Raw genomic sequence first — 94,063 nt, 5'->3', positions numbered from 1 at the left:
AGAACGGCTGCGGATGCTGCTGCGGCGGTGAAGGTCACTACGGATAAGGCGTTGGTGGATGCGGATAAGGCCGCCGGTGATGCGGCTGCCGCCAAGATCGTGGCGGATCAGCGGGCGGTTGATGCCAGAACGGCTGCGGATGCTGCTGCGGCGGTGAAGGTCACTACGGATAAGGCGTTGGTGGATGCGGATAAGGCCGCCGGTGATGCGGCTGCCGCCAAGACCGTGGCGGATCAGAAGGCGACCGATGCGGCCGCAGCCGTCACTGCTGCGGATGCCGTCAAGGTCGCTGCCGACAAAGCATCGGCCGATGCGGCGACCGCGGCCACGGCTGCGGCGGATACCGCGACGGCCAAAGCTCAGGATGCCGCCGCCGCCAAGGCAGCCGGGGATGCCGCAGCCGCGGCGAAGTCCACGGCGGATGCAGCATTGACGGATGCGCAGACCAACGCTGCCGCGAGCGATAAGGCGTTGACAGATGCCGTTGCGGCCAAGGCTGCGGCGGATGCAGATAAGTCGGCGAAGGATGCCGCGAAGGTTGTCGCGGACGCCGCGTTGGCGGATGCGACGAACGCTACTGCCGCCGCATCGGCAGCCAAGATGGCCGCGGATCAGCAGGCGGTTGATGCCAAGACGGTCGTGGACGCGGCGACTGCGGCGAAGGTCAATGCGGACAACCTATTAACGGGTGCGACGCAGGTGGCCGCGGATACCGCGGCAGCCAAGACGGCTGCGGATCAGCAGGCGGTTGACGCCAAGTCGGCTGCGGATGCTGCTGCGGCGGTGAAGGTCACCGCCGATACGGCGTTGGCAGATGCGGATAAGACCGCTAGTGATGCGGCTGTCGCCAAGACCGCCGCGGACACGAAGGCCGCTGACGCCGCCAAGGCGGCCGCGGATGCTGCTGCGGCGAAAGCCATCACCGATAAGGCACTGACCGATGCAGGCAAGGCGGCCACCGATGCCGCAGCGGCGGCCAACGACGCCGCAGACAAGGCATCCGCAGCCAAAACGGCTGCGGATGCGGCCGCTGCGGTGAAGGTCACCGCGGATAGGGCGTTGGTGGCTGCGGATCAGGCTGCGGCGGATTCCGCGACTGCCAAGAGCGTGGCAGATCAGAAGGCCGCGGAGGCGAGGGCTGCGGCGGATGCCGCCACCACCGATAAGGCGGTCACCGACAAGGCGCTTGCCGATGCGGACAAGGCAGCGGCGGATGCGGCGGCGGCCAAAGCTGCGGCAGACCAGAAGGCCGTTGATGCCAGGACGGCATCGGATGCGGCGGCCGCCGCGAAAGCTGCCGCCGATAAAGCACTCGCCGACGCCGATAAGGCTGCGACAGATGCCATCACCGCCGCCACGGATGCTGCCGACAAGTCCGCAGCCGCCCAAGCCGCCGATGACGCGGCGGCAGCGATAAAGGCCAATGCGGACAAGGCGGTCACGGACGCGGGTAAGGCGGCGACCGATGCCGCGGCGAGCGCGGGAGAGGCCGCAGATAAGGCAAATGCCGCCAAGACGGCCGCCGATGCGGCGGCTGCGGTGAAGGCCGCAGCGGATACGGCATTGGCCGATGCGGGTAAGGCGGCGTCGGATGCGGCGGCCGCGAAGACTGCTTCGGATCAGAGGGCGGTTGATGCGGGTGCCGCTGCCGATGTAGCGGCCGCCGCCAAGGTGGCTGCCGACAAGGTTTTTGCGGATACCTCACAGGCCGCTGCGGACGCGGCCACCGTGGCGAAGGATGCTGCCGATAAGTCCGCGGCCGCGCAGGCTGCCGATGATGCCGCCGGTGTGGCTAAGTCTGCGGCGGACAAGACGTTCGCGGATGCGGGTAAGGCGGCGTCGGATGCGGCGGCCGCGAAGACTGCTTCGGATCAGAAGGCCGCTGATGCCAAGACGGCCGCGGATGCGGCGGCAGCGGCGAAAATCAACGCGGACACCGCGTTGGCAGATGCGGATAAGGGCGCTACCGATGCCGCCACCACGGCGAAGGATGCCGCCGATAAGGCCGTCGCCGCTGCCAAGGCCGCGGTCGCCGCGTCAGCGGCCAAGGACACTGCGGACCAGAAGGCTGCCGATGCGATGAAGGCCGCGGCGGATGCGGTGGCGGCCAAGGCTGTTGCGGATCAGAAGGCAGTGGGGGCCAAGGCTGCCGCTGATGCTGCCGTCGCCGCTAAGGCCGCAGCCGACAGCTCCTTGGCCGCTGCGAGCAGTGCTGCTCAAGGCGCGGTTTCCGCATCGGATGCGGCAGGTGTGAAGGTTACCGATGCGGCCCAGGCCGCCGCCGCTGCGGAAGCTGCGAAGGTGCTCGCCGACAAGGCATTTGCCGATGCCGATAAGGCAGCCAAGGATGCGCTATCCGCCGCCGACGTGGCGAATCAGGCGGCGTCGAGCGCTAATGCAGCTGCCGCAGATGCTGCCGCGGCGAAAGACGCCGCGGACCGCAAGGCCGCGGATGCCGCGAAGGCTGCCGTCGATGCCGCAGGCATCAACGACGCTGCGGACCGGACGGCGGCCGAGGCCAAGATCGCTGCCGATGTTGCCGCGGCGGCGAAGACCGCCACGGATTCCGCACTGTCAGACGCGGACAGGGCAGCCACGGATGCCGCCGCGGCGAAGGCTGCGGCCGACCTGAAGCTTTCCGGCGCTGCCACGACGGCTGATGCTGCGGCCGCCGCGAAGGCCGCAGCCGATAAGGCGTTGGCGGACGCGAATGCTGCTGCCAAGGCCGCGGTGGATGCAGCCAAGAGTGCCGGTGACAAGGCGGCCCAGGATGCCAAGGCCGCCGCCGACGCCCAGGCTGCCAAGGCTGCTGCCGATAAGGCGCTGGCCGATGCGGCGAAGGCGGCCCAGGATGCACAGGCCGCCAAGGACGCGGCCGCAGCCCAGGCCACACACACCGCAGATGCGGTCAAGGCGGCGACCGATGCGGCCGCCGCCGCGAAGTCTGCGGCAGAACAGGCGGTTGGCGACCAGAAGGCCGTTATCGACGCGGCAACGCAGGCCGGTGTCGACAAGGCGGCGGTCGACAAGGCCGCAGCTGATGCCTTGCGCTCGGCCGAAGCTGCCGCGGCGTCCTCGGCGCGCGCCGCTGCCGCCGCCAAGGTATTCGACGAGGCTCAAGCCGCGGCCGCGCGTGACCGGGCGGCTGCCGAGCAGGCATTGAAGGATAAGGATGCGGCGGCGCAGGCCGCGGCCGCCGATTCCGCCAAGGCTGCCGAGGATCGTGCCGCCGCCGCCAAGATTGAGGCGCAGAGCGCTTCCGATGCCGCAGCGGTCCAGGCAGCGGAGGGCGAGGCGGCCTTCCAGAAGCTGGCGGCGGAGAAGGCTGCGGCTGACCGTGCGGCCATGGACAAAGCAGCACAAGAGGCGAAGCAGCGTCTCAATGTCATTGCGGCCGATTGCCGTCCGATCTTCGCCGAGGCGGCGGCGGCCGCGCAGACCGATCCGAAGGCTCAGGCGGATCAGAAGGTCCAATCCACTGAGGCGCAGGTCGGCTCGGCGGCGCAGTTGGCCCAGGTTCGGGATACCCGGCAGTCATCTGCCGAACGATCGGTAGCCGATAAGACCGCGACCGCCGAGAGCGCGGGCACCGCGGCCGGAGCGGCCCTGACCGATGCGACGACCGCTCGTGCCAAGGCCGTCGAAACCGCGACCCAGGCGGCCACGGCGCAGGCTGCGGTGGATACGGCGGTGAGTGCCGGGGCCCCGTCGCCCGAGGTTGCCGAGGCTCAGAACGCGGCCCGAATTGCCGCGGAGCAGGCCGATGAGGCCGAGCGCGCTGCGCAAGCCGCCGAGGCATTGGCCGCTCAAGCCACGGCCGCGGCACAGTCGGCGGCCGGCGACCGAGTAGCCGCAGAGGCGGCCGCCACGGCAGCCGCAGATCAAGCAGCCGCGGCAAAGGCGGACGCACAGCGGGCCGCCGAGCTACTGGCGACCGCGCAGCAGCAGGCAGACGGTTACGCGGCGGCCAAAGCTGCCGCCGATAAGGCCGCGGCCGATTACACGGCCGCTGCGGCACGGGACCGTTTGGCGTCGGCGAAGTCGGCCGAGGAAAAGGCCATCGCGGAGCGGGCCTACGCCGACTGCGTGTCCGGTGCCGCAGGCAAGTGCGGCGCCACGAATGTCGGTAACGGGGGATCGGCGTGGAATCTGTTCGGCGGGCGGCCGCTGTTCGGGCCCGGTGGTCTCATCATCGGCGATGGCTCACCGAACGCCGCAGGCGTCTATACCCAACGGCCGCTGTTCGGCCCAGGTGGCCTGATCATCGGTGACGGTGGCCTCGGCCAGGACGGCGGTCTGCTGATCGGCAACGGCGGCAGGGGTTTACCCGGTCAAAAGGGCGGTAACGGCGGCCTGCTGTTCGGCAACGGTGGCGTCGGTGGCGATGGCCTACCGGGACAAAAGGGTGGTGACGGCGGCAATGCCGGACTGATCGGTACCGGCGGCGTGGGAGGCAAGGGTGGAGACGCGTCTGCGACGGCCGACGGGAAATCCGGTGTCGGCGGCGCGGGCGGTACCGGCGGTAAGGGTGGCGCCCTTGCCGGTGATGGTGGTGCCGGTGGCAAGGGGGGCGAGGGCAGCAACTTCTTCACCGGTACGTCCACCGGGGGTGTCGGTGGTGACGGTGGCAATGCGGGGCTACTCGGTACCGGTGGCACTGGCGGTCAGGGCGGCACCTCCAACTCGTTCGATACCCGGACATCCGAACCGGGCACCGGTGGAAACGGCGGTGTCGGCGGTAGTGGTGGGGTGATCGCGGGCAGCGGTGGCGCCGGTGGTGCGGGCGGTGAGGCCAAATCGACCTATGGGGAGACCAAGGGCGGCACCGGTGGTGTCGGTGGCTCCTCGGGTGCGCTGGCCGGTGACGGAGGTTCGGGCGGCGTCGGCGGGGCTTCGTCGAGCCTGGGCGGCACGGCCGTCGGCGGTAATGGCGGTGACGGCGCCAACTCGCACGCGGTTGTCGGGAACGGCGGTGGCGGTGGTGCCGGAGGTAAGGCCGAAACCTCACAGGGTGTGGTGAAAACGGGTCCTGCGACCGGCGGATCCGGTGGTACCGGTGGCAAGTCGGGTGCCGTTGGTAACGGTGGTGGCGGTGGTGCCGGCGGCGATGCAACCGGTAACGGGGACAAGGGTAAAACCAACACCGGTGGCGCCGGTGGATCCGGTGGCAGCTCCCAAGGTCTGGGCAATGGTGGTGCTGCTGGCCACGGTGGCCACTCGCATGCGGTGGACGGGGACAGTAAGGGCGGCGCCGGTGGTACCGGCGGTAATGGTGGCCCCATTCACCGGGGCGGTGCCGGCGGCAATGGTGGGAACTCGTCGTCCGTGAAGGGCTCACGCACGGGAGGGGCCGGTGGCCCCGGTGGACGTGGCGGTGTCGCGGGCAAGCCGGGTGAGGCGGGTTCTAGCTCGGCCGGCAGTCCCGATGGTGCCAGTAGCTCGAAGTCGGCAAGCACCTCATCGGGCGGTTCCACCTCATCCTCGGGTGGCACGAACTAGTCGGACTGGCAGATCTTCCATTCCTTATCGCGGAACTGCAGATCGAAGCTCCGCGCTGAGCGGGTCTGCGGTGCGAACGCCATGAACGAAGTGACGTTGGCCTCGGCATGTTCGCCGTTGACGACTACCTCGTCGACGCTGGCCACCACCGGGTACTGCTTGGCGGCTGCCACCTTCTGGTAGGTCTGTGACCACTCGGTATCGGGGTAGCGGACGTAGCTGTCGCGGGTCTCGCCGCAGGTGATTGTCCGCAGCGCGGCCAGGTTGCCGGTCTGGATGGCGTTGTCGTAGCTCTGAATGCTGTTGCGCACCAGTTCTTCTTGCGAAGCTTTCGGGGTGCTGGTGCGCGAGATGATGACGGCGGCAAGCACGATCACGGCGGCCAGCGCGGCCACGACGAGCGCGAGTGCGATCACCCAGCCCCAGCTGCGCTTCTCGTCCTTGCGCGGAGCGATGGTTTCGGGGGTTGCGGCCTTGGCGCGCAACTGTGGTGACAGCGGACGGATGAGCTCGGTCTTCGGATCATCGGCGACGGGCACGATCATCTCGGTCTTGTTGGCATCGAATCCCGGCGCCGTGTAACGCGGAACATCAGGCTTGGCCGGAGCCATCACGACGGTCTGGGCGTCATCGGGTGCGGGGACCGGGCCGGTGTCGGTGGTGTCGGCTGGTTCCGTGATGTTCGCGGTGCCTTCCGGCTGCTCGGTGGAGTCCGCAGGCTTGCCGCTGGGTGCGTCGGGCTTGGCCTCGGGGTTTCCACCGGTGGGGTTCGCCATGCGTCTGTTTCCTTATCCGTACATAACGCTTTTCGCGCAGCGCCTCATCGATCTGGGATCGACCGGGCCCACCCTATCGTGATCGCGGCAGACGGTTGGCGTCAGAATGGTTTCCATGAGTCTTCCCCCCGAGTCCTTCCTCAAGTCCAATGCGTGACCTGCTGGGTCCCGAGCCGGTGCTGCTGCCTGGTGACGAGGACGCCGAATCGGCCCTGCTCAACGGCCAGGATCCCGCGGCGGTGGCGGCGGCGTGGCCTGCCGCATCGATCGCCTGGGCGGAACTGGCCGAAGGCGCGCTGGACGATGACGGTTCCATCGGCAGCACTGTCACCGCCTACGCGTTCGCCCGCACCGGCTATCACCGTGGCTTGGACCAGTTGCGGCGAAACGGGTGGAAGGGCTTCGGTCCGGTGCCGTACTCGCATGAGCCCAATCGCGGCTTCCTGCGCGCCGTAGCGGCCCTGGCACGCGCCGCTCAACTGATCGGCGAGGACCACGAGTACGCGCGGTGCTGCGATCTGCTCGACGACTGCGATCCGGCGGCCCGTCCCGCGCTCGGTCTGTAACTCTCCTCCCCCGACACGCCGTCTCGTGGCGGCCTCATGCGATACGAACCTGCCGTAACGCGGCGTGTCGGGAGACGCATTGGCCTATGCGAACATTTGCATATAAGTTCGGATAGGTCGAAGGGAGCCGCAGTGGGAGCAGGGCACGATCACGGGCGTGTCGCCGATCCGGCCGACGCCCGGGTGGGGCGCATGGTGGTGTCCCTGGGCATCGTCGGGTCGTTCTTCATCCTGGAACTCGTCGTCGCCCTGCTGATCAACTCGCTGGCTCTGTTGGCCGATGCCGGTCACATGCTCACCGACCTCGTCGGTCTCATCATGGGGCTCAGTGCCATCTCGTTGGCCCGCCGTGGAAGTGCGTCCGCGGCAAGGACCTACGGCTGGCACCGGGCCGAGGTCCTCACCGCGATCGTCAATGCGGCGCTCCTCACGGGTATCGCGGTCTTTGTCATGTACGAGGCGGTGGAACGTCTCACCAGCGGCGCACCCCCGGAGGTCCCCGGCCTGCCGATGATGGTCGTCGCGCTGGCCGGGCTTGCCGCCAACGTGGTGGTGATCTGGCTGCTGCGCTCGCATGCCGAGAGCAGCCTTGCGGTCCGAGGTGCCTACATGGAGGTGCTGGCCGACGCCGTCGGCAGCGTCGGGGTGCTGGTGGCCGCCATCATCACTCTCACCACCGGCTGGAAGTACGCCGATATCGTTGTCGGCGTCCTTATTTCGCTGTGGATCCTGCCGCGGGCGTTCGCGCTGGCGCGGGCCGCGCTGCGCATCCTGACCGAGACCTCGCCCAAACACATCGATGTCGAGGAGCTAAGGGCGGCGCTACTCGCGGTGGACGGTGTGAGCAGTGTGCACGATCTGCATGTGTGGACCCTGGTGCCCGGTAAGGACATGGCCACCGCACACCTGACCAGCACCGCCGACGCGGCGCAGGTGCTGAAGGCCGCGCGACTGGTGCTCACCGAACGCGGTCTGCCCCATGCCACCATTCAGGTGGAACCGCCTGAGGCGCAAGAGCATTGCGAAGAGCACGCCAACTGGTAGATGGGCCGCTTGCGCGAAGACCACAGGCCGGCTAGAGCAGCTTGGCCCAGAAGCGAAACAGCCAGCCGCCCAGTCGGGCGAGGTCGGGTTCGACGCCCAATGATGCGACTATCCAGTAGACGGCATCGAAGAATGCTTGGTTGATCGGTGGCACCATCAGCAGCACGAACAGGATCAGGAACCCGAACGTCTTGAAGGTCTCGAGCGAGCGGCGCGTCTGTGGGTTCAGATGCGGTTCGAGTGCGCCGTAGCCGTCCAGGCCGGGTACGGGTAACAGGTTGAGCACCACCGCCGTCACCTGAAGGAATCCGAGAAAGGCCATCGCCGCCCAGAACACCGCATGGTCGCGATCGAAGAAAAGCGTTGTCGCCCCCAGGATCAGCACTGCAAGCGCGGCGTTCGCGCTGGGCCCGGCCAGGCTCACCAGGGTGCGTTGGCGATTGCTCATCCCGGCGGTGTGTACATACACTGCGCCGCCCGGCAGCCCGATACCGCCGAGAGCGATGAACACCAGTGGCAGCGCCAAGGACAGCACCGGGTCGGTGTATTGGAGCGGGTTCAACGTCAGATACCCGCGCGCTCCGGTATCGCCGAAACGCCATGCGGTGTAGGCGTGCCCGAACTCGTGCAGGCACAGCGACACCACCCACCCGGCGAGCACGAAGACGAACACCCCACCGCGTGCCAGTGGCTCGGTGGAGTTGCCGCCCCACCATGCGGCCACCGCCCCGGCGATGGTGAGCGCAACGAGCGCCAGAAATACCGGGCTGGGACGGACGGACTGCTTGACGTTCACGGGCAAAAGCTACCGGACTAGCAGCCATCCCTGCTGATGCCGATAGAACGTCGACCTGGTCACCGGACGAGGGCCCGCGACACCGTCACGGACGACAACGGCACCCTCGGTGCCCAGCTGAGCCGCCCGTCCGGTGGCCCAGTGGCGGGGAAGGAGCCGCGGTCGGCGCCGTACCGAGGCCCGCAGGCCCGGTACCGACTCGGTGGGCTCGACGTCGACGGTGGCGGCGCCATCGGAGGGACCGAACAGCAGGGTGTCATCGACTGTGGCCTCGCCGATGACGGTCTGCCATGAGGCGCGCCCGGCGAGGGCGGTGCCGGTGTCGTCTCGGATGAGCGGCACCCGGTGTGCGCTGCCATCGCGTGCCCGTCGTGCCGAACCGAACCTGATCCGGTAGATCCGCCGCGCGCGTGAGCGGCGGTCCGGTACGAAACCTAATTCCACATCCAGCTTCTCGGCACGCATCAGCCGGGTCAACACCTGCCCGAGGTCGTCGTCCCCGCCGACCACGATGAGCCGCCTCGTGCCGTCCGGGAGTCCATCCACGAGTGCGCGTAGCCCCTCGGCGCCGTCCGGCCGGTCGGTGGGCAGTGCCCGCAGCGCATGCGGCAGCCGCCGCGCACCGAACAGCAAAACTCGCGCCGATGCGGCCCCTGTGGTGCTTGTGATACTCAGCGCAGCTCCTTTTTGCCCGTCCAGATACGCACAAAGCCTGTGGCCTCGGATACAGTGACTCACCGGCTGAACAACATTTTGCACGCGCAGCGCTGCGCCGCGATGGCCCGCGGTGTGGGCTGCCTCCAGGAAGCGCAGAGAAACGCACATGCCGGCAATAGTCCTGATCGGCGCCCAATGGGGTGACGAGGGAAAAGGCAAGGCGACCGACCTGCTCGGTGGCTCGGTTCAATGGGTAGTCCGCTACCAAGGCGGTAACAACGCCGGACACACTGTCGTGTTACCCAACGGGGAGAACTTCGCCCTGCACCTGATCCCCTCGGGGATCCTCACCCCGGGGGTGACGAACGTCATCGGCAACGGGGTCGTAGTCGACCCCGGAGTGCTGCTGACCGAGCTCGCGGGTCTCGAGGAGCGGGGTATCGACACCGGCCGCCTGATCATCTCGGCGGACGCGCATCTACTCATGCCGTATCACGTGGCGATCGACAAGGTGACCGAAAGGTACCTGGGGTCCAAGAAGATTGGCACCACCGGCCGCGGTATCGGACCCTGCTACCAGGACAAGGTGGCGCGTATCGGTATCCGTGCGGCCGATGTGCTGGACGAGGAATCGCTGCGGCAGAAGGTGCACGCCGCACTGGAATTCAAGAACCAGGTGCTCATCAAGATCTACAACCGCAAGGCCCTCGATCCCGACCAAGTGGTCGACGGGGTGCTGGAGCAGGCCGAGGGATTCAAGCATCGCATCGCCGACGCCCGCCTGCTCCTCAATCAGGCGCTGGAACGCGGCGAGACGGTGCTGCTGGAGGGGTCCCAGGGCACGCTGCTCGATGTCGACCACGGCACGTATCCGTTTGTGACGTCCTCGAATCCAACCGCGGGCGGTGCATCGGTGGGCTCGGGTATCGGTCCCACGCGGATCAACACCGTGCTGGGGATCCTGAAGGCCTACACGACGCGGGTGGGTTCGGGTCCGTTCCCGACGGAGCTGTTCGACGAGCACGGCGCATACCTGGCCAAGACGGGCGGCGAGGTGGGCGTCACCACCGGCCGCGCCCGGCGGTGCGGATGGTTCGACGCCGTCATCGCCCGGTACGCCACCCGGGTCAACGGCATCACCGACTACTTCCTGACCAAGCTGGACGTGCTGTCGAGTCTGCAGACGGTGCCCATCTGTGTCGGGTACGAGGTGGACGGTAAGCGCACCAGTGAAATGCCGATGACGCAGAGCGAGATCTACCGCGCCACACCGGTTTACGAAGAGCTTCCGGGCTGGTGGGAGGACATCTCCGCTGCGCGTGAGTTCGCCGACCTGCCCGCCAAGGCCCAGGACTATGTGCTGCGCTTGGAGGAGCTGGCCGGTGCGCCGATGTCGTGCATAGGTGTCGGACCGGGCCGGGATCAGACGATCGTGCGGCGGGACATACTCTCGAGGTCATGACGGCCGATGCGGACAGACTCGCCGCACTGCATGAAGAGATGAATCGGGCGATCCGTGAAATCCGCGGCGGAGGGTTCCCGCAGTACTCGCCGTCCTCGGTCGGTCCGGGCTTTGGGCGATTCCTGACCGCCATGCGGAAGCTCCAGAGCCTTGCGGTGTCCGCCGATATGGACGATCCGGGCTGGGATGAAGCCGCCGATCTCACCGAGAAGCTGGTCGAGCTGATGGCCCCGCACCAGGCGGCCGAGGGCGTCGGACCCGCCAATCGGGTTGCCGACGAACCGGCGAATGGACATCTACTGCTGCCGCCGTGGTTCATCGACACGGCCGGCCCGGACGGCATCGAGACCCACGGGGACTTCCCTCGGTACTACCTGGGCGGCAACGGTGCGGTACATGGCGGCATCCTGCCGCTGTTGTTCGATCACCTTTTCGGGATGACGGTGATCATGGCGGGCCGCACCATCAGCCGTACGGCCTTCCTGCACGTCAACTATCGGCAGGTAGTTCCGATCGAGGTCCCGTTGACGGCTCGTAGCCGCATCGACGAGGTCGATCGCCGCAAGGCCTTTGTCTCGGCGGAGCTGTACGACGCGCAGGGCACGGTGCTGGCCGATGCCAACGGGCTCATGGTGCAGCTGCTGCCCGGCCAGCCCTGACCTCTTACCGGTCGGCCTGATTCATGGTGGCCTCTTCGAGGTCGAGGCCCCGGAGCACGGTGCGTAACACCTCGTCGTCGATATTGCCGGAGTCGCGTTCGGCGATGAACACCTCGCGCTCCACCTCCAGCATCTCCAGGCGCAGGTTTCGGAACGCCGCCATGGGGCTCTCACCGGCGTCCTCGTCGCTCCGTCCGAGGCGCTCCCATGCCGCGTTACGCCTGCGGGTATTCCAGTGCCGCAATATTTCGGCGGCACGGCTCCGCACGTTGGTGTCCTCGATACCGTCGTTGTCATCGAGCAGTTCCTCGAGACGGTCGGCGGCAGCGCGGGCGGCCTTGTCCTGAGCCGCGGCCTCGGCGAGGGCGTCCTTGCGTTCGTCATCGCTTTGTACGCCGAGGACCCGGATCACCCATGGCAACGTAAGACCGTGTAGCAGCAGGGTTCCCACCACGACCACAAAGGTCAGGAACACGATGTGCGGATGTCCGGGCAGTGGCTCGCCGGTGACGGTGGTGAGAGGTACCGCGAAGGCCATCGCCAGGGACACCACGCCACGCATACCTGCCCACGCCACCACGAAAACCCCACGCGCCGAGGGGCGTTGGCCAGGTGGCCGCAGGTAGGCGAATGCGAAGACGAACAGGATTCGTACCACGATCACCGTTGTCAGTACCGCGATCGAGGACAGCACGATGGTGCTGAAGGACAGTCCCCGAAGTCCTTCGATCACCTTGGGCAGCTGCAACCCGATGAGCAGGAACGCGAAGGATTCCAGCAGCAGCTGAACGGCCTTCCACACTGCGTCGTCCTGTAGCCGGGTGGCGTATCCGGCGTGCACCGAGCGGTGACCCAACATGAGCCCGGCGACCACGACGGCGATCACGCCGGAGCCATGAATCTCCTCGGCGAGCAGGTACGCGAAGAACGGCACCACCAGGCCGATCGCGCTCTCGGACAGCGGATCGTCGAGCTTGCACCGGATGATGTTGACCAATTTGCCGATGACGAAACCGACGAACAGCCCGCCCACGGCGGCGAGTGCGAATATTTTGAGCCCGTCGGTCACGGTGGCGCCGAGCCCGATCGCCACGGCGATCGCCACCCGATACGCGGTGAGCGCGGTCGCGTCGTTGAGCAGGCTCTCGCCGCCCAGCAGCGTCATGATGTTGCGCGGCAGTCCGAGGCGTCGGCCGATGGCGGTGGCCGATACCGCGTCGGGCGGTGCCACGATGGCACCGAGCACCAGCGCGCCGGCCAGTGGCAGCTCGGGGACGGTGTAGAACGCCACGAAGCCCACCGCGACGGTGGTGAGCAGCGGCAGTATCACGGCGAGGCCGCTTACTGCTCTGATGTTTTTACGCAGGTTGACGTAGGAACTTTCCAGCGCCGTCGTGTAGAGCAGCGGGGGGAGGATCACGAACAGCACGAGGTCGGGATCCATCTCGATGGGCGGCAAGCCGGGGATCGCGGTGGCCGCCAATCCGGCCACGACCAGCACCAACGGCGAGGGAAGGCCGAATCGCCGGGAAATCGCCGCCAGCACCAGCGCGGCCGTCAGTACTGCCAGCAGGGAAACGTTCACGTTCGTATTGTGTGCGGTGTCCGGACTGGCAGGGTAAGCGGGCAGAGGAGGTGGGTAGAGATGAGACGGCTGTTTCGACGTGGGGCGGCGGTATCCGAGTCGGCTGGGTCGACAGCGGGCGGTGGCCTATGCCCCGAGCTGGCCGCTGCCGTTGGCCAAGATCCACAACCCCGGACTCCCGGTGAGTGCGAAGACTGCGCGGCATTGGGCGAGCAGGTGTGGGCCCATTTGCGGATGTGCCTGGAATGTGGCCGGGTCGGCTGTTGCGATTCCAGCCCCCACCAGCACGCCACTGCGCATTTTCACTCCTCCGGGCATCCAGTGATGCGTTCACACGAGCCGGGGGAGAACTGGCGTTGGTGCTATGTCCACAGCACTCTTGGTTGATGGCCTGTGGCAATCTGGCACGCTAGGCACGGTCCGATAGGGCAACAGAGCGACCAGAAGGCGTGGAGGGCATCGTGGTGACGCAGGAGGGTTCGCCCCCCAGCGAGCAGGGTTCGACGGGGTCAACCGGCACCACCGTCGAATCTGAGCCCGTCGAATCCGGGTCGGTTACCGAGGACGCCATCCGCGCCACAAACGGCGCCAGGTCCGGTTCCAACGCAGCCAAGACGCCCGAAGCGGCCAAGGCCACGAAGCCCGAGCCGCAGCCGGAACCTTCCAACGCGAACCGCACCACCGTGATGCTGCTCGGCTCGGGTGAGCTGGCCAGGGAACTGGCGATCTCCTTCCAGCGCCTGGGCGCGGACGTAGTGGTGGTGGACTCCAGGGAGGGCGGACCCGCCCAGGATGCGGCGGACCGTACGGTGCTGGCGCCGATCGATGAATCGGAGCGTCTGTTCGAGCTCATCGAGAAGGAACGACCCCGTTTCGTGGTGCCCCTGGTGGAGACGGCGTCCGGGGATGCGCTGGACAAGGTGGCCGAGCAGAAAGTCGCCCAGGTGATTCCTACCGTCAAGGCGGTCCGACTCGCCCGCGACCGCGAGGCGATGCGCCGGATGGCGGCCGATGAGCTCGGCTTGCCCACACCCGCGTTCTGGTTCGCGAATTCGGTCGAGGAGCTGCACGAGGTGCTCGAAACCTCGGGTTTCCCGGCGGTGGTGCGCCCGGTGTCGGCGACATACGGCCAAGGCCAGTCGGTGGTGCTGCGTGACAGTGATGCCGAACCGGCATGGGAACAGGCCATCGCATCCAGCGTCGGAGGCATCCAGCGGGTGCTGGTGGAGACCGCGGTGGAGATCGACTACGAGATCACGTTGCTCACCGTGCGGACGGCCGGGGTTGGCGGCGCGACGAGGCTTTACTTCTGTGAGCCCATCGCGCACCGGCAAAGCGGAACCGACGCGATGCAGATGTGGCAGCCGCAGCCGCTGAGCCAGGCGGCCCTGGAGCTGGCACGGTCGATCGCCGCGCGGGCGGTTAATGCCCTTGGCGGGCATGGTGTTTACGGTGTCGAACTGTTCGTACGCGGTGACGAGGTGTACTTCTGCGATGTGAGTGCGCGGCCCTATGATTCCGGGCTTGTGACGGTGCGGTCACAGCGACTGTCGGAGTTCGATATGCACGCGCGTGCGGTCTTGGGTGCGCCCATCGACACCATCCTGGTGTCGCCGGCGGCCGCCGAGGTGGTCTACGGAGACGGTGACGGTCCGTCACCCCGGCAGCTCGATGAGGCGCTCCAGGTACCGGAAAGTGATATTCGGGTGTTCGGACACGCGGAAACCCACCGGCGCCGCCGCATCGGGGTGGGACTGGCGACCGCCCCCAACACTGCGCTGGCGCTCACGCGCGCGCAGCAGGTCGCCAGGCATCTCCGATGACGCCGCAGGAACAGGCATCGGATTCCGAGGATGGGGCCAGCATCGCCCCGTTCATCGCCGGAGCGGTGATCTTTGGAATCGTGGTGATCGGTATCGCCGTATCGGTGATCTTCCGGTCGAGTGACGGCCTCACCGAAGAGGGCCGAGTGGGGCGGGCTGTTGTTGCGCAGAACGACGCACTGCAGCGACGCGCGTACGCCGACTATGTGGCGAACAGCTGTCGGGCCATCGTCACTCCAGAGCAGAATCTGATTGCCGCGCAGGACAAATCCGAGGCATCGCGCGGAAACCGATATGTGGATGACGTCAAAGACGTCAAGATCAGCGGGGATGCCGCCACCGCACAGGTGACCTATCACTACATGAAATCCGAGGACAACAAGCTCACCGCCGCCGCCACCCTCACCAAGGAAGACGGCTCGTGGAGGGTGTGCACTCAGTACTAATAGACTGGCTCTTCGTGGGCTACGCAGGAGATATCACCCCCGAGGCGGCGTGGGCGCTGCTGAAGGAAAACCCAGAAGCCGTGCTCGTGGATGTGCGCACGTCGGCCGAGTGGAAGTGGGTCGGAGTTCCCGACCTGACCGAGCTCAAGCGCGATGTCGTGTACGTCGAGTGGACCCGTTCCAACGGCCAGCACAATGACGACTTCCTCGACGAGCTGGCGGCCGCGGGCGTGACCGGGCCTTCCGAAGGGGATAACCGGCCCGTGGTGTTCCTCTGCCGGTCCGGTAACCGCTCGATCGGCTCCGCGGAGATCGCGACGGAGGCGGGAATCGCGCCCTCCTACAACGTGCTTGATGGCTTCGAGGGCAATCTCGATGAGCACGGGCACCGAGGCGGCGTGGGCTGGCGCGCCATCGGTCTGCCGTGGCGGCAGTCATGAACCAGACTCCGGACGGCATTCCTTCTGTCCGCATTCCGAAAGCCCTGCCGGACGGGGTGAGCCAGGCGACCATCGGGGTGCGCGGCGGGCTGCTGCGCTCCGGATTCGAGGAAACCGCCGAGGCCATGTACCTGACGTCCGGGTATGTGTACGAGAGCGCGGCGGCCGCGGAGAAGGCGTTCACCGGCGAGGTCGACAGGTACGTGTACTCGCGATACGGCAACCCGACGGTCTCGATGTTCGAGGAGCGGCTGCGGCTGATCGAGGGCTCGCAGGCGGCGTTCGCGACGGCGACGGGCATGTCGGCGGTCTTCACCGCGCTGGGTGCGCTGCTGGCCGCCGGCGACCGGCTGGTTGCCGCGCGCAGCCTGTTCGGTTCCTGTTTCGTGGTCTGCAATGAGATCTTGCCCCGCTGGGGTGTGGAGACCGTGTTCGTCGACGGCGAGGACCTCTCTCAGTGGGAGGAGGCGCTGTCGGTTCCGACGCAAGCCGTTTTCTTCGAAACCCCTTCCAACCCAATGCAATCGCTTGTCGATATCGAGGCGGTGTGCACGCTCGCGCATGCGGCGGGCGCAAAGGTGGTGCTGGACAATGTCTTTGCCACTCCGCTGTTGCAGCAGGGTATCCCGCTCGGTGCTGATGTGGTGGTCTACTCAGGTACCAAACACATCGACGGCCAGGGCCGGGTGCTTGGTGGTGCGATTCTGGGTGAAACCGAGTACATCGAGGGACCGGTCAAGACGCTGATGCGGCACACCGGGCCGGCTCTCAGCCCGTTCAATGCCTGGACGCTGGTGAAAGGCCTTGAGACGCTGGCGGTTCGAGTCAATCATTCGAACGAATCCGCGCTGCAGATCGCGCGGTTCCTGGAGCAGCATCCGGCGGTTCGTTGGGTGCGGTACCCGTTCCTGGAGACGCATCCGCAGCATGAGCTGGCGAAGCGTCAGATGCGCGGCGGCGGAACCGTCGTGACATTTGAACTCGATGCCGACGGCGATGCCGGTAAGCAGGCCGCCTTCCGGGTGCTCGACGGGACGTCGCTCATCGATATCTCCAATAACCTGGGCGACTCCAAGTCGCTCATCACTCATCCCGCCACGACGACGCACCGCGCGATGGGCCCGGACGGGCGGGCCGCGATCGGGCTCTCCGATGGCGTGGTGAGGCTCTCCGTCGGGCTGGAGTCGACAGAGGACCTCATTGCCGACCTGGAACGGGCGCTGAGCTAACTAGGGCTAGCTTTAGTTAGCAGGGGCTAGCACTCCTCGATTCTTCTTTGTAGTATTCCGCCATGGCGCAACGAAGCGTTCATGTCGCGGTACTCGTGTTTGCCGCCGCATTGATGACGACGGCTGTAACTGCCTGTTCGATGTCCGATTTCGTGGGCGGAGCCGTAGAACGCACCACGTATCCGCCGGTCACGCCCATACCGCAGCCCCCGCCCGGGGTCAGCATTCTGCCCGCTGACTTTCCGAGCGATATCCCTGTCGTCAAGGGCACATATCGCCAAGATGCCGAGGGCGATTCGCGGACCCTGGCCGTTAGAGGTGTCGACGCGTCGGCGGTGGCCGCGGCCGGCAAGCTGCTCACCGATGCCGGATTCGAACATCAAACCGTCATGGGCCAGGACGCCTACCTCAATTCCAAGTACACCGTCATGGTGGTCGGCGACGACCTCGGCGGAACCTTCACCCTCCGATACACCGTCATGTCGATGACGGGTGTGCCATCCATGCCGAGCATGACCTTCCCGCCGCTGATTTGAGGAGCTGACGATGTCGCACCAATACAGTCCGGCGTTCGAGCGGGCGGGGCGCTTCGTGGCGAAGCACGCCAAGCTGGTGATACTGGCCTGGCTCGCGGTCGGGGTTCTCGTCAACACCGCCTGGCCGCAGCTGGAGCGGGTGGCCAACGAGCACTCGGTGAGTCCGCTGCCCACGGGTGAGGTGAGCCCGGCGCTCGCGTCGATGAAGGAGATGGGAAAGGCGTTCGGCCGTCCCGGCATCGACAACGCCGTCATCATCGTGATGCACAGCGATAAGGGCTTCGACGCCGACGCGCAGGCCCGCTACTCGGCGCTGATCGACCGGCTCAATGGGAACAAGGAGTACGTCACCTTCGTCCAGGATCAGCTGGGCGATCCGCGGATGCGGAATAACCCGGTGGCTCGCAAGCAGGTGCTCAGCGAGGACGGCACCACCTGGTACGCGATGGCGGGCCTGGGCGGGGATCTGGGTACTCCGTTGGCGCAGCGGGCGTATCGCTCGGTCGATGATCTGGTGAAGCAGACGTTCGCCGGTTCGGCCACCACCGCGAATATCACCGGGGCGGCGGGAACCGTCAGCGATATGGGCAACGCGGCGTTGGGAGATCTGCCCAAGATCGGCGCCGTGACCGTGGTTGTCATCGGCCTGATCCTGCTGTTGGTGTTTCGGTCGTGGTTCACCGCGATGCTGCCCCTGCTGGTAATGGGAATGAGCCTGCTCATCGCTCGTGGCGTCATCGCCGGGCTTGCCGATCGCGGTCTGGTTCCGGTGTCCTCGGTGTCGGCCGGACTGATGATGGCCGTGTTGATGGGGGCGAGTGTCAACTACACGGTCTTCCTGGTGAGTCGGTACCACGAACGAATACGCGCGGGGGAGACCCCGGAGGACGCTCTGGCACACGCCTGCGGCTCGATGACCCGGGTCATTCTGGCGACGGCCGCCACGGTGGCGATCGCGAATATCGCGCAGCTGACCGCCAAACTGGCCTTCCTCGCGGCATCGGGACCCGCGGTGTCGATGGGTGTGATCGTCGCGTTCTTCGTGGTCACCACCATGCTGCCCGCGACACTGAGCCTGGCCACAAAGCGTGGGCTCGGCCTACCGGGGCCCGATCGGGCGGGGGTGTATTGGCACCGCATCGGCGTGACCGTCGTGCGACATCCGTGGCCGGTATTCGCCGCGGCCACCGCAATCCTGTTGGCCGCCGCGGCCTTCGTCCCCTTCATGCGGCCCAGTTTTGACATGTCGAAGGTGCTGCCGGAATCGGCCCAGTCAACGCAGGGCATGCGCACCCTCAACGAGCATTTCCCCGCCAATTCGACGATGCCTCAATACCTTTTGGTGCAGGCACAGTCGGATCTGCGCACCCCGCGCGCGCTGGCCGATCTGGACCAGATGGCCGAGCGCATCTCGCAGCTCAGGGGTGTGGGGAAGGTTGTCGGCATTACGCGGCCCGACGGCAACAAACTCACCCAGGCCACCCTGGCGTGGCAGATCGGGTACATGGGAACGCAGATCGACAAGACCAGCGGTCAGGTCAACGCCGACCTACGGCCCCAGCTCGAACGGATGTCAAAGCTCGCCGATGTCATGTCGGCGATGACTAATGAGCTCGGCGACGGGGACCTGGCTCGGATGCAGCAGATGATGCCGCAGATGTTGTCGATGGCGAAAGAGGTTGGGGAACAGCTCGATCGGTACCAGTCGCTGATATCCCAGATGGGCACCGTGGCGGGGATGGTGGACCAGTTGGCCAAGATGGGGCCCTCGGTGGAGGCGACGTTCTCCGCGCTCGACGCCGGGGCGTCGTTGACCCAGACGCTGGCCCAATCTCCGTTCTGCCCGGTGCAGCCGGACTGTGTGAAGTTGCGAGATCAGCTGATCGAGCTGCGCGACACGGGCCCGCTCTCCTCGGTGGAAAGTCTGCGCGAGTCGGTGCGGGCGGTCACCGGCGGCAAGACGATCACCCAGCTGCTGAGCGATATGAATGGGCAGTTCAAGCAGATTCGTGGACTACTTGCGAAATTACCTGAGATGGAACGGAAATTCGAGCGCATTTCGGGCTACTTCCAGCAGCTGCAGGGGCTCGGCGTCGACATGAACTCCGTCAAGACGATGGGCGTTCGGATGCGTGATCTGAACACCCAGTTGGAGGACACCGTACGGTCCATGGGCGAGGCCGCCGTCACCCTGCAGACCATCAGCAAGGACTCCAATTCGCCTGCGGCATCGGGATTTTCCATGCCGCAAGCGATGCTGCAGAATCCTGGATTCAAGGAGCTGAGTTCGGCATTCCTGCAGGAAGACGGTCGTACCGCGATGTATCTGATCCAGTCGCCGCTCAATCCGTATGGGCCCGAAGCGATGCAGTTGAGCCGCGATATGGAGCGCGTCGGCAACGAAGCCACACCCAATACCGCGCTCGCCGGTGCCACGGTTTCGGTCGGTGGGTTCCCGGCCATCAATGCCGACCTGAAGAAGGCGTATAACAGCGACCTGCGAGAAATCATCGGGGTGACACTGCTCATCATCTTTCTGGTGATGTGTCTGCTGCTGCGGGCGGTCGTCGCGCCGCTTTACCTGCTGGGTACGGTGCTCCTCACCTACATCGCGTCACTGGGCATCGGCGTGCTGGTGTTCCAAGTTCTCCTTGGGCAACAACTCGATTGGGCTGTCCCGGCCATGACCTTCGTACTTATCGTCGCCGTCGGGGCCGATTACAACATGCTGTTCATCTCGCGCCTGAGGGAGGAGAGCACCCGCAATATGCGGGTCGGCATCATTCGGACCGTGCGCCAGACCGGCTCGGTGATCACCTCGGCCGGGCTGGTGTTCGCCGCCAGCCTGTTGGGCATGATGGTCGGCTCGGTGAACCAGATGGTGCAGATGGGCTTCATCATCGGCGTGGGCATTCTGCTGGATACCTTCATCGTCAGGACCCTGATGGTTCCGACCCTCGCGCAGGCCTTCGGCAAGCTGAGTTGGTGGCCGTCCAAGGCGTGAGGGCGGGCCTGTTAGGACAGCAAGGCCGGATGGGGCAGTGGCGCAAACGGGTCGGCGACTCGCGGCGTGAAGGTCCCGTGGAACCCGATGGGTAGGTGATGCGTCAGGTGCGCCACCGCCAATGGGCCCTGCTCGACATCACGCGCGTCGAGAATCACTAACTGCGAACGGTTTTCCACAAGATCGTGATTGACCGCGAGCAGCCAGCCGTCATCCTGTGCCGCGTCTTTGTTGCGCGGCACGAAGATCGGTTCGCAGACCGAGGCCTTCCCGAAATCGCAATGTGTCATGGTGCCGGTGCGATGGTCGAACTTGAAGATGCCGTTGTAGTGGCCCTCGCGCTCCAGCGTTCCGGCGGTGTAGGTGATCTGATGATTACGCGTGGACTGTCGCCAGTCATATTGCGGGAATTCGATTTTCGCGGACTGTGACACCACTTCCTCGGTGATCCTGCCGGTTGGTGATATGCGGAATCGAACCAGGTGACTGTCCGGAAATTCGCGGACTACCAGATGGTGATGAGGATTTGGGTGGTCCTTCGGCCCCATGGCGGCGTCCAGTGTTCGTCGTAAGAAATCCAGGCTCTCGTACCTAACGAATTCCACCACCGCGTCGGGCCCGTCTTGGAATGCGTTGGTGACGTGGATATGCAGCTGTGGATCATGTTCGAAGACAAGTGGCTTGGAGCCGTCTCTGGGGACCAGTATGAACTTGGTGCTCCCGTTGGTGAGTTGGTATTCGAGGCTTTCGTCGAAGCTCTTCCCGCGGATGAGCTGTCCGATGTTGGGCCGGATGGGGTCGAGCACGAATACGAGATACTTCTCCGTCAGTGCGAAGTCATGGTTCCATCCCATGTCCCAGAGAGTCACCGAATTTATCTGTGACATCCTCCCGTCAGCGCTCACGCGATAGCAGCGAAGTCGAGGTGTGGGAAAGACATCCAGACCGAAGTTGAACATCTCGCCGGTAACCGGATCCCACTTGGGGTGTGCGGAGAAGGCGCCGACATATCCGAGCTTGCCGCCAAAGTCATTGGTACCCAAGGTTTCCAGCGTGTTCGGGTCGATCCGGTGTGGCGGACCGCCTTCCCAGAGTGCCAACATCTCGCCACCAAGCGGAACGATGTTGGTGTTCGCCGTGTTCGCGGGCAGCCGGAGATTGGCGAGCAGTTTCCCGGGGACGTTGGTGGTGATGCCTCGCCTGCGCATCGCGCTGTCCTGCAACCCGTCCCGGAATTGTTGGGTGCGCACGTATCGGTTCGTGAAACGCACCGATGAACCGTCCAGGATGAAACGCGACACCATGCCGTCGGCGTCGAATATCGTGCGAAGCACCGTGGTTCCGACCTCGAACTTGCCGGGGCCAATGCGGAAAAGCGTGCCGGTCAGTTCGGGCGGCAGTGTGCCGTCGACCTCTGTGACCTCGTAGTCGTACTCGCGGAGCTGGGATTCGAAGGGGCGGGCGACCAGCTCCTCGAAGTCCGTGTCGGAGGCTGAATGCTCGGGCGCAAGTGTCATGAACTCTCCTAGACCACATTGTCGGGCAGTTTCTGATGACGGGTGTCCTCAACATTAGCGAGTAGGTTGCGTATGTCAAGACGAAGGGCGTTTCAGCGTGACGAACGGGCAGATTCACCGCACGTACGGTGGCAAGACGCGAGAGCAGCGCCAGGATGAGCGGCGCGTGGCACTGGTGCGGGCGGGCCGTGAGCTCTGGAGTGACAAGGGGCTGGCCGCGGTCACCGTTCGGGGTGTTTGTGCTCGGACCCGGCTGACCGATCGATACTTCTATGAGCAGTTCTCGGTGATCGGCGACTTGGTTCTACAGATCGTGGACGACGTGTTCGCCGAACTGTTCCAGTCGATGGCAGAAGCCGGCCGGGTGGCTGGCGACAACCCGCATGCGCAGCTGACGGCGGGGCTCACGGCCTATCTTGAGCAGTCCATCGCGGACCGGGCGGTCCTGCGGATTCTGACATCCGATCTGGACGGATTTCCCGGGCTGGCCGCCAAGCGCCGCAGTCTTCAGCACCGTGTCGCGCGGGCAATACTTCTGACCATTGCGCCAGAGGTCTCGAAACCAGAGCCAGCCCTGCTCGATAGGGCCGTGTTCGGGGTCGGGGGCGTCACTCTCCTCATGGAGGACTGGCTCGCCGATGAAAATAGGTGCAGCGCCGGCGAACTGGGAGCCAAGGCTACCGACATGTGTATGCGCCTGCTGGGGCCGCTGACCTAGCCGTGGCTCAGGAACTTGGTGGGCCGTAGGTACAGGATCACCCGGTCCGCCTCATCGCCGGTGCTCTGTCCAGCCCACGGAGCCTGGTAGAGGTGAGCCAGTTCCTGGATGAATGACCCGGTGGGATCGTCGTCGATCTGGTCGATGGTGCCCCGCACCTCGAGGTATCGGTACGGGTTCGTGGGGTCCAGGATCGAGAAGGCGACGCGTGGCTCGGTCTGGATGTTGCGGAACTTGGCCCGCTTGTTGGTGTGGGTGAATCGCAGCCGCTCGCCGTCCCAGCTGAACCACATTGGACTGGACTGTGCGGAACCGTCGCCGCCGATCGTGGCCAGGTGGCCATAGAGCTGCTGTTCCAGGAGATCTTCGAAGCCTGCGGGGATTTCTGGCATGACCTATTTGAACATTCGGGCGGCACGGATGCTTCCCCGGTCAGACATGACGGATAGCTTCCGTTCGATTCGCCGGGAGCCAAAGACTGTTGTGCACTGGTCGGTGTTCCTAGGTTCGATCGCATGACATCGGCACCTGCTGCGCCCCCGCGGGCTCGGGTGCCAGCGGAGACTGCCGAGCCGCTGCGGGTGCGGCGCCGTCCGCGTCCGGGCAACTGGATCCTCTCGGGTGTGGCGCTGCTGTTGGTGGCGATGTTCGTGCATGGTCTGGTGCGTAACCCGGGATGGGACTGGCCGACCTTCGCGCGGTATTTCACCGCCAAGTCGGTGCTGGCCGCGCTGTGGCTGACCATCCGGCTGACCATTTACGGCACGGTGCTGGGGTTTGTGGTCGGTGTCGCGCTGGCGGCCGCGCGCCTCTCCAAGAACCCGGTCCTGCAGGTCATCTCGTGGACCTATGTATGGATCTTTCGGTCCATACCGTTGATCGTGCAGCTGCTGTTCTGGTTCAACATCGCCTACCTGTACGACACCATCAGCTTCGGGATTCCTTTCGGGCCGAGCCTGATCACCGTCGACACCAACGAGCTGCTGAGCGGTCTGACCGCCGCGGTGATCGGGTTGACCCTGCACCAGGGCGCCTATTTCGCCGAGATCATCCGGGGCGGAATTTTGTCGGTCGACGAGGGCCAGCTGGAAGCCGCTGCAGCCCTCGGTATTCCGCGACGGCGTCAGTTCTTCCGGATCGTGCTGCCGCAGGCCATGCGATCGATCATGCCCAATGCAGCCAACGAGGTCATCAGCCTGGTGAAGGGCACGTCCATTGTGTCCACCATGGCCATCGCCGATCTCTTCTACCAGGTGCAGGTCATTTTCGGGCGCAACGGACGCGTGGTTCCGCTGCTCATGGTGGCGACGATCTGGTACATCGTCATCACCTCGGTGCTGACGGTGGTGCAGTACTACATCGAGCGGCACTATGCGCGGGGTGTCAGCAGAGGGACCGGCCCGTGAGCACCATCGAGGTGCGCGGGGTGCGCAAGTCGTACGGTCAGCTGCTCGCGTTGCACGATGTGGATCTGACCGTGGAACAGGGGGAAGTGACGGTCATCATCGGTCCGTCCGGGTCCGGAAAGTCAACGCTCCTGCGCACGCTGAACCATCTGGAGAAGGTGGATGCTGGGACGGTACGGATCGACGGTGAGCTCATCGGATACCGGCAGCGGGGATCGGTGCTCTACGAGCTGTCGGAGCGGGCCATCTTGCGTCAGCGGTCGCAGGTCGGGTTCGTGTTCCAGAACTTCAACCTGTTTCCGCATCTGACGGTGCTGGAGAACGTCATTGAGGCGCCCTTGGCCGCACGGCGAGGTCCGCGAGCCGAGCTGATTGCCGAGGCGACCCGGCTGCTCGAACGGGTGGGAGTCGCCGACAAGGCGGCGGAGTATCCGCGGCGACTCTCCGGTGGCCAGCAGCAGCGGGTGGCCATCGCACGCGCATTGGCATTGCGGCCCAAGGTCATTCTGTTCGACGAGCCAACATCGGCCCTCGATCCTGAGTTGGTGACCGAGGTGCTCGACGTGATCCGTCAGCTTGCCCGCGATGGCGCCACCCTGGTGATCGTGACGCACGAGATCGGTCTGGCCCGGGAGATCGCCGACACCGTGGTCTTCATGGATCATGGCGCCATCGTCGAGCAGGGTCCGCCGACGGAGGTGCTGGACAACCCGTCGCACCCGCGTACTGTCGGCTTCCTCTCGAAAGTGCTGCCATGAGAAGCCTTGTCGTCCTGCTCTGTGCTGCGGTGCTCGTCCTCAGTGGTTGTGGGTCGGGAGTTGACCCGGCGACATCAACCTCCTTCAATCTGAGCCCGAACCAGGACCGAGTGCATGCCGCCCGGGTGGACGAAATAGCCGCCGAGGTGCCCGCGGCAATTCGGGAGCGCGGCACCCTCGTTGTCACCGGGGACGCCAACTCCGCACCGCCACTGCGGTTCTACGCCGATGACGACAAGACGATGATCGGTATTGAGACGGATTTCGCCTATCTAGTGGCGGACATCCTGGGGTTGCGCGTTGACCTGCGTTCGGCCGATTGGGCGCAGAACTTCGTCAAGGTCGACTCGGGCGAGGTCGATGCGTTCATCTCCAATGTGACGGTGACCGAGGAGCGCAAGGAGAAGTTCGACTTCGCGACATACCGTCTGGACAATGTCAGTTTTGAGGCTCGACGATCGCTGGACTGGAAGGTCCAGGGTGCCAGGGATATTGCCGGCAAGACCATCGGCGTCGGGTCGGGTACCAACCAAGAGGCGCTGCTGGTCCGGTGGAACGAACAGAATATCGCGGCAGGTCTTCCCGCCGCTGATCTCAAGTATTTCCAACAGACCACCGGCTACTACTTGGCGCTGGCCTCCGGTCGCATCGACGCCTATGTGGGACCCAACCCAACGGCGGTATTCCATTCGGGGGCGACCGGACAGACCAAGCTAGTGGGCACCTTCTCGGGTGCGGGGGACGCACTGCAGGGGGAGATCGCGGTGCTCACCAAGAAGGACAATGGCCTGGTCCGCGCCCTCGCAGACGCCGTCAACCATGCCATTGCCAGCGGGACGTATCGTAAGGTGTTGCAGCGCTGGGGATTGGAAAGCGAGGCGGTCGCCAAGTCAGAGATCAATCCCCGCGGACTACCCAGGCAAGGATGACATGACGGCGTGCGAGGATCTGCTGCAGTTCGTGACGGTGGAGCAGCAGGATCCCTTGGCGGCCCCGCTACTGGCCGAGCTGGCGGTCGAGTACAGCACCCGGTACGGCGGAACCCTTGACGAGCATCACGACTTCCTGGTCAACTACCCGGCCGCCCACTTCACGGCTCCCGACGGTGGGCTGCTGATCGGCGTGCAAGGCGGTGTGGCGGTCACCGGTGGCGCTTTCCAGCGTTACGACGCGGATACCGCCGAACTCAAGCGGATCTGGACATCCAGTGCCCATCGTCGCCAGGGCCTCGCGGTGCGCACGCTGGCCGCATTGGAGCTCGAGATCCGCGGCCGCGGGTATCGACGCATCTACCTCACCACCGGTCCGCGCCAACCCGAGGCCAAGGCGCTGTATCTCGCCGCGGGGTATCGACCGCTGTACGACCCCACCTTGTCCGCCGAAGAGGTCGGTATCCATCCGTTCGAGAAGGATCTCTAGGCCGCCCTCGCCCAACGCGGCAGCGACTGCCGTCGCCGCGCCACGATCATGAGGTGGTCGTGATAACGGTCGGCCAGGCTCTGTAGTTCGCCGCGCACCTCGGGGTCGAAGATGCGGTCGACCTCCGCCTGTGACGGACCAATCTCATTGCCGTAGTGGACCTCCCACCAGGACTCCTCGAAGAACAGCGCCTCTGCCTCGATGACGGTCAGATCATCGGGGCAGGCGTACCCCTCGATGCGGGCCAGTGGCAGCTCGTCGACGACTTGCGGACCTGTCGGTATCGCGCCGAGCTCTGGTTGGGTAACCCCGCAGTCCCCGGTACGCGCGGCCCAGCGCACGGAGCCGTCGGTCATCCGGGTGGCACGCAGGTGCCGACGGGTCTTGAGGTCGTGATGGTCGTGGCAGACCGGGTGCAGATTCTCGAAGATGGTCCAGCCGCCGCACATCGGTGCGTCGTGATCGAACTCGACGATATGGTCCAGTTCGCATCGACTCGATGACATCGAGCAGCCTGGGAACGTGCAGGTAGGAAAGGCAGCTCGCACCCCGTCCGCGAGCCCGGCGGGGGGACGGTAGGTGAGTGCACCGGGCGGTGGATCCGTGTATCCGCCGCGGCCATCCGTGGGCGCGGGCTGTGGCGCTGCTGCCGTCGGGGGCGCCGAACCCGGTGCTGGGGTGTCGGTGATCGGTGCGGGCAGCGGCGTGCGCTTCACCACCGATCGACCGACGACGGTGGGCGCCATCTTGCGCAGCTCCGTGAAAATTGCTTGCCAGTGGGCATTTTCGGCAATCTGTCGTGCCAGTTCAGGATCGATCGCCGAGCCGTCGCCGAGCCGCGCGGGATTACTGGCCAACCCCAGGAGCGTCTCCAAATCCACCACCACCTGCGCGAGATGCAGATGCTGAGGTGGGGCCTTGATGCCGAGATACGGACAATCGCTGACGCCGCATTGGCATTGGATGTGGTGCCCTCCCGCGAGGATCGACATAAAGGCATCCGCCATGCGCTGCCCATGGGTGCGTGGATCCTGCCGGCATACGGTGGACGCCACATCCTCGATCCTTCGCTCCGCCGTCCGGGCCTCCAACAGGGTGAGATGCGCTGTCAGGAAGGCCATCCCATCGGGGCTGGGCTGGACGCGAACATAGCGATTACCGGCGGCCTGCTCGCGGGCACGGGCCGCCTCGTCGGCATCATGCCGGATCCAGCGTCGCCAGATCGCGGACCGGAGACGTTGTGGCGGAAGCGTCTTCGCAAGCTCGGTAACCTCGGCGCTTATCACGTCGATGGTGTTCTGCGAGGCGGTAGCCAGCACCGAGCTGATCACGCACGCGTTGGCGTAGGACAGGTCCCCGTCGAGGAATGACTTTTCCACCAATGGCATCCGACGGCCCACCTGCTCGGCGCAGGTGATCAGCGTGGAGGTCGCCGATCGCGACAACCCCAGTGCCAACCCGATCTCTGCGCGGGCGAGCCTGACACCGGTCACCTCCTCGCCGTACTCGGCAAGCGACTGACACATGCGCTCTTCCAACACCCGCAGCGCCAGTAGAACACGTTGTGCTGCAGCGCGATTCTCGGCGTGTGCTCGATCACGCATCTCGTCGAGCAGATGGGCCACCAGCTGGTCCGGGGCCGCATCCGGCTGAAACGAGGGATCTACACCGACATCCGGCGGGCATACCCCGTCCCCGGTATCTATCCGTCGAAACAGCTCGTCAAGCTCGGCGCGACGTCGGGATTCCTTGTTGGATAACCACTCTGCCTGCTCAGTCTCATTGGCCAACCACTGTTCGATCGGATCGACGAATGCCGCGTGGGCCTCATCCTCCTCGGCGGCCTGCGCGGCCATCATGAGGTCGGCCTGCTCGGAGGTGAGAAGCCTCACCCTTGAATCGAACATACGTTCGAGTATAAATGTGGTCCCGCCTCGCGTCAAGAGAAGGGTTTGCGCATCCGCACGGCCTGTCGGGCCGGCCGCCATCAGGTCGAGCAGCACCTTGGCGCACGCCCGGTCCACGGGTGCGGCGGCGACACCGAGTGCGGACCAGTCCCAGAAGGCCTCACGCGCTCCCTTTCCTTCAGGGTGAGATTAACGCCGTCATCACTCGGATCGCGGGCGTTGAGCCAACTGTGACGACACTGCTCGGCCTGGCCCTGGACGGGTACGGGTGGCATCCCAGCCAGGACAAGCACGCCAATGGCCCCCTCACCGGGAAGTACTGGACCGAACAGGTCCAGCTCGCCGAGCGTGGGCTATTGGATTTCGTAACCTTCGAAGACTCCTTCGCGCGGACTCCCGGCGGCCGCCTTGACGCGGTGCTGACCGCCGCGCGCGTGGCGCCGGCGACAACGCATATCGGACTCATTCCGACCGCACCGGCCACCCATAACGAGCCGTTCCACATCTCCAAAGCGATTGCCACCCTGGACATCGTGTCCGGTGGTCGTGCCGGCTGGCAGGTGACCATCGCCGATACCGAGGAAGAGGCCGATGCATTCGGCCGCACCAAGGTTCTGCCGCTGCAGGACCTGCTCGACGAGGCCGCGGACGTCGTCGAGGTGACCCGACGGTTGTGGGACAGCTGGGAGGACGACGCCGAGATCAGAGACCTGGACACCGGCCGCTTCATCGATAGGGAGAGGCTGCACTACGTCGACTTCGAGGGCCGGTTCTTCTCGGTCAAGGGGCCGTCCATCACCCCGAGGTCCCCGCAAGGGCAGTCGGTGGTCGCGGCGCTGGCCCGCAGCCGTCCCGGGCAGGTGTTCGCCGCGAAGAATGCCGATATCGTCTTCGTCACCCCGCACGACGGGGCATCCGCCGCCGAAATCCCGGCACGCCTGCACAACACGTCGAGCCATCGCATCATCAAGGTGCTGGCAGACCTCGTGGTCGCGTTCGGTCGCGATGACGAATTCCACTCGGATGCTGCCATATTCACCGGATCGGCCGCGGAGCTGGCGGACCTTATCGGTCAATGGCACGAATGGGGAATAGACGGATTGCGCCTGCGACCGGCCGTCAACGCGCTCGATATCCCGGTCATAGTTGACGAACTCGTGCCCCTTCTTCAGGCCCGCCACGGGTTCCGCACGCAGTATGAGGCTGGCGCCTCCGAAACTCTCAGAGCGCGGTTCGGCCTGCCTACCGCCACCAACCGCTATGCAAGGAAGTCGGCATGAACGTCCCATTGTCGGTTCTCGACCTGTCGCCAGTCAGCCAAGGATCGGATGCCGCCACGGCACTGCGTAATTCAGTCGATCTGGCCCAGCGCGCCGAACAATGGGGCTACCGCCGTTACTGGCTCGCCGAACACCATTTCGTCGCGGTGGCCAGCACCGTGCCCGCCCTGGTGATCGCGCAGGTCGCCGCCGCCACCAGTCGCATCCGGGTCGGTGCCGGTGCAGTCCAGGTCGCCTCGACCACGGCGGCCGCGGTGGTCGAGAGCTTCGGCATCCTCGATGCGCTGTACCCCGGACGCATCGACCTCGGGCTCGGGCGAACGGGCCATCGGATCAGGGACCGTCTCGCCGGTAACGAGAAGAAGCCCGAACCCGCACCGGCCCGGGACGTCGATGGACTGTTCATCCCGCAGCCGCCCGCTGAGTTCGGGATCAAGGACAACCCGAAGCTGCGCGCGACCGTGGCCACCTTGCAGCAGCCCGGCGCTCAGATCCCAGATTTCGAACAACAGGTGGCCGATATCCAGGCATTCCTCGACGGCACCTATGTGAGCCCGGAAGGCGTTGCGCTGCATATCCGTCCGGGAGAGGGTGCCGATCTGCCGTTATGGCTTTTCGGTTCCAGCAAGGGGGAGTCGGCCCAGGTCGCCGCGCGACGGGGACTGCCGTTCGTGGCGAGCTACCACACCACCCCGTGGTCCACCCTGGAAGCGGTCGAGGCGTACCGCGATGCCTTCCGTCCGTCGTCGGCGCTGACGCAGCCGTATGTGATTGTCTCCGCGGACGCGGTCGCCGCCGATGACGAGCAGACGGCACGCCACCTCACCAGCACCTTCGGACAGTGGGTGCACTCGATTCGTTCCGGGCGCGGCGCCATACCGTATCCCAATCCCGATGATGCACAACCACTTACCGACGAGGAACGCCAACAGGTGGAGGACCGCGTCACCACCCAGTTCGTCGGCGATGCGGGCCAGGTCGTCGAGCGGCTCGATGCCCTGGCGCGGGTCACCGGCGCCGACGAGCTCGTCATCACCTCCATCACCCACCGTCACGAGGACCGGCTGCGCTCCTACGAACTCGTCGCCAAGGAATGGGGGCTTATCTGATGACGGACACCGAAGTCAGGGAAGGCAAGCATCGCAAGCCCATCCACCTCGCCGCGCACTTTCCGGGAGTCAACAACACCACGGTGTGGTCGGACCCGGCCTCGGGCAGCCAGGTCGATTTCGCATCCTTCGTGCATCTGGCGCGCGTCGCGGAGCGGGGGCTGTTCGACTTCTTCTTTCTTGCCGAGGGGCTGCGACTGCGTGAGCATCGTGGCCGGATCCACGATCTCGATGTCGTCGGACGGCCCGATACCTTCACGGTGCTCGCCGCGCTGGGCGCCGTCACCGACCGGCTCGGGCTGGTGGGCACCATCAACACCACCTTCAATGAACCCTTTAACGTCGCACGGCAATTCGCCACCCTCGACCATCTGTCGGACGGCCGGGCAGGCTGGAACATGGTCACTTCATCTGATGCCTTCACCGGCGAGAACTTCCGGCGCGGCGGATTCCTGAACCACGCCGACCGGTACCACCGGGCCGAGGAATTCATCAGCGTGGCACGCAAGTTCTGGGACAGCTGGGACGAGACGGGCGGCGTCAACCCGGTGTCGCATCAGGGGCCGCAGTTCACGGTGCGTGGCGTCGCCAGCGCGCCGGCCTCCCCGCAACGCCATCCGGTGCTGCTGCAGGCGGGGGATTCCGCGGACGGGCGCGACTTCGGCGCCAAGCATGCCGATGCGCTGTTCACCATCCATTCCTCGATTCCGGCGGGGCAGAAGTATTACGCCGACGTCAAGGCTCGGGCCGTCGCGCACGGTCGAAACCCGGATCAGCTCAAGGTCTTTCCCGGAGTCACCTATGTCCTCGGTGACACCGAACACGAGGCGATCGATAAGGCGGCGCATATCAGGGATCAGCAGGTGGGCCCGCATACCGCTCTCGCCTATCTGGAACAGGTGTGGGGCCGTGACCTTTCCGAGTACGACCCGGATGGACCATTGCCGGACGTCGAGCCGACGGGGGACGAGTCGATTACCCGTGGCAAGGCCCGCCATGGCGACCCACGGGAGATCGCCGCGAAGTATCGGGAGCTTGCGGAGGCCAAGAACCTGTCCATCCGCGAACTGATCAAGGAAGTCACCTCGCGCCAGCAGTTCATCGGTACCCCGTCACAGGTGGCGGCGGAGGTGGACCGCTATATCCAGGCAGATGCCTGCGACGGATTCATCCTTGTCCCGCACCTGACTCCGGGCGGCCTCGACGACTTCGTCGACACCGTGGTGCCGCTGTTACAGGAGCGTGGCGCGTTCCGCACCGAGTATGAGGGTGAGACCCTGCGCGAAAATCTCGGGCTAGACCCCGTCAACTCAACCGCCGAGACGGCGCTGAGAGCGTGACAACGTCGCGGTCTCCGATCTGAGTGCCGTCTCGCCGTTAGGCGCGGAGGGCGATCTGGACGGCGTCGCGCAGTGATCCCGTCCACGCCGGTCCGTGACCGGGGGCCAGCACGTCGACCTTGGCATCCCCCACGGCATCCGGTAGGGCCTCGACGCTGCGGCGCGCCTGCTCCATGTCCTTGGTAAACGGTGTGGGTAGCAGCTGTGGCCCGGAACGTGTCGCGATCGGGTGCCCGGTGATGATCGCATCGCCCACCACCAGCACGTGACCGGCGACCAGGAACGAGCAGTGACCGCCGGAATGCCCGGGGGTGGGGATGGGAACCGGCGCACCGGGCAGCTCCGCGAGCTCGGGGCCTATCGGCGCAGCCGTCGAAATGCCGTCGCGCACCCCTGCCCCTAGACGCATCGCGTGGATAACCCACGGCAGCCATCCCGGGCGCCACAGATTCAGCACCACCTTGAACGGCTGAGCCTGGTCGACATAGTCGCGCCGCACATTGCCTAACTCGGCGCTGTGGGCGTATACGGGGACCCTATGCTCGGCAGCCCACCAGATCGCGGTTCCCATGTGGTCGATGTGCCCGTGTGTGAGCACCACCGCCCGCACGTCTTGCGGTTTATGTCCGAGCGCCGCAATGGATTTCAGTACGTCGTCACGATCTCCCGGATAGCCGGAATCGAAGAGAGTGACACCGGAGCCGTCCGACGCGATCACCCAGTTCACCGCTTCCCCGTTGACCACATGCACGGCGTCGCTGACCTGGGTGATCTCGACCATGGAATGGAGACTATCCGGGGTGTGGTTAGGGTGGTTGGAGATCCGACTAGTCAATGGGAGAAGCGCCTGTGGCACGCGAACTGAAACTGGGATACAAGGCATCGGCAGAGCAGTTCGCGCCGCGTGAGCTCGTGGAGTTGGCCGTTGCCACCGAGTCTCACGGTTTCGACAGCGCCACCGTGAGCGATCACTTCCAGCCGTGGCGCTACAACGGTGGCCACGCCCCGTTCTCGCTGGCCTGGATGACCGCCGTCGGTGAGCGCACCCAGCGTCTGCAGCTCGGCACCTCGGTGCTCACCCCGACGTTCCGGTACAACCCGGCCGTCACCGCACAGGCCTTCGCCACCATGGGCTGCCTGTATCCGGGCCGCATCTTCCTGGGTGTCGGTACCGGCGAGGCGCTCAATGAGATCGCCACCGGGTTCATCGGCGAGTGGCCGGAGTTTAAGGAGCGGTTCGCGCGGCTGCGCGAGTCGGTACGGCTGATGCGCGAGCTGTGGACTGGTGAGCGCGTGGACTTCGAGGGCGAGTACTACCGCACCAAGGGTGCCGCCATCTACGACGTGCCCGAGGACGGCATCCCCGTCTACATCGCCGCGGGCGGTGCTGTCGTCGCCAAGTACGCGGGCCGCACCGGCGATGGCTTCATCTGTACCTCCGGTAAGGGCGAAGAGCTGTACAAGGACAAGCTCATCCCCGCGGTCAAGGAGGGCGCGGCGGCTGCCGAGCGCACATTCGACGATATCGACCGGATGATCGAGATCAAGATCTCCTACGACCCGGACCCGGAGAAGGCGCTGGAGAACACCCGCTTCTGGGCGCCGCTGTCGCTGACCCCCGAGCAGAAGCACAGCATCCACGACCCGATAGAGATGGAGCGGGCCGCCGACGAGCTGCCCATCGAGCAGGTCGCCAAGCGCTGGATCGTCGCCTCCGATCCCGACGAGGCCGTCGAGAAGGTTGCCGACTACGTCGGTTGGGGCCTGAACCACCTGGTGTTCCATTCTCCCGGGCACGATCAGAAGCGATTCCTGGAGCTCTTCAAGAACGATCTCGAACCCCGCTTGCGGAAGCTGGGATGAGCGCTAGCGCGAAGACCCGGAGGCACAGATGAGCCTGCTGCGGCGTTTCGTCGACGCGGTGAACACCGTGCCGGTGATAGCGCTGAACGTGCCGGGGCTGCGCAGCCTGGCGGGTCGGTACTTCACCGTCGTCACCTACACCGGCCGCCGATCCGGACAGATTTTCAGCACGCCGGTGAACTACTGGCGCTCGGGCGACGACATCGTGATCTGGGTCGGAATCCCAGACACCAAGACGTGGTGGCGCAATTTCCTCGGCGAAGGGCAGCCGCTGCAGCTTCAGCTGAATGGGGTTGACGTGCCCGGATACGGTATCGCGAAGCGCGACGACAACGGTCGCGTGACGGTGACGGTTCGTCTCGGTGAGAGCGCCTGAGCAAGGTCAGTCAGTCGGTAGGGTCAGGCCATGCATGACGACCGACGCATTGTCGAGGACCGCATTCGGCGCTTCGTTGACAAGCGGCTGAACGGTGCCATCTACGTGGACGCGGTTCCGCTGACGGTGACCGCGTGGGCTGTGCCCGGAGAGCCCGTGCCCTTCACCGAAGCGGTGGAGCACCAATTCAGCGAGATCGATCCCGGGACGCCGTGGGGGCCGCCATGGTCGACCATGTGGCTGCATGTGACGGGAACCGTTCCCGAACAATGGCGCGGTCGTTCTGACGGCGCCCCCGAGATGAGAGTGGAACTCGGCTTCACCGGAGGCCCGGGCTTCAACGCCGAGGGGCTGGTGTACCGGCCCGACGGCACGGTGGTGAAGGGGATCGCCCCGCGCAACGCCTTCGTGCCGATCGACGATCTGGATGCGCCGGTGGACCTCTATATCGAGGCCGCCGCCAACCCCGATATCGGTAAACACTTCTGGTCGCCGATGCCGTTGGGGGACAAGGCCACCTCTGGAGACGAGGCGCTCTATCGGTTGGGGGGTATCGATCTCGCGCTGCGGGACCTGAACCTGTGGGGGCTGCAGCAGGACATCGCCACCTTGGACGGCCTGATGCACACGCTCCCCGAGGATCTGCCGCGCCGACACGAGATTCTGCGTGCCCTGGAACGCATGTTGGACACGGTGGATCCCGATGACCTCGCGGGCACCGCGGCCGCCGGACGTGCCGAACTTGCCGAGGTACTGTCGCGACCCGCATATGCCAGCGCCCACCGGATCACGGCTGTCGGGCATGCGCACATCGACTCGGCCTGGTTGTGGCCGGTCCGGGAGACAGTCCGCAAGTGTGCGCGCACCTTCTCCAACATGGTCGATCTGATGGACCGGCATCCGGACTTCCGGTTCGCCTGTTCCTCGGCGCAGCAATACGCCTGGATCAGGGACAAGTACCCCACCCTCTTCGCCCGTATCAAGGAGAAAGTCGCTGCGGGACAGTTTATTCCGGTAGGAGGCATGTGGGTCGAGGCCGACACGAACATGCCCGGCGGAGAGGCGATGGCGCGCCAGTTCGTGGCAGGCAAGCAATTCTTCCTGGACGAGTTCGGAATCGACACCCCGGAGGTGTGGCTACCCGATTCGTTCGGCTACTCCGCGGCGATGCCTCAGATCGTGACCGCTTCTGGATCGGAATATTTTCTTACACAGAAGATTTCGTGGAATTCTGTCAACCCGATGCCACACCACACCTTCATTTGGGAAGGGATCGACGGCACCGGGGTGTTCACGCATTTCCCGCCCGTCGACACCTACAACTCCGACCTCGGCGGCGGAGACCTCGCCCACGCTCAACGCAACTACCGCGACTCCGGTGCGGGCACGATGTCGCTGGTGCCCTTCGGCTATGGGGATGGCGGCGGTGGCCCCACCCGTGAAATGCTCGCTTACGCAAAGCGAAAGCGATCCCTGGAGGGATCGCCGACGGTAACCTTGGGCACCCCGGCAGAGTTTTTCGCAGCCGCCCAAGCCGAATACGTCAACCCGCCGCGCTGGTCCGGTGAGCTGTACCTCGAGCTGCACCGCGGCACCTACACCTCTCAGGCGAACACGAAGCAGGGAAACCGCCGCAGCGAGCATCTGCTGCGTGAGGCCGAACTGTGGGCGGCGACGGCCGCCGTGCGCGTGGGCTTCGAATACCCGCATAAGGAGCTGCAGGAGATCTGGGAATTGGTGCTGCTGCAGCAGTTCCACGACATCTTGCCCGGTAGCTCCATCGCCTGGGTCCACAGGGACGCCGAGCGAAACTATGCCGCCATCGCGAAAAGGCTTGGCGCCATCATCGAATCAGCGACTCGGGCGTTGGCAGGAACCGGAGACCGGGCACTGGTCTTCAACGCCGCCCCCCACGATCGCGACGGGGTACCCGCACTGGGCGCGGCTGTCGCCGAGCAGCCGCGGTCGGTCACTCCCACAACAGTCTCGGGAGGGTTCCGGCTGGACAACGGCATTCTCTCCGCCGCGTTCGACGCCGACGGCCTGTTGGTCTCGCTCATCGACGCTGCCAGTGGGCGCGAGGCCATGGTCGGCCCCGGAAATCTGATGCAATTGCATCGCGATACACCGAACCAATGGGATGCCTGGGATATCGATGGGTTCTATCGGAACACCGTCACCAACCTGACGTCGGCGGAATCGGTCGCCGTAGCCGGCGATGCGCTGGTCATCGAGCGGGCATTCGGCAATTCGCATCTTGTGCAACGGATCACGCTGCGGGACGGATCGCCTGCGCTGGACATTGAGATCGATATCGACTGGCACGAATCCGAGAAGTTGCTCAAGTTGGCGTTCCCCTTCGATGTGCAGGCCGACCGGTCGGCATCGGAAACCCAGTTCGGCCACGTGTATCGGCCCACGCACGCCAACACCTCGTGGGATGAAGCCAAGTTCGAGATCTGCGCACACAGGTGGGTGCATGTGGGTGAATCCGGGTACGGGGTGGCGGTGGCCAACGATTCGACCTATGGGCACGACATCAGCCGGCGCGGGTCCACCACCTTAGTGCGGATGTCGCTGCTACGAGCGCCACTTTTTCCGGACCCCGACTGCGACCAGGGACGTCATCAGCTGAGGTTCGCGGTGCGTCCGGGCGCGCTGATCGGTGACGCCGTCGAAGAGGGATACCGGCGCAACCTCGACCCGAGGGTCGTCAACGGCGGGTTGGAGAGCATCGAACCGCTTGTCAGCCTCGATAATCCGGCCATTGTGGTGGAATCGGTGAAGTTGGCCCTCGATGGCTCGGGAGACGTCATCGTGCGGCTCTACGAGTCGCGGGGCGGACGGGCCGATGCAAAACTCCTCACGAACTTCGACCACCAACGGGCGATCGTCACCGACCTGCTGGAGCGTCCGATCGACGCGCCAGCAGGTGTCAGCATTGATGGCAACGAGATTCGGCTGACGCTGCGACCGTTCAAGATCCTCACGCTGCGATTCCCTGGCGTAGAAAGGCGCGCATGACAGAGCCCAAGGCCTCAAGTATCTACATCGCCTCACCCGAAGGCGATACCGGAAAGTCCACTGTCGCATTAGGTGTGTTGCATCGGCTGGCCGCATCGGTGGCACGCGTGGGTGTCTTCCGCCCCATCGCGCGGTCCGGGGAAAGCGTGGACTACATCCTGGAACTGCTGCTGGAGCAGAGCACCGCCGACCTCGCGTATGAGGACTGTCTTGGCGTCTCGTACCACGATGTGCACCAGGATCCGGACGCGGCGATCGCGGAGATCGTCGACAGGTACCACGCGGTCGCGGAGCGTTGTGACGCGGTGGTCATCGTCGGCAGTGACTACACCGATGTCGCCAGCCCCAGCGAATTGAGCACCAACGCCCGTATCGCCGTCAACCTGGGTGCGCCGGTTCTGTTGACCATCAAGGGATTCGATCGGAGCCCCGAGGAGGTGGCTGCCGTCGCCGAGCTCTGTCTCGGGGAGCTCAAAGCGCAGCGTGCGCACACCGCCGCGATCATCGCCAATCGGTGCAACCCGGATCAGCTGGACAAGGTGAGCGAGGCTCTCGCGCGATTCGGCAAGCCCGCCTGGGTGCTGCCCGAGGTGCCGTTGCTGGTCGCGCCATCGGTCGAGGAACTCATGAAGGCCGTTGACGGCTCATTGGTCAGCGGCGACGAGGCGCTGCTGTCTCGCGAGGCCACGAGTTTCATGGTGGCGGGAATGACTGCCGAGCATGTCCTGGAGCGTCTGGAGGAGGGGCAGGCGATCATCTTCCCTGCCGATCGGTCAGATGTGCTGTTGGCGGTGGCGAGCGCACATGTGGCGGAGGGGTTTCCGTCGCTATCCGCCGTCATTCTCAATGGTGGGCTTAAGCTGCATCCGCGGATCGAGGACCTGGTCGACGGACTCGGCCTGCGGCTGCCGATCATCGCGACGGATTCGAGCACCTTCGAGACGGCAAGTGCTGCCGCGCATTCCCGCGGCCGGGTGACGGTTGCCTCGGCCCGCAAGATCGATACCGCGCTCGCGCTGATGGACCAGTGCGTCGATGGGGCTGAACTCATTGCGCAGCTCGCTATTCCGATACCTTCGGTCACCACCCCGCAGATGTTCGAGTACCAACTCCTGGACCGGGCACGTGATAACCGCAAGCGCATCGTGCTCCCCGAGGGAGATGACGACAGGATTCTCAAGGCGGCGGGGCGACTGCTCCAGCGTCGGGTTGCCGATCTGACCATCCTGGGCGAAGAGGCCGAAATCCGCGCGCGGGCTGCCGAACTGGGTGTCGATATCTCGAACGCCGTTGTCGTCAATCCCAAGTCTAGTGAGCTCGCCGAGCAGTTCGCGGGCCAATACTTCGAGCTGCGCAAGCACAAGGGGATGACGGCCGATCGAGCGCGCGAGATCATGCGCAATGTCTCGTACTTCGGAACCATGATGGTGTACAACGACATCGTTGACGGCATGGTCTCGGGTGCGGCCCACACCACCGCACACACGGTGCGCCCGGCCTTCGAGATCATCAAGACCAACCCGGATGTTTCTACGGTATCCAGCATCTTCCTGATGTGCTTAGCCGATCGGGTACTGGCGTACGGGGATTGCGCCATCGTGCCCGATCCCACGTCCGAACAGCTGGCCGATATCGCCATCTCCTCGGCGCGGACTGCCGCACAGTTCGGCATCGATCCCCGTATCGCGATGCTGTCCTATTCGACCGGATCGTCGGGCAGCGGAGCCGAGGTCGAAAAGGTCCGCATCGCAACGGAACTGGTCCGTACCAGGCAGCCCGAACTATTGGTGGAAGGGCCCATCCAGTACGACGCGGCGGTCGAGCCCTCGGTGGCAGCCACCAAGATGCCCGATTCCGTTGTCGCCGGACGCGCGACGGTGCTGATCTTCCCCGACCTCAACACCGGGAACAACACCTACAAAGCGGTGCAACGCAGCGCCGGTGCCATCGCCATCGGACCCGTCCTGCAGGGATTACGCAAGCCGATCAATGACCTTTCCCGCGGGGCGTTAGTGGAGGACATCGTGAACACCGTGGCTATCACCGCGATTCAGGCCCAGGACCTGACCCGATGAGTGCAGTTCTGGTTCTCAACTGCGGCTCGTCCTCGGTGAAATACCAAGTTATCGAGCCGGATTCGGGCCGGGTGGATGCTCACGGCCTCGTCGAGCGCATCGGCGAGGAGCCGGTCCGCGATCATGAAGAAGCGCTGCGGCTGGTGTTCGGCTCCATCGACACCGACGACGTCGTCGTGGTCGGTCACCGCGTGGTGCATGGCGGGCAACGGTTCTATCAACCGACGGTGCTCGATGACGCGGTGGTGGCGCAGATCGCCGAGCTGTCCTCATTGGCGCCTTTGCACAACCCGGCAGGAGTGCAGGGCATTGAGGTTGCCCGGCGCCTGCTCCCCGATGTGCCACAGGTGGCAGTGTTCGATACAGCGTTCTTCCACAGTCTGCCGCCTGCCGCGGCCACCTATGCGCTCGATCGCGACGTGGCGGAACGATATGGTGTGCGGCGCTACGGATTCCACGGCACCTCGCATCAGTATGTTTCCCAACAGGCAGCCGTCTTCTTGGGCCGCGGGTACGCCGATGTCAATCAGATTGTGCTGCATCTGGGTAACGGTGCGTCGGCATCGGCCATTCGTGGTGGAAGCGCCGTGGAAACCTCGATGGGGCTCACTCCGCTGGAGGGCCTGGTGATGGGCACCCGCACCGGTGATATCGACGCAGGCATCGTGTTCCACCTGGCGCGCCACGGCATGAGCATCGACGAGATCGACGGCGTGTTCAATCGACGCTCCGGCATGCTCGGACTATGCGGTGCCAACGACTTTCGCGAGGTGCACCGCCTGATCGAGGCTGGAGATGCTGCGGCGAAGCTTGCCTACGACGTGTACGTACACCGGCTTCGCAAGTACATCGGTGCCTATATTGCGACGCTGGGTGGCGCCGACGCCATCTCATTCACCGCCGGAGTGGGGGAGAACGACGCGGTGCTGCGTGCCGATGCCATGGCCGGGCTGGAAGTGTTCGGTATAGAGATAGATGCGGATCGAAACCTATTACGCTCCGGCGAGATTCGGCGTATCTCCACCGACGAATCACGGGTGACGGTGCTGGTGGTGCCGACCAATGAGGAACTGGCCATCGCCAGGGCAGCAGTGGGTGCCGCGCTAGAGCAGTGAAGGCGGGCGCGTGGCATTGGCCAGATCGATCAGCGCATAGCGATGTGTGCGCTCGGTGGCTCGGCGGGCCAGCGCTCGCAGGCTCGTCTCAACCCCTTGGCGTAGGCCGCGTTTGGTAAACGGAACACCAAGGATGTGATGTCCTGTCGAATAATTGGTCTTGATCCAGTCCAGCGCCGTGCCGAGCACCAGCGCCCTAATCTGCAGCACACGGGGTTCCGCCTCGGGGAGCGCCTCGACTCTGCGGGCCGCCTCGCGGATATCGTCTTCGGTGACCTCCGAGAGCGTGCGACCGGACAGTAGCGTGACGGCGCTGGTGAGGCGTGCGGTGGTGAAATGCCTTGAGGTGGGTGGCACGTTATCGAGCATGCGCACGGCCTCTGCGCGTTCCCCGCGTGCGGCCAGGGTACGGGCCAGCCCATATCCGGCGGAGATGACGCTGTTGTCCGTGGACCATACGGTGCGGTAGAAGTCGAGGTTTTTCTCATCACCGGCAAGTTCGGCGGTCGAGGCCAGTGCCATCTTCGGGGCGATCTCACCGGGCAGGACATCCAGAACGGCAGTGAAATGCTTTGTGGCCTGGTCGTAGTCGCCATTGAGGAGTGCCGCCATGCCGCGGTACCAGGTCAGCCGCCACGGTGTGCCCACCCGGTCTTCGAGCTGGTCGAGCTTGCTGTTGGCCTTGGCGACATCACCCAAATCGAGGAGCGCCCGGGCCTCCATCAGCGGTAGTTCCATGGATTCGGTCAGATCCACGCCGTCGGCATCGATCCGGCCCAGTCGGGCGGCCTTCAGTGATTCGAGGGTCTGTATCGGCTGGCTCAGTACGGTCGCCTGTAGGATCGCGGCTCCCACATCGGTGGGATCGAGAAGCGGGACCTGAAGGGCCGTCACGATATCCGGAGCCGTCAGGCTCGGCGGATGGGCGAGCCCGTCGACGTACACGTCGGTATGCGCCACCAACAGGTCAACCCCGAACGTCGACCGGGACGGACTGAAGAGGGTGGACATACCCGGACGTGGAGTGCCTGAGTCCTGCGCCACCACCTCACGGAGCACGCCCACCAGCTGGGTGGCCATCTCCTCGGCACTACCGAATCTCGCGGTGGGATCGGGGTCGATGGCGCGGCGCAAGAACCGGTGGTACGAGTCGTATTTGCCGAGCACGGGGTCCTCGCTCGGCAACCCGTCCTTGTATCGGCCCTTGCGGGTGGGCATTCTCAAGGTCAGTACCGCGAGAGTCCGTCCCACCGTGTAGATATCCGAGGCGATCGTGGGGCCGGTCTTCGTGACCTCGGGTGCCTGGTAGCCGGGTGTTCCGTACAGATTGCCGTAGGCGTTGACGGCGGCCACCGCGCCAAGGTCGATGAGCTTGAGTTGCTCCTCGGTGACCATGATGTTCTCGGGTTTGAGATCGTTGTAGGTGAGTCCGACCGAATGTAGGAAGCCCAGTGCGGGAAGGATTTCGAGCATGTAGGCGATGGCCTGTGCGACGGGAAGGGCGCTGCCCTTGGGTTGCTTGAGCGAGGTGCCGCCGACGTACTCCATCACGATGTACCCGACCGGGTTTCCATGCTGGTCCGGATGCTCGACGAAGTTGAAGATCTTCACGATCGAGGGATGCGCCACCTCGGAGAGGAATCGTCGCTCGGCCATCGCGATGTTCTGTGCCTCGGCGTCGCCCGAGTGCACCAGACCCTTGAGCACCACCGGTCGGTCGTTGACGTTGCGGTCCACCGCAAGATAGATCCAGCCGAGACCGCCATGGGCGATGCAGCCCTTTATGGCGTACTGTCCGGCGATCACGTCGCCCGGATTCAGTTGTGGCAGAAAAGAGAAGGCGGAGCCGCAGGCGGGGCAGGTTCCCTCACTCCGGGCAGGGCCGTCTTCTGTCGAACGCCCGACCGGCTTACCGCAGTTCCAGCAGAATCGTTTGGACTCCTCGACCACCGGATTGGTCATCAACGCTCTTAGCGGATCAATTTCCGGAACGCGCGGGATCTCGACCAGTCCGCCGCCGAGCCGTCGGGTGGGGGAGAGCCGCATCCGGGTGGTGGTGGCGCGGACCTCCGGCTGTGTGATGGATTGAGTGGTGGGCTGGGTGGCTGCCTGAGGGCGGAACACGGCCTGTGTCGACATGGGCCGCATAGTGGAGGCGGAGTCGACGTCCAAATCGGCGAGGGAGGCGGGCCGGGTGCCCGGGCACTCGTCCGCGGAGGGATCGTCGGCCCGATTATCGAGGTCGTCGAGGTCGTCCGGTTCTTCGCTCATCAGTCCCGGTACTTTGCGCTCGGAGGTGCGGGCGCGGGCCCGAGCACGCTCAACCACTTGCGGTACAAGGCATTCCATGTTCCATCGCGCCGGATGCGTTCCAGAGTGCGATTGACGAACCGGACCAGATCTGTGTTCTCCAGCTTGATGCCGATGCCGTAGGGCTCATCGCTCATGTTTGGCCCGATGATGTGCAGATACGGATCCTGGGACATCAGGCCGGCGAGAATCGAGTCGTCCGTGCTCACCGCGTCGACCTGCCGCTGTTGCAGTGCCACAAGGCAATCAGCCCATGTCACCACCGAGATGATGACCGGGGGCGGGGTGATCTCCGAGAGGCGGTTCAGTGAGGTGGTGCCGCGTGCGGCGCACACTCGTCTGCCGGAGAGGTCTTGCGCATTGGTGATGCCCGAATCGCGGGCTGTCAAAATCCGTTGGTAGTTCATCAGATAGACGGTCGAGAAGTTGACCTCCTTGCGCCGCGCGCAGGTGATGGTCATGGTCTTGACGACGATGTCGACCGTCGAATTCTTCAATGCGGCGATGCGATCCGCCGAGGACAGAATCCGGTACTCGACCCGGTCGGGGGTGCCGAAGATATCGCGGGAAACCTCCCCGGCGATATCGACGTCGAATCCCGTCAGCTCACCGGTGATCGGGTCGCGGAAGCTGAACAGATTGCTCCCGATGTCCAGCCCGACCACAAGGCGGCCCCGCTTGCGGATCGCCGCGACCGCATCGTCATTGGCGGCCCTGTCGTTGGTGGGCCGCAGGCTCGCCATGGGGTCGCATGAGGTGTCCACCTTGTTCAGGAGCGCGCGGGTGGGTTCCTGTTCGGTCATTTCGGCGGGGCTCGGTCTCGGCACCGTCAGCTGTGGCAACGGGGTGGAGTTCTCCGTCGTCGAGCATCCGGCCAGCACGGCCGCGATGACCGCCAGCGCGCCGAGCCGGTGGCACGTACGTGTCCGGGCGCCCATCATCGGTACTCGCTCAGTCTTGGCCACAAGCCGACTCCAACGCATATCGCGCCACTCACCGTAAGGATCAACGCTCCCGCGGACGACAAGGTCAAGGCGCGTTCGGCGTTGTGCACCCCCGACCGAAGTTGGCGTCGGCTGTCCTGCACGCCGTTGCGCAACGCCGCGTCGAGACTGTCGAAGGCCGGCGTCGAATCCGTTTCGCTGCTGCCCAGTGCCACCTGGGTGGCGGCCTGGTAGTTGCCGACGGCGATGTAGGCATTGATCCGGTCGTCCGCCTGCCGCCACCTGGTGAGCAGCTGCTGCGCCGTCTCCAGATCCGTGCGGGCGATGGCGTTCGGATTCGACAGGTACTCGCCGATCTTTTGTTCCATCTCGTCGATACGTTCGTAGTAGGACTTCTTGCGGATGCTCTCGTCACCGCGGCGGATGAGCGCGAGGGTCTCGTCGGCGCGGGCCTGTTGGGCCGAGATGACCAGTTGGGTGATGGTTTTCAAGGAGTAGGCGCCGCCGTTGCGCGCGTCGATACCCAGCGAGGCGGAGACGGCCAGCGCGATACTCACCCAAACCACCATAAGCAGTAAGGCGGCGCCGCCGGCGAGCATGCCGGGATTGATCATGCGTCGGGTCTTCTTGGACAACCAGCGATGAGCGAAGGCCCCGCCGATCATGGTGCCCAACACGATGAGGATCACCGGGAAGGGCACCCGAGTCGATGCATTCGTCTCCTGGTCGACGCGGTTGGACGTCTCCTCGTAGAGACGCTGCGCGTCCGGGAGGATGGTCCGTTGCATCAGCGCGGACGCCTCACTCAGATACGAGGCGCCGACGGGATTACTTGCCCTGTTGTTGGTGCGTGCGGTCTCGATCAATCCGGTGTAGACCGACAGTTCGGCGTTGATCCGGCTCAGTAGTTCTTGCATCGGCCTGTCGGTAAGCCCGCTGGAGGCTGCGACGAGCGCGGTCGAGGCATCGGTGATTGCCTGCTCATAGCGTTCCCGAACGCCCTGCGGTTCGGCTCCGGCGATGAAGGCGGTAGCCGCCGCAGCATCGGCGACCGACAGCGTGCTGTACAGCTGTCCGGCCGAGTAGGCCAACGGTTCGGTGTGGTTGAGCACTGTACTCAGGGCGAGCTGCCGGTTCTGCACGCTCGCGGAGGTGGCGACCGCGGAGAGCACTCCGGCGGCGGCGAGGGCGATACCGAGTATCAGAATCTTGCCGGGGGTGGACTTCAGGAACCACCACCACGGATGAGCTGGTACGACGGTAGTCGTCGCGCCGACAGGTTCGGTCGACGGGTGCGCTAGCGGCGTCGTCCCGACAGTCACCTTTTACCTTCCTCTCCCTGGCCTTAATAGGAAGTCTAAGAGCATATTTAGGGATTGGTGGGCGACTCCTGCGTCCCGCCTGGGCCGCCGTCGGGCGTAAGGCCGTCGTCGATGCCGAGTACCCAACTCGCATGAACTCGCACAGCGAGTTCGATCCGCTTAGCCACGGCAACAATGTCGCGAGGGCGCGCCCGGTCCGATTCCCACTGGGCCAAGGTTCCCGGTTTCACGTTGATGAGCGTTGCGAACTCTCGCTGATCCATTCCGGCGAGGCCACGAGCCTTCCGGACTCTATCTCCAAAGGTCCATTGCGGGACCACATACGACATGTCAGCAGTCATGGTCAAAGTGTGGCATACCCATGCAAACCATAGCAATAGGGCAAACGCATGTAAATACATGTAATTACATGCTTGACACTCGATCGCAAAGCATGCTTGCATATGCCTCATGCAAAGCAAGCATGCTTCATTTTCGGGGAAGATGCTCAGCGTCGGTGAAGCGGCGGCCACACTCGGCATCTCGACCGACACCCTGAAACGCTGGGAGAAGGCCGGTCGAATTCGATCGCTACGAACGCCGACCAATCACCGTAGGTATCGACAGTCCGAGGTCGACGAGCTGCTCGCCGAGGTCGCGTCGTGAGCACGCCGGTGTTGGTGACCGTTCAGGACGGCACCCCAACCACCACGTCAGTGGCGATCGCCGAGGGCACCGGTAACGAGCACCGTGCAGTGCTCCAGCTCATCCGCAACAACCTGGACGACTTCAGCGAGTTCGAAAGGGTCGCATTTGAAATGCGACCCTTTGAGACTGCGGGTGGCGTCCAGCACCGCGAGGTCGCCGTCCTCACCGAGGAGCACGCCACCCTCCTGCTCACCTACATGCGCAACAGCGCGGTCGTGCGCGATTTCAAGAAGCGGCTTGTCCGCGAGTTCTGGGAGCTACGCCGCCGCGCCGTCCCCGCGCTTGCCGGTCCCGAGCTCATCGCCGCCGCACTCATCGAGTCGCAGAAGATGCTCGAGGCCCGCGAGGTTCGCATTCACCAGCTCGACTCGGCGCGCGCCATCGATGCTCCGAAGGTGTCCTATGTCGACACGTACGTCACCGACACCGATCTCCTGTCGTTCTCCACGGTGGCGTCGACCAACAACATCACCGAGAAGCGGCTCCGTGAGCTGCTGGTTGAGCACGACTGGATCTTCGTGCAGACGGATTCGCGTTGGTCGGAGGCCAAGTGCAAGAAGGTCGAGCGGCGCCGCTACTCGGAGAAGGCTGACAAGAAGCGCTATTTCCGGCGGGTCGAGACCCATGAAGCGCCGCGATTCCGCGCGTCCGAAGTGATGCACACCCTCAAAATCACCGCCGCTGGTGCCGAGGCCATCGCCCGTCTGGTCGCCAAGCATCAGACCTGAATCCCACTGCACCACAACTGAAAACCCCGACGGCGGGCCATTCCCGCCAAGAAACCACCCGGCCGTCGGGGCCACTGCGACCAACCCAAGGAGGGCTGGCATGTCTCAACCTATCCTCACACCTGCTCAGGTCACGTCCGAGAGCCCTATGTCGTACCCCGCCGCGCTGGCAGAGCTCGACCGCATCACGGCTGACCGTGACCGGCTGGCGCGGAACTTGGACGACGAGCCGGATTCGAAGAAGCACGCCCGCGAGCTGTCCTACCTGATCACCAGGTACCTCAGCAGCGCGCGCGATGACGGTGACCGCGCCGCAATCACGAACCTGGCTGAGCTGTTGCAGCAGACGGGCGCTGCGGTCGATGCGTTGACGACGGAGATCAAGCACTACGCCGACGCGGAGTGCGTGGCGCGTGATGAGTGTGACGAGCTGCGGGAGCGGGTCGCGGATCTGTCCGACGAAGTGGCGGATCTGCGGACGCGGGAGTGCGCTCGGTCGGTGACCTTGTGATCGCTGCCGAGAGCGCGCTGGGGATCGTGTTCGGGTTGGCTGCTGAGTTCCTGCGTGGTGCAGCGGCTTCCGGCGCGACGGTATGCCAGCGGTTGGCTGATCAGCGCAGCGGCTTCTCGGAGTCGGAGGCCAGCGAGTTTCTGGAGGGTGAGGGGCCGGACGAGTTCATTGGTCTGGAGGAGTTTATCGCGACGGCGCCGCCCGAAGTGTTGGCTGAGATGGCGCGCCAACACACCATCGTTGACGCCGAGGTTCATTGCCCGGATTGCAATTGCCCCACGGTCTGCGGATGTGGGCGCGAAATGTACTCCGAGCGTGATCGTCCGGGATCGCTGCAGATGTGGTTCCACTCCGACGACCATTCACCCGTCACGGCCGATTGTGCGAACGCACGCGAAGGACTGGCCGACCGCATCTCCGCCATCCGATCGAGCTGTGCGCACCGAGGTATGAGCACCGCTGCAACCGATTTCGAGATCGCCCGCGATCTGCTGGCTGATTACCGCATCACCAAGAAGTAAGCCCCGCTGCTGGAACAGCGGGGCCAGGCAATGGATCACAACGGAGAGAGGAACCCAATGCCAAGTCAGGAGTCTACCCGCGAGGGCAAGCGTCGGGTGGTGGTCCGGCGGTTGTTCGTCGGGATGCTCGCGGGCGCGGTGCTCGCGATGACCGCGGTGGGGTACGCCCAGCGCGCTCACGCCGCGCCGGAGGTCGGTTGCGAAACCACCAGCTGGGGGTTGTTCGGGTCGCAGCTGCGCACCATCTGCGACGGCCCGAAACGCCCAGATGGCAGCTGGATTCGGGAGCGCCGGATCTGGACGTCGGCGGGTTGGGTGCGGGGGAGTACCTATTGCGGTTACTACTCGTGCACCCGCAGTGAGGGCTACTACCGGTCGGAGTCCACCCAGACTTACGAGCGGTACTTGGTGTTCGACGACAACGTGCTGGGCGACGAGCCGGGCTGGCTGCCTGCCGGAACGGTGGTCGTCCGGTGATGCAACTCGTTACCAAGACCGGAGTAGATGGGTTGCGGGAGATCCGTGCGGTCGATGAGATCGGCACTCTCGCAATGGCGATAGAGCACCATGACGCACGCCGGGAAGGCGAAACCTACTGGCATCTGGCCGTGGTGTACATCGCGCAGAACATGCCCGACCCCGGACCGCCATATCCGGTGCTGAACACCATTGAGGACGCGCAGGCCTGGCTGGAATTCGTCGGTGATCTGCTGAATCGGGCGCGCGAGTTGGCGAAGCGCGACATCGAAGCGTTGGCGGTGTCGGGGTGATGATGCTGCAGCCGGTTTGGACGCCGGCCGATTTCGACGCGACGGTTGCCGCCGCTGCTCTGCAGGAGTCGGTGAGTGTGAGCGGGGCTCGTCACCGCAGGATTCTTGATGGCACCACTGCCTCGCTGCCGACGATCCGGGAAACCAGGGGCCGCAAATACCGAGGACAACACCGCGCCACCAGGTTCCGGCTCTCTGTGGCGGACCTTCAGATCTGTGGCGCGCCGTGACGCGGGTGCTGGCGATCGCAGCCTGGGTGTTGGGCGTGGTGGCGTGGATCTCGCTGGTCATGTTCTGGATCGGCCTGTTCGCTGTCGCGGCAATCCTGTGCGCTGCAGCGATCTTGGTGTGGGGATTCCGGGTCCAAGTCGAAGAGACAGGGGTGATCCGGTGAGCTCAGTAGACCCCGACGAACAGCGCGGCCTATACCGCAAATACGAACTGTTCCGCGTGGGCGATGACGGCGAGCACCGATACCAGGTGTTCGATCCGTTCTTCATCCTCCGGTACGCCACCGATCGGTATGCACGGGTCGCTCTGCTGGCCTACGCCGAGGCGTGTGAAGCCGAATTCCCGGAACTTGCAATGGATCTCCGTGCGGCGGTCACGAGGTCCGGAGGGGTGAATTGATGGCTTACGAGTTCGAGGCCGAGGAGTGGCGTGCGGCCACTCACGCGATGACCGAGAGCGAGCGGGCCGCTGCTGTCGACGAGCACCGCGCGGCGATCGGGCTGACCGGCGACCGTAACGACGCCCGAGACGAAATGAGGCACGACCGATGACCGAAATCGCGGCAGCGGATGGCGTCTATCCCGATGTGCCGGAAGACCAGTACCACGCGGACCGGGGCAGTCTGTCGGTGTCGGGGGCGAAACTGCTACTGCCTCCGTCGTGCCCGGAGAAGTTCCGGTGGGCCATGGACAACGAGCGGAAGCCCAAGAAGGAATGGGACTTCGGGCACGTCGCTCACCACCTGGTTCTCGGCAAGGGGGCTGAGTTCGTGGTCCTGGACCCCGCAGTGCACGGCTTGACGAAGGACGGGAAGCTCTCCGAGAAACCGACCTCGACAGCTCTGTGGAAGGCCGCAGCGGCCGAGGCGCGCAAGAACGGTCAAACTCCGATCTCGCTGGCGGATCACGCCAAGGCCGAGGCGATGGCGGCCAAGGTGTCCGAGCACCACACGGCGGGCCCGCTGTTCTACGACGGTGCTGCCGAAATCGCGCTGTACCACACCGATCCGGAGACGGGTATGCGGCTGCGTGGCCGGGTCGACTGGCTCGAAACCAATGGCGATATCGACGACTACAAGACGTCCACCACTGCCAACCCGACCGAGCTGGTCCGCAAGTTCTGGACGCTGTCCTACTTCATGCAGGCGGCCTGGTACCGGGATCTGGCCATCGCGCTCGATGTCGCGGAGAATCCGCGGTTCCGGTTCGTGGTGCAGGAGAAGGAACCACCGTTCGTGGTGACTGTCGTGGAGTACGACGACCAGGCCATCGGGGAGGGCCAGCGGCTCAACCGCGAGGCGATCCGGCTCTACGCGGACTGCGTGGAGCGCGGTGTGTGGCCGGGATACAGCGATGACGTCGTGACCATCAGTCTGCCCGGGTGGATCGCCCGCCAGATTGACGCCGCAGTGGATCAGCAAGAAGCAGAACACCTTATCGCCGAATTGGAAGGGATGTACCAGTGACCAAGACCGATGTTGCGAAGGCGGAGCAGAAACCACCGACGCTGACTCAGTTGATCGAGCGGATGAAACCGGAGATTGCTCGGGCGTTGCCGCGCCATATGAACCCGGATCGTATGGCGCGTATTGCCGTGACGGTGCTAAGGCAGACACCGAAGCTGGCCCAATGCACTCCGGAGTCGTTCCTTGGGGCGCTGATGACGTGCTCGCAGCTCGGTTTGGAGCCGGGGCCGCTGGGTCATGCCTACCTCGTGCCCTATGGGCGTGAGGTCACGTTCATCCCGGGGTATCGCGGCCTGGTGGATCTGGCGTACAGGTCTGGTCAGGTGGCCACGGTCAAGGCGCAGGTGGTGCACGAGGCTGACGAGTTCGATTTCGAAGAGGGCCTGGACGCGTATCTGAAGCACAAGCGTTCTCGCGCAGAGGATCCCGGCCCGGTGATCTGGGTGTACGCCCTCGTGAAGCTCAAGGACGGCGCCAGCAACTTTGTGGTGATGACTGTCGCTGAGGTGGAGAAGATCCGCAAGCGATCCCGGGCGTCCGGTAATGGTCCGTGGGTTACTGACTGGGAAGCTATGGCGAAAAAGACTGCGCTCAAACAGCTGTCGAAGTGGATGCCGTTGTCGCCGGAGTTCAATCAGGCGGTTCATCATGACGGGTCGGTGCGTACTGAGGTCGGCGCGGATCTGGTGGACGTGAAGCCGAACTATGTGGATGGCGAGGTGGTGGCCACCGGCCAGCCCGCGATCGACGGCCCCGGCGATACGGCGGCATCGAATCCGGCTGAGCCGAAAGTGGTTGACGGAGAGTCGACTGTGATTCAGATGGCCACCGAGGAGCAGGTGGCCCGGCTCGCGAAGATCCGTACCGAGCAGGCCTATGACGGTGACGATTCCGGCTGGTTCGACTACGTGCTGTCGGCTACCCAGGCGCAGGTCAGCCGGGATCAGGATCTGACTGAGTCGCAGGCGCAGTCGTTGATCGACTTGTTCAACGAGGACGTGAAGCAGTGAGCGCCACGTTTACCTCGGTCGACACTTACACCGTCATTCACTGCGGCAACGAGGGCTGCGGAGTTCCGTTCGCGCTCAACGACGAATTTGTCCGTCAGCGCAAGAAGGATCACAAGACGTGGTACTGCCCGAATGGTCACAGCCGCTACTACCCGCAGAAGAACGAGACCGAGCAGGCGAAGGCCGCGGTCGCGATTCTCGAACGGCAGATCGCCAATCGTGACGAGGATCTGCGGGCAGCGAAGGCAGCGCACGCGGTGACCAAGGGCAAGTTGACGAAGACCCGCAATCGCATCGCGAAGGGTGTATGCCCCTGTTGCAACCGGTCTTTCGCGAACCTGGGCCGCCACATGACTGGGCAGCATCCGGACTATACGGACGCCGGCAAGTCGTGAGCGCGCCCGCATTGCCCGCAGAGCCAATGATCACGCCGAAGCAGCTCGGGAAGCTGTGGGGCCTGCTCAAGGAGACCGGCCGCGACCGCGAAAAGTCCCACGAGTTCCTGGCTTTCGAGACGGCGCGGCCCGATCTCGCCTCGTCCAAGGAGCTCACCCGCCAGGAAGCCTCCATGGTCATCCAAGTCCTTCAGCACGAGCTGCGTCAGCGCTGAAACCAGTAGCACCACAAACAGATAACCCATCCTCGGAAAGGAACCAACCACCATGTCCGTCACATTCAACCGCCTCCAGTTGATCAAGGTCGCCGAGTCGGCACTGGCCGCCCACGACAACGCTGGCAAGACCCGCGAGGCTGAGATCGCCAAGTTCAAGGCTGAGCATGCCGAGAGGCAGATCGTGGTGACCCGGGAGCGAGCGCTCACGCTTCGCGACGGTTTGACCAAGCTGCTCAAGCGATCTGGTCCCATCCGCTACGACGATATGTGCAACCTCAACGGCGGTGAGTACGCATTTTCGAATCGTTTCTACAGGGACCCCGACCACTACGACATCCGCAACAAAGTCACCTCACCCGATGGTCTGCTGACCCCTGCCGAGGCGGTCGAGACCAAGGCTTTGTTGCAGGTGCTCAAGTCAGCGACCGGCGACGTTGTGACCGCTAACGAGCTCAAGCTGCTCGGCCTCAAGCACCTGCGGTCTGTGTTCACTGCTGCAGCATTGGAGGCGGGCAAGTGAGCATCACGGTCTCAACCTCGGCCCTGATCGACATCCTCGGCGATGCGCTGCAAACCGCCAGCAACACCGTCGGCGGAGTGCACCTGGCCACTCACCGCGCCCCCTACAAGGATGAACCGGGTGACGTGGATCTGCTGTGCGCCACCTCAACCACCAAGTACGTGTTGGGGCACACGTGGATTCCCGCTGACGGGCGACTCACGGCCGCGGTGTGGCCCGTTGAGTCGGTGAAAACCGTCAAGGCGATCTGCGAGTCGTTGAAGAAGAAGAGCAAGGAACACACCGTCGATATCGACATGGCGATGGCGGAGCCTCCGGAGGACGCGAAGACGGACGAGCACCCCGGGTGGACGGTGACCTTGTCGGAGACACCGACGTTGTTCGACTCGGACACCGAGTTCCAGTTCCACGCTCATCACGAGTCGAAGTTCCCGATCAACGGTGTGCATCGGATGCTCACGGGGGCGACTCAGCCGATCGACGATTATGAAGAAACTCCGCTGACGATGTGGTCGGCCATAGTGCTTGCGCCGCTCGTAGCAGTCGCGCGGGGCCGCGGGATGCCGATGCGGTTCTTCCGGTCGCCAGTGAGGCGCCTGCAGGTGGTGCAGATCGGTGACACGTGGCTTGGGGCCGCGGTTCCGACGACGCCGGTGCCAGGGGATGCGTCGGACGAACCCACCATCGAGCCGGTGTTAGGCAGCGACGCGGAGCTCGCTGCGGCGCTGAAGGAGATGGCGGCCAACGGGATCACAGTGTCGGTGTCCAACCCGCAGGGAGAGTGGGGCAAGGTCATCTCCGACGCGGCCGACAAACTTAATGCCGGTGCGGAGTGACCACGCCAATGCTGCCGCTGGCCGACGCCCAGGACGTCCGGTTCTTCGTCCCGGGCAAGCCAGCGCCGCAGGGCAGCAAGAAGCACGTCGGCCGCGGTGTCCTCGTCGAGTCGTGCAAGGAACTGGGTCCGTGGCGGGAACGGGTCGCTCTAGCCGCATACCAGGCCATGGATGGGCGGGCGTTGTTCGATGGCGCCGTGTCGGTGGTGCTGAACTTCGTTCTCCCCAGGCCGAAGTCAACACCCAAGTCCCGCACCCCGGCGGCCACGAAAAGGCCCGACGTGGACAAGCTGGAACGCGCGATCCTCGACGCCCTCACAGCTGTGTGTTTCGTCGACGACTCGCAGGTGGTCAGTCTGTGCGGGTACAAGCGGATCGCTGAGTTGGGGGAGACAGCCGGCGTCGATATCCGGGTGGTGGCGCTGTGCCTGTGAAGCCTTCGTTGAACTGGGTTGGTCACAGCGAGATCCTCGGTGCGCTGGTCGCTGTCGGGTTACGCGGCACGTACACCGTCCAGAGCGTCGGCCGCGAGTGGATCCTGCAGGGCGTCGGCCATGACGGTATGTCGATGCTGGCGCTGCCTGCGGAAGGTAAAGCGTTCGCGGCGTTGGACACCGCACAGCTTTACGCCATCGAGCTCGACCGTGACGTGCGGGCCATCGAACACCAGATCAGTGGGTACTGACCATGGCGCTCGGTGAACCTATCGACATTCTCGGCGCGATCGATCGGGGCGCGGTGCTGGGGATCCTGGGCGCGGCCGACAAGGTGCTGGCGACCAAGCAACTCGCCCAACGACAAGCCCAGGCACTCAGGGCGGTTCGGGAGATCCACACGCCGTGCGAATGCCCTCCACGGCGCTGCAATGCGTGCAACGACTTTGCGCCGTGTGCGACTGTCCGCGCCATCGACGAGGCGGGCGTGTGATGCCGACACCCCGAATCGGCTCCCTGTTCTCCGGCGCCGGCGGTTTAGACCTGGCCGTCGAGCACGTCACCGGGGGTCGCACCGTATGGCATTGCGAGGCCGACCCGGATGCATCGAAAGTGCTCGCCGTCCATTGGCCTGGCGTGCCGAACCTCGGCGACATCACCGCCGTCGACTGGTCACAGGTCGAGCCGGTGGACGTGCTGTGCGGCGGGTTCCCATGCCAGGACGTATCGGCCGCGGGCCGTCGCGCCGGGCTGGCTGGCGGCACCCGATCGGGACTATGGGCGGAAATGGCTCGCGCCATCGAGGCCCTACGCCCGGCGCTGGTCGCGATCGAGAACGTCGAGGGGCTACTGACCGCCGACGGTGAGCCGTGGCCCCCGGAAGTCATTGCAGCGGACGATGAACGGTCGCGCTGGAACCGGATATGCAGATTGATCGACAGCAAGATCGAACGCGCAAAGCGAGAGGGATGGTGGGATGGGCAGTATCGGACCCGTAAGAAATTCGAGGCCGCTCGCGCGTCTCGACTCCGCAAGCGGGCGGTGGCTCGATTCAAGTCCGTACACCGACGACTTGTTCAGCGAGCAATCGCCGTCGTTGTTGGAACGTTGGCCACGCTCGGGTATGACACGCAATGGGATCTTGTATCAGCTGCCGAAGTCGGGGCCCCGCACCGACGCAAACGGATCTTCATTACTGCCCACGCCACGGGCGACCGACGGCACGAAGGGCGGGCCGAATCAGCGGGGTTCGTCAGGCGACCTCATGCTGCCATCGGCGGTGTGCCAGCTGCTACCCACTCCGAGGGCGATGGACTCTCACGGGTCGATGGTGGCACCTGCGGCCCGGAAGCATGTGGAGCAGGGGAACGGCAATCTACCGGAAGTCCTTGGGGCGCACCTGGACCTGTAGACCTTCTCCCGACGCCATCGGCAGCAGACGGCAATGGTGGCGGTAGGTACAACTCTGATGGGCACCAGTCAACACTGCCGGGCACGGTGCGCGAACTGCTACCGACGCCAGGCGCCTCAGACGGTAGCGGCGGCCGTTCGGCGAACGTAACCGGCGGTGTGAGGTCATCGGGCGCGAAGCGAAGCGTCCCACTCACCGACTTGCCATTGCTACTGCCAACACCGCTTGCTCAGCAGAGCGGCAACACCCCGGCGGAGCATCTGCGCAAGAAGCCAGGCCGGAAGAAGGTTACGGATCTGGCAATCCTCGTGGAGCACGGACTGATGGCCACAGGTGGGGAGTTATTGCCAACCCCCGCCGCGCGGGACTACAAGGGCAGCAACCCGAACCGCGCGGGTGGCGATGACCTACCGACCGCACTGCTACCGACGCCGCGAAGGTCAGACGGTGATGGAGGACCCAATCCGCTTACCCGTGCTGAGCGCATGGACGACGTCGAGACGCGGGTCATTCGGCTCGACGGTCAGTGGGGCAAGTACGCACCCGCGATCCAGCGCTGGGAATCAATCCTCCGCCCCGCGCCAGCACCGACCCAGTTGAGCCGCAACGGAAATCAGCGACTCAACCCGGCATTCCCGGAGTGGATGATCGGCTACCCCCTCGGATGGGTCACCGACATTGAGATCTCCAGTAACGCGCAGCTGCGCATCATCGGCAACAGCGTGTGCCCACAACAGGCCATCGCTGCACTGCGCTGGCTGTTCAACGTTTCCGAGTTGGCCGCATGACCGACGACAACCCGATCTGTATCTGCGGCCATGCGCGAAGTGAACACGACGAGCAGCGGAACCCGAAATGCCTTGCATGGATTGCGTGCGAACAGGATTGCCGCCCGTGGTGCTGCGGCACCCCTCGAGTCCCGTGTGACTGCCCCGGATTCGAAGCCGACCCGAAAGCGAACGGAGACAACAAGGAATGAGCGACAAGACGGGAATTGAGTGGACGGATGCCACATGTCCCCCTGCTGAAGTGTTCCCAACGAGCACACGCGCGGCCGTCGACGGGCAGGTAGCTTCGCTACCCCGCGCCGAGTACCAATGCCGCGAGAGCGGACCCAGGTATCGCAGCGACGACGTTCACCGCGAACGGCCAGACGAAAGTTTCCACTACGGTGTTCCATTTGCTCTTATCCGCGCTGTTGGCGGCGGCACGGATGACCGACGATGCGAGGCGTTCGGTCGCTTCCTGAAGGTCAAAATCCCCCACCTGGGCGTAGTGGTCCACACACCATTTCAGATGGGTAATGACCTGTCTGACATGGAGTTTCAGCAGCGGGTCAAGAGAGTTGTCGCTGTCAAGGGCCGTGCTCACGCGGTCCGCGTAGTTGGCGATTTTCTCAAGACCGTCCGACTGGAGAGTCGGCACGAAGTCGTCCAGGCGATCAGCCAGATTCTCGAGGTGGTCCAACGCGGTGCGATCAATCGCGCCCGAGCTCGGAGCCTGCCAACCGCGGTTGAACACAAATACGGTGTACACCCACTCTGGAAAGGTGCGCTGGAACACCGAGGTGTTACGCCCGGCATCGGCCATCTGGTTGAGAAGTTCCTCGATTGCATCGAGGTGGCGGACGGCAATCCGATGGTCAAGCCACGGGTCTTCTCGACTCTCGATCCGCGCTTTCTCGGCGGTCACCGGCCTATTCCACGATCGAAATTGGTCCAGGAGGAGCTGCGCAGGGTTAGCCATGCGCGCAGCGTAAGGCATCCGGATCAGCAAATGGGCCGGAATTCCCAACAGCACGAGGAGGCCTCGCTAGCTCCCGAATTGGACTGGTAATGGGTGAGCTGCCTCGGGTGCTGTTCACGTCCGACGAATGCCGCGAGCTGGGCCGCTGTGAACACTGCGGCTGGCATAAACGCCGGCAAGGTCACCACGCCAATTGCCCACGCCCAAGACCGATTAGGCGAAGGGGACGTCGGACAAATGGGTGAAACTGCGGACAGCGAGCCCCGGGTCATGGTCAGTGTTCAAATCGACCAGGCCGCATGGGAAGAAGCCAATCTGACGCCGTGTGGCGCTGATTACCTACTTGGGTGGGCGCTCGTCATAGCGGGTGAATCCCTCATGGACGGGAAGACCAGCGGCTCTGTATTCACCGGCAACGACGGCGGCGCGAATTCACCGCACGTCGGATCCTGGCGGGCGTATTAGGTAGATGACCGGCGAAGTATGCGGCTGGTGGGTCGAGGGGACGCCATGTGACTGCGCGCTCGACGAAGGCCACGACGGCGACCACATGTGCTCATGCGGCCAAACCTTCGGCAGCCGAACACGTTTACGAGTCCTCCCGCCGGGCGTCGTGCCCCTTCCCGACGATCTGAAAGGCCACTGATCATGCGTCAACGGAACTGGCAGGCGCGCGCCGTGTGCCGCGACCACGACCCCGAACTGTTCTACCCCGACGCCTCCGACACCGTCACCGCGCGGGAAGCCGAGGCGGTGTGCGCGCAATGCCCCGTGAGGGTCGAGTGCAGGGCCACCGCCCGCGCGAACCGCGAGCCGTTCGGAATCTGGGGAGGCGTCAACCGTGAGCACGACGGGGCCACACGACACGCCGCCTCTTCACCCCCGACGAATGAAATCAGCACACCGCCCACACCAACCACCGCAGAGGCAGCACAGTGACGACCCGCGAGTACGCCAAAAACCTGTTCTCCCAATGGTCCGACGACGACTTCTGCAGCCAACCCATCTTCGACAAGCTGTTCTTCCAAGTCCTCAACGGCCAACGCGCCGTCAACGCCGCCGGCATCCAGCCCATCAACTTCACCCGCTGGCGCAAGGCCATGCGCGACGGAGACCAACTACCCACCGTCGACGACCTCCAGGCGGCACTCGTGCGCATGGAGCACCGCGGCTACGTCTTCACCGACGAGGACACCGGAGAGGTACTCATCCGGTCCCGTATCCGGCGCGACGAGCTCGACAAGCAGCCCACCATGTTCCTGGCCGCGCTGCGCATCCTGGCCGTAATCGACTCACCCAAGTTCGCCGCCGTACTCGCCACCGAACTGGACCGCATGGAAGTGCCGGAGGTGAAGAGCGACAAGGACTACGCCAAGCGTCTACGGGACTCGCTCAGCCAGACCGCCGTCATGGCCCGAACACACCTCAAAACCCTGGCCGACGGTTACCCGGAGCCGTTCCCCGAACCATTCGAGGGAGGGTCTACGGGAGGGACCCCGGGACCCTCCACAGGACCCACCCCGGGAGGGTCTACGGGACCCTCCCCGCGACCTGGGGAAACGGGACCCACCGAGGGACCCTCCCCGGGACCCACCCAGGGACCCTCGGGTTCAGGTTCAGGTTCAGGTTCAGGTTCTCTCACCTTGGTAACTACTCAAGTGGGGGGTACGCACGCGCACACACGCGAGGCCGACACCGGCCACACCGCAGCGCCCGGCACAGGCAACGAACCCCACACCCGATGCAAACTCCACCGCGACGACCCCGACGACGTCGAGGACAACTGCGGCCCCTGCGCCAACTTCCGCAAGGCACACGAACGCTGGACCCAACGCCAGACAAACGCCCAATCGGCCGCACGCACCCAAGCCGTCCACGAAGCCGCCGAACTCCGCGCACAAGCCATCAACGCCTGCGACCTCTGCGACCACGACGGCTACCGCAACGGCCAAGTCTGCAACCACAACCCCGCCCAAGCTGACACCAACGCCCGCGGCCGCCAACTCGTCCGAGCAGCACTCAGCAGCCGAACCGAGGAGGCCGACGATGCGTGACCCCTACGACCCCTGGGCCGACGAACGAACCGCAGCCACACCAGAACCCACCGAAGCCCAAGACCACGACGCCATCCGCAACTGCGACCTCTGCGACACCAACGGCATCCGTGACGAACTCCCATGCCGCCACGTCGACCACGCCGAAGCCGCCCGCAGAGGACTCGCCGCCATCCGCGCCCAAATGGGCTGGAACCCACCCCCAGGCCCAACCACGCCCGAAACAGGCTGAAAACCGCCCCACGGGGCAGCCAGGGGCCAAAGAACACCCATGTAATTCACCCACCCACCCCCAAAACCCCGACCCATCAACCGTCCGCCGACGAACGCCACCAGCACCCCCAACAAAGAAAATCCACCACCATGCCGCCAGTCATGAACCGCCAAGGCTCAAACCAACGCGCCGAAAAAGCCTGGCAACTCCACATCGCAGGCCGAACCTGGCGCGAAGTCGCCGAAGCCACCGGCTTCAACTCGCCCCAATCCGCGCAGAAAGCCGCAACCTCGTGGCTCAAGAAGAACCCACCCGACACCCTCGAAATCGCCCGCCGCGCGAACGGTGACGGCATCCGCCAGGTCCGCGGGATCCTCATGCAGACCATGGCCAAAGCCCAGGCAAAGGGGGAGAGCCGCACCGTCTCTGAGCTCGGTCGCGCCGTGCTCGACAGCTACGAAAAGGAAGCCAAGCTATGGGGCCTGTTCATCGTCGTACCCGAGGAGGTCAACGTGAACGTCACGACCGCCGTAGCCGTGCTTGAGCGCGCCGAGGCCGAGCTGCTGGCGCTCGCCGCCTCGGGCCGGTCGGCTATCTCCGCTCAGCCCATCATCGACGCCGAAGTGGTCGAGCAGTGACCGCCCCATCAGAGCCCGCACAGGATGCGATCAAGGCCGCGATGTCGGTGGCCAAGGACGTGGCCGAGGGACGGCTCGACGCTGCAGCGTTGGATGCGGCGGTGGCGGCCGAGTGCCGCGAGCTGTTCGCGTTCGTCGCCGGGCCGGACGATCCGCTGTGGGAGATCCACGTGGAGGTGGCCCGGCAGGTGCTCGCCCTCGATGGCATCCCGGTCGACGAGCTGGCCGAGTGGCTGGCCGTCACCCGGAAGGCGCAGGGCCTCAAGGAGGCGCCGGCCGATTCGTGGGCTGCGCGCGTGCTCGAGCAGATGGCCGACGACGACGAAGATTGCCCGCACCTCGTGCTCAGTCCGAACGCTGCCGACGACATGCTGCAGTGCGATTGGTGTGGCGAGCTGTTGCCCGACCTCAGCGACGACGGAGCCGAGACCGTCTAACTGGGGTATACCCGTGCCGGACTGTTTGGCGATTCCGGAAAATTATCGGTGACCTGCACTATTACTGTCTAAAAATGGTGGTTGACGAATTGTTAGACAGTGATCTACTGTGGTTTAGAACCTAGTTAGAAAACGAGGAGTTCACATGGCCACCGCCAACACCCCAGTCCGCCCCCTCATTGCCGACGTCTCCGACGCGCTAGGAGGCGACTACCAGGTCACCACAACCGCCCGAGGGTGGATCGAGGTACGAGTCCGGCCCGAGCGCGCACTCAGCGACAACCTCGACTTCGCCCGCATCGTCACCGACGACGGCGAATACCGCCTCATCCACTTGACCCACAACGAAGTCTGCAGGGGCGAGGCGAGATTCAGCGGCTCCATGCGCGGATACCTGCCGGCAATGGTGCGCGAGTTCTGCGAAGTGGAGTTCTGATGATCACCAAGCTGACCAAAGGGCAGAAGTTCACTGCCGCCGTGACGGGAATCGACCGGTACGGAGTCCGGCTGTTCCGGCTGCAGACGTTCACCGCATCGCGCGACCAGGACGTCGAGCCGTTCCACACGCCGACAACCCGCACGGGTATTCCGCAGGATCGGGTGTTCGTTGAGCATCAGTGCGTCAGCGGCACAGAACCGAACGTCCCCGCGCTGGTCGTTACCGGTTCCATCCGGCTGGTCGACGCGTGACGGCCGACCGCGCCCGCGAGAACCTCCAGGCCAAGATTGACGCCCGCACCACCGCACAACTGCTGTCCTACCTGGCCCACCTGGAAACCATGGCCAGCGCGCCAGAGACTCGTCTCCTCGGCGCTCTGATAGCCGACACGATCACCGAGCGCGAGGGCATCGACGACGCCCTGGACGCGGTGTTCGTGGACGAGACATTCAACGGTTCCTACCTCGACGCAATCCGCAGCGCGCTGACCGATCGACGCGTGAAGCATCGGCACACCAACGCCGAGGGAACCCTGCTCAACGAACGCGACCGACCCATCGCGATCGTGCACTGGGACGGCCAGCCACTTCCAACCTGGGCCGACTGGTCCGATCTCACATGACGAAGGGATGATGATCCGATGAGCGATGACAGCTCGCCGCAAGCCGCTCCTGCCGAGGGGGCGGCTTTGCCGCGTCTCCGAGAGGTGCTTACGGAACACGCGCTCGGCCAGTACTCCTGGGGTCCGGAGGACTGCACCTACCCGTGTGAGTGGCAGGGCGCCATCGACGACCACCCCGCTCACCAGGCCGCGATGTGGCGCGAGACGTGCACCATCCGCACGGTCGAGCAGCTCAATGCACTGCCCGGCAACGCGGTGGTTCGGGGCACTGATGGATACATCGTTGAACGCCAATACGTCCGGCTGCCCGCAGTGCTGCTGTGGCACCCCGAATGGGAGGAAGCATGACGGGGCAGCGGGTCGGCTACGTCCGGGTCTCGGACGCGGACCAGAACGTCGCCCGGCAGCTCGACGGCCTCGATGTGATTATCGACCGCGGCCAAATCGAAGTAACGCTGGCCCAAATTCCCGAGACGCAGTTGGATGGCGTAGCGCTGGATCGGGTATTCATCGACCAGGCCAGCGGCAAGGACACGAACCGGCCGCAGCTTGGGGCGGCGTTGGCCTATGTGCGTGAGGGCGACACCCTCGTGGTTCATTCGATGGACCGGCTGGCCCGCAATCTGGACGACTTACGGCGCATCGTGCGGGAGCAGACAGGCCGCGGTGTCAAGGTCGAGTTCGTCAAGGAGAGCCTGACGTTCACGGGTGACGATGCCCCGATGTCTACGCTGCTGCTGTCGATGCTTGGTGCGGTGGCGGAGTTCGAGCGGTCGATGATCCGGGAGCGTCAGCGTGAGGGCATCGAGATCGCCAAGGGCAAAGGTGTGTACAAGGGCCGCAAGCCTGCGTTGACCGATGAGCAGACGGCGGTGGTGTTGGAACGTCTGGCCGCTGGTGAGTCGCCGGTGGATCTTGCTGCCGAGTTCGGCGTGTCGCGGGCGACGGTCTACAACGTGCGGGCGCGAGCTGTTGGCGGGGAGGGGTAGCGCTCTATCCGAGGGGTGCCGATCTGTGATTCAGCGCAGAGTCGGGCGCCGACGGATTGAGGAGAGGAAGATCGGAACCGCGGGCGAAACTCGCGGATTGGGGCCTAAGACGGGTGGACACGCCAGGAAGTTCCGTATGTCGGGAAAAATTTAATTTTTGGGCTAACGTTTGCTGCAATCCACATGTAGCTCACAGGTTGTCCACAAGCGGACGATCCTGTTGACCAGCTCTTTTCGGACTTATCCACAATTCTAAGAACCGTGGCTGTTCCACAGCAAATGTCGGGTTATCTGCCCGTGATCTGGGGTTTCAGCGTGTCCGCTTGTGTCGCTCAAGCGAATTACGTGTTTAGGATTTGACTTGAGCTGGAAGGATCCCAAGCCCGTGTGCCTGGGATGGCGACCGGGCCTGGGACCGATTCACACTGCTTGGGTGGCAGGGTGTTGACGGTACCAGTGTGGTGTCGACCCGCCAAAACGGGACGGCCCCGCTTTGTCGCACCTTCTGGCTTTGCCCAGGCATCTGACCTGGGCAAAGTCAAGGAGAAATCAATGTTGAAAAAGAAAATCTCTCGTGGTGTCGCCGTGAGCATCGCGGTGGTCGGCGCGTTCGCGTTGACGTCCTGCGATAGCGATGATTCCGGCGGCACAGATGCGAACCAGCTGAATTCCCCGGCGCAGATCAAGGGGCATGGTCCGGGCTGGGGCGGCGACGAATTCGAAGGCACTGTGGCTGTGGATGCGGGCCCGACCTGCGCGACGGCCGATGAGGGTCGTGTCGTGGTGTTCCACGTTCGTGCTGGCGCGTCTAAGGGTTCGATTCCGACGGCGAGTTGGCGGCTGCAAACCGGCAACGTTCAGCCCGTGAAGAACGGCACGTTTGATCTGGGTTCGTTCGGTGGGCCGCTACTCGGGTCTCCGGTCGATAACGATCACGCGTGGGGCGACATTGCGTTCGCTGTCCCACCGAAGACGGTCCCTACCACTGTGGAGCTGTTCGGCTATTCGGATTCGTTCGGCAGTAATTCGGGGACTGTGCTGGCGAAATGGGCGACTCCGAACGTGCCGGAGGCCTCTGTTCGGTGCCCGGGTGCGCTGTTGTCGCTGCCTACGGTTCCTACAAAGACGCCGACGTATCTGGGCAGCTAGTTGATCGGGGGTCCCCTTCTGGGACGGCGGTTGGGGAAGCTGACCGTGTCAGGAGGGGACTTCCTGGTATGTGTTGTGTGCGAAGAGTTTTCGGCGTTCGGATCTTGTTACTAGTGCGTAGCGGCTAGCGTTACGCCGCTACGGCAGGGCGCCGTGGCGGAGAGGGGTATCCGCGATGGCGGAATTGAGTCCACAGGAGCTGAGGGTCACCGCGTTGGTTGAGGCGAATAAGTGGGCGACCGCGCGGGCGTCGGCCGGGGCACATCCGGGAACGGGCGATGTCTTAGCTGCGGCTCGGACATTTCAGGGCTTCATTGATGGCACATCCGCTGAAGGGGAGAAGTGACGGTGAGTGACAACGGCGTTGAGGACGTGGATCAGGCGGAGCGGGATGCGAAGCTGACGTTGCTGCGGCAGATCAAGGCATCGGCGGCGAACACAACGTCGGCGGGGTATCTGAAAAGTCTTGCGGCTGCGTATGCGTTGACGGTTGGTGCCAAGTTCGGGCAGCTGCCCGGTGGTCTCGATGTGACGGTTTCGAAGTAGGCGTTTGAGCGAATGAGGGTCGTTCCCATGGCTTGCGGGTCGACCCTCATTGAGCTTCAGCTTTGTGTGGATTAGCTCTCGGCTCGTTGTCGGGAGTACTGCGATAGCTCCACGCTTGACCACTTGTGCGAGTCTGGATACTTCAGGGTCAATTCACCGAAGCTGGCCAGATCGGAGATTCCAAACCAATTGTGACCCATGCCGGTCAATCCGAAGGTGTAGCGGTCTGACTCGTAGAAATGGTGGGCGCCGATGGCGTACCCCTCCAGGTTTGTGACGAGTTGCGGCAGGAACTTACTGTCGATCATCAGAGCGTTGTCGCTGTTGAAGTCGATTTCCTCTTCGCCAACCTTTGAGAGCTCCCAGGTGCGATCTGCGAAGAGGGGGTCCTCTGGCGAGCGCCCAAGAGTTATTGCTAGTGCCCGTGAGCATCCTGGGCTGTGCTTGGCAACGAACCTTGCTACTTGCTCGACGCGGCCTTCAAAGATCTGGCGACTCCGGTCATCCTCGTTCTGTTGATCACGTTTGGCTAGCTGGTGTGCCTGTGCGAGCAGGGAATTCTCGTCGCCATTCATGCAGTTCACCGTAATGGTGGTGTCGCCGCCACGCCACTATGTGATCTGGGGGTCTCCGTTGCGCATGGCTGCACAGTGCGGACGAGGTCTGGCGAATGCGTTCCGATATGCCCGCAGGGGCACGGACTAGGTGGCCTGAGGTTGCTCCAAGATCATGGCGCTGACCGTGGGGCTGCATGTTGGCTCTACCAGGGCCGATGGAGGAGTGGGGCTCCTGTGGCTAACTGATTGTCTGGGGTTTTGTCGACATGGCAACGATCTGTGTGTAATGATCTGCCCTGGGGCGCGCTGAGCGCCGACTGAAAGGGGCGGTTGCATTCATGGTTATGAAGGATCGTTGGACGATGCCTGCGGGTTTGCGGCGGGTGTCTGCGGTGGTGGCGATTATCGCCCTGGCTGTCGGTGGAGCGAAGGTTGTCGATGACAACACCGCCCCTGGTAGTGGGTTCTCGGCGGTAGCGACTGTAGCGGCGGATCCAACAGGGCCGGGCGGACCTACCGGCGGGCCGGGCATGGACGGGGGTCAGCAGTTCCAGCCGCCTCAAATGCCCAGTTCAATGCCCGATTATCAGGGCGGCAACAACCAGCCGCCGATGAACCAGGACAACGGGGTCTCAATCTATAACACGGGATCGCCTGGTGCGCAACAGGTTCCAGGCCAACAGGCCGGGCAGCAGCCTCAGCAGGCGCAGCAGCCGCAACATGGCAGCCAGATCCCGGATTATCAAAGCAATCCGGGCTATACCCAAGGCCCCGGCAAGCCGAATCCAGATGCCCAAGCACCGCAACAAAACTCGCCACAACAGCCCCAGCAGGGTCAGCAGCCGCAACAGCAGCAACCGAACCAGCAGCAACCGCAGAACAAGCAGGACGACACGACCCAACAGTTGGACCAGCGGCAGCAGAAATGCCAATCCGCCATGCTCAAAATGGGCAACCCTGCCGCAGCCTCATTGGTGAGCGTCGGCGGAAGCGTGGGCGGTGGAGGGGGCCGCAGCCCGGCTTGGTTCGATCCCTGGCTGGATCCGACCCCCACGCCGTCACCATGCAATGGCGCTTGCCCACCGAGCACCTCAGAAAAACCTAGCCTTGAGCAGAGGGTAGAGGATCTAGAGAAAACTAGCCGGGAGAAAGATGAAAGGATTGCACAGCTAGAAAACAAGAAAGACCTGTGCACGGTCGGTGAGAAGATGAACATCGGCATGGCGATAGTCGGTGGCGTAATGGTAATTGGGGGAGGGCTATTGTCATTAACCGGAGTAGGTGCGCTCGGTGGGGCGCCCGCGGTCGGAGCAGGTCTGACAATCCTCGGTGGAGCGGTCGCGACTACCGGCGCCGTGGTAAACGGGATCGATTGCGCCAATAGGTAATAGCTGTGTCAGAAGGGCAGATAAGAATAATGAAGTCGAACCCGAGACTTACGATCGCCTTGATTGCGGTTGGGTCTATCATTTTGATAGCTGGATCTATCATCGGGGCTATTTACAGTGCGGGACTTTCTCTCGTACTCACGGAGGGGGTAGTGGGCGTCTACGGCTTGGGGTACGCAATTTATCTGTATCGCAAACTGAACGGGTCGGGCAACAGCGGTGATTAGGCGAACCGGCGCGGTATTGGCCGTAGTCGCTGCAACCGCAGCCTGCGGCGGAACGGATGCGTCTGACGTAACGCCCGCTCCGCCACCCCAGCAGGCGTTCGATGAAATTTCTGGGCAGTTTCCGGTGCAGGCGTCCGGGATACCCGGTGCGTCTATTGCGCCGGTGGGTGCGTGTGTGAGTTTGGTTGGCCCTAGCACGGCGGCGAAGTTGAATGTCGTTGATTGCGGTTCGCCTTTTAACGGCTACAAGGTGATTCAGCGTGTTTCGACACCCGATCAGTGCCCAGCCGATGTCGATCACAAGTTCTACATGTATCCAGAAGAGGGCGAGTTCACGGCCTGTCTGGATTACGCATGGAGTGCGAAGGACTGCCTGAGCATCGGGAAGGTGACAGCGGTTCGCGCGACCTGTGATGATGCGTCGAAGCCGAAGCGGGAGAAGCCGCTCAAGGTCATCTTGAATACCACCACGAACGCGGGGTGTAGTCCTACAGGCGGTTTCCCGCACGCGGTGCGCAAGTTCACCGTGTGTACGGAGACTCAGCCGTAACCTGTCGTTCGTGGCAGGTGATGTAGGTCAGAGGCGGTGGACCGCCGATGAGTTGGCGGTGGCGTTGGATCGGGCTCTGTCATGCGCTGAGGCCGGTGAGAGGTTGGGCCGCACGAGGGTGCAGGTGCAGAAGGCACGAAAGCGGTATCGGGGACGTGATATTGAGCAGCTCCTGGCCCAGAAGCGCAGCGGTGCCGGCGAGCTGGCGCAGGTGGTCCAGGCCGATATTGCCTGCTATGGGTCATGGGCACCTCAGGAGATCGCGATCGCGTTGGATCGGTCAATTTCTCGCGCCGAGGCGGCCCGCCGGTTGGGGCGTTCTTTCCGGGCGATCAAGCGCATTCGGGATCTGCAGCGCCAAAAGGCGTTTGGTCTGATCCCGGCTCGGGAGGCGCCCAGTGAGCCGATACGGCAGCGCCTCTGGACCAAGGAAGAGATCGCTGTCCTGACCGACGAGTCCCGCACGCCCACTGAGATTGCCGCTGAATTGGGGCGTTCGGTCAATTCGGTGAGTGTGGCTCGGGCTCGGTGGCTGGGGCGCCTGCAGGGCAAGGTTCCCGAACATCTGCACGGCACCTACACCGCTGTGAGCCGATACGGATGCCTGTGCCCGCAATGTAGATCCGCGGCTGAGGCGGAGCGGTCACGACGTCAAGAGGCCACCTGGCCCACGGCCGTCAACCATAAGCAGCCCTGGACCGACGCCGATGTCGAGATCGCGTTAGACCGCAGCATGACCGTTGTCGAAGCTGCCCAGAGCCTGGGGCGCACCCACAGCTCTGTACGTGCATTACGCCACAAATACGCGACGCTCAGGCGGCGCGTTCAAGAGTGACACAAGGGTGACTCAATTGCCGCCGCTGCCGGGTGATTCAATCGGCTCGCCCTGTCGCGCGTGCTTCGGGTTTTCGGACGTCGCTCCATGCTGTTGCATCATCTGCAAGGCTCTCTCGCGGCTCTCGCGGCTCTCGCGGCTCTCGCGGCTCTCGCGGCTCTCGCGGTCACGTTGCCCGTCGCGATACTCGACCTTGCCTTGCTCGCGATTGCGCACCAGTTTGATGTAGCCGTAGATGGCGTGTTCCAACCGATACCAGTGGTCGGGCGGTTGCGACAGGTCGCCTTCACGTCGTCGGGGGATCTGTACCCACGTCAGATTCCACATGAGTTCGATCATGGGCGCGTTTTCGTGGATCAGTTTCTTGTCCTGCGCATCCTGCACGAAATCCTCAAACGGCCACTGATGCATCCCCCAGAAATCACGCGGCACGTCGACCTCAAAACCCATTGCTCGAACCATATTGCTAGGCAACACTGATACAAGGCCCTGCACTCGCATTTTGTTCTGGCTGGTGCCGTTTGCTTTGTATTCGCCCCACGCCGCGGCTAGGTCGATCAGAATCTTGCGCATCTCAGTGCACCACGCCCTGTCCATGGCTGCTTCGGCATCGCGTTCGACTTCGCGACGCTTGACTACCTCGTCCAACATTTTATTGGGGATATCGTCGAGTACGTCTCTGAACGACTTGCGTTCCGTTTCACCGGCGGGCAACCAATCCAATTCGACTGCGTTGCCGCTACTTCCGTAGGTGAAGCGGGCGTGGAACGCGACGGCATGGCCAGCTTCTACAGTCGGCCCGTCCTCGCCTTCGTGCTGTTCGAAGCTGAGCATCGTGTGCGGGTCGACGTTAATGAATCGGACGTCCTGGGCCGCCAAAGTGCGGGTATTACGTAGCACGTAGCGGTCTCCTTCGGGATGCACGGTGATCATCCATCCGTACTTGGCGCGATCCTCGTTCGCCTGCGCGAGCGCATACGCCTTCGATGAATTGTGCGCTGATCTGGACGCTTGGAACTGAGCGAAGCAGGCGACTCCAAGCGCGCCGACTGCAACGAGCGTCGCAGCCGGCGAGTGGTAGTGCTTCCACAACAAGAAGTCGAGCGCGCCAAAAACGACAACGATGACCAGCGCCACCGACACGGATAGTTTCACCGGCCGCCCCTTACGCCTCACATCCGGGCTTCGGTGCGCACCGAAGGCCGGTCTTCGTAGTATTCAGCGAGGAGGACTTCGGTAGGTGCGGAATCGCTGGGTTCGTGTTTCATCACTCCCTGCGAGACTGCCGCGCGTGCCCGAATACACCCAGCTTGCCGTCGATGACCTGCACACCTTCGGAGGCAACCCGCGCCGGGGCGCTGTCAGCGCAATCGCTGTATCGCTGACCAAGCACGGCCAATACCGGCCGATCGTCGTGAACCGGGGTAGTCGAACCGGCCGCCGTAACGAGGTGCTGGCCGGGAACCACACGCTGATGGCTGCGCGGTCCCTCGGCTGGGTGACGATCGATGTCGGGATCGTGGACGTGGACGAGGACACCGCGCGCTCGATCGTGGCGGCCGATAACCGGCTGGCTGACCTCGGCGAGTACGACACTTCCGATCTGTATCTGCTGTTGTCGTCGATCGAGGACTTGGGCGGAACTGGGTACGCGCTGGAGGATTTGTTGGCGATGGAGCGGGACCTGTTCCCGCCGGAGCCGCTGACCGATCCGGATGACGTCCCACCGACGCCGGAATCACCGGTGTCGCGGCCGGGACAGTTGTGGTCGTTGGGTGATCATCGGCTGCTGGTTGGTTCGGCTACCGACCTCGATGGGGTGCGCGCGCTGTGTGGTGACGTGCAGCCGGATTGTGTGTGGACCGATCCGCCGTACGGCGTCGACTACGTAGGAAAGACGAAGGCGGCGCTGAGGATCCAGAATGACGGAGCGAGTGGGCTTTTCGAGCTTCTCAAGGCGGCGTTCGATGTGGTGTCCGCAGTGTGCCGGCCGGGCGCCCCGGTGTATGTGGCTCACGCGGACACCGAGCGTGTGACGTTCGAGTCCGCGCTGGATAGCGCTGGGCTGCTGGTGCGGCAGAACTTGGTGTGGGTGAAGAACGCGATGGTGATGGGCCGGTCGGACTACCACTATCAGCATGAGCCGGTGTTGTCGGCGCAGCTGGACTACGAGGATGGGCCGGACCACGAGTGCTCTACGGGTTCACGGGTGGAGGGTCTGGCCGGTTGGGGCGCGGCGGGGAGAGGTGGTTTGGCGATAACCGCCCGACGACGGTGTTTCAGTATCCGAAGCCACAGCGCAATGCTGATCATCCAACGATGAAGCCGGTTGCGTTGATCGACGCGATGCTGTCGAACAGCCTGCGTCCGGGTGGCGTTGTGTTCGACCCGTTCTCCGGTTCGGGGTCCACGCTGATTGCGGCGCATGGTCGTCGGTCCCGTTGTTTCGCTGTGGAATTGGACCCGCGGTATGCCGATGTGATCTTGCGGCGTTTCGAGGAGCACACGGGGATCGTGCCGGAGTTCGATGGTAAGCCGGTGTCGTTCGCGAACGCTGCCTAACGTCATGTCCGCGGTGTTGACTCTGGCGGCTGCCCGATATGTGCGGTCTGCGCGTGCTAGGCGGCGGCCGGCGAGTCCAGCTGAGTTGGCGCGTCGGCTGGATCCGAAGTTCCGTGTGACACCGACTATTCGGCTGCTATCCGATCTCGCGGTCCGATCGGTAAAGGAACCCGACGAACGTGATGCCGTGAGTACCCCGCCGCGGACGGGTAAGTCGCGGCTGTTGGCGATCTGGACGTCGGCGTGGGCGCTGAGCGAAGACCCCGACATGGAGATCGTGATCGTGTCCTACTCGGACGAGCTCGCGCAGACCCATTCGCGTGAGGTCCGCAAGATCATCAACGAGCACTCAGAGTTCCTGGGATACCGCCTGGCGCAGGACAAGACGGCGGTCGGCCGTTGGCGGGTCGACGGGCACGAGGGCGGCCTGCTGGCGACGGGCATCAACTCCGGTGTGACCGGGTTTGGTGCTGACCTAATGATCATCGACGACCCGGTCAAGGATGCGGCGGAGGCCGATTCGAAGGCGCACCGCAAGCGGGTCCTGAGTGAGTTTCAGTCGACGTTGTCGACTCGTGTGCATCCGGGCGGCTCGATCCTGCTGGTGATGACGCGCTGGCATGAGGAGGATTTGGCCGGCGCGTTATTGAAGCAAGAGCCGGATCGGTGGCGGCGCACGAACATTCCGGCGGTGTCGGACCCGAAGATTTTGGATGCGTTGGGGCGCTCGCCGGGAGTTGCGATGGTGTCCGCGTTGGGCTTCACGGCGGACCATTTCGCGGCGACCCGTCGCACAGTGGGGGAGCGGGTATGGTTCGCGCTCTACTGCGGGGAGCCCAAGACCCCGGCGGGCGGCCTGGTGAAGCAGAAGTGGCTCGACGATGGGCGGTTGTCGTTGGCACCGTCGACGCCGGTATTCACGGTGGTGGCCGTGGATCCGTCCGATAGCGGGACCGGCGACTCGTGCGGCCTGGTCGCGACGTCGCTCACCTACGCGGGTGTGGTGGCGATGATCGCGGATAAATCGGCGCCGATGACCTCGGATGAATGGGCCCGCGAGTCGGTGCAGCTGGCGATCGAGGTGGGAGCCAGCGAGATTGCGGTGGAGGGCTTCTCAGCCAGAGAGACGTACACGCGGGTGGTCAAGGAGGCGATTGCGCGCGCCACTGAGCGCGGCACGTTGACCCGGACGATCGCGGTGTCGGCGTGGCCGCCGAAGGGCAGGCCCCGGGTAGGGGATGCGGTCGCGCGCAGCGCCGCACTGCTGCAGGCGTTGGAGGTGGGAAATTGCCGCCTGGCCGGGTATTTCCCCGAGTTCGAGACCCGGGCGACGGCATGGCAGGCAGGGCAGCATCAGCCGGATAATTTGGCGGCGTTGGTGATTGGGCACGATGTGTGTGTGCATTCGGCGGGCCTGGAGTGGGATATCGCTGTGCCGACCGGTTCGGACGGTGGTGGCGGGCAGGGCGTCGCGCCTGGCGCAACCGTGACGGACATGGGGGATTGGATGTCACGCAAGATCGGGTAGCCTGGTTGCTGTCAACACCCGCTCCGCTGCGCCTCATCGGGTTTCACCTATCGAGGATGCAAGGGCGGGTTTTCTTACGCGAGACCTCGTCACCGTGTGGGCGTACTTTCCTCGCTATGGCCTCGGAAACCATTGATGCTCGTTTGGCGGCTCTCCCGGATACGGCGTTGGCGTTGGCGCTTGGTGTGCGGGTTGGTAGTCCGCAGTCGGTGTCGAATGCTGGGCAGGTGTCGACGCTGATCGCCGAGCTGCAACGCCGCGGTGTGTACGACGACATGCTGGCCGCACTGGATCCTGGGTTGGCAGCCCGTATCGAGTTGTTGGACAGCGCGGACCGCGGCCAGCGCTGGGCGCGGACAGGGAGACGTTGATGAGGTTCGCGCGAGGCGGTCTGATCACCGGCCCTGATCCGACACCGATCTTCACGGAGACGATGCGGTTCTTCGCACGCGGGGATGGGTATGTGATTCCGGCCAGCGCGGTGTCGGAGGCCGGAGTGAGATTGCTCGAGCAGCTCAACCGGGCAGAAGCGGGCACCCAGACTGACGGTTGGTGACCCGGATCACTTGGAACGTAACGGTTTAGGGTTTCGCCGCGTTCAAACTGGTCTCCACCATCCGGTGGGCCTACCGTGGCGCCCGTGAGGTCACTGAACGTGATTCGGCCGGGCGCGGTTTGACGGCGCCACAGCGGTGGGAGCCCGACGACCAGATGGTTGCCGCCGCACTCTCATCGCCGAAGTCATTCCGCAAGATGACCGACCTGTCCGCCGCCGACCGCGCCTGGCTCGTCGCCGGACTCACCGTCGCGGGCATCACAGCCCAAGACATTGCGGATCGCACAGGCTGCTCACTGCGACTCATCCGCGCGATCCGAGCCGAAGAAATCACCCAGATGGCAGTGCTGCTGCACACCGAAACCCGTGCTCTGGGTGACGAACTGCGGGCCGAGCACCTCGATCACGTGGCCACTCGCCGCCAGATGACTGATGCGCAAGCCGACAACGAGCGTCTGCGGATGCAACTTGATCAGCTCATCGACGCCCACATGGCCGGCACGCTCTCGCTGTTCCCGCGGTGCGGTCATCCGAGAGTGAAGTACAACGTCTACGAGCACGGCGGCCGGAGCTTCTGCCGTGAATGCGGTCGTCTGCGGAAGCAAGAGCAACGCAAATCCAAGCAGCTAGCTGCAGTGTCCTAAATCTGTAGGACGGTTTCGGCGGGATCAGTTTCACCCCAGCGTCTTAGCGTCCGCAAGCATGAACACTGGCCTCGGACTCACCGTGCTGATCCTCATCATCTACGTGCTCGCCGTGATGCGGCTCGTGCGGCTCATCAACTACGACACCATTCTGGATCCGTTGCGGCTGTGGATCGCTCACCGCGCTAACACCGCTCGGATCGCATCCGATGAGGCACAAACCGCCGGTCACCCGATCACCGCGCGGGCGCACTCGCGGCGGATGGGCCGCTGGAACGTGCTGGCCGATTTCCTCGGATGCCCCTGGTGTGTGGGGTTTTGGCTGTCGCTGGCCGCTGCGGTCGTGCCGGTACATGTCATCGGGTGGCCGTGGTGGTCCGTCTTCGGTGTCGCGCTGGCTTGCTCGTATCTCGTCGGGCTGGTCGCTCCGCTGTCGGCTGACCCCGTCGAGATCCTCAGCGGCGATGACGACGACAACCGGTAACACCCTGCACAGTTACCGTCTGCGACGTGGCCGCCCCAGACCTGCGTGTTGTTCGACGCCGCAGTGGCGGCGCACTGACCGCGTCCGCGCCCCGCGCCCTGACCGCGGCCAGCAGTCCCGTGACCGATCCGGCGCAGATCTTCAAGGCCGGATCGTTGGGCCGACGGAACAACTGGCAAGCCGAAGCGTGGGAGATGTACCGCACTATCGGGGAGCTGCGTTACTACGTTGGCTGGCGCGCCAACTCATGCTCACGCGTCCGATTCGTGGCATCCGAGATCGATCCCGACACGGGTGAGCCGACCGGCAGCATTACCGAGGACAACCGGGAAGGACAGCGCGTCACCGAGATCGTTCGCAAGATCGCGGGCGGCCGGTTGGGGCAGGCGCAGTTGATCAAACGCACCGCCGAGGTGCTGACCGTTCCGGGCGAGTTGTGGATCGCGATCCTGATGCGGCCAGGCACAGGCGCGGACAAGGACAAGAAGGTGGCGAAGTGGTACGCCGTCACCAGCAAGGAAATTGAGCGCGGTACACGCAACAACAGCGTGACGATCAAGTTGCCTGACGGAACCAAGCACGAGTTCAAACAGGGTGAAGGCGACGGCATGTTCCGCGTATGGAACCCCGACGCCGAGGACGCCACGGCGCCGGATTCGCCGGTACGCGCGTGCCTTGATCCCCTGCGTGAGATCGCGCGCACGACACGCAAGATCGCCAACGCGGACGACTCGCGCCTGTTGAACAACGGCATCCTGCTCGTGCCGTCGGAGGCGAGCCTGCCCGATCAGCAGGCGCCTGTCTCTGCGGACAAGCCCGGCGGTACGCCACAACCCGCGCCGGGCCGCAAGGTCGCCGCGACGCTGCAGCAAGCGATTGTGCGGGTCTCCGAGACGGCCTCCAAGGATCCGAACAGCGCCGCGGCTTTGGTACCGATTGTGGTGGCCGCCCCCGGCGAGCACCTTGCGAAGGTCACCCACATCGACTTCGGCAAAGAAGTGACCAAGGTGGCGATCGAAACCCGCACCGACGCCATCGCGCGCCTGGCAATGGGTTTGGATATGTCCCCGGAACGACTGCTCGGACTTAGTACGGGAAATCATTGGTCCGCGTGGGCAATCGAAGACCAGGACGTGCATCTGCATATTGCCCCGGTCATGGAAACGATCTGCCACGCGATCGACGCCAGCGTCCTGCGCGGCATGCTCGAAGACGATGGCATCGACCCGGACAAGTACACGCTGTGGTACGACGCCTCCGCCCTGACTTCCGATCCCGATCTGACCGACGAAGCCAAGGACGCATTCGAGAAGGGCGCCATCACCGCCGCGACATTGGTCCGGATCTACGGGCTACCTGATGATGCGATGTACGACTTCACCAGCCTGGAGGGCTTGCAGCAATGGGCCCAGGACAAGATCAGCCAAGACCCCACGCTGTTGCGTGATCTGTTGCCGCTGCTCGACAAATCGGTGCAGGGCATCGAGTTTCCTGAGCCGGTCGCGGCGCTACCGCCTGGCCGCGGCGGCGCGGAGGACGACGAGTCCGGTGCTGGCCGGCAGCAGGAGCCCGACACCGAGGGCGACGGCACCAGCGGGCAGGCCAGCGCCCGAGCCAACGTGGAGCTCGCGGTCGTGGATCTGCTCGTCGGCCGCGCACTGGAGCTGGCTGGTAAGCGTCGCGTCCGGACGAACGATCGCCAGCAGCATGCGCGGCTGCGCGGTATCCCGACCCGCGAGTACCACCGCTACATGGGGCCTGTCGACGAGCCGGAGGTATCGCGGCTGATTAGGGGCTGGGACAGCATCATGAGTGATCCGGCATTGGCGGGGTTGGGGATTGATCCGGAGCGGGTGCGGGCCAGTGTGCGCAGGATCGCGCGCCGGGAGCTCACCAGTCAGGTCGTTGACGGGCAGGTGATCTGATGGGTATCGCGTCCGCAATCGCCCTGGTTGGACTGGCGCACATGGTGGGGGACTACCTCATTCAATCCGACTGGATGGCGCAGGAGAAGACGAAGCGTTGGTGGCCCGCCATCGCGCACGCAGTGACCTACGGGCTGCCGTTCCTGTTCGTCACGCAGTCGCCGCTCGCTCTGGTGGTGATCGTCGGCACCCACGCGGTGATCGACCGCTACCGCCTGGCACGCCACCTGGTGTGGTTCAAAAATCAGTTGGCCCCAAAAGTGTTCCGGCCGCCGCACACCGCCACAGGACACGGTGAAGATCGGCCCGACTGGTTGGCGGTGTGGCTGCTGATCATCGCGGACAACGTGATTCACATGCTGATCAACGTCGCGTCGGTGGTGTGGCTCTGATGTGGCCCGAGCGTGGTGAGGCACTGTCTCGGACAATCGAAGCCGAGTCGGCGGTCAGTGACCTGTACGCGGAGACGTTGCGCCGATGGGCGCCAGGCGCCCGCGAGGTGGTCCTGCCGTCGCTGATCGCCGCTGCGCTGCCCCCGGACCCGGACGCTCTTGTACAGACGCAGACCATGTGGGACCAGCACGCCGAAGAGATCATCGTGGCGGGGCTCGGGATCTTGTGGGCGGTGGCCGTTTATGAGACGGTCACCGACCTTGGTGGCACCATCGCGGACATCGCGGTACCCGATGTCAGCACGGTGGCCCTCGGGATCGTGCTGGCGTCGCTGATGATGAACCGCGACAGTGTGATCGAGGCTGTCGGGCACGTGGAGGCCACACCCGCGCTGGTCGTTGCGCGTGACGAGTTTCTGGCCATCAGGCGCGAGAGTGTCTCGGCCACTACGAGCTTGGTTCGCAAGAAGGTTGAGGCGGCGCTCGCGGAGCCGATGCTGACGTTGTCGGTGTCACCGGAGGACCGGCCGGATGTGCTGCGTGCCAGGGCCGCCGAGGTACTCGAGCCGTCGTCGAAAGAGATGCGTGATCTGGCGCGTAACCAGGGCTATCAGGCTGCGGATGTGCTTAACCATGCGGTTGTCGCGGCGGCGACATTGTCGGAGGACGCCGCCGAGCTCCAGAAAACGTGGATCTGCACGATCGACGGCAAGACCCGGCCTTCGCACTGGGCTGCCGATGGTCAGCGGGTACCGCTCAAGGGTCACTTCACCGTGGGTGGTGAGCAGCTGTTCATTCCGGGCGATATGTCCGCGTCACCAGCGGAGTGGAAGAACTGCCGATGCCGCGTGGGCATTCTCGCCGTCGACGAGGCACTGTCCGACGAGGTGGATCGGCACACCGAGCGGCTCGACGGCCGAGATTCAGTGGCTGTCAACCGTGATGGGCGCACCCAGGCAGAGGAAATTGAGCGTCGAGACAAGGCGGGCAATGTGCGCGCCCGCGACAACGAAGACGGTATTGGGCGCGTGGCGTCTGGCGGCTGGTCCGCACCGAGCGAACAGGAGTACGAGATGGCCGAGGACACCGAGACCTATTTGACGTTCACCGATCAACTGTTCGCAGTGACCGGCACACCCACGTCGGATGGCCGGATGCTGGCCGCCGGCATCGAGCTGACGTTCCGCGACACCCCGATGCCGTTGCAGTGGTGCGAGGAAATGGAGGGTGGCCATTACGGTTCCGTCACCGTCGGGGTCATCGAGTCCATCGCGCTCAAGAACGGTGAAGTGCGGGCGTCGGGCTACATGCTCAACAACACCAACGCGCTCAAGGCCATTGATGTCGTAGGTCACGGTGTCAACAACCCGAGCGTCGATCTCGGCAGCGTGACAGCGTTCTGGACCTACGAAGACGGCACGGTCGTCACGGAAGAGAACTACGACGAGGACAAACCGATTCTCGATACGACTACCGCGGCGGAAGTACTCGCCACCACGATCGTCGCGATCCCGGCGTTCGGTCAGACCCGCCTCGTGCTCAACGCCGAACGCGAGCCCCGTGACAAGGCGCTCGTCGCGTCGGCGGCCGCGAGATTCCAGCCCCGCGTGTACGACCCGGCGCTGTTCTCCGATCCCGGCCTGTCGGGACCGACACCGCAGTCGATCGACACGGCGACTGGGCGAATCTTCGGGCACATCGCGGACTTCAAAGAGAAGCACCGATCTGTTGGGCTCGGCCACATTTCGCCGCCCCGTTCTCGCACCGGGTACGCGCATTTCCACTCGTCGCCACCGGTGCGCCTTTCCGACGGCACTGAGCTGCCGGTCGGCCGGCTGACGGTAGGTATTGGTCACGCACCGACGACCGGTGTCAGCAATGCGGAGGCGCAGGCGCACTACGACAACGCCGAGGCGTGCTTCGCGCTGGTCCGCGTCGGTGAGGACAAGCACGGCATCTGGTTCTCCGGTGTCGCCGCGCCTTGGGCCACTCCAGAGCAGATCGAGATGGGCTTGGCTGCACCGTTGTCGGGCGATTGGCGCCCGTACGGAGGCAACCTTGAACTCGTGGCCGCGCTTGCAGTCAATACTCCCGGGTTCCTATGCCGGACTACCACTGACTCGCGGGGCTATCCGTTAGCGATGGTGGCGTCGATGTCGCCGCGGCCAGGTGCGGCGGGACGCAATGTGTACTCGCGTGAAGACATGCGCGCAGACCTGAAAGCCGCTGTCTCCGAGGCTCTGGTGGAATCTTCGCAGGCTGTGGAGTTGGCTCAGCGGCGCACCGCGGTGTTGGCGCGGGCGCGTGTGGCTGTGGGGGATCCGCCGCCGGAGCCGTCGCCAGCGGAACGTATGAGCCAACTGTTGGAGCGTGTCTGATGGGGTGCGGCTGCCGGAGAGGTACCCGTGCAGGGTCTGTTACTTCGTCCGGAGCGACGGTGACTGGTTTCGAGTACACCGCACCGGACAAGACGGTGACGCCGTTCCTGACATTGATCGAGGCGAAGAAGGAACAGCGTCGTAACGGTGGCGGCACGATAAAGCAGCTCACCAACGGCTGATTTTCTCGGCGGAGGGTGGAGGACTCGAACCCCTACCTGTCACGGCACCCCGGGTTTCGAAGCCGGCTGCAGACCATTCCGCGGCACCCTCCCAAGCGGAGAGCTGCGGAATTGAACCGCAATCACAGATCGGATCACACCCGTTAGCAACGGGGTTCCGGCCCAGCCGAATTAGCCCTCCAGCGTGTTAGCGCGAGGTACTTGATGATCGGCGGGTGATGGTCACGACGGCAGCGTAGCACCCCTCTGCACGCACGGTCTCTACGTTTCTGCGGCAAGAGAGTTCCTGTCATGCGCTATGTGCCGGGGAGCGATCGAACAGACCGAGACTTTCACTCTGAGAACAGGAGTACTGCAGTGAAGTTCGACAAGCTGCCCGATCAGCTGCCCGCCACCGCCGCCGAGCTCAACGAGCTCGCCGCCGCAATCACCGCCGAGATCAACGTATTTCAGGCCCGTTCAACCGCAGGCCACGAGTTCACGGCCGATGAGGTCGAGCGAGCCGAATACGTCGTCGAGGCGCACAAGACCGTCACCGAGGCCCGCGACACCGTCGTTGCCGCTGACCAGACGCAGGCCGACAAGCTCAACGACGTGCTGGCCCGCGCGGCTGCCGCGACGAAGGATCCGGAAGCCACTGAGGCCGAGACCACCACCGAGAGCGCCGATTCCGGCGCTGAGGGAGACGGAAGCACTGCTGCAGAGGTTGTGGCCGAAGCCGAAGCTGCCACCGCCGCTGGCGCCGAGGAACGGGAAACTGTCACCGCCGCCGCAGGTTCCGCCCGTGCGGTCGAGTTCGCGGGTGCGGTCCGCAACAGCGATATCCCCGCCGACACTCCTGCCGGTGAGAAGCCTAAGGGCTGGGAGATGTTGCAGTCGGCCGCGAAGTACGCCGAATTCGGTCATGAGAAGGTCGGTTTCGCCGAGATCGCTCAGTCGATCGCGTCGGTCTCGTCGGGCTCTGTGTCCGGCCGCCAGCGCACCGGCACCAGCCCTGACGGCAACTACGCCACCCAGGCTGTTGCGCGCCTGACTCGGCCGGTGGCTGGCCCGGTGATCGAGAACGAGCACGACGCGTACGCGGCGCTCGCTGAGATTGGTCGCAGCATTCCGGGCCACGGCCCGGTGAACGCCAAGGCGCTTGTCGCGGCTGGTGGCTGGTGCGCCCCATCCGAGCAGGTGTACACGTTCTGCAACGTGCCCCCGGCGTCGGATCTGCTGTCACTGCCGGACTTCCCGGTCTCCATGGAGCGCGGTGGTGTCCGTTTCCCGGTGAACCCCGACATGTCGGCACTGCTGAACAACCTGTGGCACTTCACCGAAGCCGAGCTTGAGGCCGTCAACGGCCAGGGCGACCCGACCGCGGTGAAGAAGCTCATCGAGCTGCCTTGCCCTGACCAGTTCATCGAGTACCGGTTGGAGGCCATCGGCTGGGCAGCCAAGGCGGGCATCCTGCAGCGCCAAGCGTGGCCGGAGGCTATCGAGAACGCACTAGAGCAGATCCAGGTCGCTCACCAGCACCGAGTCTCGCAGCTGTCCATCGGCAAGATGGTGGCCGGGTCGGGCACCGCGATCGTTGTGCCGCCCACCTCGGTGCTCGGCGCTACAAGCGGCGCGCTGAACGGCCTCGAGTTCCAGGCCGACAACCTGCGGTACAACAAGGGCCTCAAGGGTGACGCCACGATTGAAGGTGTTGCGCCGGTATGGCTCCGTAGCGTCTACCGCGCCGATCTCGCGTTGCGTGAAGGTAAGGATTTCCTAGCCGTCACTAACGTCGAGATCGACAATTGGCTGGCGGTCCGGAATATCTACCTGCAGTACGTGGTGGATTGGCAAACCCGTGGGGCGGGCCAGCCGGGCAACATGGCCTCGGTGGTCTACCCGGCCACGGTCGACGTGATGCTGTTCCCGGCTGGTACGTGGTTCCGGTCGCTGAACGAGGTCATCACGCTGGGTGTGCAGTACCCGTTGCAGCAGTTGCAGCTCAACCAGTACACCCATGTGTTCACCGAGGATTCGCTCCAGGTGGGCAAGCGGTGCGATCAGTCGATCGTTGTGCGACTGCCGATCTGCGTGTCGGGTGCCATTGGGGCTCGTCAGTACGTGGCGTGCAATACGCCGCCTGCGACCCCGTAGCGGATCCCGGCGAATCGCATAGGACGAGGCGGGCGGCGTGAGTATCCGAGGCATTCACGCCGCCCGTCTTCCCGGCAGAGAGGATCGCTAGAAAATGACCGCAGCACTTTCCCCGGTGCCGTTCGACACGCCGCTGGTCAACCCTGCGCCTATCGGACTCGTTCCGGCTACCCAGTGGGTCGACGAGTCCGGGCCGCTGCGATGGCTGCCGTCCGGTGTCGAGTTCCGGGTGTTCAACTACGGCGGCGGCACTCAGTTCGGCGTCTGGACAGCACCCTGGAACGCGACAGAATCACAGCTGACCGCGACGGACGTCAAAGATGGTGAGCGGCCGGAGTTTCCGGATACCTACATTGCGCAGACAACGTTTGCATCCGACGAATGCGACCTACTCAAGCGAAGCCGTGACGAGGTCGGTGCCAGGGCACAGCAGGTTCATCGCCTGCTGGAACCAGTCCAGACGGAGAAGGCGCTGGCGGCCCGAATGCTCGCTGACGCAGGCACCCTCGTCTCCAAGACGGGGATCGTGGCAGCCGTCGGTGCCATCGAGGGGATGATCGCCGACACCGGAACCGTCGGGTATATCCACGCCTCGGCGGAGTTGGCAGCGTCTGCTGCACAGGCAAATTTGATCCGTTTCAACAACGGGCGGATGGTGTCTCCGCTGGGCAACACGTGGGTGGTCGGTGGCGGCTACGTCAGTGGGCTGGGTTCAAAGCTCGTGGCCACCAGTCCCACCTATGGGTGGCGCGGACCGGTGGCTCTGCGGGTTGCTCCCAGCCTGCAGCACAACGAATTCAAGGCCATCTCGGAGCGGTCATTGGTCGTCGGATATGAGGCGCTGATCGGCGCCGTGAACATCACGTAGAAGGGGATGACGTCATGCCTGTAGGTGTAGAGGTTGTGGTCGAGGATGGTTTCGCCACAATCGATTTCGTGGACAAGGCCTTGCGCGGCCCGGGGCTCGCCAAACTGTTGGAGGTCGGTACGCCCCCGGATGCGATCGAGAAGCTGACCCGCTCTGGTCCCCGGCCGGTGTACGTGGTGCCGGAGGGCAACGCCCGCGAGGCCGGACTGCTCGACGAGGCCGACGAGCCGGTGTTTGCGAACGGTGGTCTGATCACGCCTGGCAGCGCGTCGAGCGGCGACTCAGTGCTGGTGCAGCTCGATCCCGGCTACGTCGTCCCCGGTGACGGAATCCCCAAGCAGGGCATCGAGGCGCCCACTGACGGGACCTTCACCGAATTGATCACGCAGGACACTGGCGGACCATACGAGATCCTCCCCGAGATCGTGAACCCCGACGGGACGACACAGCTGGAGCCGATCGCGGCGGTCACCGAACCCGCCGCGCAGGCATGGCCGGACGGCGAGCCGGAGTTGGATTGGAAGCGCCCCGATCTGGATGCCTACGCCGCGTCCAAGGGACTCGACACTCTGGAGCTGCCGAACAAGGCGGCAGTGCTCGACGCAATCGCAGAGGCAGGTAAGTGATGAAGCTGCCCGAGTTGACACCCCGGCGGCGCCAATGGCTGTACGGCATTGCGGTGGCCGCGATAGCGGTGGCCGTCGCGTACAAGATGATTGCGCCTGAACACGCCCCTGTGTGGCTGGACCTGGCCGCCAACGTCTTTGGCTTCGGTGGAACCAGCACAGCGGGCATGATGCTCAGCCGACAGCGCAAAGACGGCACGTTGTGAGCCTGCTTGGGCTCCTTGACAATTCACTGACCGCCGTCGCTGAGCTCTACGAGCCCAAGAATGGATGGGGGTTGGCTGGTCTGCTGATCATCGGCATGCCCTCGCTCGTGACCGCCGGAGTCAGCGGCGTCATCTTGTGGCGGCAGCGCAAAAGCGCGCACGACATGAACGAGGTCAAGACCGGTGTCGCGGCGACCAACGCCCAGGTGGTCAACGGACACGGCGGCAAGGCGCCATTGCGTTCGGACATGGACCTGGTTGTTGAGATCGCCCAGCGCACCGAGCTGGCGGTCGCCGAAGTACGCGGCGAGCTCCGGGGATTGACCCACCGCGTCGATGAGTTAAGCAAGGCCCGTTGATGCACCCTGCCCTCTTACTGTTCGCCACAGCCTCGGAAAACCGAAACCGACCGGCGCGAAGCGCCTGATAGCAGGAGGAAGCCAGCACATGGCATTCGCAGTCGTTAAGGGCTATGCGCTCCGCGTAACCAAAGTGGACGCGTGCGGCAAGCCCATCCAAGGCAACGCAAACCGCATCGTCACCGACGGCTTCATTCGGGCCAACCTTGACCCGAACATGAAGGACGCCAACGAGATCACCCAGGAGAACGCCGCGGGCAAGGAGTGCATCAGTGACCTCACCCCCGCTGAGCGCCGTTGGTGGAATATCGAACTGCAGCTCTGCGGCGTCGACCCGGACTTGTGGGCACTGATCCTCGCGTGGACTCGGGTGCTCGACTACGACGGCAAGCCGATCGGTGTCCGCGACCGCAAGTCGGTCGATGACCAGTCCGGCGCCATGTTTGAGCTATGGACTGGCGGTCAGGGCGACGACGACTGCCCACCTCCGGTCGATGACTCGATATTTTCGGCCGCAGCCTCCGGTAAGCAGTACGGCTACCTGGCGTTCGCGGGAAACCAGTTCGTCTCAGGCGCAATCCCGGTCGCTGCGGAGGCATCGAACTTCACCCTGACGGGTCGCACCATCGAGCCCAAGCACTGGGGCCGCGGCCCATACAACGTGGCAGCCACCGACAACACCGGAACCCCCGGGCGTCTGCTGGTGCCGATGTACGACAAGGACGACGACAACCACCTGCTGCTGTTCCGCACTCCGGTGGCTCCGCCCAAGCCCACCGACGGCGGCGCGTGCGAGCTGGCGGTCCAGTCGATCTTCACCGGCCCGGGTAAGGCCTACTTCGGTGCCGACGCGGCCGATATCGCTCCGCCGCAGCCGATCTGCGATGCCAAGGCGTACACGGTCGCGGTCGCCGGTACGGGCAATTTCAAGCTGTTGGTCGGCACTGACCCGACCGCGAACATCGCCCACACGGCGCTGCCGGCCGCGGTGCAGTCCGCGATCGAGGCGCTGCCCAGCGTCGAGGTCGGCCAGGTCCAGGTCACGGGCACGGCGGGCAACTACGCCGTCAAACTCGATCCGGCGTTGGGTGTCCTGTCCGCCGACAGCACTGGCCTCACCGGTGGCGCCGCCACCGTCACGCCGGCGTAGAAGAAATCCGACAAGCGAACCGCCCTGGGTGCTGCGGCCCCGGGGCGGTTCGTCATTGGTGAGCACCCCTGACTCCTACCGTGTGCGACATGTCCTGCGATTGGCCGATCGACCGGAGCTGTCTGCCGCCACTTCCCGAGCTCGGCGACACCCCAACGCCCGAGGAGCGTTCGGCCTACGATCACGCGCTGCTGGCGCGCAACAATGCTGAAGACATCGCGGTGCAGGTTCTGTGGTCGCTGTCGGGCCGCCAGTTCGGTGCGTGCGAGACCACGGTGCGCCCATGCCCCACCTACGCACAGGGATTCGGTTACGGCTCGGTCATCCTGACCCTTGATGCCGGACACTGGGTGAGCTGGCCGTGCGGCTGCATCGGCGGCTGCTCGGTGTCCGGTCCGCGAGTGGTGCACCTACCCGGACCGGTCGATGCGATCGTGTCGGTGACGATCGAGGGCGCCGTGCTGGATCCGTCCGGATACCAGTTGGAGGGAAACGCCCTGTACCGCACGGGCGGTGCCTGGCCGCGCCAGGACCTGGGCGCCCCGCTCGGGGAGCCCGGAACATGGTCGCTCACCTACACCCGCGGCTACCCGCCCCCGGACGGTGTGGACAAGCTGACAGGCCTGCTGGCCAAGGAATTCCTGGCCGCCTGCGCCGGCGGAAAATGCCGGCTGCCCCGCAATGTCCGCAGCGTCGCGCGGCAAGGGGTCAACTACGAGGTGTATGACCCTCGCGACGTCTACGCCAACGGCAAGACCGGCCTATCGGAGGTCGACCTGTGGCTGGCGGCGGTCAACCCCAACCACCTCATGGCTGCACCGGAGGTGCTGTGAGCGCGCCTCAGTGCCGCGACTCGGCCAGCGATATCGTGAACGTGTTCATCTCCGCGCTGCGACAGGGCTACGACCCGAGCAGCCGATGCCCGCCACCGGAGGTTGATGTTGTTCCCGCTGTGCGGTTTTTCGCCAGCGACGGAGGTGTCCCGAAGTCGTGGGTGCCGTTCCTGGGTTGCGAGAGCGGCCCATTTCTGTGGGTTCGGGTTGCCATGCGGTATCGGGCCCGTATCAAGGATTTTCCGGCGGCATTCACCGGTGGCCAGACGTGCGCCGACGCCGATGTGAAACGGGTTCTTGGTGTCGAGATTGGTGTTGCCCGTTGTACCGAGATGGAGGCCGAACCGGATTGGGACACGATCGCCCGCGAGGCTGAGATCAGTTTGGATGATTCGTGGCGCCTCGAGACAGTGTTGTGTGCTGCGGCGGCCCGGTTGCGCCGCGACGGGTATGCAGTGGCCACCGATACCATCGCGCCCGACGGGCCCGACGGTGGGCTGATCGCGTGGACCGGCATGGCCTACGTTTCGTTCTGAGAGAGGGTGTGCTGTGGGGCATTACGTCACGATTGAGGGCAGTCTGACACCGACCGACCGTCTGGCCCGGGGTGTGCGCAGCACGGTGGCCGTCACCGACGACATCCGCAAGCTGGTCAAGATCGGCGGCGCTATCGTGGTGGCCGGCAGCCTCGAGGAACCCGACAGCCCTGCGGGCGACGACGCGGGCACTGCCGAAGGCCTCAGCGCGCCCGCCGATCCGGCCGAGCGCCACCGCGACGACGCTGGCACTGAAACGCAGGATCCTTCCGAATGCGCTGTGCCAGCGGGCAACGCCAGCCGCGAGGACTGGGCGGAGTTCATCGCCAGCAAGGGCCTCGGGGTGACCGAAGGCAAGACGCGCGATGAGTTGCGCGAGATCTGGCAGCAGGCCAGTGGCGAGCGTTAGAGCGCATTTCGAGCTCAACGAGCATGAGCTCAACGACCAGACACGGACGTTCGGCCGGCGCCGGATGACGTCGCTGCAACGGCGTATCGCCAACCAGGCGCGCGCGGATGCGCCAGTGCGCACCGGCAATCTGGGCCGCCAGGTCACAGAGGGGCAGATCGGTTTCACCGGGCCCCGAACGATTTCCGGGAATGTCCGCGACGACGCCGACTATGCGCTCTATGTGCATGAAGGGACTAGGCCGCATCTGATTCGTCCGCGCAACGCCAAGGCCCTGCGGTTCCAGATTGGTGGGCGCACCGTGTACGCGAAACTGGTGCGCCACCCGGGAACGAAGGCGCGCCCATTCCTGCGCAACGCGGGCATGCGGGTGGCATCACGGGAACGCTGACCGTGCACCCCGTCTCGGCACGCTAGGCGCCATGACCACCTTCGCCTCGGAGAGCACCGCAACGCCTTCCGTTCCTCCTGCTGTACTCGAACCGATTCCGGCCGCCGACCTCGAGCAGGCCACCGCCGCACCCGATCCGGAGGTTGTCGCCGAACCGGTTGCCGGTGACGGGCTTCCGGCGGTCCGCCCGAGCACCGATGTCGCCAAAGCCGACCAGTGGGCGCACGATTTCCTCGAGTTCGGTGGCGACAAGCTCGGCATCCGTGTCCCCACCCCGCAGGCGATGTCAGCGCTGTCGATGGGAATGGGCAAGTACGTTCCACCCAAGATGCAGAACGACCTGAGCGGACTGTTCATCGCTAACCATCTGTCCCCGGAAAGCTATGAACACATCTACTCGCGGTTGATGAACCCCGACGATGTCGGCTACAACGCCAACACCATCGGCGAATTGATTGGCGCCATCCTCACCACCGGTGTGGAGCAGTTCAAACAGGCATCGAAGGCTGCCATCGACGAGGCCAAGAAGTAGCACCCCGACTCGCTAGCTTGACCCGGTGACCACGCCCGTCGGCTCGATTCGTCTTGACCTGTCGATTGACGGTTCGAGCCTTGACGATGAGATCACCGCCGCTGTGCGCAAGCACATGGAGCCCGTCATGGCGCGGCTTCATCAGCAGCTGGAACGCATCGAACGCGACTATTCCGAGGCGGCCCGCGCGGCTGAAACCTCCGGCGCCAAGCAGACAGCGGCGGCCAAGACGGTCGCAGACGCGGTCGAGGACGTCGGAGACGAGCACACCAAGACGGCGGCGAAGGCGCGGGTGGCCGAGGGCGTTTCGACGCGCTCGATCAACGCGACCACCCGGGCAATCGAGCGCCAGACAGCCGCGTGGACGGCCAATGCGGCGGCCCGCACGGCGGCGGCAGCGGCCCCGACACCGGGGCCACCACAATCAGGCGGCGGTGGCGCTGGCCGTGGAGGTGGCGGCGGTAATCACTTGTCGCGCGGCCGATCTGGCTCGGGCGGCTTCTTCGGGTTCGGCGGCCCCATCGTGGGCGCGGCCGGATGGAACGCGGTCGCCGCCGTTGTGGGGAGCTTCCCGGCGGCGGCGACAGCGGTCACCAACCTCACTGGCGCGGTTCAACAGCTCGCGCAGGCGGGCCTCGTGCTGCCCGGCGTGATCGGCGGCGTCGTGTCCTCGGTCCTTACCGCGAAACTCGGATTCGTCGGCATGTCCGACGCGGTCGAGGCCGCGTGGAAGGCATTCCAGTCCGGCGATCCCAAGGACGCGAAGAAGGCCTTGGAGTCGTTGACGAACCTTGCCCCCGCGGTGAAGGACACCGTCAAAGCTGTCTCGGGGCTGTTTCCCGAATTGCAGCGGCTACAGCGTGATGTGGTCGCACAGAACATGTTCGAGGGCATCGACCAGACAATCACCGATCTGGCCGGTAAGTCGATACCCACCCTGGAGAAGGGGCTGGGCGGCATAAGCCGTGCGTGGAACGCGACGTTCAAAGAGCTTGGCCGGGTCGCAGGTCTGGACTCTAGCCAGGCGATCCTGGACAAGATTTTCGGCAACACCGCCGAAGCGCAGAACCGCGCTAACGCTGTCATCAACCCGTTGCTGCACGGGCTGGGCACCGCGGCGGCGGAGGGCACCGATTTCCTGCCGCACCTGGCCGACGGGCTGACCGCTGTCACAACACGATTCGACAACTGGATCACCCGATCGGCCGACAACGGCAACCTCGACAAGTGGATCAACGAAGGCATCGAAGCCGCCGGCCACCTGGGCGAGACGCTGCTGAACATCGGCAAGATCATCGCGTCCATCACGAAAGCCGCCGGCGGCGACGGCGGTCTGCTGGCGGCGCTCGATAACGGGTCGGGCGCGTTGGCCACGTTCCTGGCCTCGGATCAGGGCCAAGAGAAGCTGATCGATTTCTTCACCGAGGGCCGCGAACAACTCGCCAAATGGATCGAGATCCTGGGCAACGTCGGCTCGATCCTGGGCGACGCCTACAACGGCGCCAGGCAGTGGGCCGACATGCTGCTGCCGGTCCTGAAGACCGTCACCGACATCATTTCCTCAATGCCGGGCGGGATTTCGGCTGTGGTGACCGCGTTCTTGGCGTGGAAGACCATCAGCGGCTTCACGGGTCTGCTCGGCGGCCTGGACAAGGTCGGTGCCAGCCTGGACCTTTTGCCGGGGCGGGCTGGGGTGGCCGTCGGCGGTATCAACAAGGCACTGGCCGGCCTGGCCATCGGCGGCGTAGCGCTCGGCGTCGGCAGCGAGCTGACCAACTCGGAGAGCACCGCATCACGGCTCGGCGGCGCGGCGCTCAACATCGGCGGCGGCGCTATCGCAGGCGGCTCTATCGGTGGTCCCTGGGGTGCGGCGATCGGCGCCATGATCGGCGCTGGCATCACGCTCTTCGAGAATGCTCGCCGCCAGCTCGAGGAAGGCAAGTCCGAGTGGGAGCAGAGCTGGCAGCGCCAGCACGATCGCCCGGAGATGGCGCCGGGCACCCCTGAGCTGGCCAACCGGATCACCGGCAACGACGTCATCATGCAGCCCTCGCTCAAGACTCCGAACCTCGCGCCACAGCTCGCGGACCAGATCCGCAGTGGCAAGATCCCCGGCTACAGCATCGGGCCGGATGGATCGATCATCTCGCCGTCGGGGCCGATACCCGGCATCAACCTGGCCAACCCCGGCCCGGCGTTCCCCGACAGCTCACTGCACCCCGGCGGGGCCGCTGCGGCGCCCCCGCCCACCCCGAACCCTGCGCCGCCGACGCAGCAGAACCCGCTGCCGGTGTTCCTGACCAACACCTTGCCTCCCGGGGTGGCGCAGAACGTGCTGCCGCCACCTGTCCCGGTAACCGGCGGCGGCCCCATGGGCTTCGGGCGCCTGGCCGGGGTCGGACCCATCCCGCAGGTGGACGCGGCGGCCGCGAACCTGCAGAAGCTCGCCACCGACATCAAGGAACTGCCCGAGGGCGAAGTCAAGATCAAAGACCCGTCCCCGGAGTTGATGAAGAATCTTCAGTCCCTGGACGTGCAGATCACGAAGGTTTCGGAAAACGAGATCGAGGTCAAGGCCAACACCGACCTGGCGCGTGGGCAGATCGACGCCCTGATCCAGCAGTACAAGAAGCAGACCATCACCTTGCTCATCGCGGCCCAACAGGCCGGTGGTGGTCCTGCTGTCGCGTTGCCTGCTGGCCGCGCTGATGGTGGTGTGCTGCCCGGCTGGTCGCCCGGGGTCGACAACATGCTGGTGCCGATGGGCGGCGGCGAGGGGGTACTGATCCCGGAGGCTGTGCGCGGCCTGGGCGGGGCATCGGCCATCTACGCCATCAACAGCCGCTTCCGGAAAGGCCTGTCCCGCCAGGGCTACGCCGACGGCGGCGTCGTGGGCGAGCTGGGCGGTGTGCCGGGCCTGGACGACAACACCGCGCTGGCAGTGTTGCGCCAGATTCGGGATCTGCTGGCGGGCAAGGATCGTGGCCCACTGCAGGCGACCTCGGATGCGATATCGTCGATCGCCTCCGACACCACGACGGCCGGTGGGGGCAACACTGCGGGCCGGATGGGGCCGTTCGGCACCCCGATCAAGGCACGCAACCCCGGCTACGAGGCGGCAGCTGCAGCGATCCAAGCGTTGGGCGGCGATCCTGAGAAGTTCCTCGGCGCCGATCCGAGCAGCTACATGCCTCGAGGAGTCGGCAGTGTCGGTGGCGCGGGGTTCGGGGTGGGTGGTGGCGGATTCTCGCAGTACGCCGCACTGCTGTCGACGTTCGCCAAGACGGGCAACCTCACCTCGGATCTGACCGGGGCGGGGTTGGATGCCAACGATTCGGTCATCAAAGCCATCACGACAGCCCGCAACAAGAAGCGGGGAGCCCTCGGGGACGACGCTATCGCCGCACTGGTGGAGCAAGTGGTCGGCGTCGGCGGATACACCGGCACCCTCGATTCGAGCAACAGCGCGTTGATCAGTTCGTTGCAGACGTTCCGCGAGAAGCTCGGCAAGGGCACCGCACTAGGCGGTGGCGGGGCACTGATGGGACTGCCGGCCGGTGTCGGACCGAAGGGCAGCAAGGCGGGGTTGCAGCCAGGCGCATCTCAACTGTGGGACTTCATCACCACCAACTTCCCCGAGGTCCGCGAGATCGGGGGTGTCCGCCAGGACGCGATCGCGGATCATCCGTCCGGGCGGGCGCTGGACATCATGGTCGGCAACGACAAAGCGCTCGGAGACCGCATCAACCAGTCGATCCGCGCCAACGCCCCGGCGCTCGGTTTGGATTCGACGATCTGGCGCGACAAATGGGAAGACTTGGGCGGCAACAGCTCCACGGTCGCCGGCCACCAGGACCACGTTCACGCCAAGGTCGCCGAAGGCGCAGCCACCGGCCTGGGCGGTCTCCAGTTGCCTGGCGGCGTCGCCGGTTTGGGGGCAGGCGCGGGCGGTGTGACGCCGGTGTACGTCACGAACTTCGACGGCCAGATGCGTGGCGGGGCGGGCGGGGACATGCTGTCGGCTCTGCTGGCGGGCGGCGGACAGTCTCTCGGTGACGTATCCGCTGATGCTCTCAGCGCGGCGTTGGGCAAGGGCAACCGCCCACTGCCCAAGGATGTGGCCAGCACCAGTGAGTTGTTCAAGCAGCGCAATCCCGCCGCGCTGGCCTCGCTGGCCGGATACCAGGTGGGCGACTACAACCGGACCGGCGGCAACGGCCAAGCCGATGATCTGACGGTCAACGATGGACCCAAATACAATGCGCAAGGCCAGATTTACAGCGACACGGCTGCGTTGATCGACCGGTCCTTCACCAGCTTGGAAGCGCAGATGCGAGCTGGCTTCGAGCAGCTGCAGGACGTGACGGCGCAGGTGCGTGACCAGTTGGTGGACATTTCCAGCCAGTTGGCGCAGATCGCGGCCAGCAGCGCAGGCAGCGCCGCCGGCACGGCAGCAGGTGCCGCCGTGCCGGGCCTGGCGGCGGGCGGCCCGATCTGGGGTGGCGTGCCGGGTAAGGACTCGGTGCCCATCCTGGCTATGCCGAACGAACACATGCTCACGGTCGACGACGTGGCGGCGATGGGCGGCCATGCAGGGGTGTACGCGTTCCGCCGCGCGCTGCACGCTGCCCCCGGGTTCGCCACCGGCGGCGGCGTCAACGTCAACGACACGGTCGGCGCGGAATTCTTTGGCGTTTCCCAGATCCCGATCTTGGGTGCCATCGTCAACCTGTTGGTGCGTGTCCTGCTCAAGGTGCTGGGTGTGGAGATCGAGGCCCGCGACACCCTCGGCGAGATGACCGACGAGTTCCGCCAATTCCGTGGCGAATTCCAAGCATTCGACGCCAGCGGACGCCTGATGAACGACACCTCCGCGCTCATCGACCGCTCCAGCACCAGCGAGGAAGAAGCGGCCCAGGAACGTATCCGCATCCTCAAGATCGTCATCGAAGCCTTGATCAAGTACATCATCGAGAAGGTCATCGTGCCGATCGCGAAAGCGGTTGCCAACGCGGCGATTTCTGCCGGTGCAGGCGCTGCAGGCGCCGGGCTGAACTCCGTTGCCCCGGGCGCGGGCGGCATCGTGTCGTCGCTGATCTCCTCGGGCGGCGCGGCTGGGGTGGACATCATCGCCGAGATCGGCAGCCAGTTCGCTATTTCCGCGGCGTCGGTGATCGTCGACATGCTCGCCGGAGGGCTGCAAAGCTACTTCCCCGACGCGGTGGGCGCAATCTTCGGTGGAGGCCTGCTCGAGAACCTGATCGCCGCGCCGATCACCGCGGCACTCGAGATACCGCTGGCGATCATCGGTGCCCTGACCGGTGGACTCACCGGACTGTTCGCACCCCTGCTGGCCATCTTTGGTGGCGCAACGTTCGACCAGGGCGGCGTGGCATCGGGCGTGGGCCTAATGCCGAAGGCGATCATCGCGCCGGAGCGGGTGCTGTCGCCATCGGAAACGGTGAAGTGGGAGCGGATGATCCAGGCCCTTGAACGCAATCCCAACGGCGCGGCAGGCGGCAGCCCCACCTATGTGCAGGCCGAGATCCATGTGGCCGGCGGCCCCGAGGCGGGCCGAGGCGTGCGCGACGGACTCTTGGAGCTGATGAGCTGATGGCCTACCGCGGATACTTCACCCTGGGCGGCGTCGAGATCGCCAACAGCTCCCGGGTGATCGCCCACCTCGGCCGCGATGAGCCGACCAGCGACATCGGCATGTTCGGCGATAGCCCGGGCACCGATTGCGCACTGGTCGAATCCACCGAATACCCTGGCCTGTACGAGATCCCAGACAGCTCCGTCCAGATAAGCCCAGGGTTGTGGACCCCGCCGAACGGCGCCCGCCGGTACGGTCCAGGCCTGCTGGAGATTGACGGCACCTGCTGGGGCCCGGCGGCGCTCTGCGGATCCTGTTCGACTGTGGTTACGTACGACGATTCGTGGCCGAGCCTGCGGGAGTTCCTGGGCGACAACATCTACCGTCCCGAGCTTGCCCCCTGGTACAGCACCGAACTACCCGAGTCGGCCGAGTTCGGCGGCGTGTGGGTGATGAAAATTGACGGCCTCGGCGCCACACCCGTGGATCGCCCGATCACCCAAATGACCGGTTCCGGCGGGGCCGCGGGAGCGCACCGCGACCTTCCGCGCACCCTGGTGTTCGAAGCCTTGATGGTGGCCTGCACGCACGCGGGCGTCGAGTTCGGCATGGACTGGCTGTCCTGCATCCTGCGCGACACCACCGACGACACCACTAGTGTGCTGCGCTATTTCGCTGCCAGCCCGGCACATTCAGGAGTCGATCCCGCATCGCTGGTGCGCGAGGTACATGGCGTGGTCCTCACGAAAGAACCACGGATCGTCCAGGAATACAACACCGCGCCCGGCCAGCATCACCAGGCCAACCTGTACCGCATCACCTGGGAGTTGACGGTGCTCTCGCCGTACGCCTATCTGCCGCAGGTCAAGGTGCCGGTGGATTGGGACGAGATCACCCGCCAGCCGGTCAACTGGATCCACGCCGCCGACTGCGACAAGCCCGACACCTGCTCCGATATGCCGGTGCTGTTCTCCGCGGACTGCGTGCCCGAGGAGATCGCCATTCTGGACACGCCCCCGCCGGTGTGCGGCGGATGCCTGCCGGTCGGGGAGATCGACAAATACAGCTTCCGCATCCCCACCATGGATTACGCATTCCGCTGCCGAGACACCGCGGTCAGCATTTCGATCCGAAACCTCGGTGAGGCGCCATTGACGCTGCAGGCATTCCTGCGGGTCTGCGGCACCGACGTGCGATGCGAAGACAACCGATTCCCGCTACAGGTGTCCGCGCTACCGCCCCTGACCGAGTTGGTGCTCGACGGCATCTCGGGCCGGTACTGGGCTCTCTACGACGGACGCAAGCATCGCGGCGTCGGCATCGTCGCCACCCCCAACGGTGCACCGTGGCGGCCCCCGCTCATCGACCGCGAAACATGCTGGGACTTCATCATTCAGAGCGCAAGCAGCTCCGAATTCGATGTCGTCATGACGCTCACCGACCGGGAGCCCTAACCGATGCCGGTCGTGAGTCCCGAGCAGATCGTGTCGCTACGCACCGCCAGCGGCAAGCAGCTCTACCAGTTCCTCGCCAATGATCAGGTGTCGTTGAAATGGACCCGCGAGCAGCGGCAGGTGTCGGGGTCGGAGATATCGGTGCCCAGCGTGATCGACTCGGGGCGGACATTGGACATCACGCCGTGGCTGCACTGGATTGATGTGTTCGACGCCCACGGCCGCGAGTTGTATTGGTCGGGACCGATTCAACGGGTCACCGCTAGCCGCTCCCGGACCATGATCTCGGCGCGCGACGTGTCGGCGTTAATGACCCGGACACGCTGCCCGATGACCAAAGACTGGGACGCTGCAGATCCGTCGAAGATCGCCGGCGAGATGTGGGCGGCGATGATCGCCCACCACGGCCTCAACAGTCGACCCATTGAGCGTGTGGATCCGCGCGGTGATCGGTTCGATCATTCCGTCGTCGCCGATGAAGTCTTGATGAGTGCGTCGATCGATCGGCTAGTCGAGCTCGGTCTGCACTGGACCGTCGTGGCCGGTGTCCCGATTCTGGGTCCTGCGCAGCCCAAACCCATTGCCGCACTCGGTGAACAAGACTTCATTGGCGGGGAGTTCTCGATCGTGCGTGATGGCGGCGAAAGCTACAACGATGTGCTGTTGCGTGGCGGCGACAACCTGTCGCGGGCCAGTGTCCCGATGGGCGGTCTGCGGCTACAGACGGTCGTGAACATCGACGACATGTTCGGGGTGTCGAACGTGGACCGGGCGGCCAAACAGTACGTGCGCTACACCGGTGCGATCAAAGACACATTGGTGCTCTCAGACGGGGCGGTGTTGCATCCCGATGCGCCGCTGCATATTTCACAATTGGTGCCCTCGGTGCGGGTGACGGTTGAAGCCTTGGGGGTGTTGCGGTTGATGGAGCTGCAGAACGTGACCGTGACGGGCGAGGGCAATGCCGCGATCACGCTGGCATCAGTCAATGACGACCTGCCCGAGCTGGTGGAGATCATGGCGCAGACGATGGTGACAAGGTGAGCCCGGTCCCGGGCAGGGCGCCGCTTTCTGATCAGGAGTGGGCGCGCAGCGTCGAAGAACGGTTCCGCAAGCTGCTCAACAGCACTACCGCACGCATCGGTTCCTGGGTGCTCTCCGAGCGCGACGGCAAGGTAGTGCT

Annotated in this window: 102 protein-coding genes (1 of these 102 only partly in view); 87 read left to right on the top strand and 15 right to left on the bottom strand. The window is 64.7% G+C overall.

Going from position 1 to position 94,063, the window contains the following annotated elements; translation table 11 throughout:
* The first annotated feature begins 27 nt into the window (after positions 1–27).
* Positions 28–5,499: a hypothetical protein gene (locus AB0H22_RS06110; RefSeq protein ID WP_358145472.1), complete on the top strand. Its 5,472-nt coding sequence runs from the start codon at positions 28–30 to the stop codon at positions 5,497–5,499.
* Here AB0H22_RS06110 and AB0H22_RS06105 read toward each other — a convergent pair.
* Positions 5,496–6,275, bottom strand: coding sequence for a DUF4878 domain-containing protein (locus AB0H22_RS06105; RefSeq protein WP_358145471.1), 780 nt, complete (start codon positions 6,273–6,275; stop codon positions 5,496–5,498). The two genes, AB0H22_RS06110 and AB0H22_RS06105, sit on opposite strands and share 4 nt — an antisense overlap.
* A gap of 149 nt (positions 6,276–6,424) precedes the next feature.
* On the opposite strand from AB0H22_RS06105, the gene AB0H22_RS06100 reads away from it, so the two are divergent.
* Together AB0H22_RS06100 and AB0H22_RS06095 are read left to right on the top strand one after the other, a co-directional pair.
* A complete protein-coding gene (locus tag AB0H22_RS06100) occupies positions 6,425–6,841 on the top strand; it encodes a DUF3151 domain-containing protein (protein ID WP_358145469.1) in 417 nt (138 codons plus the stop codon).
* Positions 6,842–6,973: 132 nt separating this feature from the next.
* Positions 6,974–7,885, top strand: coding sequence for a cation diffusion facilitator family transporter (locus AB0H22_RS06095; RefSeq protein ID WP_358145467.1), 912 nt, complete (start codon positions 6,974–6,976; stop codon positions 7,883–7,885).
* A 31-nt stretch (positions 7,886–7,916) separates the two neighbouring features.
* Here AB0H22_RS06095 and AB0H22_RS06090 read toward each other — a convergent pair whose 3' ends face one another.
* Positions 7,917–8,681: a site-2 protease family protein gene (locus AB0H22_RS06090; protein WP_180749108.1), complete on the bottom strand. Its 765-nt coding sequence runs from the start codon at positions 8,679–8,681 to the stop codon at positions 7,917–7,919.
* A 9-nt stretch (positions 8,682–8,690) separates the two neighbouring features.
* On the bottom strand, positions 8,691–9,356 hold the full coding sequence (locus tag AB0H22_RS06085) for a peptidase M50 (RefSeq protein WP_358146100.1): 666 nt from the start codon (positions 9,354–9,356) through the stop codon (positions 8,691–8,693).
* A gap of 148 nt (positions 9,357–9,504) precedes the next feature.
* Between AB0H22_RS06085 and AB0H22_RS06080 the strand changes: the two genes are divergently transcribed.
* Together AB0H22_RS06080 and AB0H22_RS06075 are read left to right on the top strand one after the other, a co-directional pair.
* Positions 9,505–10,800 (top strand): adenylosuccinate synthase, encoded by a 1,296-nt coding sequence (locus tag AB0H22_RS06080; RefSeq protein ID WP_180749106.1) that lies wholly within the window; start codon positions 9,505–9,507, stop codon positions 10,798–10,800.
* On the top strand, positions 10,797–11,459 hold the full coding sequence (locus AB0H22_RS06075) for a PaaI family thioesterase (RefSeq protein ID WP_358145465.1): 663 nt from the start codon (positions 10,797–10,799) through the stop codon (positions 11,457–11,459). Before AB0H22_RS06080 ends, AB0H22_RS06075 begins: the two co-directional genes overlap by 4 nt.
* Positions 11,460–11,463: 4 nt before the next feature.
* On the opposite strand, the gene AB0H22_RS06070 is transcribed toward AB0H22_RS06075, so the two are convergent.
* Complete coding sequence (locus tag AB0H22_RS06070; protein WP_180749102.1) at positions 11,464–13,044, bottom strand: Na+/H+ antiporter; 1,581 nt, start codon at positions 13,042–13,044, stop codon at positions 11,464–11,466.
* 60 nt (positions 13,045–13,104) lie between these two features.
* On the opposite strand from AB0H22_RS06070, the gene AB0H22_RS06065 reads away from it, so the two are divergent.
* The 7 genes from AB0H22_RS06065 to AB0H22_RS06035 all read left to right on the top strand — a co-directional run bounded on the left by AB0H22_RS06065 (position 13,105) and on the right by AB0H22_RS06035 (position 20,522).
* A complete protein-coding gene (locus AB0H22_RS06065; RefSeq protein WP_358145462.1) occupies positions 13,105–13,431 on the top strand; it encodes a UBP-type zinc finger domain-containing protein in 327 nt (108 codons plus the stop codon).
* A 62-nt stretch (positions 13,432–13,493) separates the two neighbouring features.
* A complete protein-coding gene (gene purT, locus AB0H22_RS06060; RefSeq protein ID WP_180749099.1) occupies positions 13,494–14,867 on the top strand; it encodes a formate-dependent phosphoribosylglycinamide formyltransferase in 1,374 nt (457 codons plus the stop codon).
* Positions 14,864–15,313 (top strand): nuclear transport factor 2 family protein, encoded by a 450-nt coding sequence (locus AB0H22_RS06055; RefSeq protein WP_180749095.1) that lies wholly within the window; start codon positions 14,864–14,866, stop codon positions 15,311–15,313. Before purT ends, AB0H22_RS06055 begins: the two co-directional genes overlap by 4 nt.
* Positions 15,314–15,327: 14 nt before the next feature.
* A complete protein-coding gene (locus tag AB0H22_RS06050) occupies positions 15,328–15,753 on the top strand; it encodes a rhodanese-like domain-containing protein (RefSeq protein ID WP_358145459.1) in 426 nt (141 codons plus the stop codon).
* Positions 15,750–16,982, top strand: a complete 1,233-nt coding sequence (locus tag AB0H22_RS06045; protein WP_180749091.1) for an O-succinylhomoserine sulfhydrylase — start codon at positions 15,750–15,752, stop codon at positions 16,980–16,982. The genes AB0H22_RS06050 and AB0H22_RS06045 overlap by 4 nt, the downstream gene beginning before the upstream one ends.
* Positions 16,983–17,044: 62 nt before the next feature.
* Positions 17,045–17,518: a hypothetical protein gene (locus AB0H22_RS06040; RefSeq protein ID WP_358145457.1), complete on the top strand. Its 474-nt coding sequence runs from the start codon at positions 17,045–17,047 to the stop codon at positions 17,516–17,518.
* Positions 17,519–17,528: 10 nt separating this feature from the next.
* On the top strand, positions 17,529–20,522 hold the full coding sequence (locus AB0H22_RS06035; protein WP_358145455.1) for an RND family transporter: 2,994 nt from the start codon (positions 17,529–17,531) through the stop codon (positions 20,520–20,522).
* Between the two features lie 11 nt (positions 20,523–20,533).
* Here the strand turns inward: AB0H22_RS06035 and AB0H22_RS06030 are convergent, their stop codons facing one another.
* Positions 20,534–22,039, bottom strand: coding sequence for a carotenoid oxygenase family protein (locus AB0H22_RS06030; protein ID WP_180749085.1), 1,506 nt, complete (start codon positions 22,037–22,039; stop codon positions 20,534–20,536).
* 97 nt (positions 22,040–22,136) lie between these two features.
* Here AB0H22_RS06030 and AB0H22_RS06025 point away from each other — a divergent pair, with 97 nt between their 5' ends.
* Positions 22,137–22,757, top strand: a complete 621-nt coding sequence (locus tag AB0H22_RS06025) for a TetR family transcriptional regulator (protein ID WP_180749083.1) — start codon at positions 22,137–22,139, stop codon at positions 22,755–22,757.
* Here AB0H22_RS06025 and AB0H22_RS06020 read toward each other — a convergent pair.
* Entirely contained in the window at positions 22,754–23,149 is a 396-nt protein-coding gene (locus AB0H22_RS06020; protein ID WP_180749081.1) for a PPOX class F420-dependent oxidoreductase, read from the bottom strand. The genes AB0H22_RS06025 and AB0H22_RS06020 overlap by 4 nt on opposite strands.
* Positions 23,150–23,272: 123 nt before the next feature.
* Between AB0H22_RS06020 and AB0H22_RS06015 the strand changes: the two genes are divergently transcribed.
* Genes AB0H22_RS06015 through AB0H22_RS06000 form a run of 4 tightly spaced genes read left to right on the top strand, consistent with a single transcriptional unit; the run spans position 23,273 to position 26,340 of the window.
* Positions 23,273–24,163: an amino acid ABC transporter permease gene (locus AB0H22_RS06015; protein WP_180749075.1), complete on the top strand. Its 891-nt coding sequence runs from the start codon at positions 23,273–23,275 to the stop codon at positions 24,161–24,163.
* The gene (locus tag AB0H22_RS06010) at positions 24,160–24,921 is read left to right on the top strand and encodes an amino acid ABC transporter ATP-binding protein (protein ID WP_180749074.1); all 762 of its coding nucleotides are present in this window, start codon (positions 24,160–24,162) and stop codon (positions 24,919–24,921) included. Before AB0H22_RS06015 ends, AB0H22_RS06010 begins: the two co-directional genes overlap by 4 nt.
* Positions 24,918–25,850 carry an ABC transporter substrate-binding protein gene (locus AB0H22_RS06005; RefSeq protein WP_180749072.1) on the top strand — a complete coding sequence of 311 codons (933 nt, stop codon included), beginning with the start codon at positions 24,918–24,920 and terminating at the stop codon, positions 25,848–25,850. Before AB0H22_RS06010 ends, AB0H22_RS06005 begins: the two co-directional genes overlap by 4 nt.
* A gap of 1 nt (position 25,851) precedes the next feature.
* Complete coding sequence (locus tag AB0H22_RS06000; protein ID WP_180749070.1) at positions 25,852–26,340, top strand: GNAT family N-acetyltransferase; 489 nt, start codon at positions 25,852–25,854, stop codon at positions 26,338–26,340.
* Here AB0H22_RS06000 and AB0H22_RS05995 read toward each other — a convergent pair.
* Positions 26,337–28,247, bottom strand: a complete 1,911-nt coding sequence (locus AB0H22_RS05995; protein WP_358145450.1) for a DUF222 domain-containing protein — start codon at positions 28,245–28,247, stop codon at positions 26,337–26,339. The genes AB0H22_RS06000 and AB0H22_RS05995 overlap by 4 nt on opposite strands.
* Before the next feature lie 230 nt (positions 28,248–28,477).
* Between AB0H22_RS05995 and AB0H22_RS05990 the strand changes: the two genes are divergently transcribed.
* From AB0H22_RS05990 to AB0H22_RS05980, 3 genes are read left to right on the top strand one after another with little or no spacing between them, the layout of a single operon-like run.
* Entirely contained in the window at positions 28,478–29,527 is a 1,050-nt protein-coding gene (locus AB0H22_RS05990; protein ID WP_358145448.1) for an LLM class flavin-dependent oxidoreductase, read from the top strand.
* Positions 29,524–30,636: an LLM class flavin-dependent oxidoreductase gene (locus AB0H22_RS05985; RefSeq protein WP_358145446.1), complete on the top strand. Its 1,113-nt coding sequence runs from the start codon at positions 29,524–29,526 to the stop codon at positions 30,634–30,636. Before AB0H22_RS05990 ends, AB0H22_RS05985 begins: the two co-directional genes overlap by 4 nt.
* Positions 30,621–31,976: an NtaA/DmoA family FMN-dependent monooxygenase gene (locus AB0H22_RS05980; protein ID WP_358145444.1), complete on the top strand. Its 1,356-nt coding sequence runs from the start codon at positions 30,621–30,623 to the stop codon at positions 31,974–31,976. Before AB0H22_RS05985 ends, AB0H22_RS05980 begins: the two co-directional genes overlap by 16 nt.
* A gap of 37 nt (positions 31,977–32,013) precedes the next feature.
* Here AB0H22_RS05980 and AB0H22_RS05975 read toward each other — a convergent pair whose 3' ends face one another.
* A complete protein-coding gene (locus tag AB0H22_RS05975; RefSeq protein WP_358145442.1) occupies positions 32,014–32,757 on the bottom strand; it encodes an MBL fold metallo-hydrolase in 744 nt (247 codons plus the stop codon).
* 68 nt (positions 32,758–32,825) lie between these two features.
* Here AB0H22_RS05975 and fgd point away from each other — a divergent pair, with 68 nt between their 5' ends.
* The 5 genes from fgd to AB0H22_RS05950 are packed head-to-tail and all read left to right on the top strand — an operon-like array spanning position 32,826 to position 40,429.
* Positions 32,826–33,839 carry a glucose-6-phosphate dehydrogenase (coenzyme-F420) gene (gene fgd, locus AB0H22_RS05970; RefSeq protein ID WP_358145440.1) on the top strand — a complete coding sequence of 338 codons (1,014 nt, stop codon included), beginning with the start codon at positions 32,826–32,828 and terminating at the stop codon, positions 33,837–33,839.
* 28 nt (positions 33,840–33,867) lie between these two features.
* Positions 33,868–34,215: a hypothetical protein gene (locus AB0H22_RS05965; RefSeq protein ID WP_180749057.1), complete on the top strand. Its 348-nt coding sequence runs from the start codon at positions 33,868–33,870 to the stop codon at positions 34,213–34,215.
* 30 nt (positions 34,216–34,245) lie between these two features.
* Positions 34,246–37,239 (top strand): glycoside hydrolase family 38 C-terminal domain-containing protein, encoded by a 2,994-nt coding sequence (locus AB0H22_RS05960; protein ID WP_358145438.1) that lies wholly within the window; start codon positions 34,246–34,248, stop codon positions 37,237–37,239.
* Positions 37,236–39,314 carry a phosphate acetyltransferase gene (gene pta / locus AB0H22_RS05955; protein WP_180749055.1) on the top strand — a complete coding sequence of 693 codons (2,079 nt, stop codon included), beginning with the start codon at positions 37,236–37,238 and terminating at the stop codon, positions 39,312–39,314. The genes AB0H22_RS05960 and pta overlap by 4 nt, the downstream gene beginning before the upstream one ends.
* The gene (locus AB0H22_RS05950; RefSeq protein ID WP_358145436.1) at positions 39,311–40,429 is read left to right on the top strand and encodes an acetate kinase; all 1,119 of its coding nucleotides are present in this window, start codon (positions 39,311–39,313) and stop codon (positions 40,427–40,429) included. The genes pta and AB0H22_RS05950 overlap by 4 nt, the downstream gene beginning before the upstream one ends.
* Here the strand turns inward: AB0H22_RS05950 and AB0H22_RS05945 are convergent.
* Genes AB0H22_RS05945 through AB0H22_RS05930 form a run of 4 tightly spaced genes read right to left on the bottom strand, consistent with a single transcriptional unit; the run spans position 40,418 to position 45,346 of the window.
* Entirely contained in the window at positions 40,418–42,700 is a 2,283-nt protein-coding gene (locus AB0H22_RS05945; RefSeq protein ID WP_358145434.1) for a serine/threonine-protein kinase PknG, read from the bottom strand. The genes AB0H22_RS05950 and AB0H22_RS05945 overlap by 12 nt on opposite strands.
* Positions 42,700–43,677 carry a glutamate ABC transporter substrate-binding protein gene (locus tag AB0H22_RS05940; RefSeq protein ID WP_180749755.1) on the bottom strand — a complete coding sequence of 326 codons (978 nt, stop codon included), beginning with the start codon at positions 43,675–43,677 and terminating at the stop codon, positions 42,700–42,702. Before AB0H22_RS05940 ends, AB0H22_RS05945 begins: the two co-directional genes overlap by 1 nt.
* Positions 43,677–45,005 (bottom strand): hypothetical protein, encoded by a 1,329-nt coding sequence (locus AB0H22_RS05935; RefSeq protein WP_180749052.1) that lies wholly within the window; start codon positions 45,003–45,005, stop codon positions 43,677–43,679. Before AB0H22_RS05935 ends, AB0H22_RS05940 begins: the two co-directional genes overlap by 1 nt.
* 47 nt (positions 45,006–45,052) lie before the next feature.
* Complete coding sequence (locus AB0H22_RS05930) at positions 45,053–45,346, bottom strand: helix-turn-helix transcriptional regulator (RefSeq protein WP_358145432.1); 294 nt, start codon at positions 45,344–45,346, stop codon at positions 45,053–45,055.
* Between the two features lie 109 nt (positions 45,347–45,455).
* Here AB0H22_RS05930 and AB0H22_RS05925 point away from each other — a divergent pair, with 109 nt between their 5' ends.
* The 20 genes from AB0H22_RS05925 to AB0H22_RS05830 all read left to right on the top strand — a co-directional run bounded on the left by AB0H22_RS05925 (position 45,456) and on the right by AB0H22_RS05830 (position 55,530).
* Positions 45,456–45,650, top strand: a complete 195-nt coding sequence (locus AB0H22_RS05925) for a helix-turn-helix domain-containing protein (protein ID WP_358145430.1) — start codon at positions 45,456–45,458, stop codon at positions 45,648–45,650.
* On the top strand, positions 45,647–46,420 hold the full coding sequence (locus AB0H22_RS05920; RefSeq protein WP_358145428.1) for a phage regulatory protein/antirepressor Ant: 774 nt from the start codon (positions 45,647–45,649) through the stop codon (positions 46,418–46,420). The genes AB0H22_RS05925 and AB0H22_RS05920 overlap by 4 nt, the downstream gene beginning before the upstream one ends.
* A gap of 100 nt (positions 46,421–46,520) precedes the next feature.
* Positions 46,521–46,931: a hypothetical protein gene (locus AB0H22_RS05915; RefSeq protein WP_358145426.1), complete on the top strand. Its 411-nt coding sequence runs from the start codon at positions 46,521–46,523 to the stop codon at positions 46,929–46,931.
* Positions 46,928–47,452, top strand: a complete 525-nt coding sequence (locus AB0H22_RS05910; RefSeq protein ID WP_358145424.1) for a hypothetical protein — start codon at positions 46,928–46,930, stop codon at positions 47,450–47,452. Before AB0H22_RS05915 ends, AB0H22_RS05910 begins: the two co-directional genes overlap by 4 nt.
* Before the next feature lie 57 nt (positions 47,453–47,509).
* On the top strand, positions 47,510–47,929 hold the full coding sequence (locus AB0H22_RS05905) for a hypothetical protein (protein WP_358145422.1): 420 nt from the start codon (positions 47,510–47,512) through the stop codon (positions 47,927–47,929).
* A complete protein-coding gene (locus tag AB0H22_RS05900) occupies positions 47,926–48,222 on the top strand; it encodes a hypothetical protein (RefSeq protein WP_358145420.1) in 297 nt (98 codons plus the stop codon). The genes AB0H22_RS05905 and AB0H22_RS05900 overlap by 4 nt, the downstream gene beginning before the upstream one ends.
* Entirely contained in the window at positions 48,222–48,452 is a 231-nt protein-coding gene (locus AB0H22_RS05895; protein WP_358145418.1) for a hypothetical protein, read from the top strand. Before AB0H22_RS05900 ends, AB0H22_RS05895 begins: the two co-directional genes overlap by 1 nt.
* A complete protein-coding gene (locus AB0H22_RS05890) occupies positions 48,449–48,616 on the top strand; it encodes a hypothetical protein (protein WP_358145416.1) in 168 nt (55 codons plus the stop codon). The genes AB0H22_RS05895 and AB0H22_RS05890 overlap by 4 nt, the downstream gene beginning before the upstream one ends.
* Entirely contained in the window at positions 48,613–48,852 is a 240-nt protein-coding gene (locus AB0H22_RS05885) for a hypothetical protein (protein WP_358145413.1), read from the top strand. Before AB0H22_RS05890 ends, AB0H22_RS05885 begins: the two co-directional genes overlap by 4 nt.
* Positions 48,852–49,004: a hypothetical protein gene (locus tag AB0H22_RS05880; protein WP_358145411.1), complete on the top strand. Its 153-nt coding sequence runs from the start codon at positions 48,852–48,854 to the stop codon at positions 49,002–49,004. Before AB0H22_RS05885 ends, AB0H22_RS05880 begins: the two co-directional genes overlap by 1 nt.
* Positions 49,001–49,918 (top strand): PD-(D/E)XK nuclease-like domain-containing protein, encoded by a 918-nt coding sequence (locus AB0H22_RS05875; protein WP_358145409.1) that lies wholly within the window; start codon positions 49,001–49,003, stop codon positions 49,916–49,918. Before AB0H22_RS05880 ends, AB0H22_RS05875 begins: the two co-directional genes overlap by 4 nt.
* A complete protein-coding gene (gene recT, locus AB0H22_RS05870) occupies positions 49,915–50,928 on the top strand; it encodes a recombination protein RecT (protein ID WP_358145407.1) in 1,014 nt (337 codons plus the stop codon). The genes AB0H22_RS05875 and recT overlap by 4 nt, the downstream gene beginning before the upstream one ends.
* Positions 50,925–51,323 carry a hypothetical protein gene (locus tag AB0H22_RS05865; protein ID WP_358145405.1) on the top strand — a complete coding sequence of 133 codons (399 nt, stop codon included), beginning with the start codon at positions 50,925–50,927 and terminating at the stop codon, positions 51,321–51,323. Before recT ends, AB0H22_RS05865 begins: the two co-directional genes overlap by 4 nt.
* A complete protein-coding gene (locus AB0H22_RS05860) occupies positions 51,320–51,538 on the top strand; it encodes a hypothetical protein (protein WP_358145403.1) in 219 nt (72 codons plus the stop codon). Before AB0H22_RS05865 ends, AB0H22_RS05860 begins: the two co-directional genes overlap by 4 nt.
* Positions 51,539–51,590: 52 nt before the next feature.
* On the top strand, positions 51,591–52,061 hold the full coding sequence (locus AB0H22_RS05855) for a hypothetical protein (protein ID WP_358145401.1): 471 nt from the start codon (positions 51,591–51,593) through the stop codon (positions 52,059–52,061).
* Entirely contained in the window at positions 52,058–52,897 is an 840-nt protein-coding gene (locus AB0H22_RS05850; protein ID WP_358145399.1) for a DNA translocase FtsK, read from the top strand. Before AB0H22_RS05855 ends, AB0H22_RS05850 begins: the two co-directional genes overlap by 4 nt.
* The gene (locus tag AB0H22_RS05845) at positions 52,894–53,331 is read left to right on the top strand and encodes a RusA family crossover junction endodeoxyribonuclease (RefSeq protein WP_358145397.1); all 438 of its coding nucleotides are present in this window, start codon (positions 52,894–52,896) and stop codon (positions 53,329–53,331) included. Before AB0H22_RS05850 ends, AB0H22_RS05845 begins: the two co-directional genes overlap by 4 nt.
* Positions 53,322–53,582, top strand: a complete 261-nt coding sequence (locus AB0H22_RS05840; RefSeq protein WP_358145395.1) for a hypothetical protein — start codon at positions 53,322–53,324, stop codon at positions 53,580–53,582. The genes AB0H22_RS05845 and AB0H22_RS05840 overlap by 10 nt, the downstream gene beginning before the upstream one ends.
* 2 nt (positions 53,583–53,584) lie before the next feature.
* Entirely contained in the window at positions 53,585–53,824 is a 240-nt protein-coding gene (locus AB0H22_RS05835; RefSeq protein ID WP_358145393.1) for a hypothetical protein, read from the top strand.
* Complete coding sequence (locus AB0H22_RS05830; protein ID WP_358145391.1) at positions 53,824–55,530, top strand: DNA cytosine methyltransferase; 1,707 nt, start codon at positions 53,824–53,826, stop codon at positions 55,528–55,530. The genes AB0H22_RS05835 and AB0H22_RS05830 overlap by 1 nt, the downstream gene beginning before the upstream one ends.
* 289 nt (positions 55,531–55,819) lie before the next feature.
* Here AB0H22_RS05830 and AB0H22_RS05825 read toward each other — a convergent pair whose 3' ends face one another.
* Entirely contained in the window at positions 55,820–56,542 is a 723-nt protein-coding gene (locus AB0H22_RS05825) for a hypothetical protein (protein ID WP_358145389.1), read from the bottom strand.
* Positions 56,543–56,725: 183 nt separating this feature from the next.
* Between AB0H22_RS05825 and AB0H22_RS05820 the strand changes: the two genes are divergently transcribed.
* From AB0H22_RS05820 to AB0H22_RS05760, 13 genes are all read left to right on the top strand, one after another.
* Positions 56,726–56,953, top strand: coding sequence for a hypothetical protein (locus tag AB0H22_RS05820; RefSeq protein ID WP_358145387.1), 228 nt, complete (start codon positions 56,726–56,728; stop codon positions 56,951–56,953).
* A 183-nt stretch (positions 56,954–57,136) separates the two neighbouring features.
* Positions 57,137–57,427 carry a WhiB family transcriptional regulator gene (locus AB0H22_RS05815; protein ID WP_358145385.1) on the top strand — a complete coding sequence of 97 codons (291 nt, stop codon included), beginning with the start codon at positions 57,137–57,139 and terminating at the stop codon, positions 57,425–57,427.
* Positions 57,424–58,542: a hypothetical protein gene (locus tag AB0H22_RS05810; protein WP_358145383.1), complete on the top strand. Its 1,119-nt coding sequence runs from the start codon at positions 57,424–57,426 to the stop codon at positions 58,540–58,542. Before AB0H22_RS05815 ends, AB0H22_RS05810 begins: the two co-directional genes overlap by 4 nt.
* Entirely contained in the window at positions 58,535–58,774 is a 240-nt protein-coding gene (locus AB0H22_RS05805) for a hypothetical protein (RefSeq protein WP_358145381.1), read from the top strand. The genes AB0H22_RS05810 and AB0H22_RS05805 overlap by 8 nt, the downstream gene beginning before the upstream one ends.
* A 143-nt stretch (positions 58,775–58,917) precedes the next feature.
* On the top strand, positions 58,918–59,394 hold the full coding sequence (locus AB0H22_RS05800; RefSeq protein WP_358145379.1) for a hypothetical protein: 477 nt from the start codon (positions 58,918–58,920) through the stop codon (positions 59,392–59,394).
* Positions 59,391–59,831, top strand: a complete 441-nt coding sequence (locus AB0H22_RS05795; RefSeq protein ID WP_358145376.1) for a flagellar hook-length control protein — start codon at positions 59,391–59,393, stop codon at positions 59,829–59,831. The genes AB0H22_RS05800 and AB0H22_RS05795 overlap by 4 nt, the downstream gene beginning before the upstream one ends.
* Positions 59,832–59,976: 145 nt before the next feature.
* Positions 59,977–60,267 carry a hypothetical protein gene (locus tag AB0H22_RS05790; RefSeq protein WP_358145374.1) on the top strand — a complete coding sequence of 97 codons (291 nt, stop codon included), beginning with the start codon at positions 59,977–59,979 and terminating at the stop codon, positions 60,265–60,267.
* Positions 60,267–60,521 carry a hypothetical protein gene (locus AB0H22_RS05785; protein WP_358145372.1) on the top strand — a complete coding sequence of 85 codons (255 nt, stop codon included), beginning with the start codon at positions 60,267–60,269 and terminating at the stop codon, positions 60,519–60,521. The genes AB0H22_RS05790 and AB0H22_RS05785 overlap by 1 nt, the downstream gene beginning before the upstream one ends.
* On the top strand, positions 60,518–60,892 hold the full coding sequence (locus AB0H22_RS05780; RefSeq protein ID WP_358145370.1) for a hypothetical protein: 375 nt from the start codon (positions 60,518–60,520) through the stop codon (positions 60,890–60,892). Before AB0H22_RS05785 ends, AB0H22_RS05780 begins: the two co-directional genes overlap by 4 nt.
* Before the next feature lie 18 nt (positions 60,893–60,910).
* Complete coding sequence (locus AB0H22_RS05775) at positions 60,911–61,240, top strand: hypothetical protein (protein WP_358145368.1); 330 nt, start codon at positions 60,911–60,913, stop codon at positions 61,238–61,240.
* The gene (locus AB0H22_RS05770) at positions 61,237–61,881 is read left to right on the top strand and encodes a recombinase family protein (protein WP_358145365.1); all 645 of its coding nucleotides are present in this window, start codon (positions 61,237–61,239) and stop codon (positions 61,879–61,881) included. The genes AB0H22_RS05775 and AB0H22_RS05770 overlap by 4 nt, the downstream gene beginning before the upstream one ends.
* Positions 61,882–62,433: 552 nt before the next feature.
* Positions 62,434–63,030 (top strand): hypothetical protein, encoded by a 597-nt coding sequence (locus AB0H22_RS05765; protein WP_358145363.1) that lies wholly within the window; start codon positions 62,434–62,436, stop codon positions 63,028–63,030.
* A gap of 348 nt (positions 63,031–63,378) precedes the next feature.
* Positions 63,379–63,576, top strand: coding sequence for a hypothetical protein (locus AB0H22_RS05760; RefSeq protein WP_358145361.1), 198 nt, complete (start codon positions 63,379–63,381; stop codon positions 63,574–63,576).
* A 71-nt stretch (positions 63,577–63,647) separates the two neighbouring features.
* Here AB0H22_RS05760 and AB0H22_RS05755 read toward each other — a convergent pair whose 3' ends face one another.
* The gene (locus tag AB0H22_RS05755; protein WP_358145358.1) at positions 63,648–64,151 is read right to left on the bottom strand and encodes a hypothetical protein; all 504 of its coding nucleotides are present in this window, start codon (positions 64,149–64,151) and stop codon (positions 63,648–63,650) included.
* 320 nt (positions 64,152–64,471) lie between these two features.
* Here AB0H22_RS05755 and AB0H22_RS05750 point away from each other — a divergent pair, with 320 nt between their 5' ends.
* The 3 genes from AB0H22_RS05750 (at position 64,472) to AB0H22_RS05740 (ending at position 67,133) form a co-directional block, all read left to right on the top strand.
* Positions 64,472–65,521: a hypothetical protein gene (locus AB0H22_RS05750; protein ID WP_358145356.1), complete on the top strand. Its 1,050-nt coding sequence runs from the start codon at positions 64,472–64,474 to the stop codon at positions 65,519–65,521.
* A gap of 390 nt (positions 65,522–65,911) precedes the next feature.
* Positions 65,912–66,298, top strand: a complete 387-nt coding sequence (locus AB0H22_RS05745; protein ID WP_358146098.1) for a hypothetical protein — start codon at positions 65,912–65,914, stop codon at positions 66,296–66,298.
* Between the two features lie 58 nt (positions 66,299–66,356).
* Positions 66,357–67,133, top strand: a complete 777-nt coding sequence (locus AB0H22_RS05740; protein WP_358146096.1) for a hypothetical protein — start codon at positions 66,357–66,359, stop codon at positions 67,131–67,133.
* Positions 67,134–67,145: 12 nt separating this feature from the next.
* Here AB0H22_RS05740 and AB0H22_RS05735 read toward each other — a convergent pair whose 3' ends face one another.
* Positions 67,146–68,288, bottom strand: a complete 1,143-nt coding sequence (locus AB0H22_RS05735) for a hypothetical protein (RefSeq protein WP_358145354.1) — start codon at positions 68,286–68,288, stop codon at positions 67,146–67,148.
* 136 nt (positions 68,289–68,424) lie between these two features.
* Here AB0H22_RS05735 and AB0H22_RS05730 point away from each other — a divergent pair, with 136 nt between their 5' ends.
* The 26 genes from AB0H22_RS05730 to AB0H22_RS05605 form a co-directional block, all read left to right on the top strand.
* Positions 68,425–69,456, top strand: coding sequence for a ParB N-terminal domain-containing protein (locus tag AB0H22_RS05730; RefSeq protein ID WP_358145352.1), 1,032 nt, complete (start codon positions 68,425–68,427; stop codon positions 69,454–69,456).
* Positions 69,453–69,695, top strand: coding sequence for a DNA methyltransferase (locus AB0H22_RS05725; protein WP_358145350.1), 243 nt, complete (start codon positions 69,453–69,455; stop codon positions 69,693–69,695). Before AB0H22_RS05730 ends, AB0H22_RS05725 begins: the two co-directional genes overlap by 4 nt.
* A gap of 4 nt (positions 69,696–69,699) precedes the next feature.
* A complete protein-coding gene (locus AB0H22_RS05720; RefSeq protein WP_358145348.1) occupies positions 69,700–71,223 on the top strand; it encodes a terminase family protein in 1,524 nt (507 codons plus the stop codon).
* A 116-nt stretch (positions 71,224–71,339) separates the two neighbouring features.
* The gene (locus AB0H22_RS05715) at positions 71,340–71,594 is read left to right on the top strand and encodes a hypothetical protein (RefSeq protein ID WP_358145345.1); all 255 of its coding nucleotides are present in this window, start codon (positions 71,340–71,342) and stop codon (positions 71,592–71,594) included.
* The gene (locus tag AB0H22_RS05710) at positions 71,594–71,779 is read left to right on the top strand and encodes a hypothetical protein (protein ID WP_358145343.1); all 186 of its coding nucleotides are present in this window, start codon (positions 71,594–71,596) and stop codon (positions 71,777–71,779) included. The genes AB0H22_RS05715 and AB0H22_RS05710 overlap by 1 nt, the downstream gene beginning before the upstream one ends.
* 119 nt (positions 71,780–71,898) lie before the next feature.
* Positions 71,899–72,423 carry a hypothetical protein gene (locus AB0H22_RS05705; RefSeq protein WP_358145341.1) on the top strand — a complete coding sequence of 175 codons (525 nt, stop codon included), beginning with the start codon at positions 71,899–71,901 and terminating at the stop codon, positions 72,421–72,423.
* Positions 72,424–72,481: 58 nt separating this feature from the next.
* Complete coding sequence (locus AB0H22_RS05700) at positions 72,482–72,907, top strand: DUF1360 domain-containing protein (protein ID WP_358145339.1); 426 nt, start codon at positions 72,482–72,484, stop codon at positions 72,905–72,907.
* A gap of 26 nt (positions 72,908–72,933) precedes the next feature.
* On the top strand, positions 72,934–74,832 hold the full coding sequence (locus tag AB0H22_RS05695; protein ID WP_358145337.1) for a hypothetical protein: 1,899 nt from the start codon (positions 72,934–72,936) through the stop codon (positions 74,830–74,832).
* Entirely contained in the window at positions 74,832–75,224 is a 393-nt protein-coding gene (locus AB0H22_RS05690; protein ID WP_358145335.1) for a DUF3307 domain-containing protein, read from the top strand. Before AB0H22_RS05695 ends, AB0H22_RS05690 begins: the two co-directional genes overlap by 1 nt.
* Positions 75,224–77,602, top strand: coding sequence for a hypothetical protein (locus AB0H22_RS05685; protein ID WP_358145333.1), 2,379 nt, complete (start codon positions 75,224–75,226; stop codon positions 77,600–77,602). Before AB0H22_RS05690 ends, AB0H22_RS05685 begins: the two co-directional genes overlap by 1 nt.
* A 59-nt stretch (positions 77,603–77,661) precedes the next feature.
* Positions 77,662–77,784 carry a hypothetical protein gene (locus AB0H22_RS05680; protein ID WP_358145330.1) on the top strand — a complete coding sequence of 41 codons (123 nt, stop codon included), beginning with the start codon at positions 77,662–77,664 and terminating at the stop codon, positions 77,782–77,784.
* A 357-nt stretch (positions 77,785–78,141) separates the two neighbouring features.
* Positions 78,142–79,920, top strand: coding sequence for a major capsid protein (locus tag AB0H22_RS05675; RefSeq protein ID WP_358145328.1), 1,779 nt, complete (start codon positions 78,142–78,144; stop codon positions 79,918–79,920).
* 94 nt (positions 79,921–80,014) lie between these two features.
* A complete protein-coding gene (locus AB0H22_RS05670; protein ID WP_358145326.1) occupies positions 80,015–80,788 on the top strand; it encodes a hypothetical protein in 774 nt (257 codons plus the stop codon).
* A gap of 14 nt (positions 80,789–80,802) precedes the next feature.
* Positions 80,803–81,414 (top strand): hypothetical protein, encoded by a 612-nt coding sequence (locus tag AB0H22_RS05665; RefSeq protein ID WP_358145324.1) that lies wholly within the window; start codon positions 80,803–80,805, stop codon positions 81,412–81,414.
* Positions 81,414–81,620: a hypothetical protein gene (locus tag AB0H22_RS05660; protein WP_358145322.1), complete on the top strand. Its 207-nt coding sequence runs from the start codon at positions 81,414–81,416 to the stop codon at positions 81,618–81,620. Before AB0H22_RS05665 ends, AB0H22_RS05660 begins: the two co-directional genes overlap by 1 nt.
* A complete protein-coding gene (locus tag AB0H22_RS05655; protein ID WP_358145320.1) occupies positions 81,617–81,979 on the top strand; it encodes a hypothetical protein in 363 nt (120 codons plus the stop codon). Before AB0H22_RS05660 ends, AB0H22_RS05655 begins: the two co-directional genes overlap by 4 nt.
* Positions 81,980–82,067: 88 nt before the next feature.
* On the top strand, positions 82,068–83,129 hold the full coding sequence (locus AB0H22_RS05650) for a hypothetical protein (RefSeq protein WP_358145318.1): 1,062 nt from the start codon (positions 82,068–82,070) through the stop codon (positions 83,127–83,129).
* Positions 83,130–83,218: 89 nt separating this feature from the next.
* The gene (locus AB0H22_RS05645; protein WP_358145316.1) at positions 83,219–83,962 is read left to right on the top strand and encodes a hypothetical protein; all 744 of its coding nucleotides are present in this window, start codon (positions 83,219–83,221) and stop codon (positions 83,960–83,962) included.
* Entirely contained in the window at positions 83,959–84,498 is a 540-nt protein-coding gene (locus AB0H22_RS05640; protein ID WP_358145314.1) for a hypothetical protein, read from the top strand. Before AB0H22_RS05645 ends, AB0H22_RS05640 begins: the two co-directional genes overlap by 4 nt.
* Positions 84,499–84,511: 13 nt before the next feature.
* Positions 84,512–84,907 carry a hypothetical protein gene (locus tag AB0H22_RS05635; protein ID WP_358145312.1) on the top strand — a complete coding sequence of 132 codons (396 nt, stop codon included), beginning with the start codon at positions 84,512–84,514 and terminating at the stop codon, positions 84,905–84,907.
* Positions 84,894–85,298: an HK97 gp10 family phage protein gene (locus AB0H22_RS05630; protein WP_358145310.1), complete on the top strand. Its 405-nt coding sequence runs from the start codon at positions 84,894–84,896 to the stop codon at positions 85,296–85,298. The genes AB0H22_RS05635 and AB0H22_RS05630 overlap by 14 nt, the downstream gene beginning before the upstream one ends.
* Before the next feature lie 31 nt (positions 85,299–85,329).
* Positions 85,330–85,830, top strand: coding sequence for a hypothetical protein (locus AB0H22_RS05625; RefSeq protein ID WP_358145308.1), 501 nt, complete (start codon positions 85,330–85,332; stop codon positions 85,828–85,830).
* 25 nt (positions 85,831–85,855) lie between these two features.
* Entirely contained in the window at positions 85,856–91,444 is a 5,589-nt protein-coding gene (locus AB0H22_RS05620; protein WP_358145306.1) for a hypothetical protein, read from the top strand.
* Positions 91,444–92,880: a hypothetical protein gene (locus AB0H22_RS05615; RefSeq protein ID WP_358145304.1), complete on the top strand. Its 1,437-nt coding sequence runs from the start codon at positions 91,444–91,446 to the stop codon at positions 92,878–92,880. Before AB0H22_RS05620 ends, AB0H22_RS05615 begins: the two co-directional genes overlap by 1 nt.
* Positions 92,881–92,883: 3 nt before the next feature.
* Positions 92,884–93,924, top strand: a complete 1,041-nt coding sequence (locus AB0H22_RS05610; protein ID WP_358145302.1) for a hypothetical protein — start codon at positions 92,884–92,886, stop codon at positions 93,922–93,924.
* Positions 93,921–94,063, top strand: partial view of a hypothetical protein gene (locus AB0H22_RS05605; RefSeq protein WP_358145300.1) — the 5' end (the start) only. Its footprint extends 2,338 nt past the window's final position; only the first 143 of its 2,481 coding nucleotides appear in the window; its start codon is at positions 93,921–93,923; its stop codon lies off the right edge, out of view. Before AB0H22_RS05610 ends, AB0H22_RS05605 begins: the two co-directional genes overlap by 4 nt.

The sequence above is a fragment of the Mycobacterium sp. NPDC050853 genome (assembly GCF_040653875.1).
Classification (GTDB): domain Bacteria; phylum Actinomycetota; class Actinomycetes; order Mycobacteriales; family Mycobacteriaceae; genus Mycobacterium.
Note: the sequence above shows the minus strand (reverse complement) of the source record. Positions and strands in the feature narration are given on the sequence as shown.

Coding starts and splice junctions, on each gene's coding strand:
- AB0H22_RS06105 (WP_358145471.1), bottom strand. CDS start 6,275: ATGGCGAACCCCACCGGTGGAAACCCCGAGGCCAAGCCCGACGCACCC.
- AB0H22_RS06100 (WP_358145469.1), top strand. CDS start 6,425: ATGCGTGACCTGCTGGGTCCCGAGCCGGTGCTGCTGCCTGGTGACGAG.
- AB0H22_RS06080 (WP_180749106.1), top strand. CDS start 9,505: ATGCCGGCAATAGTCCTGATCGGCGCCCAATGGGGTGACGAGGGAAAA.
- AB0H22_RS06075 (WP_358145465.1), top strand. CDS start 10,797: ATGACGGCCGATGCGGACAGACTCGCCGCACTGCATGAAGAGATGAAT.
- AB0H22_RS06065 (WP_358145462.1), top strand. CDS start 13,105: ATGAGACGGCTGTTTCGACGTGGGGCGGCGGTATCCGAGTCGGCTGGG.
- AB0H22_RS06055 (WP_180749095.1), top strand. CDS start 14,864: ATGACGCCGCAGGAACAGGCATCGGATTCCGAGGATGGGGCCAGCATC.
- AB0H22_RS06045 (WP_180749091.1), top strand. CDS start 15,750: ATGAACCAGACTCCGGACGGCATTCCTTCTGTCCGCATTCCGAAAGCC.
- AB0H22_RS06040 (WP_358145457.1), top strand. CDS start 17,045: ATGGCGCAACGAAGCGTTCATGTCGCGGTACTCGTGTTTGCCGCCGCA.
- AB0H22_RS06035 (WP_358145455.1), top strand. CDS start 17,529: ATGTCGCACCAATACAGTCCGGCGTTCGAGCGGGCGGGGCGCTTCGTG.
- AB0H22_RS06030 (WP_180749085.1), bottom strand. CDS start 22,039: ATGACACTTGCGCCCGAGCATTCAGCCTCCGACACGGACTTCGAGGAG.
- AB0H22_RS06020 (WP_180749081.1), bottom strand. CDS start 23,149: ATGCCAGAAATCCCCGCAGGCTTCGAAGATCTCCTGGAACAGCAGCTC.
- AB0H22_RS06015 (WP_180749075.1), top strand. CDS start 23,273: ATGACATCGGCACCTGCTGCGCCCCCGCGGGCTCGGGTGCCAGCGGAG.
- AB0H22_RS06005 (WP_180749072.1), top strand. CDS start 24,918: ATGAGAAGCCTTGTCGTCCTGCTCTGTGCTGCGGTGCTCGTCCTCAGT.
- AB0H22_RS06000 (WP_180749070.1), top strand. CDS start 25,852: ATGACGGCGTGCGAGGATCTGCTGCAGTTCGTGACGGTGGAGCAGCAG.
- AB0H22_RS05995 (WP_358145450.1), bottom strand. CDS start 28,247: ATGTTCGATTCAAGGGTGAGGCTTCTCACCTCCGAGCAGGCCGACCTC.
- AB0H22_RS05985 (WP_358145446.1), top strand. CDS start 29,524: ATGAACGTCCCATTGTCGGTTCTCGACCTGTCGCCAGTCAGCCAAGGA.
- AB0H22_RS05980 (WP_358145444.1), top strand. CDS start 30,621: ATGGGGGCTTATCTGATGACGGACACCGAAGTCAGGGAAGGCAAGCAT.
- AB0H22_RS05975 (WP_358145442.1), bottom strand. CDS start 32,757: ATGGTCGAGATCACCCAGGTCAGCGACGCCGTGCATGTGGTCAACGGG.
- AB0H22_RS05965 (WP_180749057.1), top strand. CDS start 33,868: ATGAGCCTGCTGCGGCGTTTCGTCGACGCGGTGAACACCGTGCCGGTG.
- AB0H22_RS05960 (WP_358145438.1), top strand. CDS start 34,246: ATGCATGACGACCGACGCATTGTCGAGGACCGCATTCGGCGCTTCGTT.
- pta (WP_180749055.1), top strand. CDS start 37,236: ATGACAGAGCCCAAGGCCTCAAGTATCTACATCGCCTCACCCGAAGGC.
- AB0H22_RS05950 (WP_358145436.1), top strand. CDS start 39,311: ATGAGTGCAGTTCTGGTTCTCAACTGCGGCTCGTCCTCGGTGAAATAC.
- AB0H22_RS05945 (WP_358145434.1), bottom strand. CDS start 42,700: ATGAGCGAAGAACCGGACGACCTCGACGACCTCGATAATCGGGCCGAC.
- AB0H22_RS05940 (WP_180749755.1), bottom strand. CDS start 43,677: ATGGGCGCCCGGACACGTACGTGCCACCGGCTCGGCGCGCTGGCGGTC.
- AB0H22_RS05930 (WP_358145432.1), bottom strand. CDS start 45,346: ATGACTGCTGACATGTCGTATGTGGTCCCGCAATGGACCTTTGGAGAT.
- AB0H22_RS05925 (WP_358145430.1), top strand. CDS start 45,456: ATGCAAAGCAAGCATGCTTCATTTTCGGGGAAGATGCTCAGCGTCGGT.
- AB0H22_RS05915 (WP_358145426.1), top strand. CDS start 46,521: ATGTCTCAACCTATCCTCACACCTGCTCAGGTCACGTCCGAGAGCCCT.
- AB0H22_RS05905 (WP_358145422.1), top strand. CDS start 47,510: ATGCCAAGTCAGGAGTCTACCCGCGAGGGCAAGCGTCGGGTGGTGGTC.
- AB0H22_RS05895 (WP_358145418.1), top strand. CDS start 48,222: ATGATGCTGCAGCCGGTTTGGACGCCGGCCGATTTCGACGCGACGGTT.
- AB0H22_RS05880 (WP_358145411.1), top strand. CDS start 48,852: ATGGCTTACGAGTTCGAGGCCGAGGAGTGGCGTGCGGCCACTCACGCG.
- AB0H22_RS05875 (WP_358145409.1), top strand. CDS start 49,001: ATGACCGAAATCGCGGCAGCGGATGGCGTCTATCCCGATGTGCCGGAA.
- AB0H22_RS05855 (WP_358145401.1), top strand. CDS start 51,591: ATGTCCGTCACATTCAACCGCCTCCAGTTGATCAAGGTCGCCGAGTCG.
- AB0H22_RS05835 (WP_358145393.1), top strand. CDS start 53,585: ATGGCGCTCGGTGAACCTATCGACATTCTCGGCGCGATCGATCGGGGC.
- AB0H22_RS05830 (WP_358145391.1), top strand. CDS start 53,824: ATGCCGACACCCCGAATCGGCTCCCTGTTCTCCGGCGCCGGCGGTTTA.
- AB0H22_RS05820 (WP_358145387.1), top strand. CDS start 56,726: ATGGGTGAAACTGCGGACAGCGAGCCCCGGGTCATGGTCAGTGTTCAA.
- AB0H22_RS05815 (WP_358145385.1), top strand. CDS start 57,137: ATGCGTCAACGGAACTGGCAGGCGCGCGCCGTGTGCCGCGACCACGAC.
- AB0H22_RS05805 (WP_358145381.1), top strand. CDS start 58,535: ATGCGTGACCCCTACGACCCCTGGGCCGACGAACGAACCGCAGCCACA.
- AB0H22_RS05800 (WP_358145379.1), top strand. CDS start 58,918: ATGAACCGCCAAGGCTCAAACCAACGCGCCGAAAAAGCCTGGCAACTC.
- AB0H22_RS05790 (WP_358145374.1), top strand. CDS start 59,977: ATGGCCACCGCCAACACCCCAGTCCGCCCCCTCATTGCCGACGTCTCC.
- AB0H22_RS05785 (WP_358145372.1), top strand. CDS start 60,267: ATGATCACCAAGCTGACCAAAGGGCAGAAGTTCACTGCCGCCGTGACG.
- AB0H22_RS05775 (WP_358145368.1), top strand. CDS start 60,911: ATGAGCGATGACAGCTCGCCGCAAGCCGCTCCTGCCGAGGGGGCGGCT.
- AB0H22_RS05770 (WP_358145365.1), top strand. CDS start 61,237: ATGACGGGGCAGCGGGTCGGCTACGTCCGGGTCTCGGACGCGGACCAG.
- AB0H22_RS05765 (WP_358145363.1), top strand. CDS start 62,434: ATGTTGAAAAAGAAAATCTCTCGTGGTGTCGCCGTGAGCATCGCGGTG.
- AB0H22_RS05755 (WP_358145358.1), bottom strand. CDS start 64,151: ATGAATGGCGACGAGAATTCCCTGCTCGCACAGGCACACCAGCTAGCC.
- AB0H22_RS05750 (WP_358145356.1), top strand. CDS start 64,472: ATGGTTATGAAGGATCGTTGGACGATGCCTGCGGGTTTGCGGCGGGTG.
- AB0H22_RS05725 (WP_358145350.1), top strand. CDS start 69,453: ATGAAGCCGGTTGCGTTGATCGACGCGATGCTGTCGAACAGCCTGCGT.
- AB0H22_RS05720 (WP_358145348.1), top strand. CDS start 69,700: ATGTCCGCGGTGTTGACTCTGGCGGCTGCCCGATATGTGCGGTCTGCG.
- AB0H22_RS05715 (WP_358145345.1), top strand. CDS start 71,340: ATGGCCTCGGAAACCATTGATGCTCGTTTGGCGGCTCTCCCGGATACG.
- AB0H22_RS05710 (WP_358145343.1), top strand. CDS start 71,594: ATGAGGTTCGCGCGAGGCGGTCTGATCACCGGCCCTGATCCGACACCG.
- AB0H22_RS05700 (WP_358145339.1), top strand. CDS start 72,482: ATGAACACTGGCCTCGGACTCACCGTGCTGATCCTCATCATCTACGTG.
- AB0H22_RS05690 (WP_358145335.1), top strand. CDS start 74,832: ATGGGTATCGCGTCCGCAATCGCCCTGGTTGGACTGGCGCACATGGTG.
- AB0H22_RS05685 (WP_358145333.1), top strand. CDS start 75,224: ATGTGGCCCGAGCGTGGTGAGGCACTGTCTCGGACAATCGAAGCCGAG.
- AB0H22_RS05670 (WP_358145326.1), top strand. CDS start 80,015: ATGACCGCAGCACTTTCCCCGGTGCCGTTCGACACGCCGCTGGTCAAC.
- AB0H22_RS05665 (WP_358145324.1), top strand. CDS start 80,803: ATGCCTGTAGGTGTAGAGGTTGTGGTCGAGGATGGTTTCGCCACAATC.
- AB0H22_RS05660 (WP_358145322.1), top strand. CDS start 81,414: ATGAAGCTGCCCGAGTTGACACCCCGGCGGCGCCAATGGCTGTACGGC.
- AB0H22_RS05650 (WP_358145318.1), top strand. CDS start 82,068: ATGGCATTCGCAGTCGTTAAGGGCTATGCGCTCCGCGTAACCAAAGTG.
- AB0H22_RS05645 (WP_358145316.1), top strand. CDS start 83,219: ATGTCCTGCGATTGGCCGATCGACCGGAGCTGTCTGCCGCCACTTCCC.
- AB0H22_RS05625 (WP_358145308.1), top strand. CDS start 85,330: ATGACCACCTTCGCCTCGGAGAGCACCGCAACGCCTTCCGTTCCTCCT.
- AB0H22_RS05615 (WP_358145304.1), top strand. CDS start 91,444: ATGGCCTACCGCGGATACTTCACCCTGGGCGGCGTCGAGATCGCCAAC.
- AB0H22_RS05610 (WP_358145302.1), top strand. CDS start 92,884: ATGCCGGTCGTGAGTCCCGAGCAGATCGTGTCGCTACGCACCGCCAGC.